The organism is Streptomyces sp. M41 (assembly GCF_043673425.1).
In the GTDB taxonomy this organism is placed as follows: Bacteria; Actinomycetota; Actinomycetes; order Streptomycetales; family Streptomycetaceae; genus Streptomyces.
In genome coordinates, this window is sequence record NZ_JBIMKE010000002.1 from 57,672 (window position 1) to 171,868 (window position 114,197).

Genomic DNA, 114,197 nt, shown 5'->3' on the forward strand with positions numbered 1-114,197 from the left:
CGGTCACCGGTGATGTGCTGGTCTGCGACAACGACAACGCGGTCGTGGAGGGCGACGTCAGCGGCATCTCGGGGACGATGAAGTTCATGGCGCCCGAGCTGGTGCGGGCCGAGGCGGGGGCGCGGCCCGGCACGCAGTCGGATCTGCACTCGCTGGCGGTCCTGCTGTTCATGCTGTTGATGAACCATCACCCTCTTGAGGGCCAACGGGAATTGGGCATCCACTGCTTCGACGAGGCGGCGGAGAAGCGGCTGTACGGGAAGAGTCCGCTGTTCGTGTTCGATCCGGCGGACGACTCCAACGCGCCCGACCCGATGGAGCACGCGACGGTGCTGGCGACGTGGGACGCGGCGGAGGGGACACTTCAGGAGCTGTTCCGCCGCAGTTTCACGACCGGGCTGCATGATCCGGCGGCCCGGGTACGGGAGACCGAGTGGCGCAACGCGCTGCGGGCGGTGCTGGACTCGGTGGTCGAGTGCGCGTCCTGTGGACGGCAGAACATGACGGAGCCGGGTGAGCACCCGCCGGCGCGTGTGTGCTGGTCCTGCCGGGCGCAGCTGGTCCTGCCGCCCCGGCTGGTGGTGACCACGCCGCCGCCGCGCGCCGAGCATCACATCCGGCTGCGCCGGGCCGCCCGGGTCCAGGCGCACCATCTGCTGCCGGAGCCGGCCCGGCACGACTGCTCAAACGCGAGCCTGGTGGCGGAGCTGGTCGAACACCCGTCGAGGCCCGGCCGGTTCGGCATCATGAACCACACGAAGGACACCTGGACGGGCACCCGTTCCGACGGTACGTCCCAGCAGATCGGCCCCGGCCAGACGGTTCCCTTGCGTTCGGGCCTGGAGCTGGATCTCGGGGGCGGCGCGCGGGCGGTGGTCCGGGCCAAGTGATCCCGCTGAGGGGCGCCGCACGGGATGTGGTGTGGGGCGCCCCGCGTCACCGGGCCTGAGGTGACCCGATGCCGTGGGCGGGTCCTGGGTCACAGCCCGAGGGCGCGGCCGATCTCCTGGGCCAGGGCCAGGCTGCCGCTGCCGGCGGCGACACCGATGCCGATGGTCTCCAGGGCGGAGCGGATACGCCCGCGGTTGGCGGGCTGGCCGTCCTGTTCGGCCTGGACCAGTTCGCCCTGGATGATCTGCCCCTGCGCGACCAGCGCCGGGTTGTCGGTGCGCAGCCGCTCGACGAGCCGCTCCGCGAGCCGCAGCAACTCGGCCGGGTCGGCACCGTTGTTGATCTCGATGCGTCCGTGGTCGCCGATGTTGGCCGGCCCGTTGATGTTGCGGATGTTGTACGTGCTCATGTCCCGCCTCCTGTGATGTGCGCGGTTCAGGGCCGGGCCGGTGGCGTGCCGCCGCCCGGTTGCCCTTGAGGACCGCTCCCCTGTGGCCCGTTGTTGTTGATCTGGCCCTGGTTGCCGAGGTTGCTGTTGCTGACGTTCTCGATGTTGTAGGTCTGGTTGCTGATGACCTGCTGCGCCTTGTCGAACGAACTGGTGTCGACGTTGTGGTCATGGAGGAACTTCTCGGTCGCGGTCAGCACTCCCTGCTGGAGGCGGAAGAGGAAGTCCTGCGAGTCGATGCGCTCGGCGTATCCGGCCGCGTCCCAGTCGGCGTGCCGTTCGCGCAGGCTGTCGGGGGCGCCGTAGTCGTAGATCACATGCTGGTCGGCGATGTCCCGCCGCACCTTCCGCAGGAACCGTGCCTCGGTCCGGCGGCGCCGCCCCCGGGTGCGGATGCGGCGCAGGGCACCGCTCAGCTCGGGCCAGGTGTGCGTGGTGGCGTGGGCGACGAGGCTCCACCAGCGGTCGAAGGGGGCCACGGGCAGGCGGTCCACCCGGTGGAAGCGTCCGCCCAGCGGCGGTATGGCGTAGGCCGCGACCTCCCAGGTGAGGCTGGGCTGGTTGAGGATCGCCCGCAGGTACAGGGAGACGATGAGCCGCCCGCCGTCCCCGACCCGCTCCAGGCAGAGATGGGTGCGCATGCCGGCGCCCGGCCGGTGCAGGCCCGCCTGGACGAGTTGTTTGGGGATCTGGGCGCGGGGGCGCCTGGTGCGGTCGGGCACCAGCTCGTCCAGCATGAAGGCGGCGCTGCCGATGACGTAGAGCCGGTTCTTGACCCGCAGGCCCTCCAGGCCGGAGATGCTCTCCATGTGGCGGGCGACGTAGGTGTGGAGGTCCACGGCGTCGAACGGGATCATGGGGAGGGTGCCGCCGCCCGGTGCCTCTGCGGGCTTGCTCACGTCGATGGGCTGCCAGACGACTTCCTTGATCTTGCTGCCGCTGCCGACGAACGGGTTGGTGAGGGCCGCCGCGTCGGCGTAGGGCAGGACGTTCGCCCGCTTGAACGCGTGCTCGTTCAGCCAGTCCTCGGCCGCCGGCTCGACCGGCGGTGCGAGTTTCTCGGCCTTCTCGGAGGCGCGGAGCACCTCCTGTGCCGCAGCCCTGGCCCGGGACTGCGCGCGATGGACCAGCCACCACGAGGCCGCGAGGATGCCGAGGGGGCCGTACAGCCCGACCTGGGCGACCGATCCGTTGCCGCCCACCAGCCCCCCGAGGCCGACCATGAGCGCAAACGGCAACGCCGCGCCCAGCCAGGCCAGTTGCCGGTCGAGGGCCTCCCGGCGACGCACGGCCACGCGCGCGTGCCGGGCGAGTGCCACGAAGTTGACGCCGAGGGTCAGCCCGATCGCGTTCAGCCGGTCCCCGGTGAGATCGCGGTCGGCCTCGAAGGCGAACTCGTCGTCGAGATGAACCGATGCGCACAGCCGCCGGGTGACCCCGTCCTTGCGGTACTGCGGCAACGACGGTAACGCTCTGCCCGCCACGATGACCTGCCCTTCCTGCCGTTCCAGCGCGCCTCACCCTAGGGACAACGGACCGGGTTTGTCCCGGAGTTGATGCGAGTCGCCCACCCGGATCGGCGCAGGTGACAGCGGCTCGGCGGCTGCAGGGGGATCCTCATCGCCCTCGGACGTTCACCCGCGGGTCATCTCCACGAGTTTGACGACGGTGTTCCAGTTGCGGGTCGTGGCGGTCAGCCCCTTGCCGAAGCGGGGCCGCGACAGCGTCTCGGCCAGCTTGGAGCGGCCGAGGCCGTTCGGGGCGTACAGGTACAGCGCGCGGTCGCCGAGCCGGAACTCCTCCGGAAGGTGGGCGTCCCGGTCGATCTCGCTGAAGCGCTCGGCGGTCACCGGGGCGGAGAGGTAGGTGACATGGAGCTGCTTGGCCTCCAACTCCGCGGCGGGGAAGGGGCAGTTGTCGGCGACCGCCGCGAGGTAGGCGTGGTCGCGCACGATCACGTCCACGGCGAAGCCGAAGTGCCCCTCGATCGCCGACGCGAGCTCGGCGGCCAAGGACTCCTCGTCGCCGTGGGCGCAGGCGAAGACCGCCTGGCCGCTCTGGAGGTAGGTGCGGACGCCGTCGTAGCCGAGGCCGGTCATCAGGGTGCGCAGGTCGGCCATGGGGACTTTTCTGCTGCCGCCCACATTGATTCCGCGCAGCAGCGCCGCATACGTCGTCGTCATCCGGCCAGCTTATGGCGAGCCGCTGACAACGGGCGGTCGCCGTGCCCTCCCCTGATCCACATCCCCGACCCGGGCGGATACGTGTAAGGGGCGGACATCCTCCTCAGTGGGGAGAGGCCGGGGTCCGAGCGGATGAGGTCCGGCCCCGGCACTTCACCGGGCAGCACGACGAGATGGCTTTATCCGGCCCATACCTTCGAAACGAAAGGTGTCGGCAGGGGGCCGCCACCGCAATCAAGGGGGCAAGCCCGTCATGGGGAACGGAGACACGCGAGTGCGGGGCATCGCCGCTCGCGCCGGCGGCTGGAGCGCCCGCCATCGATGGGCTGCCGTCGGCATCTGGGTGCTGTTCGTCGTCCTGGCGATGGGGCTCGGTTCGGCGGCCGGCCGGGTCGACGTCAAGGACAGTGACCAGCTGAAGGGCGAGACACACACCGCCGCGAAGATCGTCGAGGAGGCCGGGATCGACGAGCCGGCCAGCGAGACGGTGCTGATTCAGGCCAAGGGCGATGGCCTCAGGGCCACGGACGCCGAGTTCAGGTCGGCGGTCACCGCGGTCGTCGAGGCCGTCGAGGGCACCGGCGAGGTCACGGACGTGACTTCGCCGTACGACACGAAGACGATCTCCAAGGACGGCCGCAGCGCGCTGGTGCAGTTCGACATGCGCGGTGAGTCGGACACCGCCGGCGAGCGTGTGGAGCCGGTGCTGAAGGCCGTCGAGGAGGTCCAGAAGGACCATGAGTCGCTGCGGATCGAGGAGATCGGCGGCGCCAGCATGATGAAGACGTTCGACGACGCCTTCGGGGACGACTTCCAGAAGGCCGAGTACTCCGCGGTGCCGGTGGCCCTCGGCATTCTGCTCATCGCCTTCGGCGCGCTGGTGGCGGCGCTGCTGCCGGTGCTGCTGGCCATCACCGCGATCATGGCGACGATGGGCCTGATGGGCATCGTCAGCCATGTCATGCCGATGAGCGACACCGCCAACTCCGTGATGCTGCTGGTCGGTCTGGCCGTCGGCGTCGACTACTGCCTGTTCTATCTGCGCCGGGAGCGCGAGGAGCGCGAGGCCGGCCGGGACGCGCAGACGGCCCTGCGGGTCGCCGCCGCCACCAGTGGCCGCGCGATCATCGTCTCCGGTGTCACGGTGTGCGTGGCGATGGCGGGCATGCTGTTCACCGGTCTCGCCGAGTTCGAGGCGATGGGCCTGGCCTCTCTGATGGTCGTGGGCGTCGCCATGGTCGGCTCCGTGACGGTGCTGCCGGCGCTGCTGTCGCTGCTGGGCGAGCGGGTCGAGAAGGGCAAGATCCCCTTCCTGCACCCGGAGAGCAAGCTGCGCCGCAACCGTGGGCGCGCCAACCGCGAGAGCCGGTTCTGGACCGCCGTGCTCAAGGGCGTGCTCGCGCGTCCCGTCCTCTCGGTGGTCGTCGCGACCGGCGCGCTGCTCGCGGTGGCGGCCCCCGCGGTCGGCATGAAGACGCAGAACCTCACGCTGGACCAGGAGTTCGGTGACTCGCTGCCCATCGTGCAGACCTACAACCGCGTCAACGATGCCTTCCCGGGCGGCTCCGAGCCGGCCGAGGTGGTCGTCAAGGCGGACGACATCAACGCTCCCGCAGTGAAGTCCGCGCTCGCCGACTTCCGTGAGCGTGCGGTCACGTCGGGCGCCTCGCGCGGCCCGGTCGACATCAAGCTGCACGACGAGCAGAACATGGCGTTCGTGTACGTCCCGCTGGTCGGCGGTTCCGACCTGGACAAGGCGGGCGAGAGCCTGGACAAGCTGCGTGACGAGGTCCGCCCGGCCACGCTGGGCAAGATCGACGGCGTCGAGGCGCCGATCACCGGGCAGGTCGCCGGCTCGAAGGACTTCAACGACCAGCTGGCCGGAGCCGTCGTCCCGGTCTTCGCCTTCGTCGTCGTCTTCGCCTTCCTGCTGATGCTGCTGTCGTTCCGCTCCCTGACGGTGGCGATCACCTCGATCGTGCTGAACCTGCTGTCGGTGGGCGCGGCGTACGGCATCCTCGTCGCCGTCTTCCAGCACGGCTGGGGCGCCTCGCTGGTGGGTGCGGAGGGGGTCGGCGCCATCATCAGCTGGCTGCCGCTGTTCCTGTTCGTGATCCTGTTCGGGCTGTCGATGGACTACCACGTGTTCGTGGTCTCCCGGATCCGCGAAGCCCGGCTGCGGGGTCTGACGACCAAGGACGCGATCCGGCACGGGGTGGTCACCACGGCCGGTGTCGTCACCAGCGCCGCGGTCATCATGGTCGCCGTGTTCGCGATCTTCGGCACGCTGTCCATGCAGTCCATGAAGCAGATGGGCGTGGGCCTCGCGGCGGCGGTGCTCATCGACGCGACGATCATCCGGGGCGTGCTGCTCCCCGCGGTGATGGCGCTGCTGGGCGAGCGGAACTGGTACCTGCCGAAGTGGCTGCACCGGCTGCCCGACCTGACACACGACGAGGCGCCCGAGGCCGTGACGCGCGGGGCCGCCCGGGAGGACGAGGGCGAGCGGGTGCCCGTCTGATCCCGGCTGCCCGACGAGGGGCCCGTCGACTCACTGGGAGTCGGCGGGCCCCCGCCGTTCGCTCACTGGGAGTCGGCGGGCCCCGGCCGTTCGGCCCCCCGTCCTGACCCGCGCACCGCGCCGTGCCCTACCCCTCGTCGTCGTCCTCTTCGTACAGGCGCTCAAGAGCGCCGGCGCACTTCGCGGCGACCTCCCCCGCGAACCGGGCACACGTCCACGACTCCACGCTGAGGGCGCCGTCGAGGGGCGGGAACGCGTCGGGCGTGTAGAAGTGCGGCAGGCCGTCGCGGAAGTCCCCGGCGTCCAGGGGCGGGTGTGCGTCGGTGTGGGGGCATCGGTCCGGGCGGGGCGCGGCGGCGACCGTACGCATGATCGCGAGGATGTCCCGGGCGACCGCGTAGGGCGGGGCCGGATAGGAGACGGTCATGGTCTGGTGGGCGGTGAGCAGCAGCACGGCCCGCTCGCGGACCCGACGAGCCTGGTCGCCGGGCCGACCGGAGTCCTCGGTCTGCCCCAGCCGGTCGTACCGCCGGGCCGCCCACAGGCCCAGTTCGTCGGCGTACTGCTCGTTCCAGCTCACGTTCTGGAGCCGCTCGGTGATCTTCTGGATGTCCAGGAGGCCGTCGGCCCGCAGATATTCGGCGTCGAGGTGGGAGGTGTCGCGCGGGCCGAAGAGCCTGTCGCGGCCCGCGCGGAGTTCGGTCAGCGTCTCCTGGGCGACCTGCGCCATGTAGGCGGGGCACACCAGTTGCTCCAACGGGGCGCCGTCGCCGTAGCGGTCGGGGTTGTGTGTGTACACCCGGCGTCCGGCGGGGGTGCTGAGAACGATCCCGAGTTCGGCGGCGCTTGTGCTGTGGCCGCTGAGCTTCGGGTGCTCGGCGTGGTCGCAGGTGGCGTCGGCGAAGTCCGGCAGGACCTTCTCCACGCCGTTGATGAGGCTGCGGAGCACCGACCTGTCCTGGATCATGCCGGACACGGCGTGCCAGCTCACGGCCCTGACGACCTGGAGGCGGCCGGGGCGGTCCTCCGGCTGGGCGTGGTAGAGGTAGCCGCCCTGTGAGGCGATCTCGTCGGCGACGTCGGTGCCCGCCTTCGGGTACAGCTCCAGCAACGCCTCCAGCGACTCGATGTCCGCGCGGTCCTGGAGGGACAAGCGGGGCGGGACGTCGTCGACTTCGCCCGGGCGCAGGATGTCGAGGGCGATCCGCGCGAACCCGGCGACATTGCGCGGGCAGCGCCACACCTCGCGCGGCTGGTCCTCCTCGTACCACTCGGCGCTCTCGTCGGCGATCCGGAGCAGCAGGTCGGGGAGTTCGGCGTCGGCGTCGTGGCCGTCATGGGACTCGTACGGGTGGCTGTCGTGGTCGCAGGACCTGACCCGCTGCGCGGTGTCCGCGGCGCGTAGCGCGGCCTCGGCCTGCGTCCGGGAGTCCACGCCGCAGCAGTTCGTCCAGGGAGCCATGATCGTCAGCCCCAGTACCCACACGTACGCGTCCCCGGCCGCGGGGTCGGCGGCGAGCCGGGCGGCGCAGTCGAGGACCGCCCGGTCGTGCTCACCGTCGGGGCCCCAGAAGTCGAACTCGTCCTGGATCTCCTCCCAGGACTGGACCAGGTCGTGCAGGGGCGTGCCATCGATTTCCGTCACGATCTTGCCGACGCATGTCGGGGCCAGGAGGTTCCATCGGGCGGTTGTCCGTCATCGCCGGGGACGGGCGCGCCACCCCTCGGCCACGGCATCGCGGCGCACATCGCGGCCGTGGCCGTGGCCGTGGCCGTGGGTGGCGGCGGCGCGGTGGTGCCTACCCGGCCTCCCGTGCGTCGCGTACGGCGGCCAGCTCGGCCTCGATCAGGTCGGCGGCCCGCTGGGTGCCGCCCTCCTGAGCCATGTCGGCCTGGATGTCCTTCAGACGGCGGGCGACCTCGGGGTCGCCGACGAGGGACAGGGCGGTCTCGCGCAGGAACTCGGCCGTGGCCTCCTCCGTCGGCACACGGCGGGCGACGCCGAGGGCCTGGAGCATGTCCGCGTTGCCGAACTGGTCCACGGCCTGCGGGACGGCGATCATCGGGGTGGCCGTGGCCAGGCCCTCCTGGCTTCCGCCGGCGCCGGCGTGGGTGACGAACAGGTCGGCCTGCTGCAGGATCGCCAACTGCGGGACCCAGGACCGCACTTCGACGTTGGCCGGTACGTCGCCCAGGTCGGCCGAGTCGACGTGCCGGCCGACCTGAAGCACCAGGTGCCAGCCCGGCAGGTCACCGAACGCCTTCAGGCACTCCCGGTAGAACGCCGGCTGCTTGGTGAACGCCGAGCCGAGGGAGACCAGCACGACCTTCTCGGCGCCCGCGGGACGCCGCCAGTCGCCCTCGGCGGTGCGGTCGGCCTGGCAGGCGCCGACGAAGGAGTGGACGGTCTCGTCGACCCGGTCGGCGTTCGGCTGGAGGGCCTTCGGGATCAGGACGAGGGAACGGGAGGGGCGGCCCGCGAAGGGATCCGGGTGCTGGGTGATCCCGTTCGCCTCCAGCCACGACTGGAAGCGGTCGTAGTAGGCCCGCCCTCGCTCGGACTTCTTCGGCTCCTCCCACATCGGTTCGGCGACCTCCTGCTCGTAGCCCTCCCAGGCGACCATGCAGGGCGAGAGCGAGATCGCGGGCACGCCCCAGCGGTGGGCGAGCACGCGGGCTCCGTAGGAGGCGATGTCGTGCAGGACGAGATCGGGTTCGTCGCCGTCGTACGCCTCTACGAGCTGGGGCAGTGCCTGGATCGCGTCGTCGAGGAACGGCTCCACGTTGTCCAGGAGCGTCTCACCCCAGGCCTCGGGGTCGGCGTCGGGACCGGGCAGCGTGGAGTTCCAGAGCTTCGGCACGGCGCCGGTCGCGGCGACCTTCTCGGCGAAGGCCGGCGGGATCGCGTACGTGACCCGGTGGCCGCGTGCCACGAGCTCGCGGATCACCTCGAGGCTGGGGTTCACGTGGCCGTGCGCGGCGATGGAGAACATGGCGATGTGAGCGGGACTGGTCATGACGGAACCTTAGCGAGACGATACGTCTCGTGCAACATGGGTTTCATGGCGCCAGCACCTCGTGCAGCCTCAGCCACGCCCCGGGCGGCACCTCACCGACGAGAACTCCCGCGTCGAGGCGCGCCGCACGGAACGCCGCGTCGACCCGCCGCCTCGGGTGGGCCCGGCGCAGCGACGCGTGCAGCGAGCCGCCGCGGCCGGAGAACCCCAGGTCGACCAGGTGCCGCCAGCTCTCGTGGTGCCCGGCGCCGAGCAGTGGGGTCCGGCGCCGCTCGATCCGTACGATCCCGGCGTCCACACGCGGCACGGGCCGGAAACTGCGCCGCCCCACGCGGCCGGCCAGCCGCCACTCGTAGCGGGGCCAGGTCAGCACCGTCAGCCGCGTCCAGCTCCCGTAGTCACCGGTGCGTTTGCGGGCGTACTCGAGCTGGGTGAGAAGGGTCGCGTCGGTGAGGGCGGGGGCACGCAGACACCAGTCGACGATGGCCGCGGTGCGGGAGAAGGGCACGTTGCCGGCGACGGAGAACGCCGTGCGCGGTGGCCGGGCGGCGAGGAAGTCACCGCCGACAACGCGGACTTGGGGGGTGTGGGAGAAGCGTGCGCTCAGCGCCGGGACGAGCCTCGGGTCGATCTCGTACGCGAGGAGGCGGCTGCAGCGCGGGACGAGCAACTCCGTCAACGCGCCTTTTCCGGCGCCGACTTCGAGGAGCAGTGGCACCGGGTCGCCGTGCGGCACGGCGAGCCGGGCGAGCTGTCCGGCGGCTGCGCGGTCGGTGAGGAAATTCTGGGAGAGCGCGCGGGATGCGCGGGTGGGGCGGGCCATGGCCTGCGGTCCTTGTCTTCCGTGAAGAGGGAGAAGGGCAGCCGAAGGCCCTGACCGGAAGACAGGCGGAGGTAGCGCGAGGAGGGGAAGAAGCGGGTCCGCGACGGATCAGCGGGCGTGGTTCCCCGGGCCGGTCAGGGCTCCGGGGCCACGGCGCATCCGTACGGAGTGCGCGGAGCCCCGGCCGAGACCGGAGATGATGATCGCGTTGTTCGCTGCCACGGACGGCACATTAGGCGGGGCGCGCGAGGCATTCAACCGAATTACGGCCGCTCGCACATCAGCGCTGGTAGCGGGCCAGTACCAGGTTGCCGTCGTCCTCCAGGCGTGCGCGCAGTTCGCGGAGCCCGATGGCGCCGCTGTAGTACTCCTGGAAGGCGGGCGTGGCGACCTTGTCCTTCCACTCCGGATAGCCCCGCACGGACTGCGCGGGCGCCGAGCGCAGATGGGCGGCGAGAGCCGTGCCGGTGGCCCAGTCGTTCTCGGTGGTGTGCAGGGCCGGGGCCTTCAGCGCCTCGGTGCCGGTGGGCAGCATCCAGTCGCCCAGGGCGAGGCGCACCATGTTCTTCGGCCGCAGCAGGAAGTCGATGAACTCGGCCGCCTCCCGCTGATGCGGGCTGTCCTCGGCGATGGACAGGGTCTGCGGGCTGACGCCCTGGGTGAGGCCGTCGGCGCCCGCCGGGGCGGGCAGCACCTGCCAGTCGAAGCCCTTCGGCGCCTGCTGCACGATCTGCTGGCGGTACGAGAAGCCGAGCGGCACCATCGCGTATCTGCCGCCGAAGAAGCCGGGCAGGGTGTCCGAACCGCCGCTGCCGAGCGTCGTGGGTGAGGCGCTGCGGTCGTCGTTCGCCTGGCCGTGGATGGTGCGCGGCACGACCTGGTCGTCCGGCCCGAAGCGGATCGTCACCTTGCCGTCGGCGCCGCGGTGGAACAGCTGCCCGCCGGCCGACAGCGACAAATTGAGGGTGGCGGAGACGGGTTCCTTGAGCGGCCAGGCGACACCGTACCTTCCGTCGCCGCTCAGCCTCTCGGTGATCTTCCGGAACTCGGCCCAGCTCCAGGGGCGTTCGGGGGTCGGCACGCGGACGCCGGACTCCTCCAGCCACTTGGCGTTGGCGATGAGCACGCGAGGCTCCTGGAGGAAGGGCACGCCGTAGATGCCGTCGCCGAAGGTGGCCGTCTCCCAGCTGCGCCGCGGGATGTCGGACCTGAGCCGCTCGGGCAGCAGGTCGGTCAGGTCGGCGAGATAGCCGCCGTACGCGAAGTCCGCGAGGTCGTCGGAGGCGTCGTGGATGATGTCCGGGGCCTCACCGCCCTCGAAGGAGGTGAGCAGCTGATCGTGCACACTGTCCCAACTCCCCTGGACGTACTCGACCTCGACGTCGGGATGGGTGTCGTTCCACTCCTTCACCAGTTCCTTGTTGACCTCGACGGACTCCTCCTGCCATGCCAGGGACTGGAATCGCAGGGTGATCGGTCCGGCGGAGCCGCGGTCGTCCCCGCCGGTGCATCCGGCGAGCAGCAGGGCGAGGACGACGATCAGGGTCGACAGCAGTCTGGTGCGCATCAGCTCTTCACCGCCCCGGTGAGCATGCCGCCCGTGATCCGTCGTTGGATGACCGCGAACACCACCAGCGAGGGCAGCGTCGCGAGGAACGCGGCGGCGGCCAGCGGGCCGAGGTCGGCGACGCCCTCCGCGCCGATGAAGTGGGTGAGGACGACCGGCAGGGTCTGCTTCTCCGGGGTCTTCAGCAGCACGAGCGCGAAGAAGAACTCGTTCCACGCCGTGACGAACGCGAACAGCGCCGTCGCCACGATGCCCGGTGCGAGCAGCGGGGCGGTCACCGACACCAGGGTCCGCAGCCGCCCGGCCCCGTCGACCGCCGCCGCCTCCTCCAGTTCGGCCGGCACCGCGCGGACGTATCCGACGAACATCCACAGCGCGAACGGCAGCGCCCACACCACGTACACCATGATCAGGCCCGGCACGGAGTTGATCAGCCGCAGGTTCTTCAGCACCAGGAAGAGCGGGATGATCACCAGCACCAGCGGGAACGCCTGGCTGACGACGACCCAGCCGGTCGCCGCGCGCGCGAGCCGGGTGCGCCGGCGGGCCATGACGTAGGCCATCGGGGTCGCCAGCAGTACGGCGATCAGGGCGGCGCCGAGCGCGGCGATCAGGGAGTTGAGGGCGGCGTGCAGCAGGGGCTGCTCGTCGAAGGCCTGGCGGAAGTTGGCGAGGGTGGGGTCCTTCGGGATCCAGGTGGGGTGCAGGCTGCTCAGTTCGCGGGGCGGCTTGAAGGCGGTGGAGACCAGCCAGAGGAAGGGGAAGGCGAGGAAGAGGAGGTAGGCGAGCAGAGCTGCGTACTGTCCGGCGCGGCCGGTCCGGCTGGTCCTCATGCGTCGTCACCTCCCCGGAGCCGGCCCACCAGGAACAGGGCGAGGAGTACCGAGATCGCCGCGACCATCACGCATCCCATCGCCGCCGCGTAGCCGAACTGCCCGTAGCGGAACGCCTCTTCGTACGCGAACAGCATGGGCAGCCGGGTGCGGCCGCCGGGGCCGCCGCTGGTGAGCACATAGACCAGGGCGAAGGAGTTGAAGTTCCAGATCAGGTTGAGTGCCGTGATGGACAGGGCGACGGGCCTGAGTGCCGGCCAGGTGACGGTGCGGAAGCGGCGCCAGGCCCCCGCGCCGTCCACGGCCGCCGCCTCGTGGAGTTCGCGCGGGGTGTTCTGGAGGCCGGCGAGCAGGGCGACCGTCGTGGTCGGCATGCCGGCCCAGATCCCGACGACGATCACGGCGGGCAGTGCGGTGCCGAGTCCGCTGAGCCAGTCGCGGCCGTCGCCGAGGCCGAGATCGCGGAGCGTCTCGTTGAGGATGCCCGCGTCGGGGTTGTAGACCAGCCGCCACATGACGCCGACGACGACCTCGGGCATCGCCCACGGAATGATGGCGAGGGCGCGGGCCAGCCAGCGCAGGCGCAGATCCTGGTTGAGGAGCAGGGCGAGGCCGAGCGCCAGCAGGAACTGGGGCACGGTGACCCCGACGGCCCAGACGAGGCCGATCCGGAAGGACTCCCAGAAGAGCGTGTCGTGCAGCAGATCCCGGAAGTTGAGACCGCCGATCCACTGGGTGGGCTGGGTGCGTCCGGACTGGGCGTCGGTGAAGGACAGCAGGATGCCGTAGAGCAGCGGTCCGACGCTCAGGATCAGGATGGGGATCAGCGCGGGCAGGACCAGGAACCAGGCGCCGTGATCGGTGACCCGCCGCTTCGCTCTCGTACCGGGTGCCGGTCTCACCGGCCTCTCCGCCTCGGTCGCCGATGTCACGGCCTCATCCCCCTCGCGCGGCCCTCGGGTGGGCCCCGTCATGGTCGTGAAGGCGCCGTACCCCGTCAAGGCGGCGCGCACTCGGTCCGACCTGTGCAAATGCGAGACTGGGCGGGGATGGCGGGAATCCGCTGCCGGCCATGGCGGCCTACGACCGGACGGGAGCGGACGATGGACGAGGCACGGGCGCGGAACGTACTGGCCGCGGCGGCAGTGCTGCCAGGTCCGGCGCGGGACGCGCGGCTGCTCGCCCTCGGCGAGAACGCGGTGTTCGCCGCCGGTGACCTGGTCGTCAAGGTGGGCCGGGACACTGAGCTCCTCGACCGGGCACGGCGCGAGCTGGGCATCGCTGTGTGGCTGGAAGACGCGGGCGTCCCGGCGGTGCGCGCCGCCGAGGCCGAGGCGCTGCTGGTGGAGGGGCATCCGGTGACGGTGTGGCACCGGCTGCCGGAGGCGCTACGGCCCGCCGAGCCCCGGGATTTGGCCGAACTGCTACGGGTGGTGCACGGTTTGCCCGCGCCTTCGTTCGACCTGCCGCCACGTGAACTGTTGGGTGGCGTGGAGCGGTGGCTGCGGCTGGCGGGGGACGCGATCCGGCCGGTGGACGCCGCGTATCTGCGGGAGCGGCGGGACGGGTTCGCCGCCGCGGCGGCGAGGCTGACGCCCCATGTGCCGCCGGGTCCGATCCATGGGGACGCGCTGCCGCGCAATGTGCATGTGGGGCCGGACGGGCCGGTGCTGGTCGACCTGGAGACGTTCTCGGCCGATCTGCGGGAGCACGACCTGGTGGTCATGGCGCTCTCCCGGGACCGGTACGGGTTGCCCGCGGCAGCCTACGAGTCGTTCGTCGAGGCGTACGGCTGGGATGTGCGGGAGTGGGAGGGGTGCGCGGTGCTGCGGGGGGCTCGGGAGACGGCCAGCTGTGCGTGGGTGGCCCAGCATGCGCCCGGCAATCCCCGGGCGTTGGCCGAGTTCGAGCGGAGGGTGGCTTCGCTGCGGGAGGGGGACGAGTCGGTGCGGTGGTATCCGTTCTGAGCGCTTGCGGGTCCGGGCTTGCTGCTCGCCGAGCTGGGAGTGCGGGAGATGCCCGGCTGGTCTCTCCCGCGCCCCTTCGGGGCGGCACGGCAGAGGGCGCTTGCCGGCCTGGGCGGCGGGACCGCACTCCGCTGAGGGGGCGCGGGGCGAGGGCCGGTGCAGGCGCATGTCCGGCGGGGCTTCGGGGCGCCCCCCGCCGGACGCCACGAGGCCGCGGGTGACCGGGCTCCCCGGCGCTGTCGCACAGCTCGACCGGGCCACCCACGCCGTTCGGCCACTACCCCGAACTCCTCGATCCGAGCGGCCGGATGAAGGCGGCGGCAGCCGGCCGCGGCAGCGATCGTCTCGCTGACCGCCAGGGCCGTAAGCAGGCGTGCAGCGTGCTCCACGGCTCGTCCGCTCACGTCGTCAGGGGTGACCTCGGCGCCCGACGAGCCGACGCGGTGTCGAGCGCCTCGACCGACGGGCGGGTGCCTCCCTTCAGAGCGCCTCGCCCGACACCGGCTCCCCCACCGGCTCTTGCCTCGCTTCCACCACCGGTTCTCTGAGCGGCCACGTCGTGTCGACCACCGCGGTCGGGTCGCCCTTGCGGCGCAGGAAGCTCTGGAAGTCCGCCGCCCACTCGGCGTACCACTCGATCTGGCGGCGGTGCAGCTCCGCCGGGCCGAGGGTCGCGATCTTGGGGTGGCGGGTGGCTATCGCGCAGGCGAGGCGGGCCGCGGCGACGGCGTCGGCGGAGGCGTCGTGCGCGGAGTCGAGGACGATGCCGTACTCCCGGCAGACCGCTTCGAGGTTGCGCTTGCCGCGGCGGTAGCGGTCGGCCCAGCGGTCGATGGTGTACGGGTCGATGACCGGCGCGGGGGCGAGGCCGCCGAGTCGGTCACGCAGGGACGGCAGTCCGTACCGTCGCAGCTCCGCGGAGAGCAGGCTCAGGTCGAACGCGGCGTTGTAGGCGACGACCGGCACGCCCGTCTTCCAGTATCCCGTCAGGACGTCCGCGATGGCGTCGGCCACCTGGTCGGCGGGGCGGCCCTCGGCGGTGGCGCGTTCGTTGCTGATCCCGTGGACGGCCACCGCGTCCGGCGGGATCTCCACGCCCGGATCGGCCAGCCACTCCTTGTGCCCTATGGGCTGCCCGGCCCTGACCTCGATCACGGCCCCGGTGACGATGCGCGCCTCGCGCGGGTCGGTCCCGGTGGTCTCCAGGTCGAAGCCGATCAGCAGCTCACGGTGCCAGCCCATGGGCGGTCCCCCTTCTTGGTGGTGCGTTCCCCCAGTGGTCTCCACCTTCCCATGGGCCACTGACAATCAGAGGACCGCATTCCGCTTCCATGAAGGGCAGACGCGGGAACGCACGGCCCGGAACGGGCACTTCAGGACACCGGTCGTGAATCCGCCCACATCAGCTCGAACTCCTCGCGGTACGTGGGGAAGAGCCCGCTTTCATCGATCTCGTCCGACTTGACCAGTCTGCTGCCGTTGCGCAGGACCAGCACCGGCGCCTCCAGACCGCGCGTCCGCCGCAGATAGGACTGCACGACCGCGAGGCCGTCGGAGCCGTCGCCGTCGACGAGGTAGGCGGTGAAGCGGGGTGTCTCGTCGAAGACCTGGATCTCGAAGGCACTCGGGTCCCGCAGCCGGGACCGCACCCGGCGCATGTGCAGGATGTTCATCTCGACCGCACGGCTCAGCTCGCCCCGCTTGATGCCCAGTTCGCGCTCGCGCCGCTTGACCGCGCTGGAGGCCGGGTTCAGGAACAGCAGCCGCATCCGGCAGCCGGACTCGGCGAGCCGCACCAGTCGCCGTCCGGAGAAGTTCTGCACGAGCAGGTTGAGGCCGATGCCGATGGCGTCGAGCCGGCGCGCCCCGCCGAAGATGTCCTCGGCCGGGAACTGGCGCAGCAGCCGGACCCGGTCGGGGTGCACGGCGACCACGTCCGCGTACCGGTCGCCGACCAGGCTCTCGACGGCGTCGATGGGCAGCCGGCGCGCGGACGGGACGTCGCCGCCCGCGCCGAGGATCTCGAGCAGCCGCGCGGAGGCCCGCTCGGCCTGGTTGAGCACCGCCTCGGACAGGGCGCGGTTGCGCGAGACCACGTTCCGCGCCACTTCGAGCTCGTCCAGGGCCAGTTCGACCTCGCGGCGGTCGTCGATGTACGGCTCGAAGCACGGCCAGTGCTGCACCATCAGCTCACGCAGCTGGGGCAGCGTCAGGAAGCTCAGGACGTTGTCGTCGGCCGGGTCGAGCAAGTAGCCCTTGCGGCGACTGACTTCACGCACGGCGACCGCGCGGTTCACCCACTCCTGGCCGGCCGGTCCGGCCGCCGCCACGACCCAGTCGTCGCCGTGGACCGGTTCGTAGATGGGGCGCAGGACGGCGGCCACGACCGCGCGCAGCCGCTGTTCGACGAGGTTCAGCCAGATGTACGCCCGGCCGGCTCGCTGGGCGCGCGTACGCACCTCGCGCCAGGCGTCGGCGTCCCAGTCCAGCTCCGGGCCGATGGAACTGGTCTCCATCGGCCGGGCCAGGGACACCGCGCCGGGTGGGACCTCTGTGGAGTTCCCCTCGTGACCCTCGTCACCAGGGGGCAGCTCCAGCCCTCCCGAGCCCACCCGCGCACCGCCTTCCGCTCCCCCGAGCACTCCCCGTCCCAACGATCAAGGAAGGGTACTCCGGGAGCGGTCGGCGGTGCAGCCGGATGGACAGGGTTCGTTTCTCAACTACGCGGTCGCCAGTGCCCGTTCTGCCAGGCGAGCTCGCCCGGAGTGAGCGGATTCATAGCGGTCACGTCCCGCGGGACGATGGAGAATCCCTGCCAGTGGACCGGCATGGGCTGCTGGTCCTCGTCCCGGGCGATGTGGTGGAAGCCCACGTTCGTCCAGACGATCGGGTGCTTGAGCGTCTGGCCGTTGACCCACTTGTCGACGGACTTGGGGTGGGTGTTCGCACAACCGGGGTTGTGGCTCGCGAACTTCTCGCACTTGTTGTACTCGGTGAAGTACAGGTCGTGCTTGGTGTAGCTGCGGCCCGGGTACTTGGTGCTGGTGCCCGGAACGATCTCGTAGGACCGCGCGTGGCCGTCCTTGTTCTTGCCGGTCGCGCTGACCACGCGCCACCAGCGGTAGTTCTTGGCGTCGCCCGCGAGTTCCTTGGTGACCTTGGTACGGGTCGTCTTGGTCTTCGGGGCGCGGTCACCGGCGGCCGGGGCGGTGACCGCGGAGTCGTACTGCTCGATCCCGTTCTTGGAGGAGCCGTCGAGACCGAAGTCGAGCCGCCAGAAGACGTTGTGGCTGTGGCTGGTGGCCTTGGCGCGGTCGCCCTTGCCGATCGGCCAGCCACGGCCGTCGCCGGCGTCGTAGTCGTCGTAGGAGAGGCTGCCGGTCGCGCCGACGTTCATGGTGACCGTGCCGTCGTCCTGGAAGCGCCACTCGGTCATGTACTCGTACCAGCCGACCTGGTTGACCGTGTAGACGAGCAGGTCCTTGCCCTGGGCCTGGTAGACCTTGTTCGCGCTGTCGCCCTGCATGCGGTAGGCGTGGCCACGCGCGCGTGTCGTCGTGCACAGGCCCTTGACGTTCGGGTTCTGCGGGTCCCAGGCCTCTGGAACCTTGACGGACTTGATGGTGCCGCCCGGGCATTCGCTCGGCGCCAGGTTCATCAGGCCCTGGGCGAAGCCGAAGCCCGTGAGGTCGTCGTACTCGACGCTGCCGTCGTCGTACGGGACGTGGATCTGGCCGACCCGGGCGCTGTTGAGCACCTTGATCGGCTTGGCTTCGCCCTTGGGCTGGTAGGAGATCTTTTCCAGGACGAGCCCGGCCTTGCCGTCGTAACGCCAGCACATCCGCCAGGTCGTGCCACCGCTGAGCTTCTGCTCGATGCGGTAGGCGGCGGAGCAGTCGGCGGCCGGCGCCGGGGCTGCCTTCGGCTGGGCGGAGGCGGGGCCGGCGCCGGTCGTCGCGCCGGCGGCCAGCGCGGCCACGGACAGGCCCACGGCGGCGCCCCGGCGGGCGCGGCTGATTCTCCGCGGCCGGGAACCGCTCATCGAACTCTTTACGCGCATGAAGAAGTGACTCCCTTACAGGAGGTACAAGTACGTGGGGTGCGAGTTGGAAAAGTGAACGGAGGCGTTTCAGCCGATGTCGAGCTTGGCGACCTTGCGGGCGCTCAGGTCGATCACGAAGGACCGGGCGTCGATCCAGGGTCCGTTCTTGACCTTCGGGAACAGCCGCACGCACCGGTGCTCACCGCACTTGTCCAGTACGGCGGGCTGGGCGCCCGGAGCGGCCCGGTACACGGCGCCGTTGAGCAGCAGCTGGTCCGGCGAGGTGAGCTCCTTGCCGGTGGCGTCCTTGTAGTCCGCCTTCATGTCCGCGCCCAGCGGGTCGGCCATCAGCAGCTTCGCCGCCTCGGCGTACTCGGCACGGCCCAGCGGGGGCTGGACGCCCTGCTCGGTGGAGGTGTGCTCGACCTTGCCGGTGTCGAGGTTGACGGTCCTGGTGACGAGTGCGTCCGTCTTGTAGTCGTAGAACGACACCTCGGCCCGGCGCGCCGCCTTCGTGCCGTCCACCTCGTCGGGCTCGGGCTCGGCGAGGTCGACGCCGATCTGCTGCGGGCCCCGTTCGCCCTCGACGTTCTCGCCGGAGGTGCGCAGCGGCGAGTTCGCGGCGAGCTGTGCGGCGCGGGCCAGCTCGTCATCGGTCAACGGGTCGTTGCCCGTGCCCTTCTTCCCCTCGGTCGGTGCCTCTTCGACGGTGCCCGGCGGCACCGCGGCGGCCCCCTGTCCCTCAGCCGCCTGCTGGGCGGCGCGACCGTTGCCGGCCGCTCCGGTTTCGTCGGCCCCGGCCGTCCCCGGCAGGGTGACCGCGACCATCACGGCGGTCCCCGCCACCGCGATGGCCGTACCCGCCACCACCTTGCCCAGATGGCGGTGCACTATCTTGCGCACATCTTCCCCCTACTCCCCGTATGTCCCCGGGAGTATGTATTGGCCCCACTGGTTCGGCATACCGGGTATGCCTGGTCGATCGGTAAGAGGGGCCTGAGTCATGGGTGGTTCCATCACTTTCGGGGAGACTCGATGTCAAGGCTCCCCCGACGGCGCGCTCGAGCTGAAAGAGTCGAATCCATGCAGGTCTGGCCTGGAGAGGCATATCCACTCGGTGCCACCTACGACGGCGCCGGCACCAACTTCGCGGTCTTCACCGAGGCCGCGGACCGAGTAGAGCTGTGTCTGCTGCACGACGACGGCTCGGAGACGGCGGTGGAACTGCGCGAGAGCGACGCCTTCGTACGGCACGCGTACGTGCCGGGCGTCATGCCGGGGCAGCGGTACGGCCTGCGGGTGCACGGCCCGTACGCCCCCGAGCGCGGCTTGCGCTGCAACTCCGCGAAGCTGCTGCTCGACCCGTACGCGAAGGCGATCAGCGGCTCCATCGGCTGGGGCGAGGAGGTCTACGGCTACCACTTCGACGAACCCGACAGACGCAACGACCTGGACTCGGCGCCGCACACGATGTCGTCGGTCGTGGTCAACCCGTACTTCGACTGGGGCGACGACCGGCGCCCGCGCACCGACTACCACCACACGGTGATCTACGAGGCCCATGTGAAGGGCCTCACCATGCGGCATCCGGGGCTGCCCGAGGAGCTGCGCGGCACCTACGCAGCCCTGGCGCACCCGGCGGTCATCGAGCACCTCACCGAGCTGGGTGTGACGGCCCTGGAGCTGATGCCGGTCCACCAGTTCGTCAACGACCACCGGCTGGTCGACATGGGCCTGAACAACTACTGGGGCTACAACACCATCGGCTTCTTCGCCCCGCACAACGCGTACGCCTCCTGGGGCGACCGCGGCCAGCAGGTCCTGGAGTTCAAGTCGGCGGTGCGGGCGCTGCACGAGGCCGGCATCGAGGTCATCCTGGACGTGGTCTACAACCACACCGCCGAGGGCAACCACCTGGGCCCCACGCTGTCCTTCCGGGGCCTGGACAACCCGCAGTACTACCGCCTGACGGACGACCCGCGCTACTACATGGACACCACCGGGACCGGGAACTCGCTGCTCATGCGGTCCCCGCACGTCCTTCAGCTGATCATGGACTCACTGCGCTACTGGGTCACCGAGATGCATGTCGACGGCTTCCGTTTCGACCTCGCGGCCACCCTGGCCCGGCAGTTCCACGAGGTGGACCGGCTGTCGTCGTTCTTCGACCTGGTGCAGCAGGACCCGGTGGTCTCCCAGGTGAAGCTGATCGCCGAGCCGTGGGACGTCGGCGAGGGCGGCTACCAAGTGGGCAACTTCCCGCCGCTGTGGACCGAGTGGAACGGCAAGTACCGCGACACCGTACGGGACCTGTGGCGCGGCGAGCCGCGGGCGCTCGCGGAGTTCGCGTCCCGGCTGACGGGCTCGTCCGACCTGTACCAGGACGACGGACGGCGCCCGCTCGCCTCGATCAACTTCGTCACCTGCCACGACGGCTTCACGCTGCACGACCTCGTCGCGTACAACGACAAGCACAACCACGCCAACGGCGAGGACAACCGCGACGGCGAGAGCCACAACCGGTCCTGGAACTGCGGGGCCGAGGGCGAGACCGACGACCCGGCCGTCCTGGAGCTGCGCGCCCGCCAGATGCGCAACTTCATCGCCACGCTGATGCTGTCCCAGGGTGTGCCGATGCTCAGCCACGGCGACGAGTTCGCCCGCACCCAGCACGGGAACAACAACGCGTACTGCCAGGACAGCGAGCTGGCCTGGGTGGAGTGGCCGGACCCCGCGGGGGACGCCGAGGAGGACGGCACCGAGGGCGGCGAGGAGGACACCCGCGGGGCCGACGGCGGGCTGCTCGCTTTCACGCGCGCGATGGTGTGGCTGCGACGGGACCATCCGGTCTTCCGCAGGCGGCGTTTCTTCCACGGGCGTCCCGTGGAGGGCACCCATGACGACCTCTCGGACATCGCCTGGTTCACCCCGCAGGGCAAGGAGATGACCCAACGGGACTGGGACCGGGCCCAGGCGTCGGCCCTGACGGTGTTCCTGAACGGCAACGCGATCTCGGAGCCGGGCCCGCGCGGGGAGCGCATCAGCGACGACTCGTTCCTGCTGATGTTCAACGCCTCACCCAAGACCCTCGACTTCGTCGTGCCGGTCAATCACGGGCGCCAGTGGCAGGTGGTCGTGGACACCGCCCGGCCGGATGGGGCGCCGGAGGGGGCGGGGGCGAAGGTGCAGGCCGGGGACCGATTGAGGCTGGTGGACCGGAGTATGACGGTGTTGCAGCGGCCGGTGTAGGGCTGATGGGCGGGGGGTGGGGTGGGGACGGCAGCGCCCCACCCCACCCCCACCTCATGGGTCCACGTGGCGGCGGCGATGACACGAAAGGCGGCAGGACGGGTACGTAGCTCTGCATGACACCTGAGCGACCTGACCCGACGGTGCCGACCGCCACCTACCGGCTCCAGTTGCAGCCCTCGTTCCCCTTCGGGGCCGCGGCGGCGGCCGTGCCGTACCTGGCTTCGCTCGGCGTCTCGCATCTGCACCTGTCCCCCGTGCTGGAGGCGGTCCCGGGGTCGGGGCACGGCTATGACGTCGTGGACCACGCGCGCGTGCGTGCGGAACTGGGCGGCGAGGACGGCCTGCGCGCGCTGGCGCGCAGCGCGCGCGAGCACGGTCTGGGGCTGGTGGTGGACATCGTGCCCAACCACATGGCCATGGCCCCGCGCCACAACCGCGCGCTGTGGGAGGTGCTGCGCGAGGGCCCGAAGTCGCCGTACGCGCGCTGGTTCGACATCGACTGGGAGGCGCAGGGCGGCCAGGTGCTGCTGCCGGTGCTCGGGGGCCCGCTGGGCGAGGAGCTCTCCCACATGGCGGTGGACGGCGAGGTGCTGCGCTACCACGACCATGTGTTCCCGCTGCGCGAAGGCACCGAGGACCTGCCGCTGCCGCAGCTCCTGGACGCCCAGTGGTACCGCCCGGCGTGGTGGCGGCTGGCTCGTACGGAGCTGAACTACCGGCGGTTCTTCAGCATCTCGGAGCTGATCGGGGTGCGGGTGGAGGATCCGGAGGTGTTCGAGGCCACGCATGCCAAGATCCTCCAGCTGCTGCACGACGGTGTGATCGACGGACTGCGCATCGACCACCCCGACGGCCTCGCCGATCCCGACGCCTACCTCCGGCGGCTGCACGAGGCGACCGGCGGACGCTGGACCGTCGTGGAGAAGATCCTGTCGGACGGGGAGCGGCTGCCGGCCTCCTGGCCCGTGGCCGGCACCACCGGCTACGACGCCCTGCGGCACGTCGACGGCCTGTTCACCGACCCGGCGGGCTTCGCTGAACTCCTCGCCCGGTACCGGCGGTTCGCGGCCCCGCAGACGGACCGCGGTGGGGACTGGGGAGCGACGGTGCGGCGAGCGGCCTACAAGGTGCTCACGCACGAGCTGGCCACCGAGATCGACCGGCTGACACGAGTGGCGAGCCGGGTGTGCGCCAGCTCCCCGGAGCCGGCCCTGCGCGACCGGGCGCCCTGGGCACTGCGCACCGCCCTCGAGGAACTCCTCGTCCGGATGGAGGTCTACCGGCCGTACGCCTCGGGGGACGCCTCCCGCGTGGTCACCGAGGAGGCGGCGGCCGAGGCGCGGCTCGCCTTCGTCGTGCCGGAGGAGGCCGGTGCGGTCGACGTCATGCGCGAGCTGGTGCTGGGGCGGGCCGGTGACGGGCCGGACCATGTGGAGTTCCGGACGCGGTTCGCGCAGACGGCGTCGGCACTGCGGGCCAAGTCGGTGGAGGACACGGCGTTCTACCGCTATGTGCCCCTGCTGTCGGCGACCGAGGTGGGCGGCGATCCGGGGAGCCCGGCGGTCTCGCCCGAGGAGTTCCACGCGTACTGCGCGCGCGTGCAGCGCGATTGGCCCGCGTCCGGGACGGTCGTGTCGACGCACGACACCAAGCGCAGTGCGGACGTACGGGCCGCGCTGGCCGTACTCACCGAGTGCCCCGAGGTATGGGCGGACCTGCTGGCCGAGGTGACGGGTGAGGGCGAGGGCGTACCGGACGCCCAACTGGCGTGGGCCGCCTGGCAGACGGTGTTCGGGCTGGGTGAGGCGGCCGGGGACCGGGTGCGGGGGGCCCTGCTGAAGCATGTGCGCGAGGCCGGGCTGTTCACCAGCTGGACGGAGCAGGAACCGCCGTACGAGGACGCGGTGGCGGCGTTCGTGGCGGCGGGGCCGTGCGGGGCGCCGGGCGAGCGTGTGACCGCCTTCCGGAGCCGTCTGGCGCCGCACATCTCGGCCAACGTGCTCGGCATGGCCCTGGCCCAGCTGACCATGCCGGGCGTCCCGGACGTCTATCAGGGCACCGAGGGCGAGTACCGGGCACTGGTGGACCCGGACAACCGGCGGCCCGTGGACTTCCCGCACAAGGATCCCGGCGAGAAGGGCGCGGTGACCGCGGCGGCGCTACGGCTGCGCAGGCGGCGCCCCGAGGTGTTCGGAGAGTCGGCGTCGTACACGCCCCTGACGGCACAGGGACCGTCGGCAGCGCACTGCGCGGCCTTCGTGCGCTCCGGAGAGGTCGTCACCGCGGTGACGCGTCTGTCGCTGCGGCTGGCACAGGCGGGCGGATGGCGCGACACGACGCTGCCGCTGCCGCCGGGTCGGTGGGCGGACGTGCTGGCTCCGGAGCGCGAGTTCTCGGGGCACGCGCGCGTGGCGGAGCTTTTCGAGGGGATGCCGGTGGCGTTGCTGGAACGGGTCGAGGAGGAGTCGGCGTAATTCCGGCCGACGGCTGGATCGGTGGGCCGCCGGGGCGCCGGGCAGCCGGGCCGCCGGGCCGCCGGGCGATCGTGCTGCCGGGCGATCGTGCTGCCGACGGCCCCTCCGCACGGCTCCTCGGGCGCGTACGACGGCGCCGCACGCCCCGGCCTCACGCCTGCGAGCGGCTCGCACCCGCGCGCGCTCCAGGGCCCGTGTCAGACGGTCGGCGCGTGGTGACGGGGGACGGCGCTCTCCCCTTCACTCTCCCCGGACGTACACCTGTTCCCCCTCGTGCCGTGTGGTGCCGTCTCTCGTGGCGTCGCGTGCCGTCGCTCCCGGCCCGGAAGTCACCCTCGCCCCACGGCAGAACGGAACCGCCGGCCCCGGATGCCTTCGCCCCCGCCTCTCAGGAGCCAATGCAACCGGGCGCCCTCTGGAGGCGCCCCGCGAACTCCTTGACACCTCAACCAGACCGTGGGGTACTGCGGATTGCGAAGCCAGGCGGATGTGACGGGGGTGAGTCTCCTGCCGGAGCTGCGCTATCTCGCCCTTCCCGAACTGGTCCGGTCCGCCCGGGCGCTGGCCGCGCACCGGCCCGGCCTGTGCACGCTGAGACAAGTGGGGACCTCCCGGGCCGGCAGGCCCCTCCAACTGCTGTCCATGGGTCATGCCCGGCGTGCCGTGCTGGTGGTGGCGGGCGCCCACGCCAACGAACCCACGGGCAGTTCCACCCTCCTCGCGGTCGCCGAACGCGTCCTGCGCGAACCGGAGTTACGCACCGACACCTCGTGGCACTTCCTGCTGTGCGCCGACCCGGACGGAGCGAGCCTGCACGTCACCCCGGCCCCACGCAGCCTGTACGACTACCACCTGGGTTTCTTCCGGCCGGCGGCCGAGGAGCAGCCGGAGTGGGCGCCGGCCGCGCTGCCGCCGGACCGGCTGCCGCCCGAGACGCGCGTTCTGACCCGCGTCATCGACGAGCTGCGCCCCTACCTCCAGGTGACCTTGCACGGCACCGACCTGGGCGGCAGCTGGGTGCAGTTGACGAAGGACGTGCCGGGTCTGGCAGAGCCGTTCGCGAAGTCCGCTGCGGAACTGCACATCCCGGTGGAGACCGGCGCTTCGGACGCGGCGGGCTGGCCCGCGGCCGGACCCGGGGTGCACGTGATGCCCGCGCCGGGAGCGGGCGCGGCGTATCCGAGCATGCCGGACGACGCCCGCAGCAGCACCTGGTACCACGTGCACCGGTACGGCGGTCTGACCGCGGTCGTCGAGGTGCCGATGTGGGCGAGCGACCTGGTGGACGATCCGGCGCCGCATCCGGACCCAGCCGGGGCGATGCGGCGGCTGGCCGCGCGACTGCGGCAGGACGGTCTGGAGGTGGAGCGGGTGTTCCGCGAGGCTCTTCCCCGCCTGGACGGCTTCGAGGGGCCCCTGTTACGGGCGGCGAAGTGGGCCCTGGAGCTGGTGCCGGGGCTCGCCGCCGACTGGATGCACACTCCACCGGCCAACGACACCAGGGCGTACATCGGGAGTGTGGACGCCTTCGGGCGGAGGCTGCCGCTGCGCGCCGCGGCGATGCTGCTGCGGGTCCTTCAGGAAGCGGGCGACAGCGCGGCGCCGCGCCTCGATCACCGGGTGGCGACCTGGAGCGACGCCTTCGCCGAACGCTTCCGTGCCCGCTGGGTGCCGTTGGAGCACCAGATCGAGCACCAGTCCCGTACGGTCCTCGCGGCGGCCTTGCACGCGCGTGACCGGGCGGCGTGAACGGCCCGCGTGGCCCAGCGGCGTGACCGGGCCGCGTGACCGGGCGGTCTGACCAAGCAGCGTGAAGCGCCGCGCCACGCGCGCGTGCGGCACCGTGAGCAGGCGCAGGCGGCGTCAGCCGTCCACCGCGAACACCGCACCCGTGCGGGCCGCCAGTCCGCATCCGTTCGAGAACGTCTCGTGGTACTCGACGGGCCGGCCGTTCCACTCTCCGCGCGCGTGGGCGGTCACCGGCGCGTAGATCATCGGGCAGAAGGCCTCCGGGCGCTCGAGCCGGCGGATGTCACCGCCGACCCGGTCGAGCTCGGCGCAGGCCTCGGCGGCCTTGCGGTGGCCCTGGGGCGGGTCGCACAGCAGCAGCCTGCCGGGGGCATCGGCGTGGTGGCGTTCGCCGCGGGTGACCGTGACGAAGAGCCAGTTGCCGCTGTCGGATTCCTGGGCCGCCGCCTGGGGCACGGCCGTGCCGAGAGCGAGGGCGGCGGCTGCGGCGAGCAGACCGCCTCGTAGCACTGTGATGCTTAGGGTCATTCCCGATGCATCGGCACGGCGGCACCGGCATTCCAGCCCGACTCACCCGAACGGGAGCACGCGGGCGCGTACCGTCCGGCGAGTTCGAACGTGGCGAGCACGACCCGCGACTGGTACTCCACCTGGCGCGCGACCGGGATCCAGCGGGCGCCGCAGCCGTCACGGTAGTCCTCGCACCACTCGTCGAGCAGCCGGTCCAGCTCCGGCAGCGCCCCCACCGGATCGCGGTCGGCGCTCGTGACGAGCTGGTGCAGCAGCCCGGCCGTACGCAGGGCGAGGCGGCGGCCCGCTATGCGCAGCGCGGCCAGGTGGGCGGTGCTGAGCGGCGGGAGGGGGCGGGCGCCGACGGTGACCGGGACGTCGGGGTCCCAGGTGTCGGCGAGCCCGGGGCAGACCAGTAAATAGTCGTCGACGGGGGCGAGCAGCCGGGCCGTCTCCGTGCCGACGGGCAGATGTGGCCGCAGTCGCGCCAGCAGCCGGTCCAGGACCCGGGCATCGTGGCGCAGGGTGTGGCTCACCATGCGCAGGACCGTTTCCTCATCGGCGTGCGGAGCGCCGTCCTCCACGGCCGGTACGCCCCACATGGGGGCCTCGACGACGGCCGTGATCGTGCCGTGCCGGTGTGGATGGAACCAGGTCGACTCGACGGCCGCCTCGGTGATGGCCGCGGCGAGGTCGCCCCGGCGCGGCCTCGGGATGCGGTAGACGGCGGGCCCCAGTTCCGGCCAGTAGAGGGTGTCGTACGGGCCGAGCTCGCGTGGGATGCCGAGGCGGGCGGCGCTGTGCGCGACCCGCTGGGCGAGACCGGGGAGGTCGTGGGTCAGCTCGACGAAGCCGCCGCCGACGTCGACGCCGTGCAGGGAGCACTGGAGGAAGGGCCGCAGTTCGTCCTGGAGGTCGAGCAGGGCGCGGGTCTCGGGCAGCGTGGCGGCGGACGCGCCGTCGGGCAGCCATTCGGGCTGCTCCAGGAAGCCGGGCCGGAAGAAGTGCCGGAAGTAGCCGCCCAGGGCGTACGGGCCGTGCAGCCAGCCCTCGTTGCGGCGCAGGCCGTCGGGGTCCAGGCACAGCAGCAGGTTCCAGGTGGCGTCGGCGCCCTCGTGCAGGCGGGGGTCGGCCAGGACGCGTTCGGCCAGTCGCAGTACGGTCGCGCCGCCGACCGGTTCGTTGGCGTGCGGGCCGGCCACGACGAGGACCTGGCGGCTGCCGTGTCCGACGGACAGCAGCCACAGGGGTGTGCCGGCGCGGGACGCCCCCACGCGACGCAGCCGCGCGTCACGGGGCCGGCGGGCGACGAGCGCGGCTGCGCGGGCGCCCAGCTCGTCGACGGTCGGGTAGCGCAGGAGGGGCGGCAGGGCACACCTCCACAATGTGGTGCCGTCGATTCACCTGGTGTGCATGGTGTACGCACAGTCAGTCACGACTTGACGAGTACGTCAACACCGCAGAAGGTCAAAGGGACTTGACTCAACGCGTCAAGTAAAGCCAAGGCCACAGCTGCGGTTCGGCTCAGTGCGCGGCGATCCGGAACGACATCCGGCCGAACCCGACCTGGTCGCCCTCGCGGACCACGACGGCACCGATGACCCGGCGTCCGTTGACCGTGGTGCCGTTGGTGGAGCCGAGGTCGCGCAGGACCCACATGCCGGCCTGATGACTCAGTTCGGCGTGCACCCGCGACACGGTCTCGTGGGTCAGCCGCAGCCCGTTGGCGGGGTCACGGCCGATGCGCAGCGGATGGCCGGCACCGGGATGCGGCAGCAGCAGCTTGGGCAGCCGCTCGGCCTGCCAGGCCCGGCGCAGCCGTACGGTGAAGCCGGAGAGCGCCTCGACGGTGCCGAACACCAGACGCGACATCCGGCTCTCGACGGGCAGGTCGGCGGTGAGCACGGCGAGCTCGTCGGCGCGGCGGGCGGCGAGGGCGAGCTCCATGCGGCGCACGAACGTGTCGTGCGAGAGCCGGCCCATGGCGACGCCGTCGCGGAGCACCTGAAGCGCCTTGTCGCGCTCCGCGTCGGAGAGCCGCGCGGGGTACGTGTTGAACTCGAAGGACGACGTCACGGTGCTGATTGTCGGTCAGTGGACCCCAGGTGTCCAGAAAACAGGGAAACGGCCGCCACGCGCGCGTGATCGGCGGGACCGGCCGCGACACCCGCCGCAAAAGGGAAGATTCAAAAGCGGATTGATCTCGTTTGGAGCACCATGGACGGGCTACATCACGGTGAGCAGACGAAGGGGAACCGTCCGTGCAGTTCGAGGTGTGGGCACCGCAGGCCGGCCGTGTGACGCTCCATTGCGAGGGCGCCACGCACGCGTTGCAGCGCGATCCCGATCGCGCGGGATGGTGGTGGGGGGAGGCGGAGGCACGGGACGGGACACGGTACGGCTTCGCGCTGGACGACGGCCCCGTGCTGCCCGATCCGCGCTCCCGCAGGCAGCCGGACGGCCCGGACGGGCTGAGCGCGGTCGTGGACCAGGGGCGGTACACCTGGCGGGTCGAGTGGCCGGGGCGCCCGCTGCCGGGCGCCGTGCTGTACGAGCTGCATGTCGGCACGTACACGCGTGAGGGCACGCTGGACGCGGCCGCCGAGCGGCTCGACCACCTCGCCGAACTGGGTGTGACACACGTCGAGTTGATGCCGTTGAGCCCTTTCCCCGGCCGGCACGGCTGGGGCTACGAGGGCGTGTCGCTGTGGGCCGTGCACGAGCCGTACGGCGGCCCCGAGGCGCTGAAACGCTTTGTCGACCGGGCGCACGAACTGGGCCTCGGTGTGGTGCTCGATGTCGTCCACAACCACTTCGGCCCGTCGGGGAACCATCTGCCCGCCTTCGGGCCCTACCTCACGGACACGCATCACACGCCCTGGGGCTCCGCCGTCAACCTGGACGCGCCCGGCTCCGACGAGGTGCGCGCCTATCTCGTGGACAGCGCGCTGGCCTGGCTGCGGGACTACCGACTCGACGGGCTGCGTCTGGACGCGGTGCACGCGCTGGTGGACACGCGCGCGTGCCACTTCCTGGAGCAGCTGTCGACGGCCGTCGACGCCCTCGCCGCCGACGCCGGCCGGGCGCTGTTCCTGATCGCCGAGTCCGACCTCAACGATCCCCGGTTCATCACCGCGCGCGAGGAGGGCGGCCTCGGTCTGCACGCCCAGTGGAACGACGACTTCCACCATGCCCTGCACAGCGCGCTGACCGGTGAGTCGCAGGGCTACTACGCCGACTTCGGCCGAGCCCCGATGACGGCCCTCGCCAAGACCCTGACGGGCGGCTACTTCCACGACGGCACGTACTCCAGCTTCCGGGGGCGCCGCCACGGGCGCCCGCTGGACCGCACACGCGTGGGCGCGCACCGCCTCCTCGGCTACAGCCAGACCCACGACCAGGTGGGCAACCGCGCCCAGGGCGACCGCCTGGCCGCCGCGTTCCTGCCGGGGTCGCCCGGGCTGCTGGCCTGCGCGGCCACGCTGACGCTGACCGCGCCGTTCACCCCGATGCTGTTCATGGGCGAGGAGTGGGCTGCGGGCACGCCCTGGCAGTTCTTCACCGACCACACCGACCCGGAGCTCGCCGAGGCGGTACGGCGGGGCAGACGCCGTGAGTTCGCGGCGCACGGCTGGGCCGAGGAGGACGTGCCCGACCCGCAGGACCCGGCGACCCGGGATCGCTCCTGCCTCGACTGGTCCGAGCCCGAGCGCGAGCCCCACGCGCGCGTGCTGGCCTGGTACCGCCGTCTGATCGCGCTGCGCCACGAGCACCCCGACCTCACGGATCCCGACCTGGCCGACATCAAGGTGGCCTACGACGAGCGGGAGCGCTGGCTCGCCTTCCGCCGTGGCGACGTACGCGTGGCGGTCAACCTCGCCGGGGAGCCCGCCGCGATCCCGCTGGGGCCCCGCACGGCGACCGTACTGGCCGCGTGGGAGCCCGTGGAGGCGCCGGGTGCGGACGGGGTGCTCCAGGTGCCCGGGGAGTCGGCTGTGGTGCTGCTGCAGGGCTGAGCGGCCACCGCCGGTCCCGCCCGCCCGGAGCCGGACCGGAGCCGGGCGGTCCGGGTCCGGCCTCCCGGCCACCCGGCCACCCGGCCTACGGCTCGTCCGCGCCCTCGTCCTCCCTGAACTCCGTCACCCGCTCCAGCAGGATCGCCTCCCAGGCGTGCCGCAGCTGGGTCCGCAGCAGGGGCGCTGGCGTCTCGCCCTTGCCCTCGAGACGGTCCGCGAGGCGGGTCACGGCGTCGCAGCGGGCCAGCCAGAGGCCGCGCAGACAAGGGCGGGCGCCGTAGCCGGCCAGGGTGGCGGCGCGGACGGCGGCCGGGGAGCCGACGGCGAGGGCCAGGCCGGCGATGTCCTCGGCGGGGTCGCCGACGACCGAGTCGGCCCAGCCGAGGACGCCGCGCACCCGGCCGTCGACGCCGACGACGAGGTGGTCGCCGGTGAGGGCGTGGTGGACGAGGGTCGCGGTGCCGGGCTGGGCGGCCAGCTGCACGGCGGCCGGCTGGGTCAGCTGGCGCATCCGGGCCGCGTCGAACTCGTCGGCGGCGGCGAGGCGTCCGGCGGCGCTCTCGGCGGCCCTGCGCAGGGCTTCCAGGGAGCGCGGGGCGGTACGGGGCACCCCGAGCGTCTCGGCCTGCCGTACGGGGACCTCGCGCAGCCCGGTGAGCAGGCCGGCGAGGTCGGCCTCGCCGACGGCGGACACGTCGTGCTCGCCGCCCGAACCACCGGGCACCTTGGCGTCCAGGGTGTACGTGAGGCCGGGCGCCCACTCCCCGTACGCGACGCTCGTCGGCACCGCGACCGGGACGTGCGGGCGGACGAGGTCGCGCAGGCGCAGCTCGCGGCGCTGGCTGACGGCGGCCTCACGGTCGGGGGCGAGGCGCAGCACATGGCGGGCGCCGACCAGCCAGGTGGCGGGTTCGGCGCCCGGGGAGGCGGGCCGGATCTCGGGGCCCGCCGAGCCGCCGGCGCCGTCCTTGAGCAGGGAACGGACCAGTCGTCGGACGGTGTCCGCGGTGGGTGTCGGTGCCTGGGTCATGGTCGCGCCGTTGTCGCTCGGGGGTCTACGGGGGCTCCTTGCTCCGGGTCGCCGGCCGGGTCAGCCGACCAGGACCATCTCGCGGGTCGTGTCGTTCAGCCGCCGGCCGCCGTCCTCGGTGACGGTCACGATGTCCTCTATGCGCACTCCGAAGCGGCCGGGCAGGTAGACGCCGGGTTCCACGGAGAAGCACATGCCGGGCACGAGGGGCTGCTCCTCGCCCTCGATCATGTACGGCGGTTCGTGCGTGGTGACGCCGATGCCGTGCCCGGTGCGGTGGATGAAGTACTCGCCGTACCCGGCGTCCGCGATGACCGCGCGGGCGGCTCGGTCGACGTCCTGGCAGGCGGCGCCCGGCCGCACGGCGCGAAAGCCTGCCTCCTGGGCCTCGCGCACCAGGTCGTGGACGCGGCGCTCCTCGTCGGTGGGTTCCCCGACGTGCACGGTGCGGGAGGTGTCGGAGCCGTAGCCGTCCTTCAGACCGCCGAAGTCGAGGACGACCATGTCGCCGCGCTCGATCACGCGGTCCCCGACTTCGTGGTGCGGGTCGGCGCCGTTGGGTCCGGAGGCGACGATGGTGAAGTCGACCTGGGAATGGCCGAACCGGCGCAGCAGACCGGCGAGGTCGGCCGCGACCTCGGACTCCCGGCGACCGCCGAAGGGAACCTTCAGGATCTCCTCGAACGTCGCGTCCGCGGCCCTTCCCGCAGCCGCCATCAGCTCCAGTTCGGCGGCGTCCTTGACGGCCCGCAGCATCGGCAGGACGTCGGTGAGGGAGGCGTAGGAGGTACCGGGCAGTGCCTTCTGGAGGGCCAGCAGGTGCATCGCCCAGGCGTTGTCGCTGATGCCGAACCGGCCGCCGGCGTCGAGGAGGGCGGCGGTGGCGGCGTAGGGGTCCTTGCCGTCGGTCCAGTCGCGCAGGGTGAGGCCGGGCGCGCCGGCGGCCTTCGCGGCGTCCGGGGCCTCCAGGGCGGGGACGACGAGGACGGGGTCCTGGCCGGGGACGAGGACCAGCAGGGTGAGGCGTTCGGTCTCCGCGGTCGGCGCGTAACCGGTGAGCCAGACGAGATCCGGGCCGGGAGCCACCAGGAGACCGGCCAGCCCGGCGTCGGCGGCCGTCCGCGCCGCACGTCGCATACGGGCCCGGTAGTCGTCGGCGGTGAAGGGCGCGGGTGCGGTACCGGTCATCCGGGCCTCCCTGGGCGCGATGAGGACTACGGGCAGCATCCTGCCCGGACGGCGGGGGCGGCGCGAGCCGGTCGGCGGGTTTTCATCGGCCGACGCCGTCCATGCCGGCCCGTGGGCGGGCACGGTGTCGGCTCTCCAGGGCCATGCGGACGCCGAGGAGCAGCGGTACTCCGCCGGAGACCTGTAAGGACGTGGCGAAGACACCGGTCTCGTTGCCGAGGACGGGGTCCTGACTCAGAGGACGGTCCTGGCTCAGAGGACGGCGTGGGCTCAGACGACGACGCCCGGGACCACCGTCAGCTGCTGGTAGCCGCCGCTGCGGTGGCGCACCGTCAGCACGGCCTCGCGGCCCGGGCGGGCGTCGGCGACCGCGCGCGCGAGGTCGGCGGCCGTGTCGATGCGGGTCCTGCCGAACGCGAGGATCACATCTCCCCTGATCAGACCGGCCGCGTAGCCGGGGCCGGGAACATGGACGCCGACCAGCCGGGCCCCGGGCTTCGCGTCGTCCACGGCCTCCACGCCCAGGGTCGCGACGACGGGCACCCGTGCGGTGGTCGGGGACGGTGCGGCCGAGGGACCGTGCTGTGCCGGGGTCGCCGGGCCTCCCGGAGCGCCGGGCCCGGGCTGTCGCTGGACTTCGGCGAGTCTGCTCATGCCGATCACGGTGACCCCCACGGTGCCGAGGCCGACCCCGGACAGCAGCAGGACCACTCCGAGCAGCACGGCGGCCAGGACGGTGGTGAGCCGACGGCAGCGTCCGCGGGGCGCGGCGTGCGGGCGCCGTGCGCCGGGGTCGGGCTTGGTGTCGTGATCGGGCCGCTGACCTGGCATGGGCTTGGGTCGCAACGCAGTCTGTTCCATCGGATCGCCTCCGGCTGGTGACTACCCTGCGCACCGGCGCACAACGAGCCACGATCGAGTGAGACTGACCGGTGGTCAACAGCGGGAAGCCATAGGCATCACGGCGGAAACGGGACGTCGGGCAGGGGGCGCTCGGCCTGAACCGCGACCGTGCGCCGGGGCGAAACGACCGGCGTCCACCCGGCCGGGGCGGTATGACGGGCGGGCACCCGGCGGGGGGCGGAACGACCGGCCGCCACCCGACCGGGCCGAAACGACCGGCGTCCACCCGGGCCGGGGCGGAGCGACCGGCGGCCACCCCCCTGCGCCCGCACCTCACAGCCGTTCGGCCAACGCCTGCGCGGCTCCCCCGAGCGCCCCCGCGTACACCAGTTCCGTCCGGTGCACGACACGCGGCTCCGCGACCGGCACCGCGACGGTGCCGGGCACCCCGGTGGCCGCCCGGCGCGGCAGCAGGGTCAGGCCGTGACCCGCCGCGGCCAGGGCGGTGAGGGCGCGCAGGTCGGCGCCCTCGTAGCGCAGGGCGGGCCGGAAGCCGTGGCCGCCGTTCGCGGCGCGCAGGTGGGTGAGCGGCAGGCCCGCGTCGGGGGCGTCCAGCCAGCGGGCGTCGGCGAGGTCGTCGAGACGCAGGCCCGGGCGCCGGGCGAGCGGGTGGCCGTCGGGCAGCAGGACACACACCGGCTCCTCTCCGATGCCGTGGCTGGTCAGCGGTGCCACGTCGGGCAGCCGCAGCGGGTCGCTGGGGGCGGTGAGGCCGTCCACGAGGCCGACGTCCGCGGTGCCGGTGGCGACGGCCGCGGGAATCTCGTCGCGCGGCAGCACGCGCAGGGTGGTGCCGGAGGCCGGCAGGGCGGCCAGGACGCGGGGTGAGAGCGCGGTCGGGGTGGCCGCGAGGGTGAGTTCGTGGCGGGGCGCGGCAGCCAGCCGTACGACGTCCGCGCGGGCCGCTTCCAGGCGCAGCAGCAGGGGGCCGGCGTGTTCCAGGAGCCGCTCGCCGGCCGCCGTGGGCGCGACGGGGCGACGGGTGAGCAGGGGGGCTCCGAGGTCCTGTTCGAGTGCGGCGATGTGCTGGGACACCGCCGACTGGGTGTAGCCCAGCTCGCGGGCGGCCTCGGAGAAGGAGCAGAGGCGGGCGACGGTGACGTAGGTGCGCAGCAGGTGCGGGTCCATGCCGGACAGCATCCCGGACGGCATCAGTTCTGCTTATCGCGGGTGCATGGATCATCGTTGGACCTGAAGTGCGGGACGCGCCCAGGATGAGGGCCATGACGAACGCCGCCGCGCGGCCGGCCCGGCTCGCCCTGGTCGGGGACCGCTCCCCCAACGTCGCCTCGCACACGCGCGTGCCGCTTCTGCTGGACGCCCTCGCGCAGCGCGAACGGCTCGTGCTGGACGCCTACTGGATCCCGTCGCGGGACGCGGAGACCGAGGACGCGGTGCGCGGCTTCGACGCCGTGTGGGTGCTGCCCGGCAGCCCCTACCGCAGCGAGGCGGGCGTGCTGCGCGCGATCCGCACCGCGCGGGAGGCGAAGATCCCCTTTCTCGGCACGTGCGGCGGCTTTCAGCACGCCCTCCTCGAGTACGCGCGTGACGTGTGCGGCCTGACCCGTGTGGCCCACGCCGAGAACGACCCCGGCGCCGACGACTTCCTCATCGAGCCGCTGGCGTGCTCGCTGGTCGGCCACGAGGCGGCCGTGCGGATCGAACCCGGTTCGCTCGCCCACGCGGTGACCGGCTCGGAGCGGACCGTCGAACGCTACTTCTGTGCCTACGGCCCCTCCCGCCATCTCGCCGTCCTGCGCGCCCACGGGCTGCGCTTCTCGGGACACGACGAGGACGGGCACGTGCGGATCGCCGAACTGCCGGGCCATCCCTTCTTCCTGGCCACTCTCTTCCAGCCGGAGTTGTCCGGCGACGACGCCTCGTACCCGCATCCGGTCGTCCGGGCCCTGGCACGAGCCGCCGTCGCCCACGCCGCGGAGGCGGTTCGGCAGAGCGTGTAGCGGTCGGCGGGGCAGATGTGCGGCGCTCGGCCGGGACTCGTTGTCAGTGGCCGCTGTTACGTTCTGTGACATGACCGATCACGCGCTGCGGCTGCTCCGGCGGCATTCCCGCCTGGCCGAACTGGCCGCCTTCCCCTTCGGCTTCGACCTGGACCGTGCGGCCCATGGCCACGTCGAGGAGGTCCGCCTCGCCTCGGGCGGACCGCTGGAGGTGGTGGCGGGGGACGACACGGGCGGTACGTACTTCGTGTGCGCGGACGGCTCGATGCTGTACGCCGACTCGGAGGGCGGCGCCGGGATCATCGGCTCCGGTGTCGACGAGGCGCTCGAGATCATGATCGGCCTGCCCGGCTGGCACGAATACACGCTCCTGACGCCGGACGCGGGCGCGGAGGAGATCCTGGCGCGCGTCGCGGAGATCGAGAGCGAGATCCAGGAGAGCTACGGGTTCGATGAGGAGCGGGCCGAGCTCCGCGCCGCGCTGGGCCTGCCCGACCGCTCCCCGGTCGAGCTCGTGGGCATGCTGCATGCCGCTCTGCTGCGCACCGAACCGGACTTCGTGCTCCTCAACGCGCATGAGGGATGCGCGTACACACGCATCGGCCCGCCGAGCGGTCCACTGTGGGAGCCGGTCCTCGCGGCGGGCCACGCCGACCTCGCCCTGCTGCGGGCGGGCGACGGGGCGGCTTGGGATGCGGTCACGGATGATCCCGTGCGGCGTCGACTCGCTCTGCGGGCCGCGCAGTTCGACCGCGCCGAGGGCGACCTGGAGCTGCTGCGGCATCTGCTGCGGCACGAGACCAAGTCGTCGATGACGGACGAACTGCGGCTCGCGGCCGTGCTGGTGGGCCTGCGCGGGGACACCAGGGATCTGCCGTTGCTCCAGGAGGTGCGCGAGACGGACTTCGACACCGCGTGCGGCCTCGGCGGTATCCCCGCACCCGGCGCGAGTGCCGCCGAGTTGCGTGGCTGGGCGCAGGAGCTGGACGACTCGCTGTTCGGCACGGACCCCGCGGACGAGCCTTTGCACACATGGACCGACCTGGCCCGCGACCAAGGGATGACGGAACTCGCCCGGGTCGCGCTGATCCGGGACCTCGACGACATCGTGATGGACCAAAGCAGGCTCCGCCCGCCCGGCGCCCCGCGGTCGCGGGCCGCCGCCCCGCTGCGCGCGCTGGCCCGTGACTTCGAGGAGCTCGGCGACCACCTCCAGGCGTTGCGCGCCCAGCGCCTGTACAGCGCGTTGCAGGAATCCGCGTGGGACCGGGTCTCGGCCCTCCTGGAGCAGGCAGGTCTGGAGCGTGCGGCGAACCAGCTCCCCCGGTCCGCAGACACCTTGGCCGCTCTGCGCGGCATCCTGGCGGCGCCCGGAGACGATTCCCTGCGTCACTGGCAGGGCGTGAACCTCGGCCGCTTCATCGCCGAGGAACACTACGCACTGACCCGCGCCCTGTCCGAGGCCCGCCGGCCGGAGGAGTCCCGTGCTCTGCTCAAGGCCGCCGACGCGATACTCGGCGGGCTCTCGGAGAACGCCGCGCACGGCGTCCGAGAGCCCGCCGAGGAGACGGCCGCGCTGGTGCGACGGCTCGGCTGAGCGCGGGCACGCCCTCAGCGCAGGGCGGGGACGGCCGGCGGGCGGTCCGGGAGGAAGCCGTGGGCGCGGCGGGCCAGATACGGGGCCTTGTAGCGATCGACCTCCCGGTGCCAGTGCAGGATCCCGGACAGCCAGTTCTGAAGGTCGGTCACATAGTTCCCCATGATCTCCCGGGCCTCGGCCGAGAGTTTGAAGTCCTCGTACATGATGGGTAGTTCATGCGCGGCCACATGCTGGAACTGCTGCATGCGCTGGGTCATCAGGTCATGGACGACGTTCAGGGCGGTCGGGTAGTCGATGCTGAAGAAGTTCTGCACGACGAGGATGGCGTTGTGGATCTCACCCTCGTACTCGATCTCCTTCTGGTAGGAGAAGACGTCGTTGACCAGGCAGGCGTAGTCGATCGCGGCGTTCTCCAGGGAGCGGACGGGTCCGCTGCGGTACACCTCCGGCGGCACGGCGGGGCCGTGGCCCATCCGGCACAGGCTCAGGGTGAGGTCGGAGCCGAAGGTGGCGCGGCGCATCTCCAGGTAGTCGACCGGGTCGGGGATGCGGTTCTGGAGCTGGTTGGACAGCTCCCACACCCAGCTCTCGGTCATGACGTTCACCGCGTCCTTGAGGAAGCGCCGGTGCCGGGGGGTCATGTCCGCCGTGGTACGTGCCCACAGGTCGGTGAGTCCGCGTTCCATTGCGTCGAGCGGGACGGTGCCCACCTCGCCGTCGAGGGGCATGCACGCCGACAGCCGTCGGGTGGTCAGCCGGGCGGCGGCCAGGTCGCGACGCTGGCCGAACACGAGCGGATAGTAGTCGTCGCCGTAGGTGCCCCAGGCCAGCCATTGCGAGCTGAGGTCCAGCTCAGCGGGCGTCGCGTCGGGGTCCAGGCCGGCCGCGCAGAGCGGAAGGTCGTAGGCGGCGAGCTTGTCCTCGTCCCAGACGCCCTCATGGAGGATGCCCATGCGGTGCGTCCACTCGATGAGACGGCGCCGGGCGCCGTCCAGATGCGGGCTGAGTTCCACCTGGAAGGGCATGTAGAAGTCGGGCAGCCGGGATGGGCCGACCTTCTGGAACGGCACATGCGTGTAGGCACGCAGACGTTCGGCGCCGGCCGCCGCGAGCAGGGCGCTCATGTCGGCCGCGGAGGTGCCGGGGCCGGTCGGGCCCCGCCACGGCGAGGTGAGTTCGGCACGTTCGTTCATGTACCGGCTGGAGCGCATGTGCCACTCGTGGCCACCGGACTGCCAGTCCTGGAGCCCCCGGGTGTAGGCGGCTACCGCGGCGACCTCCTGGGGGGTCAGGCCCTGCTCGAGCGCGACTGCGGGGACCTCGGTGAGGGCGGTGTGCTCGAACTGGTGGAGGCGGGAGGTGAGGACGTCGTTGACGGTGTCGGCGGCCTCCTGGGTGGTGCAGCCGAAGAAGGTCTCCAGCACCAGGACACCGTTGCTGAGTTCGCCCTCGTCCTCCACCTCGCGCTGGTAGGAGAAGAGGTCGTTGCGCAGATGGACGCCGTCCGAGAAGGTCTCCATCAGGACCCGCAGCGGCCGCGTCTCGGCGACCGAGGCGGGGACTTCGGCCGTCGCGTACTCCACGAGGCCCGACGACCAGGGGGCGCCGCCCACCTTGCGGCGCATCTCGATGTACTCGACGGGGTTGGCGACACGGCCCTCGTTGATGTTGGACAGCTCCCACAACGACTCGTTGAGGAGGTGCTCGGTGGCGACGGCGAAGCGCCGGCGCCAGTCGGCCGACATCGAGGGCACCGTGCGCGTCCACAGGTCGGCGAGGCCCGCCTCGACCGGGTTCCGAGGCTCCGGCATCGGAGTCGACAGGTCCATCGGCATGAACAACGGGAGCCGGTCCAGATGGGCCTTGCCGCCGATGCGGTCCTGGGTGCGCTTGAAGAGCTCCAGGAAGTGGTCGTCGAAGAAGAAGACCCACACGTACCAGTCGGTGATGAGGGAGAGGGCGGGGCCGTCGCAGTCGGGGTGGGTGTAGGCGCAGAGCAAGCCGTAGTCGTGCGCGTCCAGGTCGGCCTGCTCCCAGACCCCGGACCCCTCCAGCATGCCCATCTCACGGGCCCACCGGGTCGAATGGGCGCGGGCCTCGTCGACATGTGGGTTCAGCCGCGCGGGATACGGCATGTAGAAGTGCGGGAGTTCGAAGGGCTGCTGCGTCATGGCCGGGGCCCTACCCCCGGTCCTCAACAGGCATCCACCGCCCGGGACATGATCACACCATCGCGTGAATCAAGGGCGAACCTGGAGCTCCGCCCGGACCGGCCCCTCTCCGCCGCACACCCGGTCCGCTAGGCCCTGTCGTCAAATTTCGTCGTCCGCCCGCACGGCAGGCGGGAATTTGACGACAGGGCCTAGGAGTGGGCCACGACCTCGCCCGCCGTGACCTGGGGCGGATTCGGGAGCAGGGCGGCGAGACGGTCCCGTACGAAGTCCCGCGCCCTGTCGGTCGACTCCTCGGCTCCGGCCCGGTCCTGGAAGACACCGGTCGACACCATCACCCCGCCCCCGGCGTCGGCCCAGTAGTAGGCCACGAAACCCTGGACCTGGCGCAGGAGCGGCACGAACTCCTCGTTCACCCGGCGCCCCGCCTCACCCGGGTCGGTCACGCCCTCGTACCGCCGGACCACTGCGTACATGGCTCAACTCCTCGTCTCGTGCATCGCGGTGCCGTCGTCCGCGCAGGCGTACCCGCCGTGGCGAGTGCTGGGTGCTCAGGCCGGCGTAAATCACTGGAAAAGCCCTGTCGATGATCCGATCGGAGGGCACACGAACCCTGCCGCGTCAATCTGCCGGTCTTAGCCGATGTACGCCACCTTGGTCGCATGGCCTCCTCCCCGCTCCCGCACGAGCCTCACGAGCCGCACGCCAGGGAAAGGACCGGGCAGCGGGCCGGCGGCGTCCCCGATGTGTTCGACCCCCGGCAGTACGCCACCGCAGTGCCCTACGACGCCTATCGCGTGCTGCGCGACCGTCACCCGGTGGCCTGGCAGGACGAGCCCGAGGTGCTGGGCTGGCCGGCCGGCCCCGGATTCTGGGCGGTGACCCGGCACGCGGACGTGGTGCGGGTGCTCAAGGACTCGACGACGTACTCCTCCCACCTCGGCGCGACGCAGATCCGTGACCCGGATCCGGAGGACCTGCCGTTCATCAGGCGGATGATGCTCAATCAGGATCCGCCGGCGCACGGCAGGCTGAGGCGGCTCGTCAGCCGGGCCTTCACCCCCGGCCGGGTCGACCGGTTCACCGACATCGCGCGAGGCCGGGCCCGTACGCTGCTGACGCGGGCGCTGGACATCGCCCGCGCGACCGACGGCACCGTCGACCTGGTCTCCGCCGTGACGGACGACTACGCCCTGCTCAACCTCGCCGACCTGCTGGGCGTGCCGGAGGGCGACCGCGGGCTGCTGCTGCACTGGACGCAGCGGGTCATCGGCTACCAGGACCCCGACGAGGCGGGCGCCCCGGTCCTGGACGCGCAGGGCCGGCCGGTCGATCCGCGGTCACCGGCGCTGCTGCGGGACATGTTCGACTACGCGGGGCAACTGGCCGCGCACAAACGCCGGTTCCCGGGCGACGATGTGATGACCACCCTCGCGCTGGACGCCGAACTCGACGGCCCCGAGCTGGCGATGTTCTTCTTCCTGCTCACGGTCGCGGGCAACGACACCGTCCGCAGCGCGGCGCCGGGCGGGCTGCTGGTTCTCGCCGAGCACCCGGAGGCGTATGCGCGGCTGCGCGCGGGCAAGGCGGGCCGGGCGCAACTGGACGCGGCCGTCGATGAGTTGCTGCGCCTGCACCCGCCGGTCCTCACCTTCCGCCGTACCGCCGCGCACGACACGGAGCTGGCGGGGCGGCGTATCCGCGCCGGTGACAAGGTGGTCGTCTTCCATGCCTCCGCCAACCGTGACGAGCGGGTCTTCACCGATCCGGACCGGCTCGACCTGTCCCGCACCCCGAACCCGCATGTCTCCTTCGGCGGCGGCCCGCACGTCTGCCTGGGCGCGCACTTCGCCCGGCTCCAGCTGCGGGCGCTCCACCGGGAAGCCCTGCGGGCCCTGCCGGTGCTGCGGCCCGCCGGTCCGCCCGGACGGCTGATGTCGAACTTCATCAACGGTCTGAAGTCGCTGCCCGTGCGGATCGTCTGAGGGCGGCCGGGCGAGCCGGTGCGGTCGTTCAGGTCCGCACCTGGATCAGCGCGTGTGTCCCGGCGGTCCGCCACTTCTGCCCCTGCGCCTCGACCAGCGCCGCCTCCGTGCCCGCGTCCAGCCCGGTGATCACGTCGGACTTCAGGGTGCGCAGGGCGGCGACCGGGCCGGGGAAGTGGGCGGTGACATCGGCGAACGGCGTGGTCGGCGGCCGGCTCCGGTCGCCGACGAGCCGGCGGTAGTTGAGGTCGCCCTTGACGACGGTGAGGGTGGCCGCGGCGAGCTCCTCGCGCAGATCGCCGGGCATGTCCGAGAACGGCAGCGGGGCGCTGGAGAACGGGTGGGCGCGGACGGTGAGACGGCCGTCCGTCAGGGCCGACCAGAGGGTGCGTCCGTGGATCGCGGCGGCTCCGGGTGCGGCCGTCAGCCGGCGCAGGGCGTCCAGTACGTCGGCGTGCGTGGCGTCGGAGACGTAGTAGGGGTACGGCTTGACGTGCAGGGTAGCCCGCCGGACGCGCCCCTCGGTGAGGAGCCGGGCGATGAGGAGCAGGTCGGGGACGAGTTCGCGGCCCGCGTTGTCGGCGATCAGACAGAGGTCGGCCGACCCGGAGGGCGGGAGCAGCGACCAGAGGGTCTCGCTGTCGTCGGCCACGAGGGGCGGCGGGTCCGAGGGGGCCTCGCCCTGGGCGGCCGACAGTCGGAAGCCCAGGTCGGCGCGGTTGCCCCACAGGGAGCCGTGCAGCAGTGCCCGGTCCTGTTCGTCGGCGGGCCGGCCGGCGAGGGCGTCGAGGGCGGCCAGTTCCTCGCCGGTCTCCGGTGCGTCGAGTTCGGCCAGCTTGGACGGGCGGAACGGGTCGATGCCCTGCCAGGGCCCTGGGGAGAAGTAGCCGACGGCTTCGAGGAGTTGACGGTAGAAGTAGCTCTCCGACCACAGCCACGGCACGTCGAACCAGGAACGCCCGGTGTGGGCCTCGGCGCCCCACGAGGTCCAGCGGTCCCGGTCGTGGGCGTCGGCGGGCAGCGGTTCGATGACGCCGTCGGTGCAGCTCGCGAGGAGTGCGTCCAGCGCGCGGTGCTGCTCGGGGCCGTAGGGGAAGGATTCCCGGACCTGCCGGATGATCGCGGGATGCCGCTCTGCGAGGACGCTGTGCGGGAACGAGCCGGGTTGGTCGCCGCGGAGTACGGGCGCGAGCTGGGTGTCGGACCTGTCGGGCATGCGGCTCACGGTATCGCGGGCGTCATCCGGCTCTGATCTCCCGCTCCAGCTGTGTCGCGAGCGTGAGATAGCGGGCTCTGCGGGGCACCGGGACCAGCCCGCGGATCATGATGTGCCACATCTCGGCCACTCTGCGGGGCTGGCGCACGACGGGTTCGAGGGAACGGCCGACGACGCGGGTGCCGACGAAGAAGCAGACGAGGGAGTGGGCCGCCGCCTCGATGTCGACGTCCGGGTGGATGTCGGCCTCCTTGGCGGCGCCGAGGAGTTTGCGGGTGGTGATGTCCAGGAGCTCGACGTAGGGGTGCCGCAACGGCGGTCGTATCACCACTCCCCCGGTGGCCAGACGAAGGCCGGCCCTGGGTATCGGGCCCTCGACGGAGAGGCGGGTGATGCCGAACGTCGTGCGGATCAGGGCCTCCATCGAGCTGTGGCCCCGGGCGTCCATCTCCCTCGCCACCTGCCGCGACGCCCTGGACTGGAGCTCCATGATGGCCTGGGCGAGGTCCTCCTTCGCGGCGAAGTGGAAGTAGAGGGCGCCTTTGGTGACTTGGGCGTGCTCGACGATGTCGCTGAGGCTGGTCGACTCATAGCCCTGACGGTCGAACAGTTCGGCGGCGGCTGTGAGGATCGTGGTGCGGGTCTGTTCGGCGCGTAACTGCCTCGCCATCGGCTGTACTCCTGGGCCTGAAAAGAACGGGTCATGCCGTTTGTTTTTGACTCCGCGTACACGATAGCTCACCGCCGCGCGATTCCGACCGCGCACTCGAAGACCGTCGAATCCCCCTGCTGCCCGAGGACTTGGACATCGGTGCCGTGCTCGCCCTGCTTGTCGAACGCCTCGATCCAAGTGGGCCTGTCGAGTTCGGCGTACTGGTGGAAGGCGCCGTAGAAGGAGACGGGCACTCGGCCGTCGTCGGACGTGCGGGCTCGGACGGCCTGGCGGACCGCCTCCAGCAGCAGCATGCCCGGGACATGGTCGAGCGGATGGTCGAAGAAAACAGCATGTGCGGTATCGACTCGGAGCTGCCAGCGGTCGGGGTGATCGGTCGGGGCGAGCACGACGTCCGGCGGCAGCGCGCGGTCCACCTCGGCCGGCGCGAGTCCGGGCGGCACCGGCAGTGCGGACACGGTGTCCGCGGTACGGCCGCCGCGCAGCCGGCGGTAGACGGCCGCGCTCGTCCAGGTGGCCGATATGTGCGCGGTCGCGACGCTCTCCCCGTCGAGCCGGATATCCGCGTCGTAGCTGAATCCGGCCGGGCGGCCCCCGCGGAGGTCGAGGTCGCGGACGGTGACATGAAGGACGGGTTCGGCGGGTGCGAGGCCGACGGCGAGCCGCTCGGGGCGGGTGGTGAGCCGTAGTTCCCTGAGCACGAACTGGTGGCCCAGCGGCACGTCGTAGGCGGTGTGCGCGAGGAGGGCGCCGGCCTGACGGACCGTCTCCGCGACGAGCAGGGGCTCGTAGGCCGACCGGTCCGGAGACACGTGTAACTGGTGAGCGCGCGGCCATTGGGCGAGGATCGTGAACCGGTCGCCGGCGGTACGGCTCCCCCCTATGAGCAGCGTCTCGGCCACCGAGGCGCGATGGACGAGCTGGCGGGGTACGGTGGCGGTCAGGCCGTCCGGCCCCGTCGGAGCCTGGGCGAGCAAGGTCGTGGCGAGTGGCCGCGGATGAGGCATGTCCCCCTCCTTGGGTCCCCCGTGTGTACGTTGACAGACGGCGAGGTTCCCGTGCCGCGAGCGTTAGAGTACGAGGCGACCGGTTTGTTTTCAATGCGGCCTCGGGTCGCCCGGCGTGCCCGAACCCGCTCCGGCGCACGCCGGGCGCAGGGGTCGACTCGGCGCAGCGGAGGGGCGGTTATGGCGAGGCAGGAGCGCGCCATCAGAACGCGAAGGGTGATTCTGGAGGCCGCCGGCGCGGTCTTCGACGAGCACGGGTACACCGCGACCACCATTGCGATGGTCCTGGAGCGGGCCGAAGTGACCAAAGGCGCCCTGTACTTCCACTTCCCGTCCAAGGAGTCCCTCGCCCAGGCCGTGCTGGACGAGCAGCTGTCGCTCGGGGCGGTGCCGCCCCAGCCGTGCAAGCTTCAGGAACTCGTCGACATCACCTTTGTGTTCGGGCAGCGGCTGCTCGGCAACTCGCTGCTCAAGGGCAGTGTGCGACTGGCGGTGGACCAGAGCGCGCCGCCCGGCGTCGACCATGCCGGACCGTTCCGGCAGTGGGCCGACCATCTGGCGGGGCTGTTCGAACAGGCCCGTGAGCAGGGCGAGTTGCTGCCCACCGTGCGGATCAGGGAGACGGTGGAGCTCCTGGTCGGCGCGTTCGCCGGCGTTCAGCTGATGTCCCGGGCGTTGACCGGGCGGGAGGATCTGGCGGAGCGGATCTCGGTGCTGTGGGGACACTTCCTGCCGAGCATCGCGGTACCGGCCCTGCTCACCGCCATCGACCGGGAGCCCGATCGTGGGGCCCGCATCCTGGCAGCCCTCGACGCGGACGACGTCCAGCAGGTCGCCGTGGATCTGTCGGCACGCTGAGTGAACGGCACCGACCGGAGGGGCGGTTTCCACGGGCGGCGGCCCTTTATCCTTCTGCGAGCTCTGCGCCCCCCGGTGTCGCGAAATGACGGGCCGGCCGATGCCCCATCCGCACCGGCCGGCCCGCCCGTCTTGGTGCGCGCCCGGTCAGGGCGCGCGTTCGGCTGTCCTCAGAAGGTCAGCTTCCAGCTGTTGATCCGGCCCGTGTCCTGGGCGGCGGTGTCCTGGACACGCAGCTTCCAGGTGCCGTTGGCGCTCTCGCCGGAGGCGTTCACCGAGTAGGTGGTGTTGACGTTGTCCGCGGAGTCCGAGGAGCTGGCGGCCTTCAGCCGGTAGCTCGTCCCGTCCGGGGCGATGAGGTCGACGACCAGGTCACCGCGGTAGGTGTGGGTGATGTCCACGCCGACCTTCAGGGCCGAGGGGGCGTTGCCGCTGCGGCCGGTGACGGTGATCGGGGACTCGACCGCGGCGCCGTTGTCCGGGATGGAGACGCCGGAGGTGCTGGTGAAGGTGGTGCCCCCCGTGGAGCCGCCGTTGCCGCTCACCGCCTGCACCGTCTTGGCCGCGTCCGCCAGGCCCGCGCCGCAGCCACCTGAGCAGGTGCCGGGCAGCGTACGGGAGTTGGTCTTGATCGCCGACTCGATCTGCGCCGGGGTCAGGGACGCGTTGGCCGACTTCATCAGCGCGGCGAGGCCCGCGATGTGCGGGGCGGCCATGCTGGTGCCCTGGTAGAAGTCGTAGTTCTCGGTGGACGGGCCCTGCCGGCCGGAGTTCAGCGTGGACAGGATGCCGTTCGAGGCGGCGGAGTCGGTCTCTCCGCCGGGCGCGGCGATGTCGACGACCGAGCCGTAGTTGGAGTAGTAGGAGCGGTTCCCCTGGCGGTCGGCAGCCGCCACGCTGATGACGTTGTTGCAGCCGGCCGGCGAGTAGTTCGCGGCGTTGGCGTTGCTGTTGCCCGCGGCGACGACGACCGTGGTGCCGCGGTTCACGGCGGCGTTGATCGCGCTCTGGGTCGCGGTGGTGCAGCTGCCGCCCCCGCCGAGGCTCATGTTGATGACCTTGGCGACGTTGCCGTTGGCCGGGACGCCGGAGACCGTGCCGCCGGACGCCCAGGTGATGGCGTCGATGATGTCGGAGTCGTAGCCTCCGCACTTGCCGAGGACACGCAGCGGGGAGACCTTGGCGTCGTAGGCGATGCCCGCGATGCCCTTGCTGTTGCCCGTGACGGCGGCGATGGTGCCGGCGACGTGGGTGCCGTGCCAGGAGGAGGGGGAGGCCGGGGCTCCGGACTGGCACTCGTTCGCGGCCGTCCAGTCGCCCGGGTCGGCCGGGTTGCTGTCGCGGCCGTTGCCGTCGTTGCCGACGGTGGCGTCGGAGATGAAGTCGTAGCCCGCCACGACGTTGGCGGCGAGGTCGGAGTGGCTGACGTACCCGGTGTCGATGACGGCGACGGTCACTCCGCTGCCGGTGGCGGTGTCCCACGCACCCGGCACCCGCATGCCCGCGGTGGCCTCGGTCAGGTCCCACTGCTTGCCGTACTCGGTGTCGTTCGGCGTGGCCAGCGGCTTGTTCAGCCGGTCCGGTACGACGTAGGCGACCTGCGGGTCGGCCTCGTACTCGGCGACGACGTCGGCGACGTCCGCCTTGGTGAGCTTCTCGCCGAGGTCGACGAGGGCGGCGCCGGAGCCGAGGCGGCGGCGGAAGTCGAGGTCCTCGCCCGCCTCCTTGCCCTTGGCGGCGGCATCGGCCTCGGCGGCCTTGTTCGACCTGGCCTCGGTGGCGCCGGACTTGTAGCCGACGATCAGGCGCTCGGCGGGGGTGCCGGGAGCGGCCTCGGTCTGTGCCGTGGGGACGGCGGCGGGTTCCTGGGCGGCGGGTTCCTGGGCCGCGGCGACGGTGGTGGCGGCCGTGAGGAGCGCCGCGGAGGCCGCGGCGACGGATATCAGCTTCCGTCTGGAGGATCTGGGGGATCTGGAGGATGCGGAGGTACGCAAGGGGGGTGCCTTTCGTGGCCGGCCGTACTCCGGTGCAGCGCGGAGCGGCGGTCGAGTCGCTTCGTCCTCGAAGCGGAGGGGGGTACCCGGAAAAGGGCGGGGTGGGGGCCGTGCGTAGTGCGGGGGGTGCGATGGCCGGCCTGGCGCGAAACCGACCCGTTCGGGGTTACCTGTGGGTCGGCAGTGGTCGAACGATAGGCAAAGAGAAGGTCACCGGGATACAGGGGAAACCCTCGATCAGGCTGGAAACACACCCTCTACGTCGGCGAGTTGACCGGCAATGAGCGCCTTTGTCCGACTCGGTGCGCAGTGAACGCGCCGGGCCTGTTTCCCGTACTGCACGAGGACCCTTCCCATGCCGGCCGAGGAGACGTTCCGGATGCCCCGGATGCCCTGGATGAGATCGCATCGCACCGCCGTGGCAGCCGCCGCCGTCGCGCCACTGCTGCTCACGGTGTGCACGGCGGGCCCGGCCCACGCGCACGGAGCGCCGACGGATCCGGTCAGCCGGGTGTACGCCTGCTCGCCGGACGGCGGCAGCGCCGCCCGGTCCGCGGCCTGCCGGGCGGCGGTCGGGTCGAACGGCGCGCCCTTCACGGCGTGGGACAACTTGAGGATCGCGAACGTGAACGGCCGCGACCGCCAGGTCGTCCCCGACGGGAAGCTGTGCAGCGGCGGACTTCCCGCCTACCGGGGCCTGGACCTGACCCGCGCCGACTGGCCGTCGACCCGGCTGGCTCCGAGCTCCACCGTGACGATGCGGTACGTCTCGACGATCCCGCACACGGGCACCTTCCGGATGTACCTCACCGAGCCCGGCTACGACCCCACCAAGCCCCTGGCCTGGGCCGACCTGCCGGACCGGCCGTTCGCCGAGGTCAAGGACCCGGCGCTGAGGGACGGGGCGTACCGGTTCACGGCGAAGCTCCCGGCCGACCGTACGGGCCGCCATGTGCTGTACACGATCTGGCAGAACAGCAGCACGCCGGACACTTACTACTCCTGCTCGGACGTGGTGTTCCCGGCGAAGGGGAACAGTGGCGGCGGGAGCGGCCAGGAGAGCGGTGGCGGGCGTACGGCCTCGGGCGCCGCGGACGCCGGGCCGGGCGACGAGGGACGTGCGGCCGACGGCCCGGCGACGGACAAGAGGGGGACGGACAAGAAGGGTACGGACAAGCGGCGGACGACCGCCACGCCCACGCCCTCTGCCCCGGCGAGCGCCGAGACCCCGCGCGCGCGGAGCGCCGACGCCTCCGACAGCACCCCGGTGGCGGCCACCGACGGGTCCGGTACGGGGGCCTCGGCGCCCCTGGTCGCGGGCGGCGCCGCCGGGGTACTGGTGCTCATCGGGGGCGTCGCCCTCGCCTTGCGGTTGCGGCGCAGGTGAACGGCAGTGAACTGCTTTCGGACATACGCCAGTTGACGGGCGCGACGACCGTACCGGCGACCTGAACGGGTGCCGGTGCGCGGCTTCACCGGTCTGGACCTCCTCGGCGCATCACGAAGTGGCAGCAACACCTCACGCCCAGTGTTCGTCCACTTGACTACCCGTGGTCACACACGATTGGCTCCGCCCCAGCGGGAGTTCACCAGGTCGGGCGCACTCGCGTGCGGTTACGGCCGTGCTCTCGCACGTTCCTCCGGCTCGGCCGCACAGCGAGGTGCCGCACCCTCATGAAGACCCCACCCCCCTCCTCCCCCTTCGCTCATGTCGCGGCCCTCACGGCCGTCGCATGTCTGCTGCTCAGCGGCTGCTCCGCCCTCGACGGGACCGACGAGGCCGACGAGGCGTCGGGGGCGGGCGGTGCGGGCGGCCCGCGGCTGAAGATCGCCCTCATCACACACGGCGGCGAGGGCGATGCCTTCTGGGAGCTGGTGCAGAAGGGCGCCCGGGCCGCGGCCGGCAAGAACCGCATCGACCTGACCTACGCAAATGACTCCGACCCGGCCGGCCAGGCCGAGCTGATGCGGGACGCGATCGAGCAGCGCGTCGACGGCATCGCCGTGACCCTGGCCAAGCCCTCGGCGATGACCGGGCCGGTCGCCGAGGCGCGTTCGGCGGGCATACCCGTGGTCGGCCTCAACTCCGGTGTGGACGACTGGCAGTCGGCGGGGCTGCTGGGCTACTTCGGCCAGGACGAGAGCGTCGCGGGCCGGGCCGTCGGCGACAAACTGGACGACCTGAAGGCCGACCATGCCCTGTGCGTCATCCACGAGCGCGGCAACGTCGCCCTGGAGGCGCGCTGCGCGGGCGTGAAGAAGGCGTTCCGCGGCGAGACCGAGAACCTCTACGTGGACGGCACCGACATGGACGCGGTGACCGCCTCGGTCGCGACGCGCCTGTCACAGGATCCGAGCATCGACGAAGTCGTCACGAACGGGGCGCAGTTCGCGCTCGCCGCGGTGGAGTCGGCCCAGGAGGCCGGCAGCAGGGCGCAGGTCGCCACCTTCGATCTCAACAAGAACCTGGTCGAGGCGGTCCAGGCCGGGGACGTGCAGTTCGCTGTGGATCAACAGCCCTATCTCCAGGGCTATCTCGCGGTGGACTCGCTCTGGCTGTACAAGTCCAACGGAAACACGCTCGGCGGAGGCGAGGCTCCCGTCCTGACCGGCCCGGCGTTCGTCACCAAGGCCAACGTGGCCGCGGTGGCGAAATTCGCCGCCGGCGGCACCCGCTGACCGGACCCTGACCGGACGCCTCGCCCCACGGTGTCACCAAAGATTCGGTCATGGAGGACACATGCGCTCACTTGTGCGGATAGCATCCTGCGCACCCCCGTGACGTACCGGACAGGCCGCCACCCCTCGCGCTCGTCCTCTGCCGCTTCCTTCCCGTTCCCTCCCGTTCCCTCCCCTCCCCGCCCACTTCCACCCCGGCTTTCGCTTTCGCTTTCGCTTCCGCTGATCGCCCTAGGAAGACAATGTCTCCACGGACAGGTCCCCGGCGCCGCCTCGGCTCCATACGTCTCTCGCTGATCCTGCTCGCGCTGGTGCCCGGCATCACGCTCACCGCCGTCTGGAGCGTGACGACGGTCCAGATGTTCTCGGAGGGGCTGCGGCTGCGCGCCCAGACCGGGCTGAGCAAGTCGACCGGGGCCATGGGCACCGAGGCCACGCTCGCGCTCCAGCGGGAGCGCAGCTTCTCGGCCGTATGGCTCGCCTCTCGCGAGGAAGCGGCCCGCGACACGCTGGACGCGCAGCGCCGCACGACCGACAAGGCGGTCGCCGAACTGCTCGGCCAGTCGGACGAGATCCGGCGGGCGCCGTCCCGGATCAAGGACCGGCTGTACTCCGTCGTGGCGTCGGTGAGCAGCCTGGAGTACTACCGGGGTCAGGTGGACAACCCCACCGACATCACGGCCGTGCAGGCGCTGGACCACTACACGTCGATCATCGACGACCAGATCCACGCCTTCCAGGAGCTCTCGCAGGTCGACGACGGCGACCTCACCTCGCAGGCCGGTCCGCTCGTCTCGCTGGAGCACGCGGCGGAGCTGATGTCCCAGGAGGACGCGCTGCTGACGCTGGCCGGGCCGGCGGGCAGGATGGACGAGACGGCCTGGACCGAGTTCGCCAAGGCGGTGAGCACCCGTCGCTGGCTCGTGGACGACCAGATCCTGCCCTCGCTCGACGGGAGCGCCAAAGCGGAGACCGAGCGGATCCTGCGCGGCCCGCACTGGCGGACCCTGGAGTCCATCGAGGACCGGGTGCTCGCGGCGCGGGCGGCGGCGGGAGACTCCAAGAGCATCCCCGTCCCGGACGTGCACAAGCAGTGGCGGGCCGCGCTGACCGAGGTCTCCGACCAGTACGCGGTCCTGATCCGGCAGCAGACCGCGCTGTTGCTTCAGCGCAGCGCCGACGACGCGCGCGGGCTGCTGGTCAAGGCCGCGGCCCTGAGCGCGGGCGGGCTTCTCGCCCTGCTGCTGTGCGTCGGGATGTCCTGGCGGATCACCCGCTCGCTGTCGCGCCGGCTGCGCGGCCTTCGGGAGGCCACGCTGGGCCTGGCCCAGGAGCGGCTCCCGGACGTCGTGACCCGGCTGGAGCGGGGCGAGAAGGTCGACGTGGAGCTGGCGACCCCGCCGCTGGACTACGGCCACGACGAACTCGGCCAGGTCGCCGCGGCGTTCAACACCGCCCAGCGCACCGCCGTGCACACCGCCGTCGAACTCGCCGACACCCGGCGCGGCTTCCAGAAGGTCATCCTGGGCATCGCCCGGCAGAGCCAGAACCTGGTCAACCTCCAGCTCACCAAGCTCGACGCGCTGGAGCGCACGCACCAGGACCCGGAGGTCCTCAAGGGGCTGTACGAACTCGACTCCACCGCGAGCCAGTTGCGCCGCTACGAGGAGAACCTCGTCATCATCAGCGGGGAGCGGCCCGGCCGCAGCTGGAGCGAACCGGTCGCGCTGATCGACATCCTGCGCAGCGCGGTCGGTGAGGTCGCCGAGTACCAGCGAGTGGAGGTGCACACCGACGAGGAGGTGCATCTCGCGCCGCCCGCCGTGGCGGACGTGATCCATCTGCTGGCCGAGCTCATCGAGAACGCCACCCTGTACTCCCCCGCTCCGGCGCCGGTCGGGGTACGTGCCGCGATGGTGGCCAAGGGGCTGGCGGTGGAGGTCGAGGACCGGGGGCTCGGGCTGTCCGAGGACGACTACGCCTCGTTCAACGCGCAGTTGGCCGAGCCGCCGCAGTTCGACGTGGTGGCCCTCGCCGACGACCTGCGGCTCGGCATGTTCGTGATCGCCCGGCTCGCCCGGCGGCACGGCATCGCGGTCACCTTGCGTCCCTCCCCGTACGGCGGCACCACGGCGATCGTGCTGATCCCGCACGACATCGTGGTGCGGGACGTTCCCGCCCCGGGCGGCGACGAGGTGGAGCACTCCGGCGCCACCGAACCGGGCGAGCCCGAGCCCGTACGGGAGCCCCGACCGCACGGTCCGGCCCCTACGGCGTCCGAGCCGACCGCCACGCCCGGTCCGACGGCCACGCCCGGACCGCCCGCCACGCCCGAGCCGACCGCCACGCCCGGACCACCGGCCGCATCCGCATCGACTCCCGCGTCCGAGTCGACGCCCGTCTCCGCATCGACTCCCGCGTCCGGGTCGCCCTCCATCCCCGCATCGGCTCAGGCCCCCCAGTCGACTTCCCCGTCCGAGCCGCCCGCCGCGTCCGCCGCGCCCGCTCCCACGCCCGTGGTCCGGCACGGCGGGCTCACCCCCTTGCCGCGCCGCGTGCCGCAGACCAGTCTGGCCGCCGAACTGCGCGAGGAGGCACCGCCCGCCGAAGAGGACGAGTGCACCGACGACTTCACCGCCGAACGCGCCGCCTCCTCCCTCGCCGGCTTCCAGCGGGGCACGCTCAAGGCCCGCGACGAGAGCGACGACGACGGCCCCGAGGCGGCGTCCGCGGCCGGCCCCGTCTCCGCCTCCGTCCCCGCATCGACCTCCTCCACCACGTCCGCGATCCCGCCCGCCGACCGTTCATGAAGGACATCGCCATGACACGCCCCACCCCCGCCACGGACACCCAGCTCGACCAGTTGCTCACCGGACTCGTGGAGCGGGTCGCCGACGTCAACCACGCCGTGGTGCTCTCCGAGGACGGGCTCGTGGTCAGCAAGTCCACCGGGTTCCTGCGCGACGACGCCGAGCGGCTGGCGGCTACGGCGTCCGGGCTGATGAGCCTCAGCAAGGGCGTCAGCCTGGACTTCAGAGGCGGCCCGGTGCGCCAGGCGCTGATCGAGATGGCCAACAGCTATCTGATCCTCACCTCCGCAGGACCCGGCGCCCATCTCGTCGTCCTCACCAACCAGGGCGCGGACGTCGGGGTGGTGGCGTACCAGATGAACATGCTGGTGAAGAAGATCGGCGAGCATCTGTCGGCGGCGCCGCGGGCCCATGTCGGCCCGGGCGCGTGAGGTGAGCGGAGACGATACGGCGGGCCGGCTGGTACGTCCCTTCACGCTGACCGGCGGCCGGACCCGGCCCAGCCGCACCGACTTCACCCTGATCACCACGGTGACGGCGGTCGATCCGCCGCCCGCGCGGGCGCCGCGTCCGCAGCCCGAGCAGACGCGGATCCTGCGGCGCTGCGCCCGGCCGATCGCCGTCGCCGAGCTCGCGGCCCATCTCGATCTGCCGGTGAGCGTGGTCGCGATCATGCTCTGCGATCTGCTGGAGGCGGGCCTGATCACCGTGCACCCACCGCACCCCGTCACCCCCCGCCCCCCGGACCTGGACCTGCTGGAGAAAGTGAGGGACGGCCTTGGCCGGCTCTGACACCACCGCTACGGCCTCCGCACCGCCCGACACGGTCAAGATCCTCATCGCCGGCGGCTTCGGAGTCGGCAAGACCACCCTGGTCGGGTCGGTCAGTGAGATCGCCCCGCTGCGCACCGAGGAGTCACTGACCGCCGCGGGCCTGGGCATCGACGACCTCGACGGCATCGAGGAGAAGCGGGCCACGACGGTGGCCCTGGACTTCGGCCGGATCACCATCAGCCGGGAACTGGTGCTGTATCTGTTCGGCACGCCGGGGCAGCAGCGGTTCTGGTTCATGTGGAACGACCTGGCGATCGGCGCGCTGGGGGCCGTCGTCCTGGTGGACGTCAGGCGCCCGGAGTCCAGCTTCGCGGCGATCGACTTCTTCGAACGCCGGGGCATCCCCTTCGTCGTCGGCGTCAACGGCTTCTACGGCGCTCACCCCTACCCCGCCGAGGACATCCGGGACGCGCTCGCGCTCCCCGCGCATGTGCGGGTGCTGCTGTGCGACGCACGGGAGCGCGAGTCGTGCCGGGACGTGCTGATCGCCCTGATCGACCAGCTGATCGCGGAGGCCCGTGAGGTGGGCTGAGCGCGCGAGTCGGCCTCCCCTCTCGCCTTCCTACGCGTCGGGGCCGGTCAGCGGCCGGTTCGCGGGGGCGACGACGCGGGCGGTGAGATCGGGGTCGGGCATGCCGGGGTCGAAGGGAAACATCGGGCGCCGGATGCGGTGGTGGCCGAGCCGCGCCAGGTCCTGGTCGACGCCGCCCGGGGTGAGCGCCATCTTCCAGCCGGCGGCCATGGCGAAGAGCTCGGGCTCCAGATAGCCGATCTTGACGATCACGAGATCGGCCGTCCGCGGGTCCAACTCCAGCTCGGTGAAGTCGCGTTCGAGGTGATACGGCTTGCGGCGCCGGGTCAGGATGACCTGCACGCCGCCCACCCGCAGCACGGCTTCCGTCTCGGCGTCCCTGTCGCCATGGCGTACGCAGTGCACCACGCCGGTCATCGTCAGCGGCCCGGAATGCCGGTCGTCGACCTCCGCACCCGCCGTGACGGTGACCGTGGCACCGACGCCGGCCCGCACCGCCGTGTCGACCGCGGACGGGCCGGGCAGGGAGGCGTACAGGACGACCGGTCCGGACGGGTCCTTGAACTCCGGGCGGGCCAGGACGTGTCGGAGTCCCCAGGTGACGTCTCCGGCGCCGCCCGCCGTCGGGTTGTCACCGGTGTCGCTGATGAAGTAGGGGCGGGCACGGGCGGCGAGGGCCTCGTCCAGGCAGTCGTCGAGGGTGCCGGTGGGGGCGACGAAGGCGAAGTCGTGCCGTGCCTCCCAGAAGCCGCGCGCGAGCCGCTCGGCGCCCGCGGTGACGGCGGCCTCGTCGGGGCCGGTGACGACGACCGCGGCACGGTTGCGCGGCTCGTCCGCCCAGGCGTAGCCGACCCAGATCGCGGCGTCGGTCACGCCGTCGGCCGCCGCCACCTCCTCGACGGCGGCGTAGACGCTCCTGGCCGGTTCGATCCGGGTGGAGGTCTGCTCCCCGGCCAGCAGGACCGGCACCGGGATCCATGCCTTCACCGGGCGGGGGGCGCCGCTGGTGAGGAGGTCGACGAGGTTGCGGGCGGCCCGCTCCTTGGTCTGCAGGGCGTCCTCGTGCGGGGCCGTGCGGTAACAGGTGATCAGGTCGCTGTGATGGACGAGCGGGCGCGAGACGTTGCCGTGCAGGTCCATGGAGGTCGACACGATGACGTCCGGGCCGATCGCCTCGCGGACGCGGGCGAGCAGGTCGGCCTCCGCGTCGTCGAGTCCCTCGACGGTCATCGCCCCGTGGATGTCGAACCAGAGCCCGTCGAGCGGCCCCGACTGCCGGAGCCGGTCGATGAGTTCGCCGGACAGTTCGGCGTAGGCGGCGGCCGTGACCGTGCCGCCGGGCAGCGCCTTGCCCACCAGGGCGCCGCGCCACTTCGCGGCGTCCCGCAGGGGCTGCCCGGGGGCCAGGAAGGGATAGAGGGCGAGGACGTCCTGTCCGCGCCGCGGATGGAAGGCGGGGGCCTCGGTGCGGGCCGGGGAGAAGGTCGACGACTCGATGCCCAGGCCGGCGATCGCGATGACGGGGCGGGGCTGGGGCATGGCTGGCTCCTCCAGGGCTTAGGGGCGGGTGCGTCAGGGCTTACGGGCGGGTGCCGGTGACCGAGTGCAGCGCGCGGGCGAAGGCCAGCTGAAGGGCGAACTGGCCGGCTCCGACCAGGCCGGCGTCGGCGCCGAGGCCGGCCCGCTCGATCACCAGGTGCTCGGTGACCAGCGGATGGCAGCCCTCGTACAACTGGCTGCGCACGGCGGCGACGAAGGGCTCCAGGGTGGAGAGGATGCCGCCCAGGTACACGGCGTCGGGGTTGAAGAAGTTGACGTTGGCGGCGAGCACCATGCCCAGATAGCGGCCCGCCTGCCGGACGGCGCGGGTGGCCTCGGGGTCCGCGTCGGAGGCGAGGCGCACGACGTCCTCGGTGGAGGCCACCGCCAGACCTCGCTCGCGCAGGATGCGGACCAGTGCCGCGCCCGAGGCGACCGTCTCCAGGCAGCCGGTGTTGCCGCAGGAGCAGGGGGTGTCGTGGGCGGCCTCGACGCGGACGTGGGTGATCTCGCCGGCCGCACCCGAACCGCCCCGGTAGAGGCGGCCGTCGGCGATGACGCCGGCGCCGATGCCGGTGCCCGCCTTGACCATGATGGCCTGGCGCTGCCCGGCGGGCCGGACGCTGTGCTCGCCGACGGCCATGCAATTGGCGTCGTTGTCGATGGCCACCGGCACCCCGAACCGCTCCTGGAGCCAGTCCCGTACCGGGAACCGGTTCCAGCCGGGCATGCGGGCGGGCAGGGTCACCAGGCCGGGCTCGACGTCGACCGGCCCCGGCAGGCAGAGGCCGACGCCCCTCAGCAGCTCCTGTCCGTGCCGGTCGGCGAGTCCTTGGAGGGTCTCGACCAGACCGGGCAGGGACGCCTCGGGGCCGTCGGCCGTGACGAACGGGACCGTGGCGACGTCGGTGAGCCCGCCACCGGCACGGACGACGCCGATGTGGGCGTGTCTGCCGCCGAGTTCGGCCGCCACGACGTAGCCGTCACCGCCGCCGAGCCGGAGCACCTTGCGCGGCCGACCGCCGGTGGACGAGATGGTCCCCTCCTCGGCGACCAGGCCGTAGTCCAGCAGTCTGCCCACCGCGAACGACACCGTCGACGGGGCGGCGCCGAGCAGTTCGGAGAGCTCCGTGCGGGTGGACGCCTGCCCTGAGGCCAGGAGTTCGAGGATGTTCCGGATCAACGAAGCACTTTTTTCAGGCATGGCTGAAGTTACTTCCGATATCGGCGGCCGGAACAGCGAGAGTAGGCCGCGCGGACACCGTTCCGGCTATTTCCAGAACAGCAGAAACACACTTTTTACAGCGGCCCTCCTGTTTCTTCGATGCGGTGCGGCGTTCACTGACTGGCACCCCGCTTTCTGTCCTCCGAGGAGAGCCATGTCCCCTGCCCGCACGAGACTTCTCGCCGGTGCCGCCGCCCTGTCCGCGGGCACTTCGCTGCTCGCGGGCTGCTCCGGGAGCAGCGGTACGCCGTCGGGATCACGTGAGTCCGTCAACTACGCGCTGCCCGCGAACTTCACGCCGAACTGGATCCTTCCGATCGGTACCGCGGCGCATCTCAACACCAACAACATCTCCATCGCGAACACGCTGTGGGAGCCGCTCATCGCCTACGACGGCTCCACCGGAAAGATCGCCTGGAACAAGGCGGGTTCGGTCGCCACCGCCGCCGACTTCGCGCCCGACAACAAAAGCGTGCGGATCACGCTGGGCGACCGGCACTGGAGCGACGGCAAGCCGATCACCGCCCGGGACGTCGAGTTCTGGTTCGATCTGATCAAGGCGAACAAGACCGAGTGGGCGGGCTACAACCCGGGGCAGGCGCCGGACAACTGGACGTCCTTCAAGACGGAAGACGACCGGCACTTCACTCTCACCTTCGACAAGGCCTACAACCCGCAATGGATGCTGGCGAACGAGCTGAGCTCCATCACCCCGCTGCCCCGGCACGCCTGGGACAAGGGCGGCGGCGCCAAGAAGGTGTGGGCGTACCTCAACGACGCCGCGAAGAACATCGGCGGCTATGAGAAGAACCCCCTGTGGAAGACCATCAGCGGCCCGTACGCGGTCAAGTCGTACTCGACCGCCGGCAAAGTGGTCCTGACCGCGAACAAGAAGTACGACGGCGGCGAGAAGCCGGCCATCCCCACGGTGAACCTTCTGCCCTTCACCACCGCGGAGGCCGAGAAGAACGCCCTGCGCTCCGGCAGCGTCGACTACGGCTACATCGAGGCGACCGACCTCGACCAGAAGGACGGCTTCACCGCGCAGGGGTACCAGGTGAAGCCGTGGTCCGGCTGGGCGATCACTTACATGCCGTACAACTTCAACAATCCGGCGATGGGGCCGGTGTTCAAGCAGCTGTACGCCCGCCAGGCCGTGCAGCACTCCATCGACCAGGACGCTCTCGCCGAGGTCGTCTTCAACGGCACGGCGGTGCCCGGCCATGGACCCGTCCCGCAGGGCCAGAAGTCCGACTTCGTCTCCCCGGTGCAGAAGGGCAACCCGTATCCGTTCTCGACGACGACCGCCCGCAAGCTGCTGACCGGCCACGGCTGGAGGGAGCAGGGCGGGGTCATGACCTGTACGGACCCCGGCACCGGCGCCTCGCAGTGCGGTGCGGGCGTCGAGCGGGGCACCCGGTTCGAGATGCGGGTGCTGTCGCAGTCCGGTTCGACGGTCACCGACAACATGATGAGCGCGATCCAGTCCTCTCTGGCCCGGTCCGGCATCAAGTTCTCGATCAGGACCGCTCCCGTGAACTCGGTGCTGTCGCAGACCCCGCAGTGCGAGGCGAGCCAGCCCGTCTGCAAGTGGCAGCTGTCCTTCTTCGGCACGGCGGGCAGCTGGTACTTCTCCGCCTTCCCGACCGGCGACTCGCTGTTCCGGACCGGGGGCGGCTCCAACTTCGGCAACTACTCCAACCCCGAGGTCGACAGGCTCGTCTCCGCCTCCACGACGTCGGGTTCGACCAAGGCGGTCCGTGACTACAGCGCCGCCGTCGCGAAGGATCTGCCGGTGATCTGGCTGCCGGAGCCCGTCTACCAGGTCTCGGTCGTCAGGAATGGCCTCGGCGGCTTCGCCCAGGACTCGCTCGCCAACTTCCATCCGGCGCAGTGGAAGTGGACCGGCTGACCATGGACACTCTGGTGTATCTCACCCGCCGGTTCCTCCAGGCCCTCGCCGTGATCCTGATCGTCACGATCGTGGTCTTCTGTCTGCTGCACGCCCTGCCCGGCGGTCCCGCCCGCGGCATCCTCGGCCCGCAGGCGACGGCCCAGCAGATCGCCGCGTTCAACCACGAGCAGGGGCTGGACCGCTCGTTGCCGGTCCAATACCTGTACTACCTGAGCGCGTTGGCGCAGGGCGACCTCGGGACGTCGTACACGCTCAACGACGCCGTCTCCCGGCTCATCGGGCAACGTCTGCCGAAGACCCTGGTGCTGACGGTGCTGTCCGCGCTGGTCGGCCTGCTGTTCGCCGTCCCGCTCGGCATGTGGCAGGCGGTGCGGCGCAACAAGCCGGCCGACTACGTCATCACCACGCTGAGCTTCGTCGCGTACTCCACGCCCGTGTACTTCCTGGGGCTCGTCCTGGTGCTGGTCTTCACCCAGACCCTGCGCTGGTTCCCCTCGCAGGCCCCCCAGGGCGACACCCTGGCCCAGGTGTTCGCCGACCCGGCGGCGCTGGTGCTGCCCGTGGTGACGGGTGCGGCGTCGATGGTCGCCGTGTTCAGCCGGTACATGCGGGCGGCGACGCTGGAGAACCTCGCCGAGGACTATGTGCGCACGGCGCGGGCGGGCGGCTCGGGGCGGTACGCGATTCTCTTCCGGCATGTGTTCCGGAACTCGCTGACGCCGGTGATCGCGATGCTCGGGTACTACGTGCCGGTGCTGTTCGGTGGGGCGTTGGTGGTCGAGCAGCTCTTCAACTACCCAGGGATGGGGCTGTTGTTCTGGTCCGCGGCTCAGTCGTCGGACTATCCGGTGCTGCTGGGGTGCGTGCTGGTGATCTCGGTGGCGACCGTGGTGGGGAGTCTGCTCGCGGATGTGGCGCAGCGGGTCGTCGATCCTCGGGTCAAGGAGGTCCGGTCGTGAGTGGTCGTACTGAAGCCGAAGGCCGGCCGGTGCTGAACGCGCCCCCCGGCTCAGCCGCGGACCGGCCCCGCCCCGCGCTCCTCAAGGCGCGTTTCGCGCGCAATCGGCTCGCCGTGGCCGGGCTGGCGGTCGTCCTGCTCTTCGTGCTGTTCTCCTTCGCCGGTCCGCTCGTCCACTCGACCGACCAGACCCACACCGATCTCACCCAGGTCAACCTCCCGCCCGGCTCCGCCCATTGGCTGGGGACCGACGCCGTGGGGCACGACCAGCTCGGGCGGCTCATGTACGGCGGGCAGGTCTCGCTGCTGGTGGGGCTCGCGGCAGGGGTGCTCGCGACCGTCGTCGGGACGCTGTGGGGTGCCGTCGCCGGGTACGCGGGTGGCTGGGTGGACGCGGTGATGATGCGGGTGGTGGACGCCGGGATCGCGATCCCCGCGCTGTTCATCCTGCTCGTCGTCTCCGCGATCACCTCGCCGGGCCCGCTCGGGCTGATCGTGATCCTGGGACTGGTGTCGTGGCTGGTGCCGTCCCGGCTGGTGCGGGCCGAGACGCTCACCCTGAAGAACCGGGACTACGTGCTGACCCTGCGCGCGACCGGCGGCACCCACGGCCGGGCGATCCGCCGGCACATCCTGCCCAACTCGGTGTCGACGATCGTCGTCGCGGCCACCTTCCAGATCGCCGACGCGATCCTGCTGGTCGCCTATGTGTCGTATCTCGGGCTGGGCGTCCAGCCGCCGAAGACCGACTGGGGCGGCATGCTGTCGGCCGGACTGACGGCGGCGTACTCCGGGCGCTGGTGGCTGATCGTGCCACCGGGCCTGGCGATCATCCTCGTCGTGTGCGCGTTCAACGCGATCGGTGACGGGCTGCGCGACACCTTCGACGTGCGGGGGCGTGGGTGAACATCCTCGAGATCGCCGAACTGGGCGTGACCTTCTCCACCGACACCGAGGACGTGCCCGCCGTGCGCGGGGTCTCGCTGCACGTACGGCCCGGCGAGACGCTGGCCCTGGTGGGCGAGTCCGGGTCCGGCAAGTCGACGGTGGCGCTCGCCGCGATGGGGCTGCTGCCGGGCAACGCGCGTGCCTCGGGCCGGGTGCGGATCGACGGTACCGAGATCGTCGGGGCCCCGGAGGCGAAGCTGGCCCGGCTGCGTGGCCGTACGGCCGCCATGGTCTTCCAGGAGCCGGCCACCGCCCTGGACCCGCTCACCCGGGTCGGCTCCCAGATCGCGGAGGTCGTACGGAACCACCGGGAGGTCTCCCGGTCGCAGGCGGCCCGTGAGGCGGTCGCGCTGCTGCGCCGCGTCGGGGTTGCGGACCCGGAGTCACGGGCCTCGGCCTTTCCGTTCCAGCTGTCGGGCGGGCAGCGGCAGCGGGTCGGCATCGCCATGGCCATCGCGAACTCGCCGGGTCTGCTCATCGCCGACGAGCCGACCACCGCGCTCGATGTCACGGTCCAGGCCGAGATCCTCGATCTGCTGCGGCGGCTCGCGGCCGACTCGGACACCGGCGTGCTGCTGGTCACGCACAACATGGGCGTGGTCGCCGACTTCGCGGACCGGGTGGCGGTGATGCTGGACGGCGAGGTCGTGGAGACGGGACCGGTCGAGGACGTGCTGCTGCGCCCTCGGCACGCGTACACCCAGGCCCTGCTGGCGGCCGTGCCCCGGCTGAGGCTCAGCGGTGAGGATGCTCCCCCGGTGCGGGAGGAGCCCGTGGTGCGGCTTCGGGACGTGTCCGTGCGCTTCGGACGGGTGCGGGCGCTCGACGGGGTCTCCCTCGAGGTCCGCCCCGGTGACACCGTGGGTCTCGTGGGCGAGTCCGGGTCGGGCAAGTCGACGGCGGCCAGGGTCGCCCTCGGGCTCGTTCCGCCCGCCTCCGGCTCCGTGTCGCTGTTCGGCACCGACCTGGGGCGCGTCCGTGGCCGTGCGCGGCGGGCCCTGCTGGCCGGTGTCGGTGTGGTGCTCCAGGATCCGGTGGCCTCCCTCGACGCGCGGATGAGCGTGGCGGAGTGTGTCGCCGAACCGCTCCGGGTGCACCGGCGCGGGATGACGGCGGCCGAGCGGCGGGCCAGGGTCGCCGAGGTGCTGGAACTGGTGCGGCTGTCGCGGAAGCTGGCGGCGCGGGGGCCGCGTGAGCTGTCCGGCGGTCAGCGGCAGCGGGTGAGTCTCGCGCGGGCGCTGGTTCTGCAGCCGCGGCTGCTGGTGGCGGACGAGCCGACGAGTGCGCTGGACGTGAGTGTGCAGCGGACGGTGCTGGAGGTGGTCGCTCAGTCGCAGCGCGAGCTGGGGTTCGCCTGTCTTCTCGTCTCCCACGATCTGGCCGTGGTCCAGGAGTTCGCGCGGCACGTCGTCGTCCTGCGGGACGGGCGGATCGAGGAGCAGGGGCCGACCATGGCGACCCTGCTGCGTCCGCGGACGGAGTACACCCGCCGGCTCATCGCGGCCGTGCCGGTGCCCGACCCGGTGCTGCAACGTCGGCGCAGGGAGCGCCGGGCCGCCCTCGGGACGGGGGCCGGCGCGTGACGCGTGAGGTGCTGGCCGGCATCGACATCGGCGGCACGACGACCCAGGTGGTGCTGTGCGACCCGGACCTCGGCGTCCTGGACCGCGCCGGCGTGCCCACCCCGGCGGCGGACGGCGGAGCGGCGATGGTCGGCGCCGCCCTGGATGCCGTACGGCTGCTGCTCGGCCGTACTCCCGGGCGGCTGCTCGGCGTCGGGGTGGGGGCGGCCGGCGTGGTGGACGCGCGGTCGGGGCGGGTGCTGGTGGCGAGCGACTCGTTCCGGGGGTGGGCCGGGTTCGCGGTGACGGCGGCGGTCGAGGGGGAGCTGGGGGTGCCGGCTTTCCTGGACAACGACGTCAACGCGTTCGTACGGGGTGAGGCGACGGCCGGTGCGGTGGCGGGTGTGCCGCATGTGCTCGGCGTGACGCTCGGCACCGGGGTGGGCGGGGCCCTGTGGCTGGACGGCTCGCTGTACGCCGGGCCGCGCGGGGCGGCGGGCGAGATCGGGCACGTTCCCGGGTTCGGTGATCTGCCGTGCACCTGCGGTGGGCGCGGTCATCTGGAGACCCTGGCCTCCGGCCGTGCGCTCGCCGCCCGTTACGCCGAGCGCACCGGACGCGTCCGCACGGCACGGCAGATCGCCGCGGCTGCCGCGGCCGGCGACGGGCACGCGCTCGCGGTGTACGAGGAGGCGGGTGCCGGCATCGCTCGTGCGCTGCTTCTCGCGGCGGGGCTGCTGGATGTCACCACGGTGGTGGTCGGGGGCGGTGTGAGCCGCTCTTGGGCGTTGCTGGACGGCCCGCTGCGTGCCGCGCTGACGGCCGAACCCCCCGTGAGCGGGCATGGCGTCGACGTCCTGCCCTCCGCTCTCGGAGCCGACGCGGTGGCGATCGGGGCGGCGGCACGCGCGCGGGCGGAACTCACGCCCCTGCTCGCCCGCGTGCCAGGCATCAGTCGTGGCCGGCCGGACGGCTGACGGGCCCGGCGGGGCCGGCACGGCGCCTGCCGCCCATGACCCCGCCGAGCGGGGGCGTCAGTCCAGGCCGGCCGACTTCAGCCAGGCCTTGGCCACGTCGAGCGGGTCCTTGTTCTCCAGCTGGACCTGGGAGTCCAGTTCCAGGAGCGTCTTGGTGTCCAGCGCGGCCGAGACGGCGTTGAGCGCGTCGACGCCCTTCTGGGAGAGGCCGCTCTTGTGGACGAGCGGGGTGACGTTGGCGTAGCCGAAGAGGTTCTTCGGGTCCTTCAGGACGACGAAGTTCTCCTTGGTGATGGTCGGGTCGGTGGTGAAGATGTCCGCCGCCTGCACGGTGTTCTTCGTCAGCGCCGCCTGGGTCAGCGGGCCGCCCGCGTCCAGCGCCTTGAAGGACTTGAACTTCAGGCCGTACTCGGTCTCCAGACCCGCCAGGCCCTGGTGCCGGGTCTGGAACTCGGGCGAGCCGCCGATCACCAGGTCCGCGGCGACGTCCTTGAGGTCCGCGAGGGTGGAGTCGGTGGTCAGGTCGTACTTCTTCGCCGTCTCGGCGTTGACGCTGACGGAGTCCTTGTTCTCGGCCGGCGAGGAGTCGAGCAGCGTGAGCTTCTTGTCCAGCTTGGCCTTGGCCGCGGTGTTCACGGCCTCGGCCGACTTCTGCTCGGCCTTGGGGTCCAGGTAGGCCAGCAGCGAGCCGTTGTACTCCGGCAGCACGGTGACGGAGCCGTTCTTGAGCAGACCGTAGGTCGTCTCGCGGCTGCCGATGTTGGGCTTGTAGCTGACCTCGATGCCCTTGGCCTTCAGGGCCTCGCCGTAGATGTCGGCGAGCAGGACGCTCTCGGCGAAGTTGTTCGAGCCGACCACCACGGTGTCGCCGCTCGCCTCGCCCTCCGCGAGCGGGTCGGACTTGTCGGAGGAGGAACATCCCGCCAGCAGCGCCGCCGCGGCGGCGAGCGCGACGGTGGCCGCGCCGGGACGGTTCCTGAAGGACCTGCTGCATGTGGCGGTGAAAGTCACGATTCCCGTTCCGATTTCAGGGGGTTGGGACAACTCTTCAACTGATCCAATCCAGCCGGTTCTCGATCAGTCAAGAGCGTTCAGGTCACCGATTGGCCTCAAAAACAGCAAGGTAACGGGCAGTTGCGCTTCGATGTGAAGGCGGGACGGTTGGTGCGCCGGTGCTTCAACGCGTCCTTGACGTACAGTTCCGGTCACAGTGATCACGGGGAGGTACTGGCCCAGGAACACAGCCGGTCCATACTCTGACAACATCTGACAACAGCGGTCACGTGAGACTCGCGCGCCGTGCGACGCCCGCGAAGGAGGCAACTCGGTGTCCACGAACGAGGCGGGCGCGCCCCGCCCGGGTCGTATCAGGGCCCTCGCCGACCGCTGGCCCTTCCGGCGCAAGCTCAGTCTGCTGGTCGGCGTGCCGCTGACCGCGGTCGCCGTGCTGCTCACCTATCTCATCGCCGACCAGACCATGCAGTCCCGGCACGCGGCGGATGCCGCCCGGCTGGTCCGGGAGAGCGCCGAGGTCGCGACCCTCGTCGACAAACTGGCCGCCGAACACCAGCAGGCCGTGCTGCTCTCGGTACGGCACGAGGCGTCCGAAGGCGGTGTGCCCTCCTCCACCGCCTACCGCACCGCTCAGTCCCTGGTGGACGCCCAGGCCGAGCGCGTACGCGACTCCTTCGGGGACCGGCTGCCGCACACCGAGGCGCAGGCGCTGCGGGCGATCGAGGGCTTGAGCAGCCTGCGCGACACCGTGGAGCAGGGATATGTGCCCGCCGAGAACCTCGACCCCGCGTACACCCATGCCGCGCAGGGCCTGATCGACGGCCTGGCACTGGACCGCAACCCCGAGCTCGCGACCACCTTCACCGGCAATCTGCTCGACTCCCTGCTGCGCGCGGGCGCGGCGCACAGCGCGTTCGAGACCGGCGTCTTCTCCGCGTCGACCGGTGACTCCAACGCCCTCATCCAGTTCATCGGCGCGATCGGCTCCTACGACGAGTACACCCACCAGACCGACCGGTTCGCCCGGTTCGCCACCGAGGCACAGACCGCCGAGCTCAACGGGATCAAGTACACCGCCGCGCAGGCCGTCATCAGCCGGCAGTACGCCGAGCTCCAGATCGACCCCGGATCCGTGCAGGCCGAATCGCCCGCCGAGATCCGCGAGTCGCTGAAGGCGGCGCTCGACTCCTACCCCGCCTACCGCGCCCAGGCCGAAACCCGTCTGTCGATCACCACCTCGCTGATCGGCCAGATCGCCGACCGGGCGGACCGGGCCTCCGAGGAGGCGGCGTGGCGCGCCCTGTTGCTGCTGGTGTCCGCCCTGCTGGGCTTCGCCGTCTGGCTGGTCCTCGCGATGCTGGTGCGCCGCTCGGTGGTCCGCCCCGTGCAGGCCCTGACGGGGGCCGCGCGTCAGGTCGCCGAGGTCGCCGAGCGCGAGCTGGCCCGGGTGGCCGACGACGACGCCGAGGACGACGGCCCGCCGCGGCTGCGCGCGATGCCGGTGACGGCGCGCGACGAGATCGGTGAACTCGCCGAGACCTTCAACCATGTGCAGGCGATGGCGGGCGCGCTGCTGGAGCGGCAGGTGCTCAGCAGGCGCAACGTCGCCGAGATGTTCGGCAACATGGGCCGACGGGTCAGCAATCTGACGTCACGTCAGCTGGCGCTGATCGATGCGGTGGAACGGGGCGAGACCGACCCGGCGCTGCTGGAACGCCTCTACTCCATCGACCACATCGCGGTGCGCCTGCGTCGCAACGCGGACAGCCTGATGCTGCTCGCCGGCATCCACGAGGCGGACTTCGACGCCGGTCCCACCGCGCTCGCCGACGTCGTACGCGCCTCGCTCGGCCAGATCGAGGGATACCGGCGCGTGGAACTGCGCGCCCGTACCGGTGCCGTCGTCGAGCCGGAGGTCATCGGCGACCTGACGCTGATGGTGGCCGAACTCCTGGAGAACGCGGTGTCCTTCTCGCCGGCGGGCAGCCCGGTCGAGGTGACGGTCGCGAACGGCGAGCACGGCGACGCGGTGATCGTCGTCGCCGACCACGGGCTGGGCATGAGCCCCGAGCGCCTCGACGAGGAGAACGCCCGACTGATCCGCCGCGAACGCCTGGACCTCGTACCGACGAAGGTCCTGGGTCTGTTCGTGGTCGGCACGCTGGCGCGCCGCTGGGAGATCGCGGTCACCCTGTCCCGCACCCCGGGCGGCGGCGTCACGGCCGAGGTGACGGTGCCGTCGTCGCTGCTCGTGACGGGGAGCGCGACCGGGGGTACGCCGACGGCGGCGCTGGCCGCGGTCGCCGGGGCGACGGCTGCCGCGGGGGCCGGCGGCACCACGGCGGACGGGGACGCCCGCCGCCCCGTCGCACCGACCGGCCCCGCATCCGCCGCCGCGCCCCCTTCAGCCCCTCCCGCCCCTGTCCCCGGCCCCCGTTCCTCGGCGCCCGTGCCGACGGGTTCCGCGCCTACGGATTCCGCGCCCGCGGACGTCGTACCGGCGGACCTCGGCGAGGCGGACACCGACGGCCTCCGGCCGCTCCCCCGCCGGACCTCCCGGCGACAGGTCGCTCCTGACTCCCCGGGCTCCGGTACGGCGTCCGCCGCCCGTCCCCTGAGGCGCCGCGTCCGGGGTGCCACCCTCCGCGGCGGCGACGACGCCACCGGCTCCCAGCAGGTGCTGCGGCAGGATGCGCGGACCGTGGACGCGGATGCGGTGCGGGCCGCGATCGAGGAGTTCGAGGCGGGCGTGGAGCGCGCTCACCACGACGGCGGGCGGGACGGCGTCGGCACCACGGCCCCGACCCCCCGTACGCAGGACCAGAACGACCAGAACGACCTCCCGGAAGGAGCGCAGCAGTGAGCAGCACGTCGACAGGTGGCACCCCGGCGGAAGGGCCCACTCCGGCCGAACTTCAGGCCGCCGCAGCCGACTTCACCTGGCTGCTGAACCGCTTCGCGACCGAGACGGCCGGCGTCGTGGACGCCATCGCCGTCTCGTCCGACGGTCTGCTCATCGCGGTGTCCGAGCTGCGCGAGCAGGCGGACTCCGAGCGGCTCGCCGCGATCGTCTCCGGCATCATCAGCCTGGCCGCCGGGGCCTCCGGCAACTACGGTCTCGGCGCCCTGAACAAGGTCATCATCGACCTGGAGGGCGGCCACCTGCTGGTCTCCGCGATCGGCAGCGGGGCGGTGCTCGGCGTGGTCACCGACAAGGAGGCGAAGCTGGGCAACATCGCCTACGAGATGACCGTGTTCGCCAACCGTGTCGGCGCCGCCCTCAGCCCCCAGCTCGTGCTGGAGCTGAAGAACAGCGTCGGCGCCGGCTCGGCACGCTGACGCCGAGAACGGACGACGGACACCCATGGCGGACGGCACCCCACCGCCGGAGCCCGGCGGCGCAGAGCCGAGCGAACCGGAGCCCGGCGGCGCGGAACCGATGGACCCGGAGTCGAGCGGCGCGGAGCCGAGCGGTCCGGAGCCGGTCGGTCCGGAGCCGGTCGGTCCCGCTTCCGCCGTGCGGCCGTTCCTGCTCACCGCCGGCCGGGTGGCGGACGGCGCGGACGGACCGTCGATGCCCGTCGAGACCCAGGTGGTGGCCACCGCCGAAGGGCTCGACGCACTCGACCGGCTCGCCTTCGAACGGCACGACATCGTGGCCGCCTGCCGGCTGCCCCAGTCCATCGCGGAGATCGCCGCCCGGCTGCGGCTGCACCTGAACGTGGTGCGCGTCCTCGCCGCGGATCTGCGTGCCGAGGGGCAGTTGACGGTGCACGTCCCCGATGCCGGTCTCGTCCATGACGCATCCGTCCTGCGCAGGGTCATCGACGGCCTGCGCGCCGTCCCCGACGCACGAGGGGTTCTCAGTGACACCGACTGAACCGGCCACCGTACGGCCGCCGCTGCCGGTGAAGATGGTGATCTCGGGCGGCTTCGGCGTGGGCAAGACCACGACCGTGGGCTCGATATCCGAGATCGAGCCGCTCACCACCGAGGCCGCCATCACGGAGGTCGCCGCGGGTGTGGACGACCTCACCCACACCCCGGGCAAGACCACGACCACCGTGGCCCTGGACTTCGGCTGCATCACCATCGACCCGACCCTGAAGCTGTATCTGTTCGGCACGCCCGGGCAGGAGCGGTTCGGCTTCATGTGGGACGACATCGTGGAGGGGGCGGTCGGCGGGCTCGTCATCGTCGACACCCGCCGCCTCGACGACTGCTACGCCGCCGTCGACTACTTCGAGCACAAGGGCATCCCCTTCGCCGTCGCGGTCAACGCCTTCGACGGCAGGGTCGAGCACACCCTGGAGGAGGTCCGCTGGGCCCTGGACGTCGCCGAAGGCGTCCCGGTCGTCGTCTTCGACGCCCGCGAGACCGGCTCGGTACGGGACGCGCTGCTCGTCGTCCTGGAACTTGCGCTGGCCCGCACGCAGCGCTGACCGCGACGCCCCTTGCTCTCGGAGGGTCGGCTACATGCGCCTGCGCACCCCCGGCGACACGGTGAGCCGGCCCAGCAGCCAGAACACCGCGAGGGTCACCAGGGCCATCGCGGCGACCAGCGTGGCACCGCCCACGACCTTCTCGTAGTTGCGCTGGTAGAGACCGTCGATGATGTAGCGGCCGAGGCCGCCGAAGCTGACGTACGCGGCGATGGTGGCCGTCGAGACGATCTGGATGGCCGCCGAGCGCAGGCCGCTGAGGATCAGCGGGAGGGCGACCGGCAGTTCGACCCGGAACAGGATGCCGGTCTCGGCCATGCCCATGCCTCGGGCGGCGTCCACCGGCGCGGGGTCGACGGAGCGCATCGCCTCGTTGGTGGTGACCAGGATCGGCGGGACGGCCAGCACGACCAGCGGGATCATCACGGGTGCCAGACCGAGGCCCAGCAGGATGAACATCAGCACCATCAGACCGAAGCTGGGCAGCGCCCGGGCGGAGGTGGCGATGAGGCCGAGCGCGTGGCCGCCGCGTCCGGTGTGGCCGGTGAGCAGGCCGAGCGGCAGTCCGACGGCGGCGGCGATGCCGAGCGCCATCAGCGTGTACTGGACGTGCTCCCCGACCCGCGTCGGGATGCCGTCGTAGCCCTGCCAGTGGGCGCTGTCGGCGAAGAAGGCGCTGATGTGGCTCAGGACGTTCACCGGGTGCCCTCCTCGGCGACGGGCGGGCGGGAGGACTTGCGGGTGCCGCGCGGCATCCAGGGCGTGAGCAGCGCGCGTACGGCGATCAGCGCGATGTCGACGAGGATCGCGAGGACGGCCGTACCCACGACGGAGAGCCACACCAGGCGCGGCTGGTTGTACTTCATCCCGGCGTCGAGCATGTTGCCGAGGGCACCCTCGTTGCCGATCAGCATGCCGACGCTGACGAGGGAGATGCTGGACACGCAGGCCACCCGCAGGCCGGCGAGGATCGCGGGCGCCGCGATCGGCAACTGCACCTGGACGTAGCGTCGTACGGGCCCGAAGCCCATGGCGGTGGCGGCGGCCAGCGTCTCCTGCGGTACCGAGCGCACGCCGTCCACGATGGCCGGCACCAGCACCACCAGGCTGTACACGGCGAGCGGGATCATCACCGTGAGTTCGCTGAGGCCGGTGTAGTCGATGAGGATGACGAAGAAGGCCAGCGAGGGGATCGCGTACAGCACGGTCGTCACCCATAGCACGGGCGGGTACAGCCAGCGGAAGCGGACGCACAGCTGGGCCAGGGGCAGGGCGACGATCAGCCCGGCCAGCACCGGGAGCAGTGCCTCGCGCAGGTGCAGGCCGACCAGGCCGGGATAGCTGTGCTCCAGATAGCTCGGCATGTCGAAGAACTCGGTCACGGCGCGACCTTCCGGACCTCGTCGTCCTCGCGTCGCCCCTGTGCGTGCCCTTGTGCGTGCTCCTGGGCATGCCCTCGTGCGTGCGCCCCGCGGATGGCCTCGCCGATGCTCTGCTGGGAGACGACCCCGGTGGCCCGGCCGTCCGCGTCCACGGCGACGGCCCATCCGGTGGGCGAGAGCACCGCGCAGTCGAGGGCGGCCCGCAGCGAGTCGGTGCCGGCCACGAACGGGCGCCCGTGCGGCAGCAGTCCGTGCGTGGCGATGTCCCCGGCGGTGAGATCGTGCGGCTCGCTCCAGCCGAGCGGTCTGCCCTCCGGGTCGGTCACGAGCAGGTAGGGCGCGTCGGCGGAGGCGGCGGCGAGCTGCTCGGCGGTGGCGTCCACGGAGACGATCGGGCCGGGCAGCAGGTCCAGGTCCGCCGAGGGGAAGAAGGACAGCCGCCGGATGCCGCGGTCGGCGCCGAGGAAGTCCTCCACGAACGCGTCGGCGGGGTGCGAGAGCAGTTCGGCGGGTGGGGCGAACTGGGCGAGGTGTCCGCCGGTGCGCATCACGGCGACCATCGTGCCGAGCTTGACGGCCTCGTCGATGTCATGGGTGACGAAGACGATCGTCTTGCCCAACTCGGCCTGGATGCGCAGGAGTTCGTCCTGGAGTCCCTTGCGCACCACGGGGTCGACGGCCGAGAAGGGCTCGTCCATCAAGAGCACCGGCGGATCCGCGGCGAGCGCCCGGGCCACGCCGACGCGCTGCTGCTGGCCGCCGGAGAGCTGGTACGGGTAGCGCTTGGCGAGGGCCCCGTCGAGACCCACCCGCTCCATCAACTCCCGTGCCCGCGCCCGGGACTTCTCCCTGCCCCAGCCGAGCAGGCGGGGCACGGTGGCGATGTTGTCGAGGATGGTGCGGTGCTGGAAGAGGCCGGCGTTCTGGATGACGTAGCCCATGGACCGGCGCAGGGTGTTGACGGGCTGCTGCCGGCTGTCCACGCCGTCGATGAGGATGGTGCCCTCGCTGGGCTCGACCATCCGGTTGATCATGCGCAGCGTGGTCGTCTTGCCGCAGCCCGACGGCCCCACGAGAACGGTGATCGAGCGGTCGGGTATGTCCAGCGAGAGCCGGTCGACCGCCACCGTGCCGTCCGGGTATCGCTTGGTGACTGACTCTATCCGTATCAAAACGCCGAATACCCTTCGGGTTTGGCAGATTTCGCCCGCTTTTGATCACGGGCTTCTGGCACAGACGGACGAGTCTAGACCTCTTGTGTTGCGGGATTCCTGCCGGTGTGTGACCCGGGGCGCCGGTCAGGAAGGCAGGTGGCGGCCGTGAGCGGGTTCAGGCAACCCGCGCCTCGGCCCGGGCCACCGGAAAGCCCTCCGTGCGCAGCGCCCCTCCCCCGGCGTCCACCGCGAACACCTCGCAGCCCTCCCGCGCGGCGGCCCACGCGATGCCGTCCGCGCCCATGGCGAAGGCGGCGGTGGCCGTCGTGTCCGCGACGGTCAGACAGGGGGCGACGACGGTCAGGGAGACCAGACCGGTCGCCGGACGTCCGGAGCGGCCGTCGATGATGTGGTCGCCGCGCTCGTAGCACGCGGACGTGGCGATCGCCCCGTCGGTGAGTTCGGCCACCGTGCACACCTTGTCGGCCTGCTCGGGGTGGCGTACCCCCACCCGCCAGGGCCCACCGCCGACGACCACGTCGCCCCCGGCGTTGAGGACGAAGCGCCGCGCGCCCGCGGCCCTCAGCAGCTCGGCGGCCCGCTGCACGGACCAGCCCTTCACCACGGCACACGGATCCAGCCCGCGCCCGGGCAGCCGTACGTCGAAGGCGCCGCCCGTGGCGATCCGGTATTCCTCGCACAGGTCGAGGACTTCGCGCAGGTCCGCGCTGACGGCACCGGCCGACAGCTCGCCCCGGTCGAGCCGGCACACCTCGCTGTCCGGCCGGAACGGGCTGAACCGGGCGTCGACTTCACGCAGCCACGCGAACACCGCGTCTGCCGTCCGTTCCCCGATGTGCTCGTCGTCCACCCGCAACGACACCGGAAATCCCATCACATGCTCGACACGACGCACTTCAGGCCCCCTTCGCGTCGATCGCGGCCTGAAGGGACTCCCGGTACCCCTCGCTGGTCACCGTCGCCCCCGACACCGCATCGATCCGCGCGCTCTGCGCCTGCAACGTCCACGCGATCAACTTCGGCACCGCCGCCGTCGTCTGCGGATGATCCGGCTGCTGAAGCATCCGCACCGACGCGATCGCATCACCCTCGAACGTCACCTCGACCTGCACCGGACCCTTGTCCGTCCGCACGACCGAGCCGTCGACCGTCCGGGAGGCGGTGGAGGGTGAGGCGGACGCCGAGGCGAGAGTCTCGGCATGGGCGTCGATCGCGGCCTGAAGGGACTCCCGGTACCCCTCGCTGGTCACCGTCGCCCCCGACACCGCATCGATCCGCGCGCTCTGCGCCTGCAACGTCCACGCGATCAACTTCGGCACCGCCGCCGTCGTCTGCGGATGATCCGGCTGCTGAAGCATCCGCACCGACGCGATCGCATCACCCTCGAACGTCACCTCGACCTGCACCGGACCCTTGTCCGTCCGCACGACCGAGCCCCTGACGGCCGTGCTGCCCGAGGGGGCGGAGGAGGACGGTGAGGGGGGCGCGGCGGGGGCCGCGGCCTCAGGGGTGGGGGTGCCGAGGGACGGCTCGTAGCGCCAGACGGGGATCAGGCCCACGACGCTCAGGACCAGGACAGGTATTGCTCGCTTCACGGTGTCTTCCGTCCCTCTCAGCCGGCCAGGCCGAAGCGCTCGAAGTGGATCTGCCGCTTGGGCACGCCCAGCTCGCGCAGGCTGCCGATCACGGCGTTCATCATGGACGGCGGTCCGCACAGGAACACGTCCCGGTCGGCGATGTCCGGCACCAGCCGCGCCAGATCGGCCGGCGCCAGCCGGTCCGGGACCGCCGGTCCGGTCACCAGGTGCAGCTCGGCACCCTTGGCGTGGGCGAGCTCCGTCAGCTCGCCGTACAGGACCGCGTCCCGGTCCGAGCCCACCCGGTAGATCACGACGGCATGGCCGTGCAGCTCCTCCAGCAACGCCCGGATCGGTGTGACACCGACGCCCCCGGCGATGAGCACGGCCTCCGGACGGGTCCGGTGCAGCGCGGTGAAGGCGCCGTAGGGGCCCTCGGCGAAGACCCGCGTGCCGGCCTGCACATGCCTGATTCCCGCCGAACCGGCACCGGCCGCCTTGACGGTGAGCCGCAGCCGGTCACCGTCGGGCGCCGCCGACAGGGAGAAGGGGTTGGCCTGCCACCAGCGGTCCTTGGTCAGGAACCGCCACAGGAAGAACTGACCGGCCCGCGCCGGGAGCTTGTCCAGATCGCGGCCCGTGACGTAGACCGAGACCACGTCGTCGGACTCGGGGACGACCGCCGAGACGCGCAGCCGGTGGCGGCGGTTGCGTCGGAGCGGGAGGACGACACGGCCGGCGAACACCGCGCCGAGGGCGGCACCCCACACCCCGTACCAGTACGCCGTGGCGGCGGAGGACGAGGTGAAGGACGTGCCGACCGCGACCTGGTGGGTGAAGGCCAGGACCACCGCGACGTAGGTGTAGAGGTGGATGAAGTGCCAGGTCTCGTAGGCCAGCCTGCGCCGTGCGAACCGGGCGGAGACGACGCCGATCACCATGATGATCCCCAGCGCGACGACGGCGCGCAGCACGCCCTCGACCGTCTCGGCGAGGTCGATCAGCTGGTTCACCGGGTCCAGGGAGGAGGACTCGGCGTAGCCGAAGGTGATGAACACGGCGTGCGCGAGCAGGGCCCACAGGACGCCGAAGCCGGTCCAGCGGTGCCAGGAGGTCAGCCGGTCCATGCCGATCCGGTGGTCCAGCCAGGGCAGCCGGGCCACCAGCAGCAGCTGGAACGCCATGAGCAGCGCGCCGAACAGGCCGGTGAGTCGGCCGAGCACGATGAGCGTGTTGGAGGCGAAGCCGGCCGTGGTGAAGAGGTAGAGGACCACGGCCACGTTCGCGGCCAGCACGGCGTACAGGCCCGTGCGGGCGACCACCCTGGGGCGTATCGCCGTGGGGGGCGCGGGGGGCGATGGGACGGTCGTCGTCACGGGCGACAGCTCCTTGATCTCGGCTGGATTACCGAGCTTGTCCGCAGCGGGCTGTCGAAAAGCTGTCGTACTTCTTTCAACTGGTTATCGATGTGGTCGCGGTCCCCTCCCCGCCACCGAGGAAGGGCGGCGGGTGCCGCACCATGAACGGGTGGAGAAAGTACGCCTTCTGGTCGTGGACGACGACCCGCCCATCGCCGACCTCGTCGCGACGGTCGCCCGCTACGAGGGCTGGGAGGCGGTCACCGCGAACTCCGGCGAGGAGGCGCTGCGGCTGGCCGCCGAGTTCCGTCCGGACATCGTGGTGCTGGACCTGATGCTGCCCGACGTGGACGGCTTCGGGGTCCTGGACCGGCTGCGCCGTGCCGGGACGATGGTGCCGGTGGTGTTCCTGACCGCTCGCGACGGGGTCGCCGACCGGGTGGCCGGGCTGACCCGGGGCGGCGACGACTATCTGGTCAAGCCGTTCGCGGTGGAGGAGCTGATGGCGCGGCTGCGGACCGTGCTGCGCCGCGCGGCGGGCCCCGGTTTCCAGCGCTCGGTGCTGCGGGTGGCGGACCTGATGATGGACGAGGACACCCGCGAGGTCCGGCGCGGCGAGCGGCTGCTCACCCTGACGCCGACCGAGTACGAGGTGCTGCGCTATCTGATGCGCAGGTCGCCGACCGTGCTGACCAAGGCGCAGATCCTCGACCATGTGTGGGAGTACGGCTTCGGCGGTCGCTCGAACGTGGTCGAGCTGGTCGTCAGCCGGCTGCGCCGCAAACTCGACGAGCCCGACGACGGCCGGGCGCCGCTGATCCACACCGTGCGCGGCTTCGGGTATGTGATCCGGCAGGCGGCCGAGTGATCGGGCGGCTGCGGCGGGCGTATCGCGGTATGCGGCTCGGGACCCGGCTGGCGCTGGGTCTCGGCGTGCTGTCACTGACGGTGTTCGCGGTCGTCGGGACGGCCCTGACGACGTACATGCGCGACTATCTGTCGGCCCAGCTCGACACCCAGCTCGCGCAGGGCCAGCTCGCCCAGTCCAAGTCCATCGCGGACTACGGCACGCTCACCGGCAAGAAGTACTACAGCTGGTATTACGCCGTCTACGACGTGTCGGGCGGCGAGGCGGTGCTGCGCAGCCCGGAGGACCCCGGCGATCTGCCCGCCGACGTCGGTGACTTCACCGCCCTGGCCCGCGCCCAGGCCGCCGCGCACCAGGAGGTCCTGCGCACCGAGCACCTCAAGGGCAAGGGCGAGTACCGGCTGCGTGCCTGCGAGGTGGAGCCCGGTGTGGTGCTGGTGAGCGCGGCGCCCATGGCGGACATCGAGGACACCGTCGGTCAGCTGATCACGATCCAGGCCGTGACCTTCGGGCTCGCGCTGCTGGCCCTCGTGGTGTGCGGGCGGGGGATGCTGCGGCGCGGACTGAAGCCGCTCAGCGACATGGCGCACACGGCCCGGGACATCACCTCGCACGATCTGACGGACTCGGGGCGGCTGCCGGTGCGGCACGACGCGCGCGGCGGCGGGCCGGAGGTGGAGGAGCTGCGGACCGCGTTCAACACCATGCTGGAGCACATCGACGACTCCCTCGTGGTGCGCGCGGAGGCCGAGCAGCGGCTGCGCCGGTTCGTGGCGGACGCCTCGCACGAGTTGCGGACGCCTTTGATGTCGGTGCGCGGTTACGCGGATCTGTTCCAGTACGCGGCGGCCAACGCTCCCGAGGAACGCGACCGGCATCTGGCACGGTTGCGCGCCGAGGCCGCCCGGATGGGCTTCCTCCTCGACGATCTGCTGCTGCTCGCCCGCCTGGACGCGGCGGAGGTCGAGACACCGCTGCGCCTTCAGGAGGCGGACCTGGTGGAGCTGGCCGAGCAGGCCGCGCACGCCTTCCGGGTCACCCATGTCGGCCACCCGTTGACGGTGGTTCCCGGCCCCGCCTCCCTGACGTTGCGCCTGGATCCGCAGCGCGTCCGCCAGGTGCTGGACAACCTGCTGACCAACGCGGCGATGCACACACCGGCCGGGACACCGGTGTCCCTGGCGGTGTCGACGGCGAACGGGGTGGCGCGGGTCCGGGTCGCCGACGCCGGTCCCGGTATCCCGCCCGCCGACCGGGAACGGGTCTTCGACCGCTTCTACCGGGTCGACAAGGCGCGCAGCCGCGACCGGGGCGGCAGCGGCCTCGGCCTCGCGGTCGCCCAGTCGCTGATCCAGGCGCACGGCGGCCTGATCGAGGTGGCCGGTGAGCCCGGGGCGACGGTGTTCACGGTGTCGATCCCGGCGGCGGCGGTGGTGGACAACGAACCCGGAGAGGATAAGGTTAGGCTTACCTAAGTAGAAAGGTCGCCATGTCTGCTGCCCCGTGCCCTGAGCCGACGCCCGCCGAGCGTGCCCGCTCGGTGCTCTCGGCGGCCGGCTCCCTGACCCTCACCACACACGGCCACCGCGTCGAGCTGATCGGCCTGCACACCGTCGACGCCGCCGCCCGGCTGCTGATCCAGAACCCGCCCGACGCCCACCTCGCCGCCGAACTGGCCATGGCGCCGCACGGCGACCTGACCGCCCTGGTGGAGTGCACCGACATCGCCCCCGTCTCGGTACGGGAGCGGGTGCGCGCCCGGCTGACGCTGGGTGGCCGGCTCACCGCCCTCGGCCCCAAGGCGCTGGTGTTCCACCCGGCGCGGGCCGTGCTCACCGAAGGCGACACCGCCATCACCATCGGCCTCGACGAACTCACCCTGGCCGCCCCCGACCCGCTGGCCACCCACGAGGCGGAGATGCTGGCCCGGCTGGACGCGGCGCACAGCCACACCGTCGCCCCGCTCGCCCGGCTCCTCCCGGCCCGGCATCAGCTCGGCGCGAGCGAGGTACGGCCCCTGCGGCTCGACAGGCACGGCCTGGTGCTGCGAGTGGAGACACCGGGCTCACGGGCCGACGTCCGGCTGCCGTTCGGTACCGCGGCCACCCACCCCGGCGATGCGGTGCGCCAGATCCACGCCCTGCTCGCCGAGGCCACGTCCCGCCCGCGCCACCGGCGCCTGCCGACCACGTCATAGGCCCCCCGGCCCGACGCCGCTGCCGGCCGCCGGACGCTCGGTCGTCTCCACGAGGGAGATCGTGAACGGATGCCGGGGCGCCGTCAGGATCTGGTGCGCCGGGCCCTGTTCGACCAGTCCCCCCGCGTCCAGCACGGCGATGCGGTGCGCCGGGCGCGCGGCGTCCAGGTCGTGGGTGATGAGGACCAGGGACAGGTCGTCCCCCGCACCGACCCGGCCCGCGAGGACGTCCAGGATGCCGCGCCGGGTCACCGCGTCCAGGCCCGAGGTGACCTCGTCGCAGATCAGCACGAGGAGAGGGACGGCCGGCACGGCGAGGCCGAGCGCGCAACGACGGTGCCTCATGCGGTCGCCCCCGCGCGGGGCGTGAACTGGTACGCCACCAGGTCCGCCACGAGGTTGAGCAGAACCGTCCGGGGGCGGCTGGGCGGCCCGAGTGACCTCGGCGCTGGTGGGGCGGGATGCAGGTGCCGGGCCGCCCCTTCGGCCCCGTCACCCCGGCCACCCGGGTCGACCCGCCGGGCCCCGCCCGGTCGCGCGATACTGGCCGCATGCGCGCACCGCGGGGCGTGGGATGCTTCGTCGCCGGCCTTGGGCTGGTGGCCGTCCTCGGCTGTACCGGGGGCGGCGGCGAGGGCGCCGCGCGTACCGGCACCCCGGTCGGGTCGGCCGCCCCCGCCGGCAGCGAACCACCCGCCACGACGGCCGCCCCTCCCACCCCGGCCGACCCGGTCTCCCTCCCGGCCCTGATGCAGCGCGAGCACCGGGGCTCCGACCTGCGGCTCGGGGCCGTGCGGGTGCGCACCGACGCCTACACCCAGTACGCCGTCACCTATCGGTCGGGCGGACTGAAGGTCTCGGGGATCATGAACGTCCCCCGGGGCGAGGGCCCCTTCCCGGCGCTGGTCCTCGCCCACGGCTACATCGATCCGGACGTCTATGTCACCGGCCAGGGCATGCCCCGGGAGCAGGACCTGCTGGCCCGCAGGGGCTATGTCGTCCTGCACACCGACTACCGCAATCACGCCGGCTCCGACGACGACCCGGACAACGACGTGAATCTGCGACTCGGTTACACCGAGGACGTCATCGCCGCCGCCCACGCCCTGCGCTCCGCCGCCCGCCCCGACGTCGACGACGAGCGGATCGGCCTGCTCGGGCGGTCGATGGGCGGCGGGGTCGTCTACAACACGCTGGTCGTGGCTCCCGGTCTGTTCGACGCCGCCGTCGTCTTCGCGCCGGTCAGCTCGCGCCCGCAGGAGAACATCGACCACTTCCAGCGGCCGGAGAATGATCCGCTCGTCGACGAGATCGAGGCCGCGCACGGCACACCCGAGGAGAACCCGGAGTTCTGGCGGCAGGTCTCCCCGGTCACCTACGTGGACCGGGTCACCGAGCCCCTGCTGGTCCATCACGGCACCGCCGACGACACCTGCCCCTTGGCCTGGTCGAAGCGGACCGTCGCCGCGTTCGAGGCGGCGGGCAAGGACGTGGAGCTGCGGACGTATCCCGGTGAGGGTCACACCTTCGGGCCGCAATGGCCGGAGTCGATGGACGTGACTACGGCGTTCTTCGCCCGCCACCTGCGCCGATGACGCCCGTGTGACGCACAACGCACGGCGGATCCCCAACTTTTTGCCTGCGGCGCTGATTGTTTCGCTCGCTCCGTACGTACTGCCTGGTGACCGAGTCATTCACGTCAGGAGGCACGATGCCCATCTCGCGCCGCATGGTAGGCACCGTCTTCGTCGGAGGGGCCCTCGTCGTCACCCTCTCTGCTCTCGCCTACCCAGCCATGCTCGGCGTGGAGACCACGTCAACCTCGCAGGACCGCGTCATCGCCAACACCCAGTACGGCCCCCTGACCGAGGCCGACCGGGACTTCGTGGTCAAGGTCCGCGCCGCAGGTCTGTGGGAACACCCGCTGGGCATGATGGCGATGGAACGAGGCACGACCCCGGAGATGAAGGAAGCCGGCCAGCACCTGGTCGTCGGACACGCCCGGCTCGACCTCGCCTGCCGCAAGCTCGCGTCCGAGCTGAACATCACGCTCCCCAACCAGGCCAGCCCGCAGCAGCAGCAGTTCGTGGCGACCGTGGACTCCAAGACCGGCAAGGAGTTCGACGCCACCGGTGTCGCCATCATGCGTGTGACACACGGGCAGATCTTCCCGGCCATCGCGAAGATCCGCGGCACCACGCAGAACACCCTGGTCCGTCAGCTGGCGGACCTGGCCAACGACACCGTGCTCGACCACATGACGATCCTGGAGAAGACCGGGATGGTGAACTTCGACGCGAACAACTTCCAGCAGACCTCGCCGCCGAAGCTCCCCAAGGAACAGCTCACGCCGCCGGCGCCCCAGCCGGGCGCACCCGTGCTCACGCTCGCCATCCCCAAGGGCCTGGAGGACCTGAACACCGCGTCCCCGACGGCCCTGCCGAGCGCCGACGTCAAGTAGCGCTGAGCTGCGGCAGCGGACCGCGGTCGATCGTGAGGCCCGCCCGGCCGGACCCGGGTGGGAGGTGGGTGCCGCAGCCCGTGGTGGGTGCCTCAGCCCGTCTTCCATCCCCAGGGCGTGTCCATCCGCTCCCACTCGGCGGCCCACTGCTCCAGGCGCCGGCGCTCCATACCCAGCCGCACCGTCCAGGTGCAGCCCAGCACCACACCGGCGGCGCCGGCCGCGGCCAGGACGCCTCCGGCGATCGAGTGCAGCCGTATCTCGGCCTCGGACAGCGGCTCGTTGACGATGGCGCCGCGACGGTCGGTCCACACGTCGACCTTGCTGCCCGCCTGCGTCTTGGGCGACACACGGGCCTCGTCGGTACGGGTGCGGCCGTCGGCGTCGGTCCAGCGGACGGTCGCCCACACCATGTGGTCGGTGGCGACCCGGGAGGCTCCCGGGTCCTCCGCGTCCTTCACCAGGACCGCCGTCACCCGACGGCTCTCGGCCCGTTGCTGCTCGGCGGAGGCCACGACCGCGTCCGCCGCGAGCATCCCTCCGAACACGGCGCCGACCAGCGCCAGCAGCCAGCCGCACAGCACGACCCAGCCTTCGATGACGTCACTGCGCCGCCTCAGCGGGCTGCGCCGCCACCGCCACAGCCGCACTCTGGTGCACTGAGTCGCAGCCATGCCGACACCCCCTTGAGCACCGACAGCACCCCTCCAGTGTGCGCCCACCTGCCCCCACCTCGCAGCTTCCACCGCGGGCCCCGGCTCCCGGCGGAAATCCGGTCGAGGGCCGGCGCCCCGGGCGTGGCCCCGGGCACGTCGCTCGCTCGCCGACCCCGCTTCGGCTCGCGGACACCGCCGTGTCATGCCGGGCGGGCACGTTGCCGTCGTCCCCCGTCGCCCCGCCCTCCAGGCCCTCCCGCGTCCGCGCGGATGGGACGCGAAAGGACGACCGCGCCGTGTCCTCGCTCCCGCTCGGCGATCGCCCCGGATCGCTCCCCGCTCGTGCTCGCCCCACCCTCCCCGCCGTCGCCCCGCTCCCCGCCCCGCGTTCCCGCTTCTTCCCGGCCCGCCTCACGCGCCTTGCGCTGACCCTGCTCCCGCTTCTGCTGATCGGGGCATGGGCGGCGGCCGACCTGCACACCTTCCGGGACGGTGTGAACCGGCTCGCCACGGCCGACCCCTGGTGGCTGCTCGCCGGTCTGTTCTTCACCTGCATGGGCTGGGTGGCCGCCGCCGCCGTCCGCCAAGGTGCCCTGCCGGAACGGCTGCCGCCTGGTCTGCTGCTGGCCTCGCAGTTCGCGGCCGGCGCGGCCAACCACGTGCTGCCGGCGGGCATCGGCGCGCACGCCGTCACCCTGCGCTTCCTGCAAGGCCGAGGCATCCCGGCAGACCGGGCCGCCGCGTCACTGGCCCTGTACTCACTGGTAAAGCCGGTCGCGAAGACGCTGGTGCTGCTCGGATTCCTCGTGGCCCTCCCCGAACTGCTGCACCTCGCCCAACTCGTCCCGGACCGGGGGACGTTGCTCCTGATCGCCACCGCTGTCACGGCCCTCCTCGCCACGGCGGGCGTCGTCGCGGCGACCGTACGCCCGCTGCGCCGCCCCCTCGCCCGCTTCGTCCGCGCCGCCCTCACCGACGCCCTTGTCCTGCACACCCGCCCCGGCCGCGTTCTCGCGCTGTGGGGCGGGGCCGCCGCCACCCCGCTGCTCCAGGCGAGCGTGATCGCCTCGGTCGGTTTCGCGCTGGGCCTGCCGCTGTCGTGGACGCAGGTGGTGCTCGCGTTCCTGCTGGCCGGCACCGCGGCGGGCGCCGTGCCCGCACCGGGCGGCATCGGTCCGGTGGACGCGGCGCTGGTCTTCACGATGACGACGTTCGGCGCACCGATCGACATCGCCGCGGCCACCGTCATCGGCTACCGCGTCCTGACGGTCTGGGTGCCGCTGCTGCCGGGCGCGCTGGTGCTGTCGATCCTGGTCCAGCGGAAGATCCTCTGAGTCAACGCCCCCGGACCCGGAGCATTCTCCCGGCGCCCGAACACCCCACCCCCCAATTGAATAGACGCAACGTCTGGTCTAGTCTAGATTCGAGATTAGACGCAACGTCCAGTCTCGTCTTGGGCCTGCTCTGCCTTGCCTTGCCTTGCCTTGCCTTGCCCTGTTCAGCTCGTGAGAGGCCACAGTCATGGAGAACCCGACTGCCCGCACCGTCGACCCACCCAGCCCGCCCGACGAGCCCCGACACGTGAAACGCGGCGGCCTTGCCGTTCTCGGCGTGGCCTTCGCCTTCTGGATCACCATGGCCGGCACCACGGTTCCGACGCCCCTCTACCCGCTCTACGGCGAGGAGTTCGGCTTCACGCCGTTCACCGTGACCGTGGTCTTCGCCGTCTACGCGCTCGGTGTCGTCGTGGGCCTGCTGGTCTTCGGACGGCTCTCGGACCAGGTGGGACGCCGTCCGGTCCTGATCGCGGCCACATTGCTGTCGGTCGGAGCAGCCGCCGTCTTCCTGCTCGCCCAGAGCGTCGCGGCCATGCTCGTCGCCCGGGTCGTCTCGGGGTTCTCGGCGGCCCTGGTGACGGGCGCCGCCACCGCGGCCCTCGCCGAACGCCTCGGGCCCGACTCCCGCGCGAAACCCGCCACCGTCGCACTGTTCGCGAACATGGGCGGCCTGGCCGGCGGCACCCTGCTGGCCGGCATCCTGGCCGATGTCGCCCCGTCCCCGCTGCGCACGCCCTGGGTCGTCGTGCTCGCCCTGGCCGCCCTCGGCACGCTCGGCGTCATGGTGACCGGGGAGAGCTCGGCCCACCGGTCCGGCTTCACGCTCCGGGTGCAGCCGCTGCATGTGCCGGGCGAGATCCGCTCGGACTTCCTGCGCTCGGCCATGGCCGCGGGCTCCGGCTTCGCGGTGCTCGGCGTGCTGACCGCCGTGACCGGCCTGTTCCTTGGCACCGTCCGGCACGAGACCAGCCATGCGCTGACCGGATTCGTCGTCTTCACCGCGTTCGCCTGCACGGCCTTCGGTCAGCTCCTGGTCCGGGTCCTCAAGCCCGCCGCCGCCCTGCCCGCGTCCTGCGTGGGACTGATCGTCGCCGCCGGCCTGATCGCCACCTCCATGGCGACCGGCGGCCTGATACCGCTGCTGGTCGGCGCCGCCCTCGACGGGCTGGCCACAGCGCTCGCCGTGGGCCACGGCGTCGGCACCATCACCACGCGCAGCGCCCCCCTGCACCGGGGCGCGTCGGTGTCGACCTTCTTCGCCGTCCTGTACTCGATGCTCGCGGTGCCCGCGATCGGTGTGGGCGTCCTCATCCGCGAGACGGGTCTGCGTCCCGCCGGTGAGATCTTCAGCGCGCTGGTCGCAGCGCTGTGCCTCGGTGTCCTGCTCAGCCTGGTGCGCACGCGCGGGAAAGCAGCCTGACGCCGGTCTCCGCGGCCCGGTTCGCGGCGGATGCCCTGTGCCAGAATCGCTGCTGTCGCACGACTCGAAAGGTTGACGGGACCATCAGCGCCACGCGAAATCCACGACCCGCCGGTGACCGGGCCGCGGTCATCAGCCGAACCGGCCCACGCCGCAGCGAGAGCGTCCGGCTGGCGGTGCTCAACGCCGCGGACGATCTGCTCGTCGAGCGGGGTTTCGCCGGTCTGACCATCGAGGGCATCGCGCAGCGCGCGGGCGTCGCCAAGCAGACGATCTACCGCTGGTGGAAGTCGAAGGTCGACATCCTCCTGGACACCCTCGCCGACGACGCCCGCGAGGCCCTTCGCTGGCGCACGGACGACTCCGTGAGCGCCGAGGAGAATCTCGCCGCCCACCTGCGGCGGGTCGCCGACTTCTTCGAGGAGCCGGCCGGCCGGGTGCTTCAGGCCCTGCTCGGCCACGCTCAGTTGGAGAGCGACACGGCGACCGCGCTGCGGGAGGGCTTCCTGCGGGAGCAGCGCGAGCGCGACCGGGCCGGTCTGCGCGACCTTCTCGCGGGCGAGCCCGGCCGCACCGTCGACGACCGGGCTCTCGACCGGCTCGTGGACCTGCTGCTCGGGCCGCTGTACCACCGGGTGCTCGTGTTCGGTGAGCCCGTCGACAGGACGCTGCTGGACGCCACGGCACGACTGGTGCTCACGATGGCCCGCGAGTCGGCCGTCAAGACCTCCCGAGCACCCTTCGCAGGCTCCTGAACGACACCGGCGAGAGCCACCGCCATCAGGCGCCCGCTACTCCTGCGCGACCCGCACGACCGCCACGGTGATGTTGTCGGGCCCGCCCGCCTCGATGGCCGCTTTCCACAGCTCGAAGGCCGCCCGGCCGTCGTCGTGCTCCTGGAGGATCTCCTCCAGCACGTCCGTCGTCACCGGATCCGTCAGTCCGTCCGAGCAGATGAGATACCGCTCGCCGGGCGCCATGACCTCGGCCCGCACATGGGGCGTGACGGCCCGATGGGTGAGCGAGCCGCCCAGGCACTGGGTGACGAGAGAGGTCGTCTGCCCGGCGGGGTGCGGCGGGCTGTCGTCGACGCTGACCTGGCGCAGCCCCTCGTCGGAGGCCACGAAGACCTGGCTGTCGCCCACGTTGAACACCAGCAGCGAGTCGGGCTGCACGACGACACCCGCGACCGTCGTCCCCATGCCGGCCAGCTCGCCTCCCCGGTCGCCGCCCGCCGCCTGGAAGACGGCGCGGTTGCAGACGTTCAGGGCGTCGCGGACGGCGACCTCACTGCTCAGGGCCGGGCCGAGGGAGGCGATCCGGCGGGCGACGAGCGCACTGGCCACATCGCCGCCGGGATGCCCGCCGAGCCCGTCGGCGACGGCCACGACGAGAGGCGTGCCGAGCGGGAAGATCAGGGTCTGCGGATTCTCGGTGACGGTCGCGCACAGCGTCCACGGCCCGACGGCGAGACTGTCCTCGTTCCGTTCGCGCAGCAGCCCGGGATGGCTGATCGCACTCACAGCGACGTACGGCATGCAGCGACACCGCCTTCCCGCACCGGGCGCCTGGCCGGGCCGGATCTTTCCTACGAGTCTAGGAACAGCGGCATCCGGCGTGCCAGCGCGGCAGCCCTTCCCGCCTGCCCCTGTCCGGTGTCAGCCCTCGTCCGGTGTCAGGCGCAGCGAGATGCTGTTGATGCAGTACCGCTGATCGGTCGGGGTCGGATATCCCTCGCCCTCGAAGACATGCCCGAGGTGCGACCCGCACCGGGCGCATCGCACCTCGGTGCGCACCATCCCGTGCGAGCGGTCCTCGATCAGCTCGACCGCGTCGGTGTCCTTCGGGTCGTAGAAGGACGGCCAGCCGCAGTGCGACGCGAACTTCGTGGCGGAGGTGAACAGTTCGGCGCCGCAGGCCCGGCAGGAGTAGACGCCCGCCGTCTTGGTGTCGGTGTACTCACCGGTGAAGGCGGGCTCGGTGCCGGCCTGGCGCAGAACGGCGTACTCGGCCGGGGTCAGCTCCGCGCGCCACTGCTCGTCCGGCTTTTCGACGTCGTACGACATGAGTCCTTGCCCCTCACTTCGACAGGCGGTCCAGGATGAGCGGGCCGAGGTCCGTGACGTCGCCCGCGCCCATGGTGAGAACGAGATCACCGGGCTTCGCCATTCCCGCGGCCAGCGCGGGGGCTTCGCTCTTGTCGGCGACGGCCGTCACCGCGGCACCGGCGGCCCGGGCGGCGTCGATGATCAGCTCGCTGGTCACGCCGGGGATCGGGTCCTCGCGGGCCGGGTAGATGTCCAGGACCAGCGAGGCGTCCGCCAGGGCCAGGGCCTCGCCCATCTCCTTGCCGAGCTCCTGGGTGCGGGAGAACAGGTGGGGCTGGTAGACGACCAGGATCCGGGCGTCCCCGGCGGCGGCGCGCATGGCCTCCAGGTCGGCCGTCATCTCGGTCGGGTGGTGGGCGTAGGAGTCGATGACCTGGACGCCCGCGACCTCGCCCTTCAGCTGGAGTCGCCGTTTCACACCGGTGTACGCGGCGAGCGCCGGGGCCAGTTCGGCGGCCGGGACGCCGAGCGCGGCGCCCGCCGCGAGGGCGGCGACCGCGTTGAGGGCGTAGTGGCGGCCGGGGACCGAGACGGTGAAGGTGAGTTCCGCACCGTCCAGGAGGACGGTGACCTCGCTCTTGAGTCCCTGCGGTACGACGGACAGGACGCGTACGTCGGCGTCCGCCGCGGCGCCGTAGGTCACGACCCGCACCTTGCGGTCCGCGACCAGCCGGGTCAGCTCCCGAGCGCCGTCCTGGTCGGCCGAGATGACCAGGGTGCCGCCCTCGGTGATGCGGTCGGCGAACGTCACGAAGGACTCGTAGATCTCGTCCATCGAGGCGTAGTTGGCGTGGTGGTCGAGCTCGACGTTCAGGACGATGGCGACGTCGGGCGCGTACTTGTGGAAGCTGCGGTCCGATTCGTCCGCCTCGGCGACGAAGATGTCGCCGTCGCCGTGCAGGGCGTTCGAGCCGGGGGCGTCCAGGTCGCCGCCGATGGCGTACGACGGCTTCAGGCCCAGCTCGGACAGGGAGACGGCCAGCATGGACGTCGTGGTGGTCTTGCCGTGCGTACCGGCGACGGCGATCGGGCGCAGCCCCTGCATCAGCGCGGCGAGGGCGTCGGAGCGGTGCACCACCGGGATGCCCAGCTCGGCGGCGCGGGCGAGCTCGGGGTTGTCCTGGCGGATCGCCGACGACACCACGACACAGCTGGCGTCGTCGGCGAGGTGCTCGGCGGTGTGCCCGATGTGCACGGTCGCGCCGAGCGCCCGCAGGGCGTCGGCGGTCGCGGACTCCTTGACGTCGCTGCCGGCCACGTCGGCCCCGCGCTGCGCCAGAATCTTCGCGATCCCCGACATCCCGGCCCCACCGATGCCGATGAAGTGCGGTCGGTCCATGGCGGTGGGAATGCCGGGTGCCATGCGTGTTCTCCCAAGGATTGCGATACGACGGTGAGGCCCCAGCCTATGGGGTGGGGCCGCGGACCTCGCGCACCGGAGGCCGCGAACCGTGCCCCTCACGGGGCGCGGGGAACAGCGCGACAGGCCACGCACGCCCCCGCGGCGGGGAGAACCCGGCACCCCTGCTGCGGCGCTCCTGCGATGACGGCGGCCCTGCGCCGAGCAACCCCTACGCCTTGCTGTGCGAGAACAGCTTCAGTACCGGCACACCCACCTTGTGCCGAGCCCTCGAAGCCCAGTCCCGGTGGAAGAACTCCTCCACGTAGTGGGGATCGGTCAGCACGATCACCTCGTCCGCACCGATCTCGTCGACCACGGCCTTGAGCGCGTCGAGCGGATGGTCCTCCAGCAGCCGCCCCGCCGCCTGAGCCCCGGCCGTGCGCAGTGCCGTCAGCGACACCTCCAGCGCCCGCTCCCCGGTGCTCATCGCCTCCTCGCCCTCCGGGGTCTCCCCCTCCCGGACCGCCTCGTCCAGCTCGCCGAGCGCGATGTCGTCGATGGCGCGCAGCAGTCTGTCGGCCTGCTCGCCGCGCGGCTGGAGCAGCACATGGAAGGAGACCTCTTCGTCTCCGTGCAATGTGGTGACGAACTCCACGTCTGCGGACGTCAGGGCCTTCTCGATCATCAAAACGCTTGTGAACACCGGGCGCCCCTTCTGCGGAAACCATCCTGCCCCGTGCTCGCACGGGGACTGCGAGTTTTAGTGTGCCCGGCGGAAGCGAAGCGGAACGGTAGATTCCGTCGTTTCCAGGCCCACTGCACTTATAGAACCCATTTCCGAGCCGATCTCACGTGCGCCGGTACCGGCCGAACAGAAAACCTTCCTCCTCCAGCAGCGACACCAGCTCGAACCGCTTCGGGACCGCGACGGTGGGCCCGCCGGCGATGCGCTGGGCGTCACCGGCGGTGAGCATCGGGGAGGTCGTCAGACAGAGCTCGTCGAGCACCCCCGCGGCCACCAGCTGACCGAGCAGCCGGGGCCCGCCCTCGGTGAGCAGCCGGGTGTGGCCCAGCTCGGCGAGGGCCTGGACGGCGCGTACGGGGTCCACGCCGACGCCGTCACCGGCGATCACCACGCGGGCGCCGGCCTTCTCGGCGGTCGCGACCCGGTCGGGGGCCGCCGCGGCGCCGGTCAGGATCAGCGTGGGCACGGACGGCGCGGTGAAGAGCGGGAGGCCGAAGTCCAGGTCCAGGCTCGCGCTGACCACCGCGATGGCGGGCGCCGGCGTCTGTCCGGCGGCCTCCCGCGCCTCGGCGAACTCCGCACGCGCGCGGGCCGGACGGTAGCCCTCCTGGCGGACCGTTTCGGCACCGGCGATCACGACGTCCGCGAGCCCCCGCAGCGTGCCGAAGATCCGCATGTCGGCCGCGTTGGAGATGGGCTGCGAACGCCCGTCGTGCTGCGCGGCCCCGTCCAGGGTGGACACCATGTTGGCCCGCAGCCAGGGCTGCGGCCCACCGGCCCCGGGTTCCGGCCCCGGCTCGGGATAGGCGTACGCGGCGGCCAGCTCGCCAAGACTCCACTCCCGGCCGGCGGCTCCCGCCCCGTCCTCCCCGGCCGCACCGCCGGAGGTCCTCGTCGTTGTCTGGTCGGTCACAGGGAACAGGCGTCGCATGTCAAGGAGTGTGGCACGGCGATTAGCATGGTGAACCGTGTCGTCCTCCTCCGCAGCCTCCGGTGTGCACCCGATAGCCGAAGCGAGCCCGCTGTCCCTGTGCGCCCGTGAGCCGCACGTCCCCGCGGACCGGCTGGTCGCCGAGATGGTGCCGCCGCCGCGGTTCGACTCGGTCCGCTTCAGCACCTACATCCCGGACCCGAACCAGCCCAGCCAGACCGAGGCGGTCCGCGTCCTGGAGGACTTCGCCGGCGGGCTCGGCGGCGCGCATGCGAGCGGCGCCGGGAGGACGGGCAAGCGCGGTTTCCTCGGTTTCGGCCGCTCCAAGGCACCCAAGGCACCGTCCGGGCCCCGCGGCGTCTACCTCGACGGCGGCTACGGCGTCGGCAAGACCCATCTGCTCGCCTCCCTGTGGCACGCCACCCCGGCCGAGTCGTCCCTGAAGGCGTTCGGCACCTTCGTGGAACTGACGAACCTCGTCGGCGCCCTCGGTTTCCAGCAGACGGTGCAGACCCTCTCCGGTCACCGCCTGCTCTGCATCGACGAGTTCGAGCTGGACGACCCCGGCGACACCGTCCTCGTCTCCTCCCTGCTCGGCAAGCTCGTCGAGGCGGGCGTCGCGCTCGCCGCCACCTCCAACACCCTGCCCGGCAAGCTCGGCGAGGGCCGGTTCGCCGCGGCCGACTTCCTGCGGGAGATCCAGGGCCTGTCGGCCCACTTCCGCGCCCTGCGCATCGACGGCGAGGACTACCGCCACCGCGGGCTGCCCGAGGCTCCGGCGCCGTACTCCGACGAGCAGGTGACGAAAGCGGCGTACGCCACCGCGGGCGCCTCCCTCGACGACTTCCCGCACCTGCTGGACCACCTCGCGCGCGTCCACCCCAGCCGCTACGGCGCGCTGACCGACGGGCTCGAGGCGGTCTGTCTGACCGATGTGCGGCCGGTTCCCGACCAGTCGACGGCACTGCGGCTGGTGGTGCTCGCCGACCGGCTCTACGACCGTGAAGTCCCGGTCCTGGCCTCGGGTCTGCCCTTCGACAAGCTCTTCAGCGAGGAGATGCTGAAGGGCGGCTACCGCAAGAAGTACTTCCGGGCCATCTCGCGTCTCACCGCCCTGGCCCGCGACGCCAAGGGCCTCGTGTCGCGCTGACGCGCACTACCTGAAGCAACTCCCCCTGGTCAAGGGGTAGTTCACGCCACGCCACGCTCGGGTTTCAGGCTCTCTTCAGCTCGAAACGTTAAGTTAACCCTGCAAACAACTTCGCCGGGCTAATGTGTTTCTTGACCAACGGTTGACCAAGTGTTGGTGCGCACTAGAGGCGTGAACTGACTGGAGGGAGGCGTATGTTCCGAGGCGCGACGGCTCGCACAGTGGTTTCGGCACCCGCCGCCGCCCTGCTCGCCCTCCAGTTCTTCGCACCCGCCGCGTCCTTCGCATCCGCGCACACGGTCGGTCAGGTAGAGGCCAAAGCCCACTCCGGAACCAAGCTCTCCGGGAAGGCGTTGCGCGACGAGACCCGCGCGTCCCGCCACTGTGCTCCCCCGGGCCCCGGGGACCCGACCGGTCCACCGGGCACCCGCGACCGGCTGCGCCTCGCCGCCGCTGAGAGAGCAGAGAAGCCCCCCACCTCTGTCATGTAAACCCCGACGCGCCACTGCGGCGCGCCAGGAGGAGTCACCACATATGCAGCCCCTCATCGACAACGCCCGCACGTTCGGACAGCGCCCTGAGGAGTTCGCCCAGCTGGCCCAAGGGCAGTCCCCGCAGGTTCTGTTCATCACCTGCTCCGACTCCCGGGTCGTACCGGCCCTGATCACGGGCGCCCGCCCCGGCGAGCTCTTCGAGCTGCGCACCGCGGGCAACATCGTCCCGCCGTACGCCTGCGCGCACCCCACCAGCGAGGCGGCCACCATCGAGTACGCCGTGGAGGTCCTCGGCGTCCACGACATCGTGGTCTGCGGCCACTCCCACTGCGGCGCCGTCGGCGCCCTGGTGCGCGGCGACGACCTCGACGCCGTGCCGGCCGTGCGCGACTGGCTCGCGCAGGCCGATCCGCGCCCGACGGGCGCCGTCGAGGACCCCGAGGTCGCCGAAGGGGTCCAGGCGCACGTGCTGACACAGCTGCTGCGGCTGCGCTCGTACCCGTTCATCGAAAGGAAGTTGAAGGCTCGTCAACTGTCCCTGCACGCCTGGTACTACGAGGTGCACAAGGGCGCCGTGCACGTCCACAGCCCCGAGACCGACACGTTCGAGGCGCTGTGACCACCATGATGACCGCCAAGTTCCCCCATCTGCGGCAGGACTTCGCCGCCTCGCTGGTCGTCTTCCTGGTCGCGCTGCCGCTGTGCGTGGGTGTGGCCGTCGCCTCCGGAGTCCCGGCCGAGCTCGGGCTCGTCACCGGCATCGTGGGCGGCCTCGTCACCGGCATGATGCGCGGCAGCAGCCTTCAGGTCTCCGGGCCCGCCGCCGGTCTGACCGTGCTGGTCTTCGAGGCCGTCCAGGAGTTCGGGCTGCCGGTGCTCGGTGTGCTGGTGCTGGCCACCGGCCTGCTCCAGCTCCTCATGGGCGCCCTGAGGCTGGGGCGCTGGTTCCGGGCCATCTCGGTCTCCGTGGTCGAGGGCATGCTGGCCGGAATCGGCCTTGTCCTCATCGCGGGGCAGTTCTACGCGCTCGCGGACGCCAAGGCGCCCGCCTCCGGGCTGGAGAAGATAGCCGGGCTTCCCGGCGCGGTCGCCGACGCCGCCGGGAACACCTCGGCCCTGGCCTCGGTCGGTCTGGGCGCCGGCACCATCGCCGTCCTGGTGCTGTGGAAGCGGATGCCGCGCCGGGTGCGCGCCCTGCCCGGACCGCTCGCCGCGGTCGGCCTCGCGACCGCGGTGGCCGCCTTCTTCTCCCTGCCGGTCGCCACCGTCGAGGTCAAGGGGCTGCTGGGCTCCATCCAGCCGCCGTCCCTGAGCGCCTTCGGTGAGCTCGCCGACATCGGTGTGCTCACCACGATCGTCGCCTTCACGCTCATCGCGTCCGCCGAGTCGCTGTTCAGCGCCGCCGCCGTGGACCGGCTGCACGACGGGCCGCGCACCGAGTACGACAAGGAGCTGATGGCGCAAGGCGCGGGCAACACCGTCTGCGGTGCGCTCGGCGCGCTGCCGATGACCGCGGTCATCGTGCGCAGCTCCGCCAATGTCGCGGCGGGCGCGAGGACGAAGGCGTCCCGGGTCATGCACGGCGTGTGGCTGCTGCTCTTCGCCGCGCTGCTGCCGGCCACGCTGGCGCTGATCCCGATCCCCGCCCTGGCCGGCATCCTTGTCCACGCGGGCTTCAAGCTGATCCCCTTCCGCGGGATCGTGTCCCTGTGGCGGGGTCACCGGGGCGAGGCGCTGATCCTGGTCGTCACCGCCGTCTCGATCGTCGCGGTCAACATGTTCGAGGGCGTGCTGATCGGTCTGGCCCTGTCGGTCGCCAAGACCGCCTGGGAGGCCTCGCATGTGAAGCTGGAGGTCATCGACAAGGGCGCCGGCCCCATCCAGGCGTATCTGTCGGGCAACGCGACCTTCCTCAGGCTCCCGAAGATCCTCGACAGCCTGGAGAACCTGCCGCAGGACCGCCCGGTGGAGCTGGACCTGTCCGGCCTGCACCACCTGGACCACGCCTGCCGTACGGCCTTGGAGAACTGGGCCGAGCGCCACAGCGCGGTGGGCACGGAACCGGTGCGTCTCACCGAACCGGAGCAGAAGGCCGAGCAGGAGCCGGAGCGGGTCACGGCACCCTGACCGTGCCTGGTCCGGGGCCGTCCATGGCCCCGGACCAGGCACCCGGCATATCGTTACAGGAGCATACGGAACGGGCCTCTCCGCAAGGAGGTCGTCATGGTCCAGGAGCTGCTGGGCGTAGCCGCCGGCATCGGCGCGGCGGGACTGGTGTACGTCGCCGCCGCCGCGCGAGTCGTCAAGCAGTACGAGCGCGGGGTGATCCTGCGGCTCGGGCGGCTGCGGGGTGCCGTGCGGGAGCCGGGGTTCACGCTGATCGTCCCGGCCGTGGACCGGCTCCACAAGGTCAACATGCAGATCGTGACGATGCCCGTGCCCGCGCAGGAGGGCATCACCCGGGACAATGTGACCGTGCGGGTGGACGCCGTCGTGTATTTCAAGGTCGTGGATCCGTCGGCGGCGATCATCAATGTCGAGGACTACCGTTTCGCGGTCTCCCAGATGGCGCAGACGTCGCTGCGCTCGATCATCGGCAAGAGCGACCTGGACGATCTGCTTTCCGACCGCGAGAAGCTCAACCAGGGCCTGGAGCTGATGATCGACAGCCCGGCGGTGGGCTGGGGCGTGCAGATCGACCGTGTCGAGATCAAGGACGTCTCCCTGCCCGAGTCGATGAAGCGCTCCATGGCCCGGCAGGCGGAGGCCGACCGGGAGCGGCGGGCCCGGGTCATCAACGCCGACGCCGAGCTCCAGGCCTCCAAGAAGCTGGCCGAGGCCGCGCGTCAGATGGCCGACACCCCCTCCGCCCTTCAGCTGCGCCTGCTCCAGACGGTGATGGCGGTGGCGGCGGAGAAGAACTCCACGCTGGTGCTGCCGATTCCGGTGGAGCTGCTGCGGTTCCTGGAGCGGGGGGCGGAGTCGCCGTCGGACCACGCGGGCGTATCGGCTACGGGCCGCGCGGCGGTGGAGGAATCCGCCCCGGATGCCACGCGGGGTGCGGCACCGGCTTCCGCGACGGAATCCGGAGCCGAATCCCTCCCGGAGGCCGCACTGGCCCCTCTCCCGGAAGCGGCACCGGCGTCGCTCGCGGATCCCGCATCGCCGTCATCGCCGTCCCTGCCGGATTCCGTACCGGCGTCGCTCCCGGACGCGGCCCCGGACCCCATCACGGAATCGGCGACGGAATCCGCACCGGACACCCCGGGACAGCGCCTTCAGAAGTGACACACGCTACGCGCGTGGTTCACGCGGCTGGCACCAGGTGATAGACACAGCGGGTCACGGTTCCTGTCCGCCAGCAGGAAGGTTTCCCCATGTCCGAGAACACGACCGCCGGCGCCACATCACGCCGTCAACTCCTCGCCCGTACCGGAGCGTTGGGTGTCTCGATCGCCTTCGCCGGCAATCTGACCGAACTCTTCGCGGGCACCGCCGCCGCGCAGGATCTGGGCCACCGCGGATACGGCCCGCTGGTCCCCGACCCGGATGGTCTGCTCGATCTGCCGGAAGGTTTCTCCTATCGGGTCCTCTCCCGCGAGGGCGACCCGCTGCGCTCCGGGGAGGGCCCCGTCCCCTCCAACCACGACGGCATGGCCGCTTTCGCCGGGCGCAACTCCGGCAGACACGGACGCCGCGTCCACCTGGTGCGCAACCACGAGAACCGCAACAACGCGACCCGCCCCGTCCCGACCGTTCCGGGCCTGACCTACGACCCGGCGGGCAAGGGCGGCTGTACGGCGCTGACGCTGGACTCCCGTAACCGCGTGCTGTCCGAGCGCGTCGCCATCGCCGGTACGGCCGTGAACTGCGCGGGCGGGCCCACCCCCTGGGGTACGTGGCTGACCTGCGAGGAGACCGAGGACAAGGCCGGCACCAACGGCTACGCCAAGGACCACGGCTTCATCTTCGAGGTCGACCCGGACGATCCGCACCGCTCCGGCGCCGTCCCGCTGACCGCGATGGGCCGCTTCCAGCACGAGGCGATCGCCGTGGACCCCCGCCGCGGCATCGTCTACGAGACCGAGGACGCCTTCCAGAAGCCCTTCGGCCTCTTCTACCGCTTCCTGCCCGAGCGCCCGCGCGGCGGCCTCGGCTCGCTGCGCGCGGGCGGCCGGCTCCAGGCGATGCGGGTGCCGGGCGTGCCCGACCTCTCCTCGATCCAGGAGACGGGCGCCTGCTTCGACGGCGTCGAGTGGGTCGACGTACCGGACCCGCTCGCCGTCCAGACCCCCATCCGCCTCCAGGACTTCGGCCCGAAGGGCATCACCCACGCGCAGAAGCTGGAGGGCTGCTACTGGGGCGGCCGGAGCGTCTACTTCGTCTCCTCCTTCGCCCGCAGCGCGGAGGGCTCGGCGGCCGACCACTTCGGGCAGATCTGGCGCTACGACCCCGGCGAGCGCCGCCTCACCCTGGTGATCGTCTTCGGCCCGGACACGGATGTCCAGCTCCCCGGCGAGTCCCCGGACAACATCTGCCTCGCCCCCAGCGGCGGACTGATGGTGTGCGAGGACGGCAACGGCGCCCAGCACGTCTACGGCGTGACACGGCGCGGCGAGGTGTACGCGATGGCGCGCAACGCCCAGAACCTGGGCACCCCCGAGGAGCCGGAGTGGGGCGAGTTCGCCGGCGTCACCTTCTCGCCCGACGGCCGGACGATGTACGTCAACTGCTACACCCCGGGTACGACTTTCGCGGTGACGGGACCCTGGCGCAGGTAGGGCCGATCTCCCGGGCCTCCCCACGGAAGCTCTCACTCCGGCGCGTCCTCTAACCTGTGCGGCATGAACGCTCCGGGGGACCTCGTCGACGGCCGGTTCGAGCTGGTCGAGCGGCTCGGCAGTGGTGGCATGGGCACCGTGTGGCGGGCCCGGGACACGGTGCTCCAGCGCGAGGTCGCGCTCAAGGCGGTCCGGTCCGACGCGGACACGGTCGGCGTGGTGCGCGAGCGGGTGATGCGGGAGGCGCGGGCGCTGGCCCGGCTCAGCCACCCCCATGTGGTGACGGTCCATCAGATCGTGGACGCCGATCCGCATCCGTGGATCGTGATGGAGCTCGTGCCCGGCAGCTCGCTCCAGCAGCGGTTGAGCGAGGGCGGCCCGCTGACCCCGGCGGAGGCGGCGCGCACCGGCCGGCAGGTGCTCGCCGCGCTGCGGGCCGCGCATGCGGCGGGCATCCACCACCGGGACGTCAAACCCGCCAACATCCTGCTGCGCCCCGACGGCGACGCCGTCCTCACCGACTTCGGCATCGCCGCCCTCCAGGGCACGACCGGGCTCACGGCGACTGGCGAGCTCGTCGGCTCACCCGAGTACATGGCCCCGGAGCGGATCCGGGGTCACGCCGACGACCCGGCCGCCGATCTGTGGTCGCTGGGCGTGGTGCTGTACGTGTGCGTGGAGGGCGTCAGCCCGCTGCGCCGCCCCACCACCCTGGCCACCCTGGCCGCCGTGCTCGACGACCCGCTTCCGCCGCCGGCCCGCTCGGGCCCGCTGACGCCGGTGCTCGACGCGCTGCTGGTCCGGGATCCGGCCGGCCGCCCCGACGCCGGACTGCTGGACTCGATGCTGGCCCAGGTGGCGGCGGGGACGACACCGCACTGGTCGCAGCCGACCCGGACGGCCGCCGTGCCGCACCCGCTGCCGGCGCCGCCGCCGTTCCCCACCCAACGGGACACCCCACGCCCGACCACCCCGCAGCGAGCGGACGGGCCGCGACGCCGTACACCGCTCGTGGTCGCCGCTACGGCGGTGCTGGTCATCGCCGCCGCGGCGGCACTGGCGCTGGCGCTGCGCCCCGGCGGCACCGAGGCCCGCGACACCGGAGCCGGCGACGACAAGGCCGCCATCGCGACACAGCGCACCGCCACCGAGGCCGGCCCCGACTCCGCGAAACAGCCGCCGAAGCCGTCGCCGACCTCCACCCCGAAGACGGCCGCGCCCACGACACCGTCACCGTCGAGCGCGGCGCCGACGGCCGGGCGCTGGATCGCCCAGCTCCACTCCGAGCCCGTCGGGTCCGGCACCGCCGCGCGGGACCGCCACCTCGCCACGATCCGCCGGTCGGTGCCGCAGGCAGAGGTCCTGCGCAGCGGCGACCACGCGTCCCTGCGCCCCGGCTACTGGGTGTTCTACGCCCCCGGCCCCTTCGCCGACGGCCGCGCGGCACTGAGGTTCTGCGCCAAGCACGACCGGACGACGCCGGCCACCTGCATCGGCCGCTATCTGAGCCCGAACGCCGCCGACTACTCCCTCCAGTGCCGCCCTCCGGCCTCGGCCCCGACCGGCCGCTGCACCCGAGAGGACTGAGCCCCAGGCGGGTGACAGCGGGCCAGCACGCCCCCGATCGGACGGAAATGTCTGTTTGATCATCATATCTTCGGGCGGTGATCACTCTCGCCCGACGCGTTCTCCCCGTCTGCGCCCTGGCCGTCGCGCTCGGCGTCTCCGCCGCGTGTACGGCGACCGACGAGCGCGGTGCGTCCCGTGCGCCTCGCCCGGCGCCCAGCGCCTCCGCCGCCTCCCCCTTCTCCCCCGCCGCCGAGCCGCCGACCCTGGCCCCGGGGCCCGCCGGCCTCACCCCCGTCTTCGAGCACGGGCCCCGGAACCGGGGCAAGGCCGTCGCGCTCACCTTCGACGCCGACATGACCGCCGGACAGGGGGCGCGGGCGGACGGTGGGGAACGGTTCGACAATCCCCGGCTCGTCGCGACCCTGCGCAGGCTGAAGGTGCCGGCGACCGTGTTCATGACCGGGCGATGGGCCGAGGAGTACCCGGCGCAGGCCCGGTCCATCGGGCGCGACCCGCTGTTCGAGGTCGCCAACCACTCCTACAGCCACTACGCCTTCACCGACGACTGCTACGGCCTGCCGGCCCTCCCCGAGAGCCGGATGCGGTCCGATGTGGAGCGGGCGTACCGCGCCTTCCGGAAGGTGGGCGTGCGGGACGCGATGCCGTACTTCCGGTTTCCCGGCGGCTGTCACGACCGGCGCGCTCTGAAGGCGCTGACCCAGGCCGGCGTCACGGCGGTGCAGTGGGACGTGGTGAGCGGGGACGCGTTCGCGACGGACGCCGGCGCGGTCGCCCGGCAGGTGCTGCGCGAGGTGCGGTCCGGGTCCGTGGTCGTCATGCACTGCACGCTCAGCGCCGCTCCGACGACCGAACGGGCGGTCCGCGCCATCGTGCCCCGGCTGCGCGAGCGAGGGTTCCGGTTCGTGAAGGTGTCCGACCTGATCGCGGCCGGGGCCGGCCGGGCGTGAGCGTCCTACGCTGGAGGTATGAGTGAGGACTACTGCCTGATCGACGCGGCCAGGCCGCCCAGGGCGGACGGGCCACCGTATGCCGAGTGCGTACTGTGTCGGGAGCCGACGGAGTACCCGGAGTCGTACAAGGGGATCACGCTGTGCCCGGTGTGCGAGTGGCAGGAGGCGCAGCGCACGGCCTGTTCGGGGTGATCCGCCCGTTCAGGCCCTGCGGGAGGTGAGCGCGCAGGCCGCGGCGATCGCCCCGGCCGTCAGCAGGGCTGCCGCCGCCAGGGGCAGCACCGGCAGCGGGACCGTGCCCGAGCGTGAGCCGGTGACCAGGCCGCTGACCGCGGCGTGGGCCGGGGAGCCGGTCGCCACGACGCAGAGCAGCGCCGCGAGCAGCATCGCGGGGACCGCGCGTCCGGTCGAGCGCAGCACCGGCCAGGTGGTGAGCGCCCCTACGGCGGTGCCGAGCAGGGCGCAGGCCAGTGCGACGAGCAGTCCGGCGGCGCCCGCGGGCAGCCGGGGCACCCGGGTCTGGTGATCGGCGCCGACCGGGTCGCTGATCAGTGTGACGGCCACGACCGTCACCGTGCCGAGTGCCACGGCGGCGGCGAGGGCCACCAGCAGCGCGGCGAGATGAGCCCGTCCAGGACCGACCGCCGCGGCGACACAACTGCGGGCGGCGGGCGGTTCGTTGGTGACGCAGATCCGCACCAGCCAGGCCGCGACGGGCAGCAGGGCAGCGGCCGCGTAGCCGAGGGAGTCCAGCACCGGCTCGCCGCCCCGTACGCCGATCGCGAGGAAGGCGGCGTACAGGATGAACGGCGGCAGCCAGCGCTGCGAGCGGGCCAGCAGGGCGGCCTGGTAGCGGAGGGGGGCGGAGATCGACATCATCGGCCGCGGCTCCCGGATTCGTCGGTGGTGGATTCGTCGGTGGTGGATTCGCCGGTGGTGGATTCGCCCGTGGTGGAGTCCTCCTGACGCACGCTCACCACGTGCCAGGACGGGCGGGCGGTCAGCAGGGCGCGCAGCAGGACGTCGGAGTGGGAGGCGGGGACGGTGAGTCGGTGGATGCCGGGCTCGGTCTCGTCCGCCCCGGTGACGACCCTGGCCGCCGCGGCGGGCAGGTGCGCATCGGCCGGGCCCTGCACGACCACGGTCGTGACCGGTCCGCCGGAGGGTGAAGTCGCGTGTGCGGTACGGCGGTCGAGGCCGCCTTCGCGCACGGTGTACGTCGCGTCGGGCGCCCCGGCGAGTCGGCGCGGGTCGTGGTCGACGAAGACCACGGCGGTACCGGCGGCGGTCCGCTCGGCCACGGCGCGCTCCAGCTCGGTGCGTGCGGCGGCGTCCAGGCCGGTCCATGCCTCGTCCAGGACGAGCAGCTCCGGGTCGGCGAGCAGGGCCTGCGCGACGGCGACCTTCTGGCTGCTGCCCTTGGACAGCTGTGCCATCGGCGTACGGGCATGGGCGGCGGCACCGAAGCGGTCCAGGCAGTCGTGTGCGGCGCGTATCGCCGCCGGGCGGGAGAGGCCGTGGACCGTGCCGAGGTGGGTGAGGTAGCCGAGGGCCGTGAAGGGCAGCGCCGTGGGGAAACGCTCGGGGACGTAGGCGGTGCGGGGGCGGCCGGTGACGCGGCCTTCGGTGGGGGCGTCCAAGCGGGCGAGGAGGCGCAGCAGGGTCGACTTTCCGGTGCCGTTGGGCCCTTCGAAGCGGATCAGCGCACCGGGCGGCACGGTGAGGTGGATCCCTCGTAACACCCATGGCCCACGCAGACCGTAGCGGCGGCCCACGTTGTCCAGACGAAGATCACGATGCATGGAGGACATCTTGTCGTACGGCCGTTGCGTGCAGGTGAGGGCGGGCCTGGGAGGCGCGGGACGGAGCCGGCCGCCCGCGCTTTAGGGTGCTGTCGTGAGCCATGACGCGCCGTCCGGCGGTACCAGCCCCTTCCACTCCGAGCCCGGTGCTCGCGATGCCGCGCCCCAGTTCGTGCTGCCGCTCGTGGTGCGGATCGAGCGGGCCGCTCCCCCGGCCCGTACGGACGCCCTGGAGACCGCCGCCCGTGCGGTGCTCGTGATGCTGAGCGACGAGCGGTCCGTCGGCGACGGCGAGTGGGCGCAGGCCGTACGGGACTGGCAGGACGCCCGGATCCGGAAGGTCGTGCGGCGGGCCCGTGGGGCCGAGTGGCGGCGGGCGGCCGGGCTGCCGGGCATCACCGTGACCGGCGGCTCGTCCGAGGTGCGGGTGTTTCCCCCCGTGCCGTTGGACGGCTGGCCCAAGGAGCTGGCGAAGCTCCAGGTGTCCGGCACGGACCTCGACGACCCCGAGGCACCGGAGCCGGCCGATCCCGCGGCGCCCGTGCTCTGGCTCAACCCGGAGGTCGAGATGTCGGCCGGCAAGGCGATGGCACAGGCGGGGCACGCGGCCCAGCTCGCCTGGTGGGAGCTGTCGGACGAGGACCGGGACGCCTGGCGCGAGGCAGGGTTCCCGCTCGCGGTGCGCACCGCGACCCCGGAGCGCTGGGGCGAGTTGACGACCAGTGGGCTGCCGCTGGTGCGTGACGCCGGGTTCACCGAGATCGCGCCCGGCCTGACGGTCGCGGCCGAGGGCGGCCGGCGCTGGTGCCGGCTGCCGTACGCGCCCACGCCGTAACCGCAGCCGGCCCCTGTTCCTGCGGACCGGAGGGCGGCATTCAGGCTCCCGCACCTCTGATGTCACGCGCTCACCACAGATGCCGGGTGGACCAGTCGACCGGCTCGGGAGTGGACCATTTCGCCTCCCCCAGCTCCTCTACCGTGATCTTGGTTCAGCGCACCGGGGTGTGTCCCAGGGGGAGATGGTCATGTCCGACAGCCGCACAGCGCTCACCCAGGAGTCCCGCGTCGGCCCGCCCCCGCAGCGGGCGAACGGCCGCAGCCGCCGGCTGTCCGCCTGGGATCCGGAGGACGAGGCCGCCTGGAAAGCGGGCAACGAGCGGGTGGCCCGCCGCAATCTGATCGTGTCGATCCTGTCCGAACACGTGGGCTTCTCCATCTGGAGCATGTGGTCGGTTTTGGTGCTGTTCATGTCGCCGCGGACCGGACACGCCTTCACCGCCGACCAGAAGTTCCTGCTCGTCCTCGTCCCGACCCTGGTCGGCGCGGTACTGAGGCTGCCGTACAGCTACGCGGTGACCCGCTTCGGGGGCCGCAACTGGACGGTGTTCGCCTCCATCCTGCTGTTCGTACCGGCGGTCCTGACGCTCTGGTTCGTGCACCGGCCGGGGACCCCGCTGTGGGTGTTCCTGCTGGTCGGGGCCACCGCGGGCGTCGGCGGGGGCAACTTCGCCTCGTCCATGACCAACATCACCGCCTTCTACCCGCAGCGCCTTCAGGGCTGGGCGCTCGGCCTCAACGCGGGCGGCGGCAACCTCGGTGTCGCCGTGGTGCAGTTGGTGGGTCTGCTGGTCATCTCGACCGCCGGTGACACCCACCCCGCGTACGTGGCGGCCGGCTATCTGCCGCTGATCGCCCTGTGCGCCGTGCTGGCCGCCCTGTTCATGGACAACATCGACACCGTGCGGACCCACCCGCGGGCCCAGCGGGAAGCGGTCCGGGTCGGTGACACCTGGTGGATCTCCGTGCTGTATCTCGGCACGTTCGGTTCGTTCATCGGGTACGGGTTCGCGTTCGGCATCGTCCTCCAGAGCCAGTTCGGTGCCTCTCCCCTGGAGGCGGCCCAACTCACCTTCCTCGGACCGCTCCTGGGGTCGCTGAGCCGGCCGCTCGGCGGACGGCTGGCCGACCGCTGGGGAGGTGCGCGGGTCACCCTGTTGACGTTCGTGGGCATGGCCGGGGGCACCGGGGTGCTGCTCGTCGCCTCGGCACGGGACTCGCTGGGGCTGTTCCTGGCCGGGTTCACCGCGCTGTTCGTCCTCAGCGGCCTCGGCAACGGGTCGACGTACAAGATGATCCCCGCCGTCTTCGCGCGGAAGGCGCAGGGGGAGATCACCGCGGGCGGGGACGCGGTGGAGGCGTTCGCCCGGGCCCGCACGCTGTCCGGCGCGGTCATCGCCATCGCGGGGGCCGTCGGCGCGCTGGGCGGCGTCGGCATCAACCTGACGTTCCGCACCTCCTACTCCGCCTCCGGTGGCGGCGAGGCCGCGTTCTGGACCTTCCTCGGCTTCTACGCTCTGTGCGTCGTGGTGGTCCGGGTGGTGTACCTGAGCGCCGACCGGGGCCGGGCGGCCCTCGACGAGGAGTCACGCATGAGCGCGGGCCAGGCCGGGACGAGGAGTCACGCATGAGCGCGGGCCAGGTCGACACGCACTGCCCGTACTGCGCGCTGCAGTGCGGCACGCGGCTGAGCCGGCAGGACGGCGCCGGGTCCGTCCGTGTGCAGCCCTCCGAGTTCCCCGTCAACCGCGGTGGTCTGTGCGCCAAGGGGTGGACCGCGCCCGCGGTGCTCGACACCCCGGACCGGCTGCGCCATCCGCTGCTGCGGGACCCGCACGGGCGGCAGACCCCGGTCGGCTGGGACACCGCACTGGACCGGGTGGCGGAGCGGCTGCGCCGTATCCGCCAGGAGCACGGCCCGGACGCGGTGGCCGTGTTCGGCAGCGGTGGGCTGACCAACGAAAAGGCTTATCTGCTCGGGAAGTTCGCCCGGCTGGCGCTGGGGACGAGCCAGATCGACTACAACGGCCGCTTCTGCATGGCGTCGGCCGCCGCCGCCGGGAACGCGGCCTTCGGCGTGGACCGCGGTCTGCCCTTCCCGGTCACCGACCTCGCGGACGCGGACGCCGTGCTGCTGGCCGGGGCCAACGTGGCCGAGACGATGCCCCCGTTGCTGCGCCATCTGGAGCGCGCCGCGCTGATCGTCATCGACCCGCGCCGGACCAGGACCGCGGAGCTCGCCGCCCTGCACCTTCAGCCCGCGCCCGGCACCGACCTCGCGCTCGCCCTCGGTCTGCTGCATCTCGCCGTCACCGAGCACGCCCTGGACCGGCGCTTCATCAGCGAGCGCACCAGCGGCTTCGACGAGGCCTGGCAGCACGCCCTAGCCTGGTGGCCGGAGCGGGTGGAGCGGGTCACCGGCGTACCGGCCGACGAACAGCGGCGGGCCGTCCGGCTGCTCGCCGACGCGCGCAACGCTTATGTGCTCACGGGGCGTGGGGTCGAGCAGCACAGCAAGGGAGCCGACACGGCCGCCGCGTTCGTCAACCTGGCCCTCGCGCTGGGCCTCCCCGGCCGCCTGGGCAGCGGCTACGGCTGTCTCACCGGTCAGGGCAATGGGCAGGGGGGTCGCGAGCACGGGCAGAAGGCCGATCAGCTGCCCGGGTATCGCTCGCTCACGGATCCGGCCGCGCGGGCCCATGTGGCGGGAGTGTGGGGCGTGGAGCCGGGTGAGCTGCCCGGGCCGGGCCGCAGCGCGTACAAGCTGCTCGACGCGCTGGGCCGGCCCGGCGGACCGAGGGCCCTGCTCGTCTTCGGCTCCAACCCGGCTGTCTCGGCGCCCGACGCGGGGCGGATCAGCGAGCGGCTGCGCGCCCTCGATCTGCTGGTGGTGGCCGACTTCGTGCCGTCCGAGACGGCCCGGCTCGCCGACGCGGTGTTCCCGGTGACCCAATGGGCGGAGGAGGAGGGGACGATGACCAGCCTGGAGGGCCGGATCCTGCGGCGCCGCCGGCTGCTCGACCCGCCGGCCGGGGTACGCGGGGACCTCGAGGTGATGCAGGGGCTGGCCGTCCGTCTCGGGCGGCCCGCCGAACAGTTCCCGGCCGCGCCGCGCGCGGTGTTCGACGAACTCCGGCGGGCGTCACAAGGGGGCCTCGCCGACTACTCCGGCATCAGTTACGACCGGCTGGACTCCGGGGAGGCGCTGTACTGGCCGTGCCCGCAGAGCCCCGCCGGTGTCGAGGCGCACCCCGGTACGCCCCGGCTGTTCCTGGACCGCTTCGCGCACCCCGACGGGCGGGCCCGGTTCGCCGCGGTGGACCACCGGGACGCCGCCGAACCCGTCTGCGCGGAGTACCCGCTGACCGCCACGACCGGGCGGGTCCTGTCCCACTACCAGTCGGGCGCCCAGACCCGGCGGGTGGACGAACTCCTCACGGCCGCACCGGAGATGTACGTCGAGATGCACCCGGACACGGCCGCCGGCGCCGGTCTCACGGACGGGACGACGGCCGAGGTCCGCTCCCGGCGCGGCCGGGTGACCGCCCGCGTGAAAGTGGTGAAGACGATGCGTCCCGACACGGTGTTCCTGCCGTTCCACTTTCCGGGCGACGGCCGCGCCAACCTGGTCACCAACCCCGCTCTGGACCCGCGCAGCGAGATGCCCGAGTTCAAGGTCTGCGCGGTCCGCGTCGCGCCTGTCGGACGGGAGGCATGAGCATGCACATCGTCGTCGTGGGCGCCGGACCAGCAGCACACCGGCTGGTGGCGGCTCTGCGCGGGCATGGGCATCGAGGCCGCGTGACCGTGCTGGGCGCCGAGCCGCATCCGCCGTATCTCCGCCCGCTCCTCGGATCGGTGCTGGACGGCCGGCTGCCTGCCGAGGCCCTCACCCTGCCCGCGCCGGACGCCGATCTGCGCACCGGCGTGAGCGTGACCTCGGTGGACCGGCCGCGCCGACTGGTCCACACCGACGACGGCAGGGCATACGCCTACGACGTGCTGGTGCTGGCCACCGGCGCCGGACCCCGGCAGCCACCGCCGTACGAGCCGGCCGTTGGCGGGGAGGACGGGACCGCGGACGACCCGCCGGTCCGGGTGAGTGCGGTGCACACCCTGGACGACTGCCGGGCCGGGCCGGCGGGGCTCGGTACGGGGCCGGGTTCCGTGGTGGTGGCCGGCGCCGGAGTGCTGGGCGTGGAGACGTCCGTGGCCCTGCGCGAGAACGGGCACTCCGTCACGCTGGTCCACCGCGGGCCGTTCCCCATGGAGAACCGCCTGGACGAGACCGCCGGCCTGCTGCTCGCGGAGCGGCTGCGGCAGCTCGGCGTCGACGTGCTGACCGACCGGAGCGTGTCCGGGTACGGGCGGGGCTTGGTGACCCTCGACCACGGGGAGCGAATACCGGCGGACCACATGCTGCTGTGCACCGGCGTCGTGCCCGAGACGGGACTGGCCCGGCGCGCAGGTCTGACCGTCCGGGACGGAATCGTCGTCGACGAGCGGCTGTGCACGAGCGACCCGCGCATCCATGCCATCGGGGACTGCGCTCAGCAGGCGGGGGCCGTGCCGGGGAGCGTGGCCACGGCTTGGGAGCAGGCCGATGCCCTGGCAGCGCTGCTGACCGGCGCTCCCGGCGCGGCGGTTCGCGCCGGCCGCGCCCGCCCGGTGCTGCGGCTGCGCAGCCGGTCCGTGGAGCTCGCGGTGTTCGGGAGCCCCGGCGATCCGGACAGCGGGGGTGCGGGCATCGAGACGGTGACGTTCAAGGACGCCTCGGGCGGCCGGTACGCGAAGCTGAGCTTGAGCGAGGGGCGGGTGCGGGCCGGGGTGTTGCTGGGTCTGCCGCGCGCGGCCTCCGTGATCGCCCAGCTCTACGACCGGCGCGCCCCCCTGCCCTCGGACCGGCTGTCCCTGCTGCTCGGCGCGCCGCCGATCACCGGGGACCGGGCCGCCGCCCCGCCGGACGACGCCCTGATCTGCGACTGCAACAACGTCAGCCGGGCCGCCCTGCGCACGGCTTGGCGCGGCGGCGCCCGGGACCTGTACGCGCTGGTGGCGGCGACCCGGGCCACCACGGGCTGCGGGGGCTGCGCCGACGACGTCCGTGCGTGGTGCGCGCAGGCCCGGACCGGGACCGGCGGCGACGACGGGCCCGCGGGGGCCGAGTTGTGCGTGCCCACGACGGCTGGCGGAGGTGTGCGGTGAAGCGCACGCTCATCGTGGTCGGCCATGGGATGGTCGCCCATCGTCTGGTGGCACGGCTGTTGGCGGAGGACACCGGCCGTGCCTGGCGGGTCCTGGTCATCGGAGAGGAACCGTGGCCCGCGTACGACCGGATCCAGCTGTCCCGCTGCCTCGGGGGCGGCGGCGCCGCCGAGTCGCTCTTCCTGGACCCGGTCGCGCTCACCGACAGCCGCGTGGAAGTGCTCACCGGCAGCCGTGTCGTGGGGGTCGACCGTGAGCGCCGGGTCGTCCGGACCGAGGACGGGGCGTGCCGGCCGTACGACGCGCTCGTCCTGGCCACCGGATCGCGGGCGTTCGTCCCGCCGGTCCCCGGCTGGGACACCGCGGGCTGCTTCGCCTACCGCACCCTGCGCGATGTGGAGGACATTCGGGCGGCGGCGACAACGGGCGGCACGGCGGTCGTCGTGGGCGGCGGGCTGCTCGGACTGGAGGCCGCCAACGGCCTGGACGCCCTTGGGATGCGGGTCCATGTGGTGGAACTGGCGCCCCGGCTGATGCCCGTGCAGCTCGACGAACCCGGTGGGCTGCTGCTCGCCGGGATCATCCGGGGCCGTGGCGTGGACGTGCGGTGCGGGGTCGCCGTGGAGCGGGTGGAGGCCGGCGCGGACGGGCGGGTCGCCTCGGTGGTCCTGACGGACGGCTCCTCGCTGGACGCGTCCGTGGTGGTCTTCGCCGCCGGGGTCCGGCCCCGTGACGAACTCGCCGTCGGGGCCGGGCTTGCGGCGGGCCCGCGCGGCGGCTTCCTCGTCGACGAGTGGTGCCGTACGCCGGATCCGCGCGTGTGGGCCGTCGGCGAGTGCGCGGCCGTCTCCGGCCAGTGCCACGGTCTGGTCGCGCCGGGACACCGGATGGCGGAATCGGTGGCGGCGCAGCTGCTGGGCCGGGCCGCGGCCCCCTTCTCGGACCCGGATCTGTCGACGCGGCTGAAGCTGCTCGACGTCCAGGTCGCCTCCTTCGGTGACGCGCACGGACGCACCGACGGTGCCCTGGAGTTCACCGTGGAGCAGCCGCCCGGCGAGCGGTACGCCAAGCTGGTCCTCAGCGGCGACGGGCGGACCCTGCTGGGCGGCGTCCTGGTGGGCGACACCGGACCGTTCCCCCACCTGAGATCGCTGGTGGGCCGGCCCATCCCCGTGTCCGCCGACGCGCTGCTGCGCGGCGCCTGACGGCCTCCTCGGAAGGGTCGGAGTACGTCGCCCCGGCCGGGCTCAGTGCGTCTTGGACCGCCTGCCCCGGGGCCCGGCGGCCAGTCGGCGTTTCACCTCGGGCCACTCGAAGGCCAGCACGCTGAAGCAGACGGCGTCACGGCGCCGTCCGCCCGGTGCCGGCTCGTAACTGCGCAGCACCCCTTCCTCGGTGGCGCCGATGTCCCTCAGCTCCCGGCGGGCCCGCAGATCGAGGACGTCCGTGCGGAACCCGGCGCGCTGGGCCCGCAGTCCCTCGAAGGCATGCTCCAGCAGGAGGTACGTGGCCCAGTGGCCGACGTCGGTGCCGGGGCCGGCGGTGGCGGGCCAGGGCCGGCCGATCTCGACGCGTCCGTCGGCTTCCGCGAGGTCGTCGAAGCTCACCGTGCCGGCGCTGCGGCCGGAGGTCCTGTCGGCGATGTGGAACACCGCGCTCCGGCCCGCCCGCTGTCCGGCGAGGAGGCCGGCGAAGACACGCTCGAACTCCTCCTCCTCGGCGATCCGCCGGAGGGCTTCGCGATCGTCGGCGACGAGCGGGCGCAGCAGGACATGCTCGTTCTCCAGCTCGGCCCGGGCGAGGGTGTGCCACCCCATGGTCAGGCCACCTCGGTGCCGGTCTCGATGCGCAGCCGGGTCAGCGCGGCGCGGGCGCGGTCGTGGGCTCCGCGTCCGGTCCGGCCGACGGCGATGGCGTGGGCGTGGCGGGCGGTGTTGTTGGGCAGCGGCCTGCTGTGGTCGCCCTCGGTCACGTACACGCTGACGTCGGTGACGCCCTCGACGCGCCGGGCGAGATCGGCTCCCCGCACGCGCAGGACGTCTCCGGGTGCGGCCGGGAGGAAGGCGATGGCGGCGGCCTGCCGGACGGCGAGCGGGGGCGGGGTCCAGGGTCCGACATGCATGCGGACCAGTTCCTCGCAGAGGTCGACTCCGGTGGACAGGGCCACGAGGTGGGTGATGCGGTCGCCCGCCGGACGGCAGTTGATCTCGATCAGCCGGGGTCCGTCGGCCGCCATCCGCAGCTCGACATGCGCGACTCCCATGTCGAACCCCACGGCCCGCAGCGCGTCGGTGGCGACGCGGGCACAGCACTCGGCGAGGACGCCGTCCAGGTCCGCCGGCACCTGGTGGCCGACCTCCAGGAAGTAGGGCGGCGGGCTCAGTTCCTTCCGGGTCAGCGCGACGACGGTGGGGGTGCCGCCGTACACCAGGACCTCGACGCTCACCTCGGGTCCGTCGATGTACTCCTCCACCAGGGCGGCGGGGATCTTGCGCTGGCCCCGCTCGTTGTGGGTGTCGGCGAGGATGGTGCGGACGTGTTCGGCGGCCTCCGCGGCGGTCGAGCACAGCCGGACCCCGTTGCTGCCGGCGTCGTCGAGCGGCTTGACGACGCACGGGTAGGGAAGCGTCCACCGGGCCACCTCCTCCGGCGCGGTCACCCGGGCGAAGCCCGGAACGGGCACCCCCGCCCGCGAACACAGGGTCCGCGTGAGGGACTTGTCGCGGGCCGCTCGTACACCGTCCGGTGACGGGCCCGGCAGCCCCAGTGTGCGGCTCGCCTCGGCGGCGCAGATCATGTGCCACTCACCGACGGCCAGGAGGGCGTCGACCGGCCGGCCGAGCTCGCGGACCGCGGCGACGACGGCATCGGGATCGTTGGTGTCGCAGGTCACTACGTCGTCCAGCCACGCCGGGTCGAGCTTCTCGTGGCCGGGCGCCAGATAGAGGTCCAGGTCCCGGGTCAGAAAGGTCACGCGATGGCCGGCGGCACGGGCGGCGGCCATCGCCTCGTACCCGCTGCCGGTCAGATTGCTCTCCAGAAACGCGATGTGCTTGTTCATTGTTCGTGGTCAGCCTGTCGGTCGGAAGGCGCGGTGGGGGGCGGGTGCGGCGTCAGCCGAAGGTCCAGCCGAATTCGACGGGCGGCTGCGCCGCCGGCAGTGCGGACCGGGCCTGGTGCTGAACTCCGGCCGCGTATGCGGCGCGGACGGCGGCCAGGGCGAACGAGTCGGCCTCCCACAGCGCCGCGTGCACCAGGCGGACGAGTTCTTCGAGCGCCGGGCGGGCGGCGGCGACCGCCTCCCGGGCGGGCGGGCGGCCCCACGCGGAGTGGCCCTGCCGCAGCCGTCCGAGGACGACCAGGGCGGCGGCCGTGTCGGCGGTGTGCTGGTCGGGCAGTTCCGCGTGGGCGCTCACTTCCTCGAGGAACTCCACCATGAGATCCGTCGGATCCATCGGGCCGGCCGCGCCGGTGGCCGTCGCCGCCATGAGGCTCAGCAGCAGCGCGTACGCCTCCTCGAAGGCGAGCCGCTCGAAGCTCTTGAGCCCCGGAGCCGCCGCGCCGGCACCGGCCAGGGACGCCCGGCGCCAGTGATGGGCGGCGACATGGCCGACGGATCGCCGCAGCGACCGGCCGAGGGCCGACTCGCGCTGCTCGTCGGTGCGTTCCGGTGCGACGGCGCGCAGCCTGTGACGCCGTACGTTGGCGAACAGGGCCACCGGGTACGGCGGTTGGAGGGGGCACAGGTCCCAGTGGCCGGAGTGCGGCACGCCGCCGGCGAGGAGCAGATCCGCCACGGCGACGGGGAGTTGCCGGTCGAGGTGGGTCGCGGCGTCCCCGCCGAGGATGCCGCCCGCCGCCCGGCGGAGATCGTCCAGCAGCACGCTCGCGGCGTCCACCTCGCTCTGGAGGCCGGTTTCGGGAGCGGCGACGAGCAGGCAGAGCGCGGTCCTGGGCTCCGGTGCGTACGGCTCCTCGTCCGCGAGGCCGGCGGCGGCCGGCGCCGGGCCGACGTACACCCAGGGCTGAGTGGTGTCCAGGTCGGATGCTGTCGCACCGGATGGCCACCGTCCTGAACTCACGTACGCCGAAAGCCGTTCGGCGGCCAGACGCGCGGACTGATTTCGCTCGGCGACCGCGCAGCGGTCCAACTCCTGTGCGGCCGAGCGCAGCAGCGGAGCGATCTGCTCGAGGTGTTGCTGGTCGGTGCGGACGGCCGGGGGCAGATCGAGCACCGCGACGGCGTCCAGCAGCGCCCGGGCGTGGAGCAGCCGCTGCCAGGAGTGCGGGAAGTGGGTGCGCAGCAGCGCGTGGGCCGGGTCGAGTCGGGTCAGGTGGAGTCGGGAGTCGGGGTGCCGGCGGAACAGCAGTTGCCGGTGCGTCTGTCGCACGGTGGCCTCCCTGCCTACGGCGTGAGCGCGGGCGGCGGCGGACATGACGGTGTTCATCGTTTCCACCTTCGGTGCGGGCGCGGGGATGACGTCAGCTGGGCCGCGCGAAGGCGGCCTTGAGCGCGGCGACCTGGTCGGCGAGGGCGTGCCGGGTGAGCGCGGCCTGCGGGGCGGCGAGGTCGAATCCGTGGAACGCCCTGGCGAAGCAGTGCAGTTCGACCGGGACGCCGTCGCGCATCATGCGACAGGCGTAGTCGATGCCCTCGTCGCGCAGCGCGTCCACCTCGGCGACCAGCACATACGCCGGTGCGACGCCATGGAAGTCGTCGCACCGGGAGGGTGCGGCGTATTCGTGCGCCGGGCTCGCGCCGCCCAGGTAGTGACTCCACATCAGGGGGCTGTCCTCGATGTCCCAGCCGGAGGCGCGTGGGAACCGCCGGAAGGACTGCGAGGTCAGCCGGTCGTCGAGGGCGGGGTAGAGCAGGAGTTGCAGCGCGATGGGCGGGCCCGAACGGTCGCGGGCCATGAGGGCCAGCCCCGCCGCGAGGTTTCCGCCGGCGCTGCTGCCGCCGATGGCGACGCGCTCGCCGTCCCAGCCGCGGTTCCCGGCCTCCTGTGACACCTGGGTCAAAACGGCGTAACAGTCGTCCAGTGCGGCTGGAAATGGATGTTCAGGTGGCCGTCGATAGTCCACGGACACCACCGCGCAATCGGCGTCGCGGGAGAAGCGGACGCAGCGATCGTGCTCGGTGTCCAGGTCTCCCGCAACAAAAGCACCGCCGTGCATGTAGAGAAGAACAGGAAGCGGCACCGAATGATTCGCGCCATGCGGCGTATAAATTCGGACAGGTATTTTCCGGCCATCGTCGGGCGCAATGATCTCCGCATCATCGACTTCGACTTTTCCCTCTTCGGGGCCGGTCTCACGGAGTGCCCGCGAGAGCGAGACGGCCCGTCTGAAGTTGCGCCGCGCCCGGAGGGGATCGATAAACGAGACAAAGGGCTGTCGTCGTTCCGCCTCGACCAACTCCGCGTCAAGGAGACTGGAAACGTTGTCCATTGAGGTCACACGCGGACTGTACACATACCCTTGCCGAGGGTTGCAAGAGTAATCGATCACACCCCATCCGCCCGACCGGACTTAAGGCAGTATGTCCAATTTTTAGGTTTCACAGCGCATCTAAGCTATTACGATCAGCCGCCATGTGGAATTCGGCCTTCCGTAACCGACATCCATTGACTCGGTGATCGATTGAAGGGTAATTTTCTCCGTCGGTGAGCAATCTGACCGAGCTCGCCCGCATGAACCAACTCTCCGCACTGGCGCGCAGTTCCACATGACGGACTGAGCGTTTCCTGTGTCGCCTGCTCCACTGTCGCAGCACGGCGTCGATTCCTAAATTCCCGGGGGTGGATGAGCCATGCAATCATCTGGAAAACTACTCGTCGACGCACTGCTCGTCGTGGGATTCGGAGTGCAGCATTCCGGCCTCGCGACACTGCGCGTCAAGCGTCTTGTCAAGGCGAAGACCGGGATGGAGGCGCTCGCGTGGCGCTCCGTCGAGTCCCTGGCGAACGTCGTATACATCCTGGCCGCCGCCGCGCTGTGGCAGAGCACGGGTGACGTGGTCTGGGAGCTGTCCGGCACCGCCATGGTCATCATGTACGCACTCGCCGTCGCCTCGTGGCTGTGGTATTGGCAGCTGCACCTGTTCGAGTACGACTGCGGACTGGCCTTCGGCTCCACCACGCTGGTCGCCCAGGCGGCCCGCGCCAAGGGCCCCAAGCTGATCAGCTGGAAGGTCGGAAGCCGGCGCTGGATCCGCTTCCCCGTGCACACGGCATTCTTCGGCATGTTCTTCTGCCTGCCCACCATGACCACCGACCTGCTGGTGCTCGCCGTGGTCGTGAACATCTACAACGTCATCGGCAGCATCCTGTACGACAAGCGCCTCATCGCGCTGGCCGGCGACGCCTACCGTCCCTACCTCGACCTCACCGGTCTGATCTTCCCGCCCGTCTACCGCAACCCCAAGGGCGCCGCCGACCTCCCCATGGCAGCCCCGCAGCACTGGCGCAAGCCCTCGATGCACCTGCCCGGCCTGGTGGTCGGTCTCGCCCTGGGTGGCCTGTACTACGTCCTGATCGGCCCGCACGCCGTCACCCCGCTGGACATGCTCCAGGCCGGCGGCGCCGGTCTGCTGGGTGCCCTGCTCACCGGTCTTCTGCTGGGCGCCGTCCTGAAGCCGAAGGCCGAGGACTGGGGACAGCAGCAGACCGACCTGTCCACCACCGTCGCCCTGAACGCGGCCACCGGCGTGGTCACCTGGGCCGTCATCGGCTGGGTCGACACGGGCCAGGCGCCGTCCTTCGCCGCCTTCCTGCCCCTGTGGTTCACCGTCCAGTACCTCGGACATGTCTTCGCCTTCCTCGCCGGCCGCAAGAAGTGGTCCGCCTCGCTGACCCCGCTCGAGCGCGCCGTGGAGTCCGAGAAGTCCACGCAACCCGTCGGCCGTCCCGCCCCGTCCGCGACCGCGGCGGCCATGGGACAGGCCAACACCGGCTGAAGACGACCATCAGCAAAGGGAGCCCGCACGTGCGTACCGCCAGCCTCGACATACCCCTGCGCAAGACCATCCACCAGTTCCCGTTCTGGCATCGCGACGAGCCCGTCCTCGCCACCGTCCGCATCGACCCGGAGTTCGGCGCGTTGCGCGGTGTCTTCCCCGAAACATGGGAGCACCTGATACGGGCCAAACTCATACTCGACAGCCTGACCGCCCTGGACGTACCCACCGTGACCAGCGGGGACGCCCAGCACCGGGAGCGTGTCTCCGGGTTACTCAACGCGGCGGCGCAGGCGTTGACACGTTTCGCCGACCAGGAGAAGGCCGAGTCCTCGGGCACGGCCGTGCAACACGCCCGTCAGGCGGCCGAGCGCCTGCTCGTCTACGCCGACAGCCGCGAATGGAAGCCGGTGACGCTCACCGAGCCCGTTCCGGGCGAGCCCTGGCTGTACTGCGGGCCCATCGGCACCTGGGCGATGCGCGACGTCGCCGCCCCGATCGCTCTGCTGGTCACCGTGCCCTGCCCCGAGCTGCAGACCGAGGTGGACACGGTCAACGCCCGGATCGACGAGCTGCACCGGGCAGCCGCTCGGGTCCTCGGTGAGGACGTGAAGTCCGTCCAGGACATCCACCCCACCATGCACATCACCGAACTGCTCCTGGCCGGCGGGGAATCGGTCGCGGGGCACAAGAACTTCGCGCACTTCTTCCCGCTCGAAGCGGCCGAATCCAGCGTCCTGGGACCCGAGTTCACGGTGGTCTTCGCCAACGTGCACCGGGAGCGGCTGCGCCGCTGCTCCCTTCCCCTGCTGGAAGGCGTGCAGGGCCAGCCGGCCGAGGAACGACTCGACGAAGTGCTGCGGATGTCGCTGCGCTGGTTCCGCTGCCACGACCTCGGACACTTCTGGCGCCGTTCCTCCGTGCCCGGGGCGGGCGAAGCGCCGCCGGAGATCAGCTACTTCGAGCGTATGACGCTGGAAGAGGCCTACGCCGATGTGCTGGGCCTGCTGACGGCCGACGCGCTGGACCCGCGGCCCATGCTCGGCACGGCGTTCACCGCCGAGCTCGTCCGCTATCTCTCCCGGCGTTACCATCACTTCGCCGACAGCGCGGCGGCCGTCCTCACCCTTGGCTGGATCCAGGAACACGCAAGGGAGTTGACGTTCCCTCAGACCGACGACTTCATCGGCGCCGCCCGCGAGGTCCTCACCGACCTGGCGAACGCGCTGCACAGTGTGCTGTGGGACGGTGACACCTCGGAGATACCCCGGCTGCGCTCGGCGCTGACCAAGGGCGGGGAGTACCGCGACTCGCTCGCACAGCACTTCGACCGCCTGCCGACCGACCTCACTTACAACTTCGGTTAGGAAACATGAACGCACGCACAGTCGTCATCACCGGCGCTTCCTCCGGTATCGGTCTGGCCACGGCCCGGCGCTTCGCGGCGGCCGGTGACCATGTGGTCAACCTCGATCTCAACGAGCCCTCCGAGCAGGACGCGGTGGGCCGCTGGATCAAGACCGATGCCACCGACTGGAACGCCGTCCGGGCCACCGTGGACGCGGTGGTGCAGGAGACCGGCTCCATCGACGTGGTCGTCGCCAACGCGGGCATCAGCCTGCGACGCACGTTCGTGGACATGACGGAGGAGGACATCAGGCGACTGATGGACATCAACGTCATGGGAGTGATGGCGCTGTGGCAGGCCGCGGCGCGCCACATGATCGAGGCGCGCCGCGGTGTACTGCTGGCCACGGCCTCCACCAACGGCTCGGCCGGCTACCCGTACTACGCCGACTACAACGCCTCGAAGGCGGCCGTGCTCGCCCTCTCCCGCAGTCTGGCCCTGGAACTCGCGCCGCATGTGCGCACCGCCTGTGTCAGCCCCGGCTACGTCATGACACCGATGCAGCGGGCCGAGTACACGGACGAGATGTTCGCCGAGGTCAACGCGAAGATCCCGGCGAACCGGCATGCGGATCCGGCGGAGGTGGCCGCGGCCTTCTTCTTCCTGGCTTCCGACGACGCCCGTTTCATCACCGGTCAGCAGCTGATCGTCGACGGTGGTGAGCTGGCCGGCGGGACCGCGTCGGCCCACGGCACCGCATTCGCCTGATCCGAAGCCGCAAGGAAGGAGAACCTCATGACCGTCACCTCCGTCGCCTCCGCCGACGTGAAGGAACTCCCGCTCATCGCCGATGTGCTGGGCGACGCCGTCCAGCACTGTGAGACCGTCGCCCTCGACGGAGGGCTCACCGCGTATGTGGTGAAGGACCCCGGCAAGGCGCTCACCGTCTCCACGCACCACCGCATCTACGAGGCGCTGATCCCCGTCACGACGCAGTCGTTCGGCGCCGACATGACGCCGTACTGGGCCGGGCGCAGCAAGGAGGGCTACCTCGAGCGTCTCGCGGAGTTCGTGCTCATCGGCGACGAGGACGGGGTCTTCGTGGGCTGGACCGGTCACCACCGGCTCCGGTTCGACGAGCACGTGATCATCTACCTGGACTCCACCGGGATGGTCCCGCAGCGCCAGTCCAAGGGGACCATGCGCCGGCT

At 71.9% G+C, this 114,197-nt stretch carries 98 protein-coding genes and 1 pseudogene (2 of these 99 cut by a window edge); 51 read left to right on the top strand and 48 right to left on the bottom strand.

Annotated features, from left to right (window positions below; translation table 11 throughout):
- On the top strand, positions 1–890 hold the 3' portion of the coding sequence (locus ACHBTE_RS02630; RefSeq protein WP_394721650.1) for a protein kinase. Its footprint begins 448 nt before the window's first position; the window shows 890 of its 1,338 coding nt (coding positions 449–1,338); its start codon lies beyond the left edge, outside the window; it ends in the stop codon at positions 888–890.
- An 89-nt stretch (positions 891–979) separates the two neighbouring features.
- Here ACHBTE_RS02630 and ACHBTE_RS02635 read toward each other — a convergent pair whose 3' ends face one another.
- From ACHBTE_RS02635 to ACHBTE_RS02645, 3 genes are all read right to left on the bottom strand, one after another.
- Positions 980–1,300: a hypothetical protein gene (locus ACHBTE_RS02635; protein ID WP_394721651.1), complete on the bottom strand. Its 321-nt coding sequence runs from the start codon at positions 1,298–1,300 to the stop codon at positions 980–982.
- A 26-nt stretch (positions 1,301–1,326) separates the two neighbouring features.
- Positions 1,327–2,799, bottom strand: a complete 1,473-nt coding sequence (locus tag ACHBTE_RS02640; protein WP_394721652.1) for a hypothetical protein — start codon at positions 2,797–2,799, stop codon at positions 1,327–1,329.
- A gap of 174 nt (positions 2,800–2,973) precedes the next feature.
- Complete coding sequence (locus tag ACHBTE_RS02645; RefSeq protein ID WP_394721653.1) at positions 2,974–3,522, bottom strand: DUF1697 domain-containing protein; 549 nt, start codon at positions 3,520–3,522, stop codon at positions 2,974–2,976.
- Between the two features lie 253 nt (positions 3,523–3,775).
- On the opposite strand from ACHBTE_RS02645, the gene ACHBTE_RS02650 reads away from it, so the two are divergent.
- On the top strand, positions 3,776–6,043 hold the full coding sequence (locus tag ACHBTE_RS02650) for an MMPL family transporter (RefSeq protein ID WP_394721654.1): 2,268 nt from the start codon (positions 3,776–3,778) through the stop codon (positions 6,041–6,043).
- Positions 6,044–6,170: 127 nt separating this feature from the next.
- On the opposite strand, the gene ACHBTE_RS02655 is transcribed toward ACHBTE_RS02650, so the two are convergent.
- From ACHBTE_RS02655 to ACHBTE_RS02680, 6 genes and pseudogenes are all read right to left on the bottom strand, one after another.
- Positions 6,171–7,688 carry a hypothetical protein gene (locus ACHBTE_RS02655; RefSeq protein ID WP_394721655.1) on the bottom strand — a complete coding sequence of 506 codons (1,518 nt, stop codon included), beginning with the start codon at positions 7,686–7,688 and terminating at the stop codon, positions 6,171–6,173.
- Between the two features lie 154 nt (positions 7,689–7,842).
- Positions 7,843–9,107: pseudogene (gene mgt, locus ACHBTE_RS02660) on the bottom strand (macrolide-inactivating glycosyltransferase).
- Positions 9,104–9,883 carry an ErmE/ErmH/ErmO/ErmR family 23S rRNA (adenine(2058)-N(6))-methyltransferase gene (erm, locus tag ACHBTE_RS02665; RefSeq protein WP_394721656.1) on the bottom strand — a complete coding sequence of 260 codons (780 nt, stop codon included), beginning with the start codon at positions 9,881–9,883 and terminating at the stop codon, positions 9,104–9,106. The pseudogene mgt and the gene erm overlap by 4 nt, the downstream one beginning before the upstream one ends.
- A 280-nt stretch (positions 9,884–10,163) precedes the next feature.
- Positions 10,164–11,450: an ABC transporter substrate-binding protein gene (locus ACHBTE_RS02670; RefSeq protein WP_394721657.1), complete on the bottom strand. Its 1,287-nt coding sequence runs from the start codon at positions 11,448–11,450 to the stop codon at positions 10,164–10,166.
- Positions 11,450–12,283, bottom strand: coding sequence for a carbohydrate ABC transporter permease (locus ACHBTE_RS02675; RefSeq protein ID WP_394721658.1), 834 nt, complete (start codon positions 12,281–12,283; stop codon positions 11,450–11,452). Before ACHBTE_RS02675 ends, ACHBTE_RS02670 begins: the two co-directional genes overlap by 1 nt.
- Complete coding sequence (locus ACHBTE_RS02680; protein ID WP_394721659.1) at positions 12,280–13,215, bottom strand: carbohydrate ABC transporter permease; 936 nt, start codon at positions 13,213–13,215, stop codon at positions 12,280–12,282. The genes ACHBTE_RS02675 and ACHBTE_RS02680 overlap by 4 nt, the downstream gene beginning before the upstream one ends.
- Positions 13,216–13,386: 171 nt before the next feature.
- Here ACHBTE_RS02680 and ACHBTE_RS02685 point away from each other — a divergent pair, with 171 nt between their 5' ends.
- A complete protein-coding gene (locus tag ACHBTE_RS02685) occupies positions 13,387–14,250 on the top strand; it encodes a phosphotransferase enzyme family protein (protein WP_394721660.1) in 864 nt (287 codons plus the stop codon).
- 480 nt (positions 14,251–14,730) lie between these two features.
- Here the strand turns inward: ACHBTE_RS02685 and ACHBTE_RS02690 are convergent, their stop codons facing one another.
- The 4 genes from ACHBTE_RS02690 to ACHBTE_RS02705 form a co-directional block, all read right to left on the bottom strand.
- Complete coding sequence (locus tag ACHBTE_RS02690; RefSeq protein WP_394721661.1) at positions 14,731–15,492, bottom strand: 3'-5' exonuclease; 762 nt, start codon at positions 15,490–15,492, stop codon at positions 14,731–14,733.
- A 131-nt stretch (positions 15,493–15,623) separates the two neighbouring features.
- Positions 15,624–16,862 carry an SAV2148 family HEPN domain-containing protein gene (locus ACHBTE_RS02695; RefSeq protein ID WP_394721979.1) on the bottom strand — a complete coding sequence of 413 codons (1,239 nt, stop codon included), beginning with the start codon at positions 16,860–16,862 and terminating at the stop codon, positions 15,624–15,626.
- 104 nt (positions 16,863–16,966) lie between these two features.
- Complete coding sequence (locus ACHBTE_RS02700) at positions 16,967–18,310, bottom strand: copper amine oxidase (RefSeq protein WP_394721662.1); 1,344 nt, start codon at positions 18,308–18,310, stop codon at positions 16,967–16,969.
- A 69-nt stretch (positions 18,311–18,379) separates the two neighbouring features.
- On the bottom strand, positions 18,380–19,195 hold the full coding sequence (locus ACHBTE_RS02705; RefSeq protein ID WP_394721663.1) for a Tat pathway signal sequence domain protein: 816 nt from the start codon (positions 19,193–19,195) through the stop codon (positions 18,380–18,382).
- Positions 19,196–19,375: 180 nt separating this feature from the next.
- Between ACHBTE_RS02705 and glgX the strand changes: the two genes are divergently transcribed.
- The 3 genes from glgX (at position 19,376) to ACHBTE_RS02720 (ending at position 25,767) form a co-directional block, all read left to right on the top strand.
- Positions 19,376–21,541: a glycogen debranching protein GlgX gene (gene glgX / locus ACHBTE_RS02710; protein WP_394721664.1), complete on the top strand. Its 2,166-nt coding sequence runs from the start codon at positions 19,376–19,378 to the stop codon at positions 21,539–21,541.
- Positions 21,542–21,657: 116 nt separating this feature from the next.
- A complete protein-coding gene (gene treY, locus ACHBTE_RS02715; RefSeq protein ID WP_394721665.1) occupies positions 21,658–24,018 on the top strand; it encodes a malto-oligosyltrehalose synthase in 2,361 nt (786 codons plus the stop codon).
- Between the two features lie 498 nt (positions 24,019–24,516).
- Positions 24,517–25,767 (top strand): M14 family zinc carboxypeptidase, encoded by a 1,251-nt coding sequence (locus ACHBTE_RS02720; RefSeq protein WP_394721666.1) that lies wholly within the window; start codon positions 24,517–24,519, stop codon positions 25,765–25,767.
- A 114-nt stretch (positions 25,768–25,881) separates the two neighbouring features.
- On the opposite strand, the gene ACHBTE_RS02725 is transcribed toward ACHBTE_RS02720, so the two are convergent.
- The 3 genes from ACHBTE_RS02725 to ACHBTE_RS02735 form a co-directional block, all read right to left on the bottom strand.
- Entirely contained in the window at positions 25,882–26,295 is a 414-nt protein-coding gene (locus ACHBTE_RS02725; protein WP_394721667.1) for an SSI family serine proteinase inhibitor, read from the bottom strand.
- Positions 26,292–27,662, bottom strand: coding sequence for a M14 family zinc carboxypeptidase (locus ACHBTE_RS02730; protein WP_394721668.1), 1,371 nt, complete (start codon positions 27,660–27,662; stop codon positions 26,292–26,294). The genes ACHBTE_RS02725 and ACHBTE_RS02730 overlap by 4 nt, the downstream gene beginning before the upstream one ends.
- 139 nt (positions 27,663–27,801) lie before the next feature.
- Positions 27,802–28,353 (bottom strand): FHA domain-containing protein, encoded by a 552-nt coding sequence (locus ACHBTE_RS02735; protein WP_394721669.1) that lies wholly within the window; start codon positions 28,351–28,353, stop codon positions 27,802–27,804.
- Positions 28,354–28,538: 185 nt separating this feature from the next.
- On the opposite strand from ACHBTE_RS02735, the gene treZ reads away from it, so the two are divergent.
- Positions 28,539–30,293, top strand: coding sequence for a malto-oligosyltrehalose trehalohydrolase (gene treZ, locus ACHBTE_RS02740; RefSeq protein WP_394721670.1), 1,755 nt, complete (start codon positions 28,539–28,541; stop codon positions 30,291–30,293).
- 85 nt (positions 30,294–30,378) lie between these two features.
- Here the strand turns inward: treZ and ACHBTE_RS02745 are convergent, their stop codons facing one another.
- The 4 genes from ACHBTE_RS02745 to ACHBTE_RS02760 all read right to left on the bottom strand — a co-directional run bounded on the left by ACHBTE_RS02745 (position 30,379) and on the right by ACHBTE_RS02760 (position 34,542).
- Positions 30,379–31,323, bottom strand: coding sequence for a phosphotransferase family protein (locus ACHBTE_RS02745; RefSeq protein ID WP_394721672.1), 945 nt, complete (start codon positions 31,321–31,323; stop codon positions 30,379–30,381).
- A 60-nt stretch (positions 31,324–31,383) separates the two neighbouring features.
- Entirely contained in the window at positions 31,384–32,511 is a 1,128-nt protein-coding gene (locus ACHBTE_RS02750) for an aminopeptidase P family protein (RefSeq protein ID WP_394721673.1), read from the bottom strand.
- Positions 32,512–32,781: 270 nt separating this feature from the next.
- Positions 32,782–33,372: a PDZ domain-containing protein gene (locus ACHBTE_RS02755; protein ID WP_394721675.1), complete on the bottom strand. Its 591-nt coding sequence runs from the start codon at positions 33,370–33,372 to the stop codon at positions 32,782–32,784.
- A gap of 315 nt (positions 33,373–33,687) precedes the next feature.
- Entirely contained in the window at positions 33,688–34,542 is an 855-nt protein-coding gene (locus ACHBTE_RS02760; protein WP_394721980.1) for a LysR family transcriptional regulator, read from the bottom strand.
- A gap of 95 nt (positions 34,543–34,637) precedes the next feature.
- Here ACHBTE_RS02760 and ACHBTE_RS02765 point away from each other — a divergent pair, with 95 nt between their 5' ends.
- Together ACHBTE_RS02765 and ACHBTE_RS02770 are read left to right on the top strand one after the other, a co-directional pair.
- Complete coding sequence (locus ACHBTE_RS02765; protein ID WP_394721676.1) at positions 34,638–35,375, top strand: hypothetical protein; 738 nt, start codon at positions 34,638–34,640, stop codon at positions 35,373–35,375.
- Between the two features lie 70 nt (positions 35,376–35,445).
- A complete protein-coding gene (locus tag ACHBTE_RS02770; protein ID WP_394721677.1) occupies positions 35,446–36,972 on the top strand; it encodes a hypothetical protein in 1,527 nt (508 codons plus the stop codon).
- Between the two features lie 14 nt (positions 36,973–36,986).
- On the opposite strand, the gene cyc2 is transcribed toward ACHBTE_RS02770, so the two are convergent.
- Together cyc2 and ACHBTE_RS02780 are read right to left on the bottom strand one after the other, a co-directional pair.
- Positions 36,987–39,146 carry a germacradienol/geosmin synthase Cyc2 gene (gene cyc2 / locus ACHBTE_RS02775; protein ID WP_394721678.1) on the bottom strand — a complete coding sequence of 720 codons (2,160 nt, stop codon included), beginning with the start codon at positions 39,144–39,146 and terminating at the stop codon, positions 36,987–36,989.
- A gap of 191 nt (positions 39,147–39,337) precedes the next feature.
- On the bottom strand, positions 39,338–39,622 hold the full coding sequence (locus tag ACHBTE_RS02780; RefSeq protein ID WP_394721679.1) for a hypothetical protein: 285 nt from the start codon (positions 39,620–39,622) through the stop codon (positions 39,338–39,340).
- Between the two features lie 186 nt (positions 39,623–39,808).
- On the opposite strand from ACHBTE_RS02780, the gene ACHBTE_RS02785 reads away from it, so the two are divergent.
- Positions 39,809–41,131: a cytochrome P450 gene (locus tag ACHBTE_RS02785; RefSeq protein ID WP_394721680.1), complete on the top strand. Its 1,323-nt coding sequence runs from the start codon at positions 39,809–39,811 to the stop codon at positions 41,129–41,131.
- 28 nt (positions 41,132–41,159) lie between these two features.
- Here ACHBTE_RS02785 and ACHBTE_RS02790 read toward each other — a convergent pair whose 3' ends face one another.
- The 3 genes from ACHBTE_RS02790 to ACHBTE_RS02800 all read right to left on the bottom strand — a co-directional run bounded on the left by ACHBTE_RS02790 (position 41,160) and on the right by ACHBTE_RS02800 (position 44,027).
- Positions 41,160–42,347 (bottom strand): damage-control phosphatase ARMT1 family protein, encoded by a 1,188-nt coding sequence (locus tag ACHBTE_RS02790; protein WP_394721681.1) that lies wholly within the window; start codon positions 42,345–42,347, stop codon positions 41,160–41,162.
- Positions 42,348–42,369: 22 nt separating this feature from the next.
- Complete coding sequence (locus ACHBTE_RS02795; RefSeq protein ID WP_394721682.1) at positions 42,370–43,017, bottom strand: ScbR family autoregulator-binding transcription factor; 648 nt, start codon at positions 43,015–43,017, stop codon at positions 42,370–42,372.
- A gap of 68 nt (positions 43,018–43,085) precedes the next feature.
- The gene (locus ACHBTE_RS02800) at positions 43,086–44,027 is read right to left on the bottom strand and encodes a ScbA/BarX family gamma-butyrolactone biosynthesis protein (RefSeq protein WP_394721683.1); all 942 of its coding nucleotides are present in this window, start codon (positions 44,025–44,027) and stop codon (positions 43,086–43,088) included.
- 180 nt (positions 44,028–44,207) lie between these two features.
- On the opposite strand from ACHBTE_RS02800, the gene ACHBTE_RS02805 reads away from it, so the two are divergent.
- Positions 44,208–44,885 carry a ScbR family autoregulator-binding transcription factor gene (locus ACHBTE_RS02805; protein WP_394721684.1) on the top strand — a complete coding sequence of 226 codons (678 nt, stop codon included), beginning with the start codon at positions 44,208–44,210 and terminating at the stop codon, positions 44,883–44,885.
- A 170-nt stretch (positions 44,886–45,055) separates the two neighbouring features.
- Here ACHBTE_RS02805 and ACHBTE_RS02810 read toward each other — a convergent pair whose 3' ends face one another.
- Entirely contained in the window at positions 45,056–46,879 is a 1,824-nt protein-coding gene (locus ACHBTE_RS02810; protein WP_394721685.1) for a S8 family peptidase, read from the bottom strand.
- Between the two features lie 388 nt (positions 46,880–47,267).
- Between ACHBTE_RS02810 and ACHBTE_RS02815 the strand changes: the two genes are divergently transcribed.
- The 6 genes from ACHBTE_RS02815 (at position 47,268) to ACHBTE_RS02840 (ending at position 53,734) form a co-directional block, all read left to right on the top strand.
- Positions 47,268–48,266 (top strand): lytic polysaccharide monooxygenase, encoded by a 999-nt coding sequence (locus tag ACHBTE_RS02815; protein ID WP_394721982.1) that lies wholly within the window; start codon positions 47,268–47,270, stop codon positions 48,264–48,266.
- Between the two features lie 287 nt (positions 48,267–48,553).
- Complete coding sequence (locus tag ACHBTE_RS02820; RefSeq protein WP_394721686.1) at positions 48,554–49,558, top strand: substrate-binding domain-containing protein; 1,005 nt, start codon at positions 48,554–48,556, stop codon at positions 49,556–49,558.
- 242 nt (positions 49,559–49,800) lie between these two features.
- Entirely contained in the window at positions 49,801–52,368 is a 2,568-nt protein-coding gene (locus tag ACHBTE_RS02825; protein WP_394721687.1) for a nitrate- and nitrite sensing domain-containing protein, read from the top strand.
- 11 nt (positions 52,369–52,379) lie between these two features.
- Complete coding sequence (locus ACHBTE_RS02830) at positions 52,380–52,799, top strand: roadblock/LC7 domain-containing protein (protein ID WP_048586515.1); 420 nt, start codon at positions 52,380–52,382, stop codon at positions 52,797–52,799.
- Entirely contained in the window at positions 52,780–53,160 is a 381-nt protein-coding gene (locus ACHBTE_RS02835; protein WP_394721688.1) for a DUF742 domain-containing protein, read from the top strand. The genes ACHBTE_RS02830 and ACHBTE_RS02835 overlap by 20 nt, the downstream gene beginning before the upstream one ends.
- The gene (locus ACHBTE_RS02840) at positions 53,147–53,734 is read left to right on the top strand and encodes an ATP/GTP-binding protein (protein ID WP_394721689.1); all 588 of its coding nucleotides are present in this window, start codon (positions 53,147–53,149) and stop codon (positions 53,732–53,734) included. The genes ACHBTE_RS02835 and ACHBTE_RS02840 overlap by 14 nt, the downstream gene beginning before the upstream one ends.
- A 30-nt stretch (positions 53,735–53,764) precedes the next feature.
- On the opposite strand, the gene ACHBTE_RS02845 is transcribed toward ACHBTE_RS02840, so the two are convergent.
- Together ACHBTE_RS02845 and ACHBTE_RS02850 are read right to left on the bottom strand one after the other, a co-directional pair.
- Positions 53,765–55,273, bottom strand: a complete 1,509-nt coding sequence (locus ACHBTE_RS02845; protein ID WP_394721690.1) for a M81 family metallopeptidase — start codon at positions 55,271–55,273, stop codon at positions 53,765–53,767.
- Between the two features lie 40 nt (positions 55,274–55,313).
- The gene (locus ACHBTE_RS02850) at positions 55,314–56,477 is read right to left on the bottom strand and encodes an ROK family protein (RefSeq protein WP_394721691.1); all 1,164 of its coding nucleotides are present in this window, start codon (positions 56,475–56,477) and stop codon (positions 55,314–55,316) included.
- Between the two features lie 175 nt (positions 56,478–56,652).
- Here ACHBTE_RS02850 and ACHBTE_RS02855 point away from each other — a divergent pair, with 175 nt between their 5' ends.
- From ACHBTE_RS02855 to ACHBTE_RS02875, 5 genes are read left to right on the top strand one after another with little or no spacing between them, the layout of a single operon-like run.
- Positions 56,653–58,410, top strand: a complete 1,758-nt coding sequence (locus tag ACHBTE_RS02855) for a peptide ABC transporter substrate-binding protein (protein ID WP_394721692.1) — start codon at positions 56,653–56,655, stop codon at positions 58,408–58,410.
- A gap of 2 nt (positions 58,411–58,412) precedes the next feature.
- Positions 58,413–59,372 carry an ABC transporter permease gene (locus ACHBTE_RS02860; RefSeq protein WP_394721693.1) on the top strand — a complete coding sequence of 320 codons (960 nt, stop codon included), beginning with the start codon at positions 58,413–58,415 and terminating at the stop codon, positions 59,370–59,372.
- Positions 59,373–59,401: 29 nt separating this feature from the next.
- Positions 59,402–60,277: an ABC transporter permease gene (locus ACHBTE_RS02865; protein WP_394721983.1), complete on the top strand. Its 876-nt coding sequence runs from the start codon at positions 59,402–59,404 to the stop codon at positions 60,275–60,277.
- Positions 60,274–61,902, top strand: a complete 1,629-nt coding sequence (locus ACHBTE_RS02870; RefSeq protein WP_394721694.1) for a dipeptide ABC transporter ATP-binding protein — start codon at positions 60,274–60,276, stop codon at positions 61,900–61,902. The genes ACHBTE_RS02865 and ACHBTE_RS02870 overlap by 4 nt, the downstream gene beginning before the upstream one ends.
- Positions 61,899–62,858, top strand: a complete 960-nt coding sequence (locus ACHBTE_RS02875; protein ID WP_394721695.1) for an ROK family protein — start codon at positions 61,899–61,901, stop codon at positions 62,856–62,858. The genes ACHBTE_RS02870 and ACHBTE_RS02875 overlap by 4 nt, the downstream gene beginning before the upstream one ends.
- Before the next feature lie 57 nt (positions 62,859–62,915).
- Here the strand turns inward: ACHBTE_RS02875 and ACHBTE_RS02880 are convergent, their stop codons facing one another.
- Positions 62,916–63,869: an ABC transporter substrate-binding protein gene (locus ACHBTE_RS02880; protein ID WP_394721696.1), complete on the bottom strand. Its 954-nt coding sequence runs from the start codon at positions 63,867–63,869 to the stop codon at positions 62,916–62,918.
- 316 nt (positions 63,870–64,185) lie between these two features.
- On the opposite strand from ACHBTE_RS02880, the gene ACHBTE_RS02885 reads away from it, so the two are divergent.
- From ACHBTE_RS02885 to ACHBTE_RS02900, 4 genes are all read left to right on the top strand, one after another.
- Entirely contained in the window at positions 64,186–66,735 is a 2,550-nt protein-coding gene (locus tag ACHBTE_RS02885) for an ATP-binding protein (RefSeq protein WP_394721697.1), read from the top strand.
- Entirely contained in the window at positions 66,732–67,211 is a 480-nt protein-coding gene (locus ACHBTE_RS02890; protein WP_394721698.1) for a roadblock/LC7 domain-containing protein, read from the top strand. The genes ACHBTE_RS02885 and ACHBTE_RS02890 overlap by 4 nt, the downstream gene beginning before the upstream one ends.
- A 100-nt stretch (positions 67,212–67,311) precedes the next feature.
- Complete coding sequence (locus ACHBTE_RS02895; RefSeq protein ID WP_394721985.1) at positions 67,312–67,752, top strand: DUF742 domain-containing protein; 441 nt, start codon at positions 67,312–67,314, stop codon at positions 67,750–67,752.
- Positions 67,739–68,314 (top strand): ATP/GTP-binding protein, encoded by a 576-nt coding sequence (locus ACHBTE_RS02900; protein WP_394721699.1) that lies wholly within the window; start codon positions 67,739–67,741, stop codon positions 68,312–68,314. The genes ACHBTE_RS02895 and ACHBTE_RS02900 overlap by 14 nt, the downstream gene beginning before the upstream one ends.
- 30 nt (positions 68,315–68,344) lie before the next feature.
- Here the strand turns inward: ACHBTE_RS02900 and ACHBTE_RS02905 are convergent, their stop codons facing one another.
- The 6 genes from ACHBTE_RS02905 to ACHBTE_RS02930 form a co-directional block, all read right to left on the bottom strand.
- A complete protein-coding gene (locus ACHBTE_RS02905) occupies positions 68,345–69,013 on the bottom strand; it encodes an ABC transporter permease (protein WP_394721700.1) in 669 nt (222 codons plus the stop codon).
- Positions 69,010–69,696: an ABC transporter permease gene (locus ACHBTE_RS02910; protein ID WP_394721701.1), complete on the bottom strand. Its 687-nt coding sequence runs from the start codon at positions 69,694–69,696 to the stop codon at positions 69,010–69,012. The genes ACHBTE_RS02905 and ACHBTE_RS02910 overlap by 4 nt, the downstream gene beginning before the upstream one ends.
- Positions 69,693–70,868: an ABC transporter ATP-binding protein gene (locus tag ACHBTE_RS02915; protein ID WP_394721702.1), complete on the bottom strand. Its 1,176-nt coding sequence runs from the start codon at positions 70,866–70,868 to the stop codon at positions 69,693–69,695. The genes ACHBTE_RS02910 and ACHBTE_RS02915 overlap by 4 nt, the downstream gene beginning before the upstream one ends.
- Before the next feature lie 157 nt (positions 70,869–71,025).
- A complete protein-coding gene (locus tag ACHBTE_RS02920; RefSeq protein WP_394721703.1) occupies positions 71,026–71,766 on the bottom strand; it encodes an FAD:protein FMN transferase in 741 nt (246 codons plus the stop codon).
- Between the two features lies 1 nt (position 71,767).
- Complete coding sequence (locus tag ACHBTE_RS02925) at positions 71,768–72,466, bottom strand: FMN-binding protein (RefSeq protein ID WP_394721704.1); 699 nt, start codon at positions 72,464–72,466, stop codon at positions 71,768–71,770.
- A 17-nt stretch (positions 72,467–72,483) separates the two neighbouring features.
- Complete coding sequence (locus ACHBTE_RS02930; RefSeq protein ID WP_394721705.1) at positions 72,484–73,824, bottom strand: ferric reductase-like transmembrane domain-containing protein; 1,341 nt, start codon at positions 73,822–73,824, stop codon at positions 72,484–72,486.
- 151 nt (positions 73,825–73,975) lie between these two features.
- Between ACHBTE_RS02930 and ACHBTE_RS02935 the strand changes: the two genes are divergently transcribed.
- Genes ACHBTE_RS02935 through ACHBTE_RS02945 form a run of 3 tightly spaced genes read left to right on the top strand, consistent with a single transcriptional unit; the run spans position 73,976 to position 76,871 of the window.
- Positions 73,976–74,674: a response regulator transcription factor gene (locus ACHBTE_RS02935; protein WP_394721706.1), complete on the top strand. Its 699-nt coding sequence runs from the start codon at positions 73,976–73,978 to the stop codon at positions 74,672–74,674.
- A complete protein-coding gene (locus tag ACHBTE_RS02940; RefSeq protein WP_394721707.1) occupies positions 74,671–76,149 on the top strand; it encodes a sensor histidine kinase in 1,479 nt (492 codons plus the stop codon). The genes ACHBTE_RS02935 and ACHBTE_RS02940 overlap by 4 nt, the downstream gene beginning before the upstream one ends.
- Positions 76,150–76,163: 14 nt before the next feature.
- Positions 76,164–76,871 (top strand): DUF2470 domain-containing protein, encoded by a 708-nt coding sequence (locus tag ACHBTE_RS02945; RefSeq protein ID WP_394721708.1) that lies wholly within the window; start codon positions 76,164–76,166, stop codon positions 76,869–76,871.
- Here ACHBTE_RS02945 and ACHBTE_RS02950 read toward each other — a convergent pair.
- Entirely contained in the window at positions 76,866–77,216 is a 351-nt protein-coding gene (locus ACHBTE_RS02950; protein ID WP_394721709.1) for a hypothetical protein, read from the bottom strand. The genes ACHBTE_RS02945 and ACHBTE_RS02950 overlap by 6 nt on opposite strands.
- Positions 77,217–77,422: 206 nt before the next feature.
- Here ACHBTE_RS02950 and ACHBTE_RS02955 point away from each other — a divergent pair, with 206 nt between their 5' ends.
- Complete coding sequence (locus ACHBTE_RS02955) at positions 77,423–78,466, top strand: alpha/beta hydrolase family protein (protein ID WP_394721710.1); 1,044 nt, start codon at positions 77,423–77,425, stop codon at positions 78,464–78,466.
- Between the two features lie 116 nt (positions 78,467–78,582).
- Positions 78,583–79,332, top strand: coding sequence for a DUF4142 domain-containing protein (locus tag ACHBTE_RS02960; protein WP_394721711.1), 750 nt, complete (start codon positions 78,583–78,585; stop codon positions 79,330–79,332).
- Between the two features lie 92 nt (positions 79,333–79,424).
- On the opposite strand, the gene ACHBTE_RS02965 is transcribed toward ACHBTE_RS02960, so the two are convergent.
- On the bottom strand, positions 79,425–80,006 hold the full coding sequence (locus ACHBTE_RS02965; RefSeq protein WP_394721712.1) for a hypothetical protein: 582 nt from the start codon (positions 80,004–80,006) through the stop codon (positions 79,425–79,427).
- 278 nt (positions 80,007–80,284) lie between these two features.
- Here ACHBTE_RS02965 and ACHBTE_RS02970 point away from each other — a divergent pair, with 278 nt between their 5' ends.
- From ACHBTE_RS02970 to ACHBTE_RS02980, 3 genes are all read left to right on the top strand, one after another.
- Positions 80,285–81,322, top strand: a complete 1,038-nt coding sequence (locus ACHBTE_RS02970; RefSeq protein ID WP_394721713.1) for a YbhN family protein — start codon at positions 80,285–80,287, stop codon at positions 81,320–81,322.
- Positions 81,323–81,509: 187 nt separating this feature from the next.
- A complete protein-coding gene (locus ACHBTE_RS02975) occupies positions 81,510–82,745 on the top strand; it encodes an MFS transporter (RefSeq protein ID WP_394721714.1) in 1,236 nt (411 codons plus the stop codon).
- Positions 82,746–82,921: 176 nt separating this feature from the next.
- Complete coding sequence (locus tag ACHBTE_RS02980; RefSeq protein WP_394721715.1) at positions 82,922–83,500, top strand: TetR/AcrR family transcriptional regulator; 579 nt, start codon at positions 82,922–82,924, stop codon at positions 83,498–83,500.
- A 36-nt stretch (positions 83,501–83,536) separates the two neighbouring features.
- Here ACHBTE_RS02980 and ACHBTE_RS02985 read toward each other — a convergent pair whose 3' ends face one another.
- From ACHBTE_RS02985 to ACHBTE_RS03005, 5 genes are all read right to left on the bottom strand, one after another.
- A complete protein-coding gene (locus tag ACHBTE_RS02985; protein WP_394721716.1) occupies positions 83,537–84,283 on the bottom strand; it encodes a PP2C family protein-serine/threonine phosphatase in 747 nt (248 codons plus the stop codon).
- Positions 84,284–84,403: 120 nt separating this feature from the next.
- Entirely contained in the window at positions 84,404–84,811 is a 408-nt protein-coding gene (gene msrB, locus ACHBTE_RS02990; RefSeq protein WP_394721717.1) for a peptide-methionine (R)-S-oxide reductase MsrB, read from the bottom strand.
- A 13-nt stretch (positions 84,812–84,824) separates the two neighbouring features.
- Positions 84,825–86,216 (bottom strand): UDP-N-acetylmuramate--L-alanine ligase, encoded by a 1,392-nt coding sequence (gene murC / locus ACHBTE_RS02995; protein ID WP_394721718.1) that lies wholly within the window; start codon positions 86,214–86,216, stop codon positions 84,825–84,827.
- A gap of 208 nt (positions 86,217–86,424) precedes the next feature.
- The gene (locus ACHBTE_RS03000; RefSeq protein WP_394721719.1) at positions 86,425–86,898 is read right to left on the bottom strand and encodes an indole-3-glycerol phosphate synthase; all 474 of its coding nucleotides are present in this window, start codon (positions 86,896–86,898) and stop codon (positions 86,425–86,427) included.
- Positions 86,899–87,043: 145 nt separating this feature from the next.
- On the bottom strand, positions 87,044–87,871 hold the full coding sequence (locus ACHBTE_RS03005) for a pyrimidine reductase family protein (RefSeq protein ID WP_394721720.1): 828 nt from the start codon (positions 87,869–87,871) through the stop codon (positions 87,044–87,046).
- Positions 87,872–87,908: 37 nt separating this feature from the next.
- Here ACHBTE_RS03005 and zapE point away from each other — a divergent pair, with 37 nt between their 5' ends.
- The 8 genes from zapE (at position 87,909) to ACHBTE_RS03045 (ending at position 97,028) form a co-directional block, all read left to right on the top strand.
- Positions 87,909–89,021 (top strand): cell division protein ZapE, encoded by a 1,113-nt coding sequence (gene zapE / locus ACHBTE_RS03010; protein WP_394721721.1) that lies wholly within the window; start codon positions 87,909–87,911, stop codon positions 89,019–89,021.
- Between the two features lie 534 nt (positions 89,022–89,555).
- Complete coding sequence (locus ACHBTE_RS03015) at positions 89,556–90,134, top strand: carbonic anhydrase (protein WP_394721722.1); 579 nt, start codon at positions 89,556–89,558, stop codon at positions 90,132–90,134.
- Positions 90,135–90,142: 8 nt separating this feature from the next.
- Positions 90,143–91,642: a SulP family inorganic anion transporter gene (locus ACHBTE_RS03020; RefSeq protein ID WP_394721986.1), complete on the top strand. Its 1,500-nt coding sequence runs from the start codon at positions 90,143–90,145 to the stop codon at positions 91,640–91,642.
- Between the two features lie 96 nt (positions 91,643–91,738).
- Positions 91,739–92,803 carry a slipin family protein gene (locus ACHBTE_RS03025; protein ID WP_394721723.1) on the top strand — a complete coding sequence of 355 codons (1,065 nt, stop codon included), beginning with the start codon at positions 91,739–91,741 and terminating at the stop codon, positions 92,801–92,803.
- An 89-nt stretch (positions 92,804–92,892) separates the two neighbouring features.
- A complete protein-coding gene (locus ACHBTE_RS03030) occupies positions 92,893–94,296 on the top strand; it encodes a PhoX family protein (protein WP_394721724.1) in 1,404 nt (467 codons plus the stop codon).
- Positions 94,297–94,359: 63 nt separating this feature from the next.
- Positions 94,360–95,883 carry a serine/threonine-protein kinase gene (locus ACHBTE_RS03035; protein ID WP_394721725.1) on the top strand — a complete coding sequence of 508 codons (1,524 nt, stop codon included), beginning with the start codon at positions 94,360–94,362 and terminating at the stop codon, positions 95,881–95,883.
- Positions 95,884–95,960: 77 nt separating this feature from the next.
- Positions 95,961–96,833: a polysaccharide deacetylase family protein gene (locus ACHBTE_RS03040; RefSeq protein ID WP_394721726.1), complete on the top strand. Its 873-nt coding sequence runs from the start codon at positions 95,961–95,963 to the stop codon at positions 96,831–96,833.
- 18 nt (positions 96,834–96,851) lie between these two features.
- Positions 96,852–97,028: a hypothetical protein gene (locus ACHBTE_RS03045; RefSeq protein ID WP_394721727.1), complete on the top strand. Its 177-nt coding sequence runs from the start codon at positions 96,852–96,854 to the stop codon at positions 97,026–97,028.
- Positions 97,029–97,037: 9 nt separating this feature from the next.
- On the opposite strand, the gene ACHBTE_RS03050 is transcribed toward ACHBTE_RS03045, so the two are convergent.
- On the bottom strand, positions 97,038–97,706 hold the full coding sequence (locus ACHBTE_RS03050; RefSeq protein WP_394721987.1) for an ABC transporter: 669 nt from the start codon (positions 97,704–97,706) through the stop codon (positions 97,038–97,040).
- Positions 97,707–97,711: 5 nt separating this feature from the next.
- Positions 97,712–98,638 (bottom strand): ATP-binding cassette domain-containing protein, encoded by a 927-nt coding sequence (locus tag ACHBTE_RS03055; protein WP_394721728.1) that lies wholly within the window; start codon positions 98,636–98,638, stop codon positions 97,712–97,714.
- A gap of 94 nt (positions 98,639–98,732) precedes the next feature.
- On the opposite strand from ACHBTE_RS03055, the gene ACHBTE_RS03060 reads away from it, so the two are divergent.
- From ACHBTE_RS03060 to ACHBTE_RS03080, 5 genes are all read left to right on the top strand, one after another.
- Positions 98,733–99,473: a peptidyl-tRNA hydrolase gene (locus ACHBTE_RS03060; protein WP_394721729.1), complete on the top strand. Its 741-nt coding sequence runs from the start codon at positions 98,733–98,735 to the stop codon at positions 99,471–99,473.
- A gap of 190 nt (positions 99,474–99,663) precedes the next feature.
- Positions 99,664–101,106, top strand: coding sequence for an MFS transporter (locus ACHBTE_RS03065; protein WP_394721730.1), 1,443 nt, complete (start codon positions 99,664–99,666; stop codon positions 101,104–101,106).
- On the top strand, positions 101,103–103,193 hold the full coding sequence (locus ACHBTE_RS03070) for a molybdopterin oxidoreductase family protein (protein WP_394721731.1): 2,091 nt from the start codon (positions 101,103–101,105) through the stop codon (positions 103,191–103,193). Before ACHBTE_RS03065 ends, ACHBTE_RS03070 begins: the two co-directional genes overlap by 4 nt.
- Entirely contained in the window at positions 103,190–104,680 is a 1,491-nt protein-coding gene (locus tag ACHBTE_RS03075) for an FAD-dependent oxidoreductase (protein WP_394721732.1), read from the top strand. The genes ACHBTE_RS03070 and ACHBTE_RS03075 overlap by 4 nt, the downstream gene beginning before the upstream one ends.
- Entirely contained in the window at positions 104,677–105,885 is a 1,209-nt protein-coding gene (locus ACHBTE_RS03080; RefSeq protein ID WP_394721733.1) for an NAD(P)/FAD-dependent oxidoreductase, read from the top strand. Before ACHBTE_RS03075 ends, ACHBTE_RS03080 begins: the two co-directional genes overlap by 4 nt.
- Before the next feature lie 42 nt (positions 105,886–105,927).
- On the opposite strand, the gene ACHBTE_RS03085 is transcribed toward ACHBTE_RS03080, so the two are convergent.
- Genes ACHBTE_RS03085 through ACHBTE_RS03100 form a run of 4 tightly spaced genes read right to left on the bottom strand, consistent with a single transcriptional unit; the run spans position 105,928 to position 110,131 of the window.
- Complete coding sequence (locus tag ACHBTE_RS03085; RefSeq protein WP_394721734.1) at positions 105,928–106,497, bottom strand: GNAT family N-acetyltransferase; 570 nt, start codon at positions 106,495–106,497, stop codon at positions 105,928–105,930.
- A gap of 2 nt (positions 106,498–106,499) precedes the next feature.
- Positions 106,500–107,741 carry an ATP-grasp domain-containing protein gene (locus ACHBTE_RS03090; RefSeq protein WP_394721735.1) on the bottom strand — a complete coding sequence of 414 codons (1,242 nt, stop codon included), beginning with the start codon at positions 107,739–107,741 and terminating at the stop codon, positions 106,500–106,502.
- 52 nt (positions 107,742–107,793) lie between these two features.
- Complete coding sequence (locus ACHBTE_RS03095) at positions 107,794–109,128, bottom strand: hypothetical protein (protein ID WP_394721736.1); 1,335 nt, start codon at positions 109,126–109,128, stop codon at positions 107,794–107,796.
- Between the two features lie 34 nt (positions 109,129–109,162).
- The gene (locus ACHBTE_RS03100) at positions 109,163–110,131 is read right to left on the bottom strand and encodes an alpha/beta hydrolase (protein WP_394721988.1); all 969 of its coding nucleotides are present in this window, start codon (positions 110,129–110,131) and stop codon (positions 109,163–109,165) included.
- Between the two features lie 361 nt (positions 110,132–110,492).
- Here ACHBTE_RS03100 and ACHBTE_RS03105 point away from each other — a divergent pair, with 361 nt between their 5' ends.
- The 4 genes in view from ACHBTE_RS03105 to ACHBTE_RS03120 are tightly spaced (at most 29 nt apart) and all read left to right on the top strand, a layout consistent with a single transcriptional unit that may run on beyond the window.
- On the top strand, positions 110,493–111,638 hold the full coding sequence (locus ACHBTE_RS03105) for a hypothetical protein (protein WP_394721737.1): 1,146 nt from the start codon (positions 110,493–110,495) through the stop codon (positions 111,636–111,638).
- A gap of 29 nt (positions 111,639–111,667) precedes the next feature.
- On the top strand, positions 111,668–113,005 hold the full coding sequence (locus ACHBTE_RS03110; RefSeq protein ID WP_394721738.1) for a hypothetical protein: 1,338 nt from the start codon (positions 111,668–111,670) through the stop codon (positions 113,003–113,005).
- A gap of 5 nt (positions 113,006–113,010) precedes the next feature.
- Positions 113,011–113,754, top strand: coding sequence for an SDR family NAD(P)-dependent oxidoreductase (locus ACHBTE_RS03115; protein WP_394721739.1), 744 nt, complete (start codon positions 113,011–113,013; stop codon positions 113,752–113,754).
- 27 nt (positions 113,755–113,781) lie between these two features.
- Positions 113,782–114,197, top strand: the 5' portion of a protein-coding gene (locus ACHBTE_RS03120; protein ID WP_394721740.1) for a hypothetical protein. The gene runs 370 nt beyond the window's last position; the window shows 416 of its 786 coding nt (coding positions 1–416); its start codon is at positions 113,782–113,784; the stop codon falls past the right edge of the window.

What these genes read in the sequence shown, in the direction of transcription:
- ACHBTE_RS02765 (WP_394721676.1), top strand. Translation starts at nt 34,638, where the DNA reads ATGACGAACGCCGCCGCGCGGCCGGCCCGGCTCGCCCTGGTCGGGGAC.
- murC (WP_394721718.1), bottom strand. Translation starts at nt 86,216, where the DNA reads ATGGCACCCGGCATTCCCACCGCCATGGACCGACCGCACTTCATCGGC.
- ACHBTE_RS02650 (WP_394721654.1), top strand. Translation starts at nt 3,776, where the DNA reads ATGGGGAACGGAGACACGCGAGTGCGGGGCATCGCCGCTCGCGCCGGC.
- ACHBTE_RS02770 (WP_394721677.1), top strand. Translation starts at nt 35,446, where the DNA reads ATGACCGATCACGCGCTGCGGCTGCTCCGGCGGCATTCCCGCCTGGCC.
- ACHBTE_RS03085 (WP_394721734.1), bottom strand. Translation starts at nt 106,497, where the DNA reads ATGGGGTGGCACACCCTCGCCCGGGCCGAGCTGGAGAACGAGCATGTC.
- ACHBTE_RS02950 (WP_394721709.1), bottom strand. Translation starts at nt 77,216, where the DNA reads ATGAGGCACCGTCGTTGCGCGCTCGGCCTCGCCGTGCCGGCCGTCCCT.
- ACHBTE_RS02860 (WP_394721693.1), top strand. Translation starts at nt 58,413, where the DNA reads ATGGACACTCTGGTGTATCTCACCCGCCGGTTCCTCCAGGCCCTCGCC.
- ACHBTE_RS03020 (WP_394721986.1), top strand. Translation starts at nt 90,143, where the DNA reads ATGACCGCCAAGTTCCCCCATCTGCGGCAGGACTTCGCCGCCTCGCTG.
- ACHBTE_RS02850 (WP_394721691.1), bottom strand. Translation starts at nt 56,477, where the DNA reads ATGCCTGAAAAAAGTGCTTCGTTGATCCGGAACATCCTCGAACTCCTG.
- ACHBTE_RS02635 (WP_394721651.1), bottom strand. Translation starts at nt 1,300, where the DNA reads ATGAGCACGTACAACATCCGCAACATCAACGGGCCGGCCAACATCGGC.
- ACHBTE_RS02800 (WP_394721683.1), bottom strand. Translation starts at nt 44,027, where the DNA reads ATGCCTCATCCGCGGCCACTCGCCACGACCTTGCTCGCCCAGGCTCCG.
- ACHBTE_RS03055 (WP_394721728.1), bottom strand. Translation starts at nt 98,638, where the DNA reads ATGCATCGTGATCTTCGTCTGGACAACGTGGGCCGCCGCTACGGTCTG.
- ACHBTE_RS02855 (WP_394721692.1), top strand. Translation starts at nt 56,653, where the DNA reads ATGTCCCCTGCCCGCACGAGACTTCTCGCCGGTGCCGCCGCCCTGTCC.
- ACHBTE_RS02725 (WP_394721667.1), bottom strand. Translation starts at nt 26,295, where the DNA reads ATGACCCTAAGCATCACAGTGCTACGAGGCGGTCTGCTCGCCGCAGCC.
- ACHBTE_RS02945 (WP_394721708.1), top strand. Translation starts at nt 76,164, where the DNA reads ATGTCTGCTGCCCCGTGCCCTGAGCCGACGCCCGCCGAGCGTGCCCGC.
- ACHBTE_RS02835 (WP_394721688.1), top strand. Translation starts at nt 52,780, where the DNA reads ATGTCGGCCCGGGCGCGTGAGGTGAGCGGAGACGATACGGCGGGCCGG.
- ACHBTE_RS03090 (WP_394721735.1), bottom strand. Translation starts at nt 107,741, where the DNA reads ATGAACAAGCACATCGCGTTTCTGGAGAGCAATCTGACCGGCAGCGGG.
- ACHBTE_RS03100 (WP_394721988.1), bottom strand. Translation starts at nt 110,131, where the DNA reads ATGGACAACGTTTCCAGTCTCCTTGACGCGGAGTTGGTCGAGGCGGAA.
- ACHBTE_RS03095 (WP_394721736.1), bottom strand. Translation starts at nt 109,128, where the DNA reads ATGAACACCGTCATGTCCGCCGCCGCCCGCGCTCACGCCGTAGGCAGG.
- ACHBTE_RS02745 (WP_394721672.1), bottom strand. Translation starts at nt 31,323, where the DNA reads ATGACCCAGGCACCGACACCCACCGCGGACACCGTCCGACGACTGGTC.
- ACHBTE_RS02820 (WP_394721686.1), top strand. Translation starts at nt 48,554, where the DNA reads ATGAAGACCCCACCCCCCTCCTCCCCCTTCGCTCATGTCGCGGCCCTC.
- ACHBTE_RS02675 (WP_394721658.1), bottom strand. Translation starts at nt 12,283, where the DNA reads ATGAGGACCAGCCGGACCGGCCGCGCCGGACAGTACGCAGCTCTGCTC.
- ACHBTE_RS02825 (WP_394721687.1), top strand. Translation starts at nt 49,801, where the DNA reads ATGTCTCCACGGACAGGTCCCCGGCGCCGCCTCGGCTCCATACGTCTC.
- ACHBTE_RS02815 (WP_394721982.1), top strand. Translation starts at nt 47,268, where the DNA reads ATGCCCTGGATGAGATCGCATCGCACCGCCGTGGCAGCCGCCGCCGTC.
- ACHBTE_RS03105 (WP_394721737.1), top strand. Translation starts at nt 110,493, where the DNA reads ATGCAATCATCTGGAAAACTACTCGTCGACGCACTGCTCGTCGTGGGA.
- ACHBTE_RS02690 (WP_394721661.1), bottom strand. Translation starts at nt 15,492, where the DNA reads ATGGGCTGGCACCGTGAGCTGCTGATCGGCTTCGACCTGGAGACCACC.
- ACHBTE_RS03025 (WP_394721723.1), top strand. Translation starts at nt 91,739, where the DNA reads ATGGTCCAGGAGCTGCTGGGCGTAGCCGCCGGCATCGGCGCGGCGGGA.
- msrB (WP_394721717.1), bottom strand. Translation starts at nt 84,811, where the DNA reads ATGTCGTACGACGTCGAAAAGCCGGACGAGCAGTGGCGCGCGGAGCTG.
- ACHBTE_RS02795 (WP_394721682.1), bottom strand. Translation starts at nt 43,017, where the DNA reads ATGGCGAGGCAGTTACGCGCCGAACAGACCCGCACCACGATCCTCACA.
- erm (WP_394721656.1), bottom strand. Translation starts at nt 9,883, where the DNA reads ATGGCCCGCCCCACCCGCGCATCCCGCGCGCTCTCCCAGAATTTCCTC.
- ACHBTE_RS02830 (WP_048586515.1), top strand. Translation starts at nt 52,380, where the DNA reads ATGACACGCCCCACCCCCGCCACGGACACCCAGCTCGACCAGTTGCTC.
- ACHBTE_RS03035 (WP_394721725.1), top strand. Translation starts at nt 94,360, where the DNA reads ATGAACGCTCCGGGGGACCTCGTCGACGGCCGGTTCGAGCTGGTCGAG.
- treY (WP_394721665.1), top strand. Translation starts at nt 21,658, where the DNA reads ATGACACCTGAGCGACCTGACCCGACGGTGCCGACCGCCACCTACCGG.
- ACHBTE_RS02755 (WP_394721675.1), bottom strand. Translation starts at nt 33,372, where the DNA reads ATGGAACAGACTGCGTTGCGACCCAAGCCCATGCCAGGTCAGCGGCCC.
- ACHBTE_RS02670 (WP_394721657.1), bottom strand. Translation starts at nt 11,450, where the DNA reads ATGCGCACCAGACTGCTGTCGACCCTGATCGTCGTCCTCGCCCTGCTG.
- ACHBTE_RS02960 (WP_394721711.1), top strand. Translation starts at nt 78,583, where the DNA reads ATGCCCATCTCGCGCCGCATGGTAGGCACCGTCTTCGTCGGAGGGGCC.
- ACHBTE_RS02895 (WP_394721985.1), top strand. Translation starts at nt 67,312, where the DNA reads ATGGACCCGGAGTCGAGCGGCGCGGAGCCGAGCGGTCCGGAGCCGGTC.
- ACHBTE_RS02700 (WP_394721662.1), bottom strand. Translation starts at nt 18,310, where the DNA reads ATGCGCGTAAAGAGTTCGATGAGCGGTTCCCGGCCGCGGAGAATCAGC.
- ACHBTE_RS02750 (WP_394721673.1), bottom strand. Translation starts at nt 32,511, where the DNA reads ATGACCGGTACCGCACCCGCGCCCTTCACCGCCGACGACTACCGGGCC.
- ACHBTE_RS02645 (WP_394721653.1), bottom strand. Translation starts at nt 3,522, where the DNA reads ATGACGACGACGTATGCGGCGCTGCTGCGCGGAATCAATGTGGGCGGC.
- ACHBTE_RS03045 (WP_394721727.1), top strand. Translation starts at nt 96,852, where the DNA reads ATGAGTGAGGACTACTGCCTGATCGACGCGGCCAGGCCGCCCAGGGCG.
- ACHBTE_RS03030 (WP_394721724.1), top strand. Translation starts at nt 92,893, where the DNA reads ATGTCCGAGAACACGACCGCCGGCGCCACATCACGCCGTCAACTCCTC.
- ACHBTE_RS03065 (WP_394721730.1), top strand. Translation starts at nt 99,664, where the DNA reads ATGTCCGACAGCCGCACAGCGCTCACCCAGGAGTCCCGCGTCGGCCCG.
- ACHBTE_RS02845 (WP_394721690.1), bottom strand. Translation starts at nt 55,273, where the DNA reads ATGCCCCAGCCCCGCCCCGTCATCGCGATCGCCGGCCTGGGCATCGAG.
- ACHBTE_RS02805 (WP_394721684.1), top strand. Translation starts at nt 44,208, where the DNA reads ATGGCGAGGCAGGAGCGCGCCATCAGAACGCGAAGGGTGATTCTGGAG.
- ACHBTE_RS02780 (WP_394721679.1), bottom strand. Translation starts at nt 39,622, where the DNA reads ATGTACGCAGTGGTCCGGCGGTACGAGGGCGTGACCGACCCGGGTGAG.
- ACHBTE_RS02975 (WP_394721714.1), top strand. Translation starts at nt 81,510, where the DNA reads ATGGAGAACCCGACTGCCCGCACCGTCGACCCACCCAGCCCGCCCGAC.
- ACHBTE_RS02785 (WP_394721680.1), top strand. Translation starts at nt 39,809, where the DNA reads ATGGCCTCCTCCCCGCTCCCGCACGAGCCTCACGAGCCGCACGCCAGG.
- ACHBTE_RS02965 (WP_394721712.1), bottom strand. Translation starts at nt 80,006, where the DNA reads ATGGCTGCGACTCAGTGCACCAGAGTGCGGCTGTGGCGGTGGCGGCGC.
- ACHBTE_RS03115 (WP_394721739.1), top strand. Translation starts at nt 113,011, where the DNA reads ATGAACGCACGCACAGTCGTCATCACCGGCGCTTCCTCCGGTATCGGT.
- ACHBTE_RS03075 (WP_394721732.1), top strand. Translation starts at nt 103,190, where the DNA reads ATGAGCATGCACATCGTCGTCGTGGGCGCCGGACCAGCAGCACACCGG.
- ACHBTE_RS03015 (WP_394721722.1), top strand. Translation starts at nt 89,556, where the DNA reads ATGCAGCCCCTCATCGACAACGCCCGCACGTTCGGACAGCGCCCTGAG.
- glgX (WP_394721664.1), top strand. Translation starts at nt 19,376, where the DNA reads ATGCAGGTCTGGCCTGGAGAGGCATATCCACTCGGTGCCACCTACGAC.
- ACHBTE_RS02760 (WP_394721980.1), bottom strand. Translation starts at nt 34,542, where the DNA reads ATGGACCCGCACCTGCTGCGCACCTACGTCACCGTCGCCCGCCTCTGC.
- ACHBTE_RS02685 (WP_394721660.1), top strand. Translation starts at nt 13,387, where the DNA reads ATGGACGAGGCACGGGCGCGGAACGTACTGGCCGCGGCGGCAGTGCTG.
- ACHBTE_RS02985 (WP_394721716.1), bottom strand. Translation starts at nt 84,283, where the DNA reads ATGCCGTACGTCGCTGTGAGTGCGATCAGCCATCCCGGGCTGCTGCGC.
- cyc2 (WP_394721678.1), bottom strand. Translation starts at nt 39,146, where the DNA reads ATGACGCAGCAGCCCTTCGAACTCCCGCACTTCTACATGCCGTATCCC.
- ACHBTE_RS02790 (WP_394721681.1), bottom strand. Translation starts at nt 42,347, where the DNA reads ATGCCCGACAGGTCCGACACCCAGCTCGCGCCCGTACTCCGCGGCGAC.
- ACHBTE_RS02955 (WP_394721710.1), top strand. Translation starts at nt 77,423, where the DNA reads ATGCGCGCACCGCGGGGCGTGGGATGCTTCGTCGCCGGCCTTGGGCTG.
- ACHBTE_RS03005 (WP_394721720.1), bottom strand. Translation starts at nt 87,871, where the DNA reads ATGCGACGCCTGTTCCCTGTGACCGACCAGACAACGACGAGGACCTCC.
- ACHBTE_RS03070 (WP_394721731.1), top strand. Translation starts at nt 101,103, where the DNA reads ATGAGCGCGGGCCAGGTCGACACGCACTGCCCGTACTGCGCGCTGCAG.